Origin of the sequence: Polynucleobacter sp. AP-Kolm-20A-A1 (genome assembly GCF_018688315.1) — a bacterium.
GTDB lineage: Bacteria > Pseudomonadota > Gammaproteobacteria > Burkholderiales > Burkholderiaceae > Polynucleobacter.
On record NZ_CP061315.1, the window covers coordinates 227,369 to 339,545 of the forward strand.

The window sequence follows — 112,177 nt, forward strand, 5'->3', positions numbered from 1 at the left end:
GTATTAATTTCTGCTCCTGGCGAAAAAGATGTGGATGCTACGATTGTTTATGGTGTAAACCAAAACGTGTTGAAGCCAAGCGATGTGGTTGTCTCTAATGCAAGTTGCACAACAAACTGCTTGGCACCATTAGTGAAGCCATTACTCGAAAAGATTGGCATCGAATCTGGTTTGATGACTACCATTCATGCTTTCACAAACGATCAAGTGTTGACCGATGTGTATCACAAGGATATGCGTCGCGCGCGTTCAGCTGTGACTAGCATGATCCCAACTAAGACTGGCGCTGCAAAAGCAGTAGGTTTGGTTTTGCCAGCATTGGCAGGGCGCTTTGATGGATTCGCAATGCGCGTTCCCGTGATCAATGTATCTGTAGTGGACTTAACGTTTGCCGCTAGCCGCGCTACTAGCGTGGACGAAGTGAATGCCATCCTCAAGGCTGCAAGCGAAGGCGAGCTCAAGGGAATCCTGGGATTCAATACCCTGCCTTTGGTCTCCATCGACTTTAACCATGATCCACGCCCAAGTATTTACGATGCATCCCAAACTCGCGTCTCCGCAGACGGTAAATTGGTCAAAGTATTGGCTTGGTATGACAACGAGTGGGGTTATTCAGTGCAAATGTTGAATGCTGCTGAGGCTTTAATGGCGGTAAGGTAAGCAACTTTCTTTAACGGTTGTTAAAAGTTGCTAAAAATCGAATAAATGAAGAATTTATTCAGCCGGCTGATTAGGTAGCATTAAAAAAAGACCTCCATGTGAGGTCTTTTTTGTATCTAAAGCTCCTAAATATGCTTATTTGCTCTTAAAAGTGCTTATTTTTGTTTATTTCTGCAATTTTTCTTCTGACAGTGCCCATACATTGCTAAAGAGTGCTCTTCTAGCTTAAATCCTAGGTTTTTAGCGATATCGCGCTGTCTTTTCTCAATTGCCTCGTCCACAAACTCTTCCACGTGCCCACAATCTAGGCAAACCAGGTGATCGTGGTGATGACCTTCATTGAGTTCATAAATTGCCCGGCCATCGCCTTTGCTGGATTCGAAATGGCTGCGCAATAACAGCCCTGCTTGCTCAAACTGGGTTAGAACTCGATAAACCGTAGCTAGGCCAATTTCTTGATCCTCTTTAAGGGCCATAAAGACGTCTTCAGCGCTAAAGTGGGTGCCACCATTTTGATGAAAAAAATCCAGAATTTTCATCCTTGGGCCAGTCGCTTTTAGGCCGATATCTCTTAAATCTGCAGGAGTAGGGTTTTGGGTCGTATTCATGGCATTGGGAGCTAAAATCAATGTCTTAATGATACGGCCTGCTATGCAAAATTGCCTTGAACTTTTTAATCGCTTTTTGAACCCGCTTTTTAGAGGGGTTACCCCTGCTCGAGCAGGGTTTATGGCTGTTGCCCTTATTGGTTTGTTGGGCATCGGAGGCTGCACCTCCGCGGTAGATGAAACTCAACGGGCTTGGATGAATAAAATTTTTAGGCCTTACGTACCTGATGTCGTTCAAGGTAACTTTATCTCTAGTGAACAATACGCAAAACTTCAAGTTGGCATGAGTCGCGAGCAGGTGCGTCAAATTATGGGCACACCATTATTAGCGAGCTATTTCCATGCGAATCGCTGGGATTACATTTTTGAATTTAAACGCGCTGGACAGGTTGTTGGTAAAGAGCGTCATGTGACTGTATTTTTTGATGGCGACAAAGTTGTCAAATTTGAAGGTGACGCTTTGCCTACAGAGGTGGAGTTAGTTGCTGAGATTGATAACTACGCCAAATCAAAAAGATCATTTTGGGATGTCATGACTGGCTCCAATAAGCCACCAGTTACGCCGCCACTGCAGCAGCCAGAACGTTTGGTGCCAAGCCCTACCGATAACTTGCCAGCAGGTGCTGTTGCTTCCACTGCTCCTGCGGCGAAGAGTGATGCTGTTAATAGCGGTTCATTCTGGGACTTCTTTAGTTTTTCGAATAAGCCAACAGCAGCGCAGCTAGAAACGCTGGGTCCAGGAGCTGCCAATATTCCAGCGGCTCCCGTAGCGAAATAAAGGTAATTCTTTTGTATTGATGCTGACTTAATCAGCTGCCCACAACTTTAATAAGAAGTGATGAAATAAATGATGAAGATTGCAATTGCTGGAGCTACAGGTCGCATGGGTAAGATGCTGATCGAAGCCGTTCTAAATACTTCAGACGCTCAGCTTGTTGGCGCGCTAGAACATTCTGCATGTCCTCAATTGGGCGAAGATGCTGGTGCATTTTTAGGCAAGAAAACTGGCGTATTAATTTCTGCTGATGTTGCACAGGTATTGGCTAATGCCCAGTTCTTGATTGATTTCACAAGGCCTGAAGGCACGATGGCGCATTTAGCTGTAGCTGAAAAGACTGGCACCAAGATGATTATTGGAACAACCGGTTTGAGTGCAGAACAAATTGAGTCTCTTAAAAAAGCATCATCAAAATTGGCTATTGTTTTTGCGCCAAACATGAGCGTGGGTGTGAACGCTACCTTTAAGTTATTAGAGATTGCAGCCAAGATGCTCAATCAAGGTTACGACATTGAAATCATTGAGGCTCATCACAAACATAAGGTGGATGCCCCATCGGGTACCGCGCTCAGAATGGGTGAAGTCATTGCTGATGCTTTAGGCGAGAAGTTAGACGATGTTGCGGTCTATGCGCGTGAAGGTCATACCGGCGAGCGTAAAGAAGGTTCAATTGGTTTTGCAACGATTCGCGGTGGCGATATCGTCGGCGATCACACTGTGCTCTTTGCTGGTGATGGCGAGCGCATTGAAATTAGCCACAAATCCTCTAGTCGTCAATCCTATGCACAGGGATCGTTACGCGCCGCACGTTTTTTGCAGAACCAAAACTCTGGCTTGTATGACATGCAAGACGTTCTTGGTCTGCGCAAATAATTTGTCACTGAATCAATTAAAAAAATAGAAGAAAAGAGTTGTCTTGAATGAGTAAGGATTACGACTACCGCAGTATTGAAGCGGCAGCGCAAGCTGATTGGGAAGGCGCGCAAGTCTATCGAGTGGCCGAGAATGCAGTCGATGCAGCCGGCAAGAAAAAACCAAAATACTATGCTTGCTCTATGTTGCCCTATCCATCAGGCAAATTGCATATGGGGCATGTACGCAACTACACCATCAACGATGTGATGGCGCGCCAGTTGCGCATGCAGGGCTACAACGTATTAATGCCAATGGGCTGGGATGCCTTTGGAATGCCGGCGGAAAATGCGGCTATTCAGAATAAGGTACCTCCAGCAAAATGGACCTACGACAACATTGCTTATATGAAAAAGCAGATGGCTGCAATGGGCCTAGCGATTGATTGGTCGCGTGAAGTGGCTACTTGTAGTCCTGATTACTACCGCTGGAATCAATGGTTATTTTTGAAAATGCTGGAAAAGGGTATTGCCTATCGCAAAACCCAAGTAGTCAATTGGGATCCGATTGACCAAACCGTTCTTGCAAATGAGCAGGTAATTGATGGTCGTGGTTGGCGCTCTGGCGCATTGGTAGAGAAACGCGAGATTCCTGGTTACTACTTCAACATTACCGCCTATGCAGAGCAACTGCTTTCTGGTTTAGATGGTTTGGGATGGCCTGAGCGCGTAAAGACCATGCAGCAAAACTGGATTGGCAAAAGTCGCGGCGTTCGTTTTGCCTTTAAGCATGAGATTGCCGATGCTCATGGCAACTTTATTCAAGACGGTCTTCTGTATGTGTTTACGACACGTGCCGACACCATCATGGGCGTTACTTTCTGCGCGGTAGCTGCTGAGCATCCCTTAGCTACTAAGGCTGCAGAAAATAATCCTGCGCTTGCCGCGTTCATTGAGAAATGTAAAACCGGTAGTGTGATCGAGGCGGACTTGGCCACTCAAGAAAAAGAGGGCATGTTCACTGGTTTGTATGTGACACATCCATTTACAAATGAGCCTGTGCCTGTTTGGGTTGGAAATTACGTACTTATGTCTTATGGCGATGGCGCAGTGATGGGTGTCCCTGCGCATGATGAGCGTGACTTTGCTTTTGCTCTGAAGTATGAGCTCCCAATTAAACAAGTGATTGCGCTTAAGGGCGAATCGCCTATGTTCAATGCAACGCATTGGCAAGATTGGTACGCCCAAAAAGACGGCGTAGTCTGCTTTAACAGCGGCAAGTACGATGGCCTGTCATATGAAGAGGCCGTTGACAGCGTTGCAAAAGATTTAGAAAAGATGGGTGTTGGTGAAATCAAGACAACCTATCGTTTGCGCGACTGGGGTATTTCTCGTCAGCGCTATTGGGGTACACCTATCCCAATTATTCATTGTGGCGACGAAGCAAACCCTGGATGTGGCGCTGTGCCGGTTCCTGAAGCTGATTTACCAGTGGTGCTGCCCGAAGATTGTGTACCAGATGGAAGTGGCAACCCACTGAATAAGCGTGCAGATTTCTTGAATGTGAGCTGCCCTAAGTGTGGCAAGTCTGCGCGTCGTGAAACAGACACAATGGATACCTTTGTGGATTCCTCTTGGTATTTCATGCGCTATACCGGGCCGAATGCGACTTCGATGGTTGATGAGCGTAACGAGTATTGGATGCCAATGGACCAATACATTGGTGGCATTGAGCATGCGATTTTGCATCTCCTCTATGCGCGCTTCTGGACCAAGGTGATGCGTGATCTCAATCTCATCACATTTGACGAGCCATTCCAGAACTTACTGACTCAGGGCATGGTTCTGAATGAGACTTATTACTCCGAAGATGCATCCGGCAAAAAAACTTGGCTCAATCCATTAGATGTTGAGTTAGACCTAGATGAAAAAGGTCGCCCGAAAGGTGCGAAGCTCATCGGAGATGCATCCAATACACCAGTCATTGTTGGTGGTGTCGAGAAGATGTCAAAGAGTAAGAACAATGGCGTGGACCCTCAAGCATTGATTGATGAGTACGGCGCTGATACTGCTCGTTTGTTTGTGATGTTTGCGGCACCTCCAGAGCAGCAGCTTGAATGGTCTGGCGCTGGCGTAGATGGCGCCTCTCGTTTCTTACGTCGCGTATGGATGTATTCCAGCAGTCAGGCTAATGCTTTACGAGACGCTGCTGATATCGTGCCAAATAACTTAAATGACGCCGAGAAAGAATTGCGTCGCGAAGTGCACACCATTTTGAAACAAGCTAATTTTGACTATCAACGTCGTCAGTACAACACTGTGGTTTCGGCCGCGATGAAGATGCTCAATGTACTTGAGCCGATTAAGTTGGATCAGGGTGGCAATATTAGTGCTCCAGTGCTGCGGGAATGCTTAAGCATCTTGTTGCGCGTTCTTTATCCTGTGGTTCCGCATTTAACCCATGTACTCTGGAAAGACATGGGTTATGCCAAGTCATTCGGCCCTTTGCTTGATGCACCGTGGCCAACTGTTGATGAGGCCGCACTAGTTCAGACTGAGATCACCTTAATGCTGCAGATCAATGGCAAGTTGCGCGGTGATATTCGTGTTCCAGCTGATGCTAGTAAAGAGCAGGTTGAGGCATTAGCTTTGCAAAGCGAGCCAGCAACTAAAGTTTTAAATGGTGCTGCACCGAAAAAGGTGATCGTGGTACCAGGTCGCCTAGTGAATATTGTTGCCTAACCTCTAAAGAGTCTATAGACATGAGCGTAAATCATCTTCGACGTGCACTAATTGGCTTAATCGCCACTACGCCTGTCAGTGGCTTAATCGCTTGTGGCTATCGTTTGCGCGGCATGGTGGATTTACCTTTTAAAGGCATTGCCATTACCGGAAATCCATCTCCGCCAATGCGTGCCGATTTGCAAACTGCAATATTGACTGGCACCGATGTCAAGATTGCGATCAATCCCAAAGATGCAGATTTGATCTTGGAGATTACGAATGACATTAGTGGTCGTGAGATCTTGGCTTATAACTCAAACGGTCAGATATCAGCTTACCGCCTCAATATTCGAGTGGGCTTTAGGGCCTTTGATACGAGTGGTGCGGAAATTATTCCGGATAGCGAAATCTATATGACGCGCGATATGGACTTCTCGAACTCTACAGTTTTAGCGACCGATGTTCAGCAGCAGCAATTTTTAACTCTAATGCGTAAAGATTTAGCTATTCAAATTTTGCGCCGCGTTGCTGCCGCTGCAAAGACGCCACAAACCAAAGCGTTTTAAGTAAATAAGATTGCATGGTTAAAGTCGACGCCTTGCAAACGCATCTCAAGTCACTGGGCTCGGGAGCTGCAATTTTGCCCTTATATATTTTTAGTGGTGATGAGCCGCTGTTGATGATGGAGGCAATGGATGCCTTGCGCTTGGCAGCGAAGAAGTTGGGATTTACTGAGCGCGAAGTCATGCTTCAAGAGCGTGGTTTTGATTGGAGCGCTTTAATGAACGCTGGCCAAACCATGTCTTTATTTGGGGATAAGCGTTGGGTAGAGTTACGCATTCCGACTGGTAAGCCTGGGCGCGATGGTGCCGATGCTTTAAAGCAGTTCGCTGCGCAAATTGCTTCTCAATCAAATGGCCCGGATGGTCCTGACACTTTGGTTTGTATCGTTTTGCCTCGCTTAGATGGTAAGACAAAAACTTCTGCATGGTTTAGCGCTCTAGAGGATGCGGGCATGGCTATTCAGATAGATTCTTTGGATCGCAGCCATCTACCGCACTGGATTGCCGGAAGACTGAAAAAGCAAAGCCAAGAGGTTGAGGCGGGTCCAGAAGGTCAGCGTGCTTTGGAGTTTATTGCTGACCAAGTGGAGGGTAATTTGATTGCAGCCCATCAAGAAATCTTAAAACTAGGCTTGCTGTATCCCGCTGGAAAGCTGACTGAAGAGCAAATTCGTTCTTCAATACTAAAAGTAGCTCGCTATAACGTTTTTGAGTTAACTGAAGCCATGTTGGCAGGGGACTTGGCAAGGTTAAATCGCATGCTCGATGGCTTAAAAGGAGAGGGTGAGCCTTTGGTTTTGATTCTTTGGAGCGTAACGGAAGAGCTTCGGATACTATCTAAATTAAAGGCTGCAAGTGATGCGGGCGAGTCTGTCCAGCAATTGATGCGAGCGAATCGAATTTGGGGAAATAAAGAACGTTTATACCCGGCTGCCCTAAGGCGTGTGCAGCCACTCAAATTGCGCAAAGCAATGCAGGTGGCAGCAGGTTTAGACCGTCAATCAAAGGGTCTATACGCGGCAGATTTGCCGGCAGATCCTTGGGATGGTTTGCGTTTGGTTGGAAATTTATTGCGGTAAGCGGATTTACGGCTAAAAAATAAGTGATTTAGAAAGTTAGAAATGAGCTCATCAATTCACAACATGATGCAAGATATTGGGCAGCGAGCGCGAAGCGCTTCACGTGCGATGGCGCGCGCATCAAGCGAACAGAAGAATCAGGCTTTATTGCATATTGCTAAAGTAGTTCGCCAAAAAGCTGGTGAGATTCAGAAGACAAACCAAGTGGATGTTGATCGCGCTCAAGCAAATGGTCAAGATGCCGCTTTTGTGGATCGTTTAACGATGACGCCTAAAACCATTGAGACGATGGCTTTGGGTTTGGAGCAAATTGTTTCTTTGGAAGACCCCATTGGGAAAATTACGCCACTTCAAAAGCAGGCATCTGGTATTGAGCTTGGTCAGATGCGCGTTCCACTCGGAGTGATTGGCATCATTTATGAATCTCGTCCAAACGTGACGATTGATGCAGCCGCATTATGTTTGAAGTCAGGCAATGCAGTGATATTGCGAGGTGGTTCTGAAGCGATTGACTCGAACACCCTATTGGCACAAATTATTCAAGAGGGCTTGGCTGCTGCAGGACTACCTAAAGATGCCGTGCAGGTAGTAACCACAACTGATCGTGCTGCCGTGGGTGAAATGATTACCATGACGCAGTTTATTGACGTTATCGTGCCACGCGGTGGTAAGAGTTTGATTGCGCGCCTCATGGCCCAAGCACGTGTACCGATGATTAAGCATTTGGATGGTATTTGCCATACCTATATTGATGCTGATGCAGATGTTGCAATGGCGGTGAAGGTTTGCGATAACGCGAAGACTCAGCGCTATGCGCCATGTAATGCAATGGAAACCTTGCTGGTGAATCAAAGCATCGCAGAACAAGTTTTACCAATCCTTTGCAAAATCTACCAAGATAAAGGTGTGGAGTTGCGGGTAGATGGTTTGACACGTAAAACTTTGGAAGCTTCAGGTTTCAAGGATTTAGTCGATGCCACTGAAGAGGATTGGCAGACCGAATATCTAGCACCGATTCTATCGATTAAGACTGTGGCAAATATGGATGAAGCCATGGATCATATTGAACGTTTTGGTAGTAAGCATACCGATGCCATCATTACTAACAATAAAGAAAAAGCTGATCGATTTCTACGTGAGGTAGATAGTGCTAGCGTGATGGTGAACGCCAGCACCCGCTTTGCCGATGGTTTTGAATATGGCTTGGGCGCTGAGATTGGGATTTCGAATGATAAGTTGCATGCCCGCGGCCCTGTTGGTTTAGATGGTTTAACTTCACTGAAGTATGTCGTCATGGGTCATGGCGAGATTCGTACTTAAGACATACATTACAGGACGAATGACACATGACTAACGCTTACCTTTGGGTCAAAACATTTCATATTGTGTTTATCACTTCATGGTTTGCTGGACTGTTTTATCTTCCACGGATCTTTGTAAATTTAGCCGATGAAAAAAATGCTGAGGCAAATACAAGGCTCCTGGGAATGGCCGATAGACTCTTTCGGTTTATGACTATCCTGGCGGTTCCAGCAGTTTTGTTGGGCTTAACACTTTGGCTTTACTTTGGAATCGGCGCTGGCGATGTTTGGATGCATGCGAAGTTGTTCTTTGTCATTTTGGTAATTGGATATCACCATGCATGCTGGAGTCTATTGAAAAAGTTCCGCGCAGGTTTAAATACCAAATCGGGTGTTTGGTATCGCTGGTTTAATGAAGTGCCGGTGATCTTGTTGGTGGTGATTGTGGCGTTGGTGCTTTTTAAGCCCTAGGTCGCGACTAGCCCCCTTTATTTTTAATTTGTACCTTTACTTAGACTGTTAGCCCCATGAGATTTTTTGTTGTTTGCCCAGGTGGTTTAGAAATACCGCTTGCACAGGAGCTTGCAGAGATTGCTGGTCGACCAGATTCCAAGGCGCTAGGCGCTTGGGTGATTGACCCAACCCCTACTAGTCCTACCGGTGGAATTGGCTTGGCAGCGCCAATCTCAGCAGCTATGGCACTTAATCTTCATTCTCGTATTGCTAGTCGCGTGCTGTTGCAGATGGCGCAGGCGCCCTATAGACAAGAAGAGGATTTATATAAGCTTGCGAGTGGTTTGGCATGGGAGGACTGGTTTACCTCCAAGCAAACATTGCGTGTTGATGTGACCGCACATCGTTCGCCGCTGAAAAGTTTGAACTTTGCAACCCTCAAAATTAAAGATGCCATTGTGGATCGTTTGCGCGATGTCACAGGCGATCGCCCAAGTATTGATACGGCTTTTCCAGATGTCAGAGTGCAGGCGCATTTAACTGCAACGCAGATCACGATTTATCTAGACACCTCAGGCGAAGCTTTATTTAAGCGTGGCTGGCGTGATGAAAAAGGCGACGCTCCTTTAAAGGAAAATTTAGCTGCAGGTATTTTGTCGATTACTGGATGGCAACCTGGTCAGTCCTTATTTGACCCGATGTGCGGTAGTGGCACTTTTCTGATTGAGGCTGCACAGAAGGCATTAGCCATCCCCCCAGGAGCGATTCGGGCGGGCATGTATGGCAACGATGCCAAGCCAAGTCGCTTGGCTTATCGCCCGCTGATTACCTCTGCCGAGGGTTTTGGTTTTCAGAGGCTTAAGCCTTTTAATGAGTCAGCTGAGCAAAAGCGCTGGGTTGATTTAAAAGAGGCCGCATTAGCGCAGATGATGGACAAGCGAAAACAGTTCCCTACTGTTGAATCACTCAAAATTAGTGGTGGCGATATTAATGAAAAATTAGTTGCCATGTATCAAGGTAATTGGCAAAGAGCGCAGCTGCCTGATCAACCAGTAGTGCGCCAGGTGGATGCATTGTCTGCTAAACCACCAGGAAATACACACGAGGGTGTCATGCTGTTGAACCCTCCCTATGGCGAGCGCTTGGTGATTAAAGGTGGACGCGGTCAAGATCGTGCCACCCAAGATTCGCGTGATGGGGCTTACGATGCTGAGGAGCCAGAGAGCCGTTTTGAGCTTAATTTAGAAACAGGTCGACAGAGTGCAAAGCGTTCAAGCCGTGAGTCCTTGAAGAAGTTACAAGCGCAAGAAGAGCAAGATCCGAAGTTTGTTGAGTTCTTGCGTCAGTTTGGTCAGCATCTGAAGGATGCGTTTGGTGGTTGGAATATCTTTGTATTGACTGCTGATATGGCTCTTCCAGGACAACTGCGCATCAAAGAGTCAAAGCGCACCCCATTATTTAATGGGCCTCTTGAATGTCGATTGTTCAAATTTGAGATGCACCTCAAGCGCCCGGAGCCTAAGTCATCAGATGAGGCTGGGGCATAAGCCTAAAAGAATCTAAGCGTTTTAAAATAAAAAGAATTAATTATTCAGTTGCTAGAAAAAGCGGAGAACTACGGGATGGAATTTAAAACTTATATGTGTTTGATCTGTGGCTGGGTCTACGACGAAGCGGCTGGATTACCGGATGAAGGTATTGCTCCGGGAACTCTCTGGAAAGATGTTCCTATGAATTGGACATGCCCTGAGTGCGGCGCTCGCAAAGAAGATTTTGAAATGATGGCTATTTAATTGGGATGCAACTGTGGCAAAAGTAAATCAAAACGACGTTTTATTTGAGCGTGCACAAAAGACGATTCCTGGGGGTGTGAATTCTCCAGTAAGGGCTTTTCGTCAGGTGGGCGGTACACCCCGTTTTGTTTCTAGAGCTAAGGGCGCCTATTTTTGGGATGCTGAAGATAAGTGCTATATCGACTTAATCATGTCATGGGGTCCAATGATTGTGGGTCATGCTAATCCTGAAGTAGTCGAGGCTGTGCAGAAGGCTGCTGAGACTAGTTTTAGTTATGGCGCTCCTACAGAAGGCGAGATTGAGTTGGCAGAACGTATCTGTGCGCTCATGCCTAGCGTTGAGCAAGTGCGCATGGTTTCTAGCGGCACCGAGGCAACGATGAGCGCATTGCGTTTGGCGCGTGGCTATACCGGTCGCGATCTAATTATTAAGTTTGAAGGTTGCTATCACGGCCATGCTGATAGTCTCTTGGTAAAAGCCGGCTCCGGTTTACTAACTTTTGCTGATTCAACCCAGAATGCACCGTCATCAAGTGGCGTACCTCAAGATGTTGTGAAGCACACTCTAGTGCTGCCTTATAACGATGTCGCTGCTATTGAAGAGGTATTTAAAAAACAAGGCGATCACATTGCTGCGGTGATCCTCGAGCCGATTGCCGGCAATATGAATTTGATTCAGCCTTCTAAAGAGTTCTTGGCAGCCATTCGCAATCTAACTCATCAGTATGGTAGCGTCTTAATTTATGACGAAGTAATGACTGGGTTCAGGGTGGCATTAGGTGGCGCTCAATCCCTGCAGGGCATTACGCCTGACCTGACATGTTTGGGCAAGGTGATGGGCGGTGGTATGCCCATGGCTGCCTTTGGTGGCAAAAAAGAAATAATGTCCAAGCTCGCGCCATTAGGTGGCGTCTATCAAGCGGGTACTTTATCTGGTAATCCAGTTGCAGTGGCCTCGGGATTAAAGACTTTGGAGATTATTGCTCGTGAAGGTTTTTATGAATGCTTAACCGGTCAAACAGAAAAGCTCATGACTGGCTTAAGGCAGGCAGCTGATCAAGCGGGCGTGCCTTTTGCGGTTGATAGTGTCGGCGGCATGTTTGGATTCTATTTTGCCAAAGAAGTGCCACGCACTTTTGAGGCAGTTACCAAAACTGATATTGAAGCTTTTAAGAGGTTCTTTCATCTCATGTTGGACCAAGGTGTGTATTTGGCGCCGTCAGCCTATGAGGCAGGCTTCACTTCGATTGCGCATGACAACGATGTAGTCAATGCCATCATTGCAGCTGCAAAAACTTCTTTTAAGAATCTTTAAGAAATACGCTAATTACATTCTGAGTGGCTGGTCATAACCATCCACCTGAATGATCTCTAGATTTTTCTGATCCCGATTCGAGTCTGAAATTTCCATGGCGGTGAGTTTCCCGCCCCACACGCAACCGGTATCCAAGCCAATCACATTGTCATGTCTTAGTAGGCCTAGCGTGGACCAATGGCCGAAATAAATCAAAGTGTCAGCAGTTTTTCTTTTGGGCGCCTGGAACCATGGCAGATAACCCTTAGGTCCATTTTCTAGACCTTCTGAACTTTCAAATTCCATTTGGCCACTGGGGGTGCAAAAACGCATTCTTGTTAAGGCATTGGTAATCACGCGCAAACGCTCATACCCTTTTAGGGTGCTACTCCACTTATTGGGAGTATTGCCATACATATTGCTCAGAAATTCTTTATAAGACTTGCTGCGCAGCGCCTTTTCTACTTCTTGTGCGCATTCAATTGTTTGCTGGAGATCCCATTGAGGCAGAGCGCCGGCATGAACGGTTAATACGTTGCCATTACTTAAAGCCATCGGCCGATGTCGAATCCATTCGATGAGCTCAGCGCGATCAGGTGCCTTGAGAATACTATCAACGGTATCTAAGCCCTTGGTATTGCGTAGGCCTGCATCAATGGCTAGAAGATGCAAATCATGATTACCAAGAATGCATTCGGCACGGCCCGATTCTTGAAGGGATTTGAGTTGCCTGAGCGCACCTAGCGAATCGGGCCCGCGATTAACTAAATCCCCCAAGAAAATCATTTTCGATTTCTTGGGAAGTTTCTTAACGAGGGCTTTGAGAGAGGGCGCACATCCTTGTACGTCACCTATAGCGTAGATCTTGCTCATGCCTTATCTTAAAGCTTAAAGCTCCGACCTTATTTGTTATTCACTGATTTTTTTGACCACGCTGTAACGAACCAGCGTTTTCTTGCGCGCTTCATCATGGTCTACTACGGGCTGAGGATAGTCGCGTCCCAGCACAACCCCTGCAGCTTCTAGCTCAATATGGCCAGCCTTCCATGGGGCATGAATCGACTTTTTAGAGAGTTTTTCCAGTTGAGGTAGGTAGCGACGGATAAATTTACCCTCTGGATCAAATTTCTCAGATTGGGTGATGGGATTAAAGATGCGGAAGTAGGGTTGCGCATCGCAGCCAGAAGACGATGCCCACTGCCATCCACCATTATTTGAAGAGAACTCAAAGTCATTGAGGTGCTCAGCAAAGTACGCTTCACCCCAGCGCCAATCAATTCCTAGATCTTTTGTGAGAAAGCTGGCTACAACCATACGCAGGCGATTGTGCATATAGCCACTTTGATTGAGTTGATGCATAGCGGCATCCACTAATGGATAGCCAGTTTTTCCTTCACACCAGGCAGTAAATAGTTTCTTGGCATGAGCACCACTTTCCCAGACGATATTGTCATAGTCTGGCTTAAAAGAAACGCCATCAGCTAAACGAGGATGGTTGGCCAAAATCATGAAATAAAAATCACGCCAAATGAGTTCGCTCAGCCAAATCGTTGCGCCCATGCTGCCTGCTAACATACGTCGATGAGCTTCGCGCACTAGGCCTCGAATCGAGAGCATGCCAAAGCGCAAATGCGTTGAGAGATAGCTCACGCCTTTAATTGCCGGAAAGTCTCTGCCAATTTGGTATTGATCAATTCGGGGAAGAAAGTCCTCAAGAAAGTCTTGGCCACCCTCTGAGCCAGGCGGCAAGTAGGTTTGGATGCCGGTTGGGCAAAATCCCATCGATTCCAATGAAGGTATTGGCGTGTCTAGTTTTTTGGGGATGGATGCATATTGGCCCTTAGCAGGGGAGCATACATATGCTGCTAAATCTTTTTCTTGCAGTGTTTTAAGCCAATTGTTTTTGTATGGCGTAAAAATTGAAAAGACTGTATTCGAGTTGGTCAGAATTTCTTTTTTCTCGAAGATAACCTGATCTTTAAAGTCTTTAAATTGAATGTCTGATTTTTCAAGTACGGCTTTGACGATATCGTCTCTAGCAATAGCCGATGGCTCGTAATCGTGATTCACAAATACAGCATTAACCCCCAGCTCTTTAGCAATTTTAGGGATACATTCTGTAGGCTTACCAAATTGAACGATCAGTCCACCACCTTGCTTGCGTAGCGCTTCATCAATTTGCTGTAATCCTTGCCAAATAAAATCTACTCGACGGTCATGCTTTAAGCCCTTGTCGTCTAAATCACCCTTGAGGAGTGGTTTTAGGATTTCGGTATCAAAGATAAAGGTCAGCCAGACTTGCTTGCTCTCCTTGAGTGCGTGGTGGAGGGCGGCATTGTCATAAAGACGAAGATCACGGCGGAGCCAAACAAGAGCTTTTTGCATAGCCCCTATCTTATGGTTTATTGAGAAAAAGTGCTTGTTTGAATTGTTATTTCTGTAAAATAGATTCTATGACCTCTGCTAAAAAAGCACCCTCTGCTTCAGATATAGCGCCTTCGCCAGAGTCATCAATTTCCTTTTCAGCCGATCATTTGGCTAATCAATTATTGGTTGCCATGCCAGGCATGGTAGACCCCAATTTTGCTGGTTCCGTAATCTATCTTTTCGAGCACACCGAGAGGGGTGCCATGGGTCTGGTGGTGAATAGACCGACAGAGGTCGATCTAGCAACACTGTTTGACAAAATCGAGCTCAAATTAGAAATTGCACCCTTATTAGATCAGCCTGTTTATTTTGGCGGCCCTGTGCAAATCGAACGCGGCTTTGTTCTGCACGAATCCAACCCCAATCTTTCTTACAGCTCTTCCTTAGTAATTCCGGGCGGCCTCACGATGACCACATCCAAAGATGTTCTCGAGGCAGTGGCAATTGGCAATGGTCCCAGAAAATTCTTAATGACTTTAGGCTATGCGGGTTGGGGTGCGGGACAGCTTGAGGAAGAGATCACTGCAAACGGCTGGATCAATGTTCCAGTTTCGCGCGAACAAATGAGTGAAGTAATTTTTAATACGCCATTTAGTCAGCGTTATCAAAAAGCCATGAGTCATCTGGGGTTTGATTTATCCGACCTATCTGGTGAGACAGGTCATGCTTAATCGAGCTCTCTGCTGATGAGTGAGCCCATTACAGTCATGGCTTTTGACTACGGCACTCGGCGAGTTGGTGTTGCAGTAGGCAATTCAGTGAGTAGAAGCGGTCAGGCATTAAAAACGATAGCCGCTCCCAATCTTGATGAACTGTTCCGTGAAATTGAGGGTCTTCTGAAGGAGTGGGGGCCAAATCAACTAGTCGTTGGTCTTCCCATGCATCCTGATGGCACTGCGCATGAGATGACCGCGAAAGCGAAGCGCTTTGGGAATCAGCTGCATGGACGCTTTAGCCTGCCCGTAGCTTGGGTGGATGAGCGTTATACATCGGCAGTTTTAGAGGGCAAACCTGAGATGCGGGACAATCTAGATGCACAGTCTGCCGCGCTGATTCTGGAGCAATATTTTGCGGGTTAAGGCTTGAGAAGTTTGATTGGTTATTACATAGTGTTGGAACTGAAGAATGAACGCTGAACCGTTATATAAAAAGTTATTAGAAAATTTACGCAAGAGAGCACAGCATGGTCCTTTTGAGTTGGTCGGCTTAGCAATGGGTGGAGCATGGATCGCAGAGCGCCTTGCAAAAGATCTAGGCTTGCCATACTTTGGTGTTATTAATGTTGCTTTCCATCGCGATGATTACGCTGAGAAGGGTATGACTGCATTGCGTACAGCTAGTACTATGCCAACCCACTTGCCATTCGATGTCAATGGATCTAGTGTCATTTTGATTGACGATGTTTTATTAACTGGTAGAACACTTCGGGCAGCACTCAATGAATTATTTGATTTTGGTCGCCCAGCTCAAGTTGAGCTCATGGTCTTGGCTGATCGCGGTAAGCGCGAGCTTCCTGTCAGTGCAGATTTTGTGGCTGAGCACGTTCAAGTCCCTGAGCAACAAATTTTAGTTTTAGAAAAAGATGCAGCTGGCAATTTCAGCTTTCAGTTAGAGGAGCGAGTTTAATGAACCAATTTAATGCTGCCGGTGAATTAACCCACCTTCTCACATTGGAAGGTCTGCCAAAAGAGCAGATCCTACATATTTTAGATACTGCCCAGCAGTTTGTAAGCGTGACAGATCCTTCTCGTGAAGTAAAAAAAGTTCCTTTATTGCGTGGAAAGAGTGTTTTTAATTTGTTCTTTGAAAACTCCACTCGTACTCGTACGACTTTTGAGATCGCTGCAAAACGTTTATCTGCGGATGTTATTAATTTAGACATCTCCACCTCCTCAACTGCTAAGGGCGAAAGCTTGCTGGATACGATTGATAATCTCGTGGCAATGCAGGCAGATATTTTTGTCGTGCGCCATAGCGTCTCTAAGGCGCCAATTGAAATAGCGAACCATGTACCCTCTCATGTGCACGTGGTGAACGCCGGAGACGGCAGTCATCAGCATCCAACCCAGGGTTTATTAGATATGTATACGATGCGTCACTTTAAGCAGAATTTCAAAGGTTTAAAGGTGGCGATTGTGGGTGACATTGTGCATAGCCGAGTTGCTAAATCCAATATCCATGCGCTAACTACTTTGGGTTGTGAAGATATCCGCGCAATCGGCCCAGAGAGTTTGTTGCCGAGCGATTTGAATATGCTCGGTGTGAAAGTTTTCCATTCGATGGAAGAAGGCTTAAAAGATGTTGATGTTGTAATGACTTTGCGTATTCAAAAAGAACGTATGGAAGCGGGTCAGGTTCCAGAAGGCGATGCCTTCTTCAAACAGTATGGCTTAACGCCTACGCGTTTAGCACTCGCTAAATCTGATGCGATCGTGATGCACCCAGGCCCCATGAATCGTGGTGTTGAAATTGACTCTGCGGTAGCCGATGGACCGCAGTCCGTCATCCTCAATCAAGTGACCTTTGGTATCGCAGTGCGTATGGCTGTGATGTCGATCGTTGCCGGCAATTAATTACTCAGTAGGAATACAGGGTGACTGTCGAACTTCCATTGGTGACTGATAAAAAGCGTTGGCTCATTTTGTCACATGCTTTTAATATGGATGGCCGCGCTGCAAGCCTAACCATTACAGACAAAATCCCCTATTTTCTAGAGGCTGGTGTAGAGCCAATCGTCTTTAGCGCTATCACCGGAATTAAAGATCAACGTTTTCCACATTATCAATTTATTGCCTGGGGGCCTTCAGGCTTTCGTTTTGATTTTCGCCATTGGGTCGCTAATAAATTCGGCCGTGGCTTAATTTATAAGCTGAGCACTGGAACTGTATCCATTTTGTTGGCACCCTTGATTGCAATTGAAAAACTGTGCCTTGGTTATTCGAGTCAATGGTCTTGGGCTCTTCCTGCCTTCTTGCATGGATATAGATTAATTCGTGCTGGTAAGGTAGATGTAGTGCTTTCGGTTGGTAGCGCATGGTCCGCTCACTTGGCTGGCGTCTGGCTGAAGAAGGCCACCGGTATTGAGTTGATCTCAGAGGTTCATGATCCCCTGGTAATTCGTAAAGACCCCAATGATCAAGGCTTTGAGAGGCCCAAGAGCCGTGACGCAGGTTTTCGCCATTATTTAGAAAATCAACTAACGCGATTTTCTGACAAGGTATGGTGGTTTACAGATGGCGCCTTGCATTACGCTAAAGTGCGCAATCCCAATCTCAATACTCCAAGCAATGCCCATGGCTTTGTGGTGACGCCAGGAGCTCAACCCCCTGGAAGCCTCGCTGCAAATCAAACCCATCAATACACCAATCAACTCAATCTATGCCACTTTGGTTCTTTGGCAAATGATCGATCTCTTTCAACTATCTTAAAAGCGTTACTGCCTTTATTTGAAAAATACCCACAAGCACGGGATTTGATTCGTGTACATGCCTATGGCGCACCCTTAGACTCTTTATCGATTGAAGCCATTCAAAAATATGGTTTTGAAGATGTTTTACTAGCGCATGGTCGCCTCGAAATTGATCCTGCAACTGGAAAGTCTGGGCGTCAGCGGGTAGCTGAAAAAATGCAAGAAGCTGATGTGCTAATTTTGTTGCATGGTAATGACGAGTGGTGTGCAGAGTACATTCCGTCAAAGTTTTATGACTACCTCTGGACTGGTCGACCTATCTGGGGCATTACCCATCGCAACCCCCAGTTAGACCAGATGCTGTTGAATAGGGGTGCCTACTTAAGCGCAGAGGGTGATTCAGCTGGAATTTCGATGGCGCTTGAAAGAATTTGGTTAGACTGGCAGTCAAAGCAGTTAATTGAGCCGATTTGGAAGCCAATTGGCGTAGATCAAGCAGTAAAGACTATCTTGACCCAAGTCCAAAGCCGCACAAAATAATTATAGGAAGCTCGTTTGAAAGACTTCGTTCTCTATTGCAAATCTTATTCAAGGGATTTTCTACGCCTCAAGCGCCTCTTGGAATCAGTTCAGCAATTTAATGCCGATCGCCTCGACTTCTATATCTCAACACCGAGAGCCGAAAAGGCATTACTGGAACAAGTGCTTGGAACAAGTGGCTATATTTGGGTAGCAGATGAAGATATCGTTGCTTCAAATCCTGGTGCTGACTTTGCAAAATACCAGGCGATGCCCGGCGGTTTATCGCAGCAAATTATTAAGTCTGAATTTTGGCGCCTTGGGTTTGCAGAAAATTATTTATGTTTAGATTCGGATTGCGTTTTTATTCGCAAGTTTTATAAGGCGGATTTCCTGGCGAATGATGGTGTGCCGTACACAGTGCTACATCAAAACAAAGAACTTTTTCAGATTTCTACTAATCGTGGTCAAGAGAAGGTGGAGCGAGAGCTGCGACTAGAGGCGGAGCGCGTCAAGGCCACATTTGATCGGCAAGGCCCTAATTTTTATTGCGCACCAGCCCCATTTATTTGGTCTGCAAAGGTGTGGCAATCTCTTGACGAGCAATACTTGCAACCCAAGGGCATCAGCTTGTGGGACTTCATTAGCCCGGAGCTACCTGAGACTTTGATTTATGGCGAGGCACTGCTCAAATACCGCGCTATTCCCATTATCGCGATTGAGCCACTGTTTCGCGCTTATCACTACGACTGGCAATATTTCTTAATGAAGCGTTTAGGTGAGACTGAAGAAAAACTTGCGCAAAATTACTTAGGCATCATCTACCAGTCCGCCTGGGAATCTGAGCTCAACTTAGGTCAATCACAGAAGTCTGCGCCCTCTAGGTTGCTAAAGCGCTTAAAGCGTTTTGGCCGATACCTACAAAGTTATCTATAGGTAATCTGATGAGTCAGCAAAGCCCTTTGGTCAGTGTTTTAATGCCTGCCTACAATTCGGATAAATATATTGCGCAGGCAATACAAAGCATTCTGAATCAGACGCATTCAAACTTTGAGTTGTGCATTATTAATGATGGCTCAACAGACAATACTGCGGCAGTGATTGATCAATTTGATGATCCCAGGATTGTTAAGGTCAATCATTCTGAGAATCGCGGGTTAGTAGCCTCTAGAAACGCGTTAATCGAAATGGCGCGCGGTCAATATATAGCCTACTTAGATAATGATGACATCGCTTTTCCGGATAGATTAGAAAAGCAGCTTGCTTTTCTAGAGGCCGGTAAGGCCGATCTTTGTAGTGGCGCATACGAAACCTACAACGAAGAAACTGGCAAGCGTCGCAAGTCTAAAGAACGCTATACAGACGCTGATATCAAGGCATTAATCAGCGTGTATTGCCCCTTATGCAATCCTGCTGTGATGGGTCGGGCTGAAGTGTTTAAAAAGTTCCGCTACAAACCGGGCAATGATCATGCTGAAGATTATTCTATGTGGCAAGAGATTGCCTTGGCGGGTTATCGATTGGCTAACTTAAAAGACAAGTTAATTACGTATAGATTGCACCCTAAGCAAATCAGTCGTGTAGCCAATGCTAGCGCTGCTATCATCTTTGATCGCTGTAGGGCTGACTACATTCGTGGCTTAGGAATTGATCCGGAACTCTGCCCTCAAAAAATGCCTGCAGCAGAGAGAATCATCAAGGCGCCTCAATTCTTGTTTGCTATGAATCGCCGCATTAAAGGCATTTCTTTTTCGGCAAACTATCAGATCTATGCTCGCTTTCAATATCGCGGCAATGGTGTCTGGACTCCATTTACTCGCTTAGAGCGATTGGTTGTGACGCTGCTCGCTACTCTTCTAGGAAAGCTCGGCGAGCCCCAGCGTTAGATCCTTTGCCACTGCCTAGGCAATAAATCATCCCAGCTTTTGTTCTGATCATTGGTCCATTTTTTGGGCGCAATCACATAAGCATTTTTGTTATTGCAGAGCCACGCACCCCACCAGCTGAGTGAGCTGTTGGCAATCAAATGCATTTTGCATTGAGACATCAGATAGAGCTCTTCAACTGGGGCAGCTTTATCTTCTGAGCTTTCGATAAAGGTAATTTTTTCTTGATGAGGTAGATTATTTCTTGCCCACTCTTGGTCGTCAGAGAAAATAAAGAAATGTGTATCTGGATTTTTTGCCAGAAGTAGTTTTATTCCCTCGAGGTAATAATCTAACCCCAGAAATCCATGTACCTTTGCAGCAACTGGGAGATGAACATAATCACCACGACGAATATGCACCATCGCCGAAGGGCTTGCCTGAATTTTTTCTAAATAGGCTTGATAGTGAACTGACAAACCATCGCGAGGTTGGATTTCATCTAATAGTTCAGCGCGAATAGAATCAAAATAATGAAATGACTGCCAGTATCCTATGAGATAAATGTCTTGATTGGAGTAGGGCTTAAATCGATTGATCAGTGAATTAAATCGATAGGGTCTATCTTTGAGAATGAAGGGGCTAATCGGTAGAAGCGACTGCAAAATTCGGCGCCATTTTTTTGGAGGCGTAATCGGTGGCTGAACTTGAATAAATTGGGCTTGAACCCGAAGATCTGGCAATAAAAAGTGCCTTGGCGTGACATCTTCCCAGCCGTGGTTAAACCACTCAATATCCAGGCTTAATTGACCCTGCAATCGCTTGCTGAGAGCCTTTGCAGTGGCATATTGGAAAAGTTGGTTCCCGAGGCCACCTTGGATTTGGGTAGTAATGTTCATATCCCTATAATTAAAGCATTAGATTGGGTATAAATGCCCTAATTGCATTACGGCCTTCAAATTTATAGGTAATTTATGCTCACAGGCAGTATTTATGGATGGGAGAATGGCGAGGACGATATTTTTAATCCTCACAGCCCACGTAATCGCGATAACTGCTTGGAGCCCATGCGTGTCCTGGATGCATTCGCCAAGCAAAGCGGTATTAACCTGCACACTGCAGATGTCAATGAACGCAATGGCATCAAACCTGATTTCTCAATATATGTCGAATCGATTGATTTTGTTCCAGGCTCAGCCAGCAAGAACTACCTCATCCTTTTTGAAACACCATTAACAGTCCCTAAAAACGCCGACTGCAATTATTTAAATCAGTTTGATGTCATTTTCACCTGGGACCATCTCTTGCTGAAAAATGGTTTGCGAGATCAAGCTGGTAACTTCACCTCCCATACTCGTTTTATTCAAATTCAGACTCCCAATCCGATTCCAGAAGAATGTGGAGCGGATTTTCAGAGTGCTTTTTTTGAGCAGCGCCAAAATTTTGTATGCTTGATTGGTAGTAATCGTCACGCCAATTGTGTTGATGAGCGTGAGCTCTATTCGCAGAGAGTTAAGGCGGTTCGTTGGTTTGAGAAGTTTGCTCCCGGCAAGCTCAAACTCTATGGAAATGGCTGGAAGGTTCCGCCAAAGCGATTTGGTAGCCTGGGTAAGGTGCGCTATCGATTGGAAAAAATTATTCCTTGGCTTTCTGGCAAGCCAGTATTTCCAAGCTACCAAGGACCTGCAAAAACAAAATATGCTGTTTTAAGTAACACCAAGTTTTGCATTTGCTTTGAAAACGCACGAGATATTTCTGGATATATCACTGAAAAAATATTTGACTGCCTCTTTGCTGGCTGCGTTCCAATTTACTGGGGTGATGCCAATATTGCGCAATTTATCCCGGCAGAATGCTTTATCGATTTCCGTCAGTTTTCGTCTTATGAGGCCTTGTATAAATTTATGGAGTCGATGACTCCTGAGCAATTTTTGAGTTATCAACAAGCGGCAAGACAATTTTTGACCAGTTCACAATTCATGCCATTTAGCTCTCAACACTTTGCTAAGACGATTATTGGCAAAATTGCTCAAGATTTTGCATAGTTTTGCCGAAATATAACCATAAGCCCCATGTAAAATAAGCCTATGTCTCTAATAAATATAATAAAAAATCCTAGAAAGCCAATTACTCAATCAACAATTTTGTTGGCTGGGCCTGTTCGCAATGTTTCCGCTCAGATTGAGAATGAAGTGGAAAAGTTAATGGCCAGTCTTGATCAATTCAAGAATGTCATGTGTCTGGCTGTAGAGAGTGATTCAAGTGACGATACTCTTGTGAGGCTAGAAATGCTTTCCAAGAAGGTACCCAATTTTTCGTTTATTACTGTTGGAGAGTTAAGTAAAAAACTCCACAAAAGAACAGACCGAATTGCTTATTGCCGCAATGTCATTGTTGATGCAGTGGCAAATGACCCCAAATATCAAGAGGTGGATTTCATTGCCATGGCTGATATGGATGGTATGAATGGCCTTATTACACGTGAAAAGATTGCGCAGTGCTGGGAAGTGGATGAGCCATGGGATGTAGTTACCGCCAATCAATTAGGCGAATACTATGACACTTGGGCTTTAAGCCATCCCTACTGGAACCCAATGGATTGTTGGGAGCAAAAGCATCGACTTGAGGATATTTTGGGGCATCAAAGTGCGCTCGATATCGCAATTGGTTGTAAGCAATCCCCGATCGATCCGCGCGCTGATTTAATTGAAGTAGATTCCGCTTTTGGTGGTCTTGGAATCTACAGTCGAAAAGCATTTATATCTGGTAGATATGCCGGCACCGATGATCAGGCTGGCGGTATTGATGTAGCGGACCATATTCCATTCCACAGAGATTTACGTAACAAAGGCTTCCGTATTTTTATTAACCCCGCTCTAATCAATTGCGACAAGACACCAGGGGGTACTGTTGAAGAGGTTCAATTACCTAAACCGAGGGGCGCCCTAAAGCTGGTTAAGAAACTGGGCATTCTGACATTTGGTAAGAAACGCTTTAATAGATATTTGAAGATGATGCAGTCTTAATGTCATTTTAAGATTGAAAGATTAATTACATGATTTTAATAACTGGTGGTGCTGGATTTATTGGGGCAAATTTTGTTTTAGATTGGCTTGCATCACCCAATGCTGAAGGCGTCGTGAATTTAGATAAGTTGACCTACGCAGGCAATCTCGCAAATCTGCAATCGCTCCAAAAAGATTCTAGGCATGTCTTTATTCATGGGGATATTGGCGATAAAGCCCTTGTATCAAAACTACTTGCAGAACATCGTCCACGCGCTATTGTGAATTTTGCTGCTGAGAGCCACGTAGATCGCTCGATTCACGGGCCTGCTGAATTTATTCAAACTAATATTGTCGGCACTTTTAATTTATTAGAGTGCGCCCGCGAATATTGGGGAGGATTAGAGGGGGAAGCAAAAGCGCAATTTCGCTTTCATCATGTCTCAACCGATGAAGTGTATGGATCACTCTCTGCGACTGATCCAGCCTTTAGCGAAACCAATCCATACGAACCAAATAGCCCGTATTCAGCATCAAAGGCAGCCTCAGATCACCTGGTGCGCGCCTGGTTCCATACCTACGGCTTTCCAGTTGTGACCACCAATTGTTCAAATAACTACGGTCCATATCACTTCCCCGAGAAGTTAATTCCATTGGTAATTCTCAATGCCTTAAATGGCAAGCCGTTGCCAGTTTATGGCGATGGTCAGCAGATTCGCGACTGGCTCTATGTCGGCGATCACTGTTCTGCAATTCGCGAAGTATTGGCTAAAGGCACATTGGGTGAGACTTACAACATTGGCGGCTGGAATGAAAAAGCCAACTTAGAGGTTGTTAACACCATCTGCAAAATCTTAGATGAATTAAGACCGCGTGCTGATGGCAAGCCTTATGCAGAGCAAATTACCTTTGTTAAAGACCGCCCTGGTCATGATCGTCGCTATGCGATTGATGCCAGCAAGGTTGAGAAGGAGCTTGGCTGGCGTCCAGCCGAAACTTTTGATACGGGTATTCGTAAGACGGTGCAGTGGTATTTAGATAATCCAATATGGGTTGATGGTGTGGTCACTGGCTCGTATCGAGAGTGGCTCGATAAGCAGTATCAGAGCCAATAAATAACTCATAATGAATATTCTGGTTTTTGGAAAAGATGGTCAGCTAGGTAAAGCCTTTGCTGAGCAGCTCAAGGCCGGGCGATTTAATCAGGACACAATCCGCTTTGTGGGGCGCGCCGATTGTGATCTAGCTAATACCGAGCATGTCAGCGATCTATTGCAGTCTTTTCAGCCTCAAGTCATTATCAATGCTGCCGCTTATACGGCGGTAGATAAAGCGGAGTCAGAATCTGAGTTGGCATTTGCGATTAACGCAAAAGCGCCAGAGGCAATGGCAATCTATGCGGCTAGTCAAGATGTAACACTGCTGCATTTCTCAACAGACTATGTATTTGATGGCACAAAGCAGGGCTCCTACACGGAGTTGGATCAAACCAATCCATTAGGTGTCTACGGCAAATCCAAAGAAGCGGGCGAGCGCGCTATTGTGCAGGCCTTTGTTAAGGGCGCTGGCCAATATGTCATTTTGCGAACCAGCTGGGTTTATGGGGATGGCGCAAACTTTATTCGCACTATCTTGCGTTTGGCAAAAGAGCGCACCGAGCTGCGAGTGATTGATGATCAATTTGGTATTCCAACTAGCGCGCAGTGGTTGGCAGAGCTTGGCTCTCAATTAGTGTTGAGTCTTGCCACTAAACAATTTGCTTCGGGTGTTTATCACGCTGTACCAATTGGGGAAATCAATTGGTATGGATTGGCTCAATTGGCCGTGCAATCAGCGATTGAGGCTGGTGCAACCTTGAAGGCATCATCTGGTGCCATTAGTCCCATTCCAGCCTCCGAATACCCTTTACCAGCCCCAAGGCCAATGAATTCTCGCTTGGATACTAACAAGCTTCAAAGTGAGTTAGAGCGTTTGGATCTTGTGTCAAAATTGCCTCATTGGAATACGCCGTGGGATAAGCAAGTGACTGCTTATGTGCAGCAGCTATTGGCAGATTCAAAAACATAGAATTCAAATGAAGGTTTTAGGGTGCAAATGGTAAAAAATCGCAAAGGCATTATCTTGGCTGGCGGGTCTGGTACTCGCTTGTACCCAGTTACCCAGGCAGTATCAAAGCAGTTGATGCCGGTCTACGACAAGCCGATGGTGTACTACCCGCTAACCACTTTAATGTTGGCAGGGATTCGAGATATTTTGTTGATTTCGACACCCCACGACACTCCACGCTTTACAGAGCTGCTTGGCGATGGTTCTCAGTGGGGGCTCAATATTGAGTATTGTGTGCAACCCTCACCCGATGGTTTGGCCCAAGCATTTACATTGGGAAAAAGTTTTATCAATAATCATCCCAGCGCATTGGTGTTAGGCGACAATATTTTTTATGGCCATGAGTTGGTATCAAACCTAGAGAGTGCTGATGAGCGCGAACAAGGCGCCACAGTTTTTGCATATCACGTCACTGATCCAGAGCGTTATGGCGTGGTTGAGTTTGATAAACAGTACAAAGCGGTTTCAATTGAAGAAAAGCCGCTAAAGCCAAAAAGTAGTTATGCAGTTACAGGGCTCTACTTTTATGATAATCAGGTCTGCGATATCGCTAGTTCAATAAAGCCTAGCGCACGTGGCGAGCTCGAGATTACAGATGTAAATCGTATCTATCTTGAGAAGGATCAACTCAGTGTCGAGATTATGGGCCGTGGTTTTGCTTGGTTAGACACCGGGACACACGATTCTTTATTGGATGCGGCAGGCTTTATTGCAACACTGCAAAAACGCCAAGGTCTCATGGTGGCATGCCCAGAGGAAATTGCCTATCGCCAAGGTTGGATTGGTGCTGAAGCAGTTCAAAAAGTGGCAGCTCAGTTAAGCAAAAATAGCTATGGCCAATATCTTTTGAAAATTTTGAATGAAATCAATGCTGGCTCTCAGCCGATGGCACTTTCTTCAAAGAAGGTTATTTAATGGTATTGCCCAATCAACATCCGAAGATGTCTGTAACACCAACAGCAATATCAGAAGTATTAATTATTGAGCCAAAGGTATTTGGTGATGACCGTGGCTGGTTTACAGAATCTTTTAATGTTCAAGACTTTTCTGCTGTCACTGGCCTGAATGTCAATTTTGTGCAAGATAACCATTCTTTTTCTCGTAAGGGAACTTTACGTGGACTGCATTACCAGCTAGAAAAAACTCAAGGCAAGCTTGTTCGAGTAGTGTCAGGCAGTGTTTTTGATGTTGCTGTTGATTTGCGTAAAGGGTCTCCAACATTTGGTAAGTGGGATGGGGTAGAACTAAGCGCTCAAAATCATCGGCAATTGTGGATTCCACCTGGATTTGCCCATGGCTTTTTGGTGCTTTCAGAAGCTGCCGAGTTCTTGTACAAGACGACCGATTACTATCACCCACAAAGTGAAGTTTGCTTGGCTTGGGATGACCCTAGTATTGGAATTGAGTGGCCTTTGTTGGCCGGAACTACTCCCATTCTGAATGCTAAAGATTCAGCAGGTCTTCCTTGGGATCAGGTCCCTAAGTTTTAATGACCGCTCTTAATTCATCTCCAAAAATATTATTGGTGAAGTTGTCTTCATTGGGAGATGTGCTGCATAACTTGCCAATCGTTTGGGATTTGCGAGCACGCTTACCGGATGCGCAAATTGATTGGGTGGTGGAAGAAGGTTATGTTCATTTATTGCAGCCATTGCTGACTAAACCAGGCTTTAAAGGAATTGACCGAATTATTCCGTTCGGTCTGCGCCGTTGGAAAAAGCATCTTTTTAAAGCAAGTGCCTGGAAGCAGTTTTTTGCTTTTAAGCGCCAGTTACAAGCAGTGCAATACGATTACATTATTGAAACACAGGGTTTGTTGAAGTCTGGTTTGGTCTGCGCCTTAGCTAATAAGTCTTCAGATGCTGTAGTTGCTGGCTTAGCTAACGCAACAGAATATTCAGGCTACGAGCCCATTGCGAGATCGTTTTATAACCAGTGTGTGCAAGTGCCATTCCAGTGTCATGCGGTGGATCGCTCTCGTTGGGTCATGTGCTCCGCATTGGATTGGCCCTTATTAGAGCGCTCGGATCGGCCACAGTTCTATCCAAGTTCTTTTGCAGAAGCCTTGACGGCTACTGCTGGCGTTGAGCTACAAAAGCCTTATGTACTTTGTTTTCATTCGACTGCTCGTGAGGCAAAGCGTTGGTCTAACAACAATTGGATTGAATTGGGGAAAGAGCTCGCTAGCAAAGGTTATCAAATGGTATTTCCGTGGGGAAATGCTGCTGAGAAGCTCATTAGCCAAGAGCTTTCCAGTCAAATACCAGGCGCTGTAGTGCCGCCGGCGTTTTCAATTGAAGAAGCATTTACTGTCATTGCTGGTGCTGCGCTTACCGTTGGCGTTGATACTGGCTTGACTCACTTGGCTGCCGTATTGAATAAGCCAACTGTTGAAATTTATTGTGATTCACCGCAGTGGAAAACGGATGGCTATTGGTCAGATCATATTCGCAATCTCGGTGATATGCGCTCACCGCCAAGTGCGGCAAATGTTATTGAAGCTTCTTTGGAATTACTGAAGTAACTCTAAATGCTGTTTAGCGCAGCAAAGAATTAATCGCGATTAAATCTTCATCTGTTAAAGCGGCTGCATGCGCTTTTAACTTAATTGCATTCAGGATGGTGTTGTATCTTGCTTGATGCAATAAAGATCTTGTGTTGATGAGTGTATCCAAAGCAATCAATACATCAATATTAATTAAAGTACCTACTTCAAATCCTAGCTTGCTGGACTCAAGCGCTGAAGAGCTTGAACGCTCTGCTGCCTCATAGGCCTTCACACTCGCTAAGCCGCCATAAAAACCAGTAAATGCCGCACGCGTATTTTGAGCGGCAGTGCGACGATAGTTATCGTAGTTCGCTTTTGCTGCATCTAAGAGTGCAGCATTTTGACGAATGACCGAGCTATTAAAACCACCAGAGACCAGCGGAATGGTCATCTGCAATGCCACGGTATTGTTGTACACATTCGTATTGGCAGGCGTATAACTATTCGGCGTGCCATTTGAAGTGTTGTAGCCTGAAGTGCCCACTAAATTTACGGTTGGGTAATTTAGCGCTTGAGCGCCGCGATAAGTACTTTCGGCAAGACTAACGGAGAGTTGTCCTGCCAGAACATTAAAGTTGGCTGACTCTGCTTGATTGATCCAATCATCTAAAGTTTGCCCCGGGGGCAAGCTTGGATTGACGCTGTCGGCAATCGGATTGCCTTTGCTGTCTTTGGGTTTGCTGCGAGGGTCCTTGAGAACACCTTCAATCTTGGCATCTTTCACGAGTGGCTTAATGGCGCCGACTGGGCGGCCAACCAGCTGTTCAAGGGCGCCGCGCTTCACAATCAAGTCTGCTTGCGCTGCAATCTCTTGAGAGTTTGCTAAATCGAGGGCTGCTTGCGCAGTATTGACATCCACAATGGTTGCCAAGCCAGCATCAAACTTTGCCTGCGCTACCTCTAGCTGTTGCTTGATTAACGATTTTTTGTTTTGATAAAGCGCCACATTATCTTGACTAGTCAGCGCATCAAAATATGCTTGTGAAACACGCAAGATGAGATCTTGCTGCGCCAAGTAAAAACGCATATCGGCTAATCTGGTATTGAGATCACCTTGCTTAAATAATTCTGTGGCGGCTATGTTAAATACTGGCTGCGTTAAGGTAACGGTGTAGCTCTTTTGATCAAACACTCGAGAGTTGCCGGAAGTGTTTGAAACAACGGTATTGTTTGCGCCGTGCTGATAGTAGCGAGTACCACCAGGAGTGGCGTTTGCCTGAGGCATCAATAAAGAGAAGCCCTGCCAATAGAGCTCTTTGCTTGCCTGGTAATTAAAGCGCGCCGCATTCAACACGGGATCACTAAACGCCGCCTCTTGATAAAGCTGTATCAGGTCGTTCAACTGACCCTTGATGTCGTTGGCTTTGGCGCCATTGATATTTGAGGGGGTTGATACGGCAGGAAAGGCTGGTTTACTAGGCGGCGGCGCAATCTGAGGGGGCTGCTCTAGGCCTATGAGCGTAGAGGCACTCATAGGGGTTGGCAAGGCTGGTCTAGCTGCTGCGGTAGGGCTTTGGGCAAATGCACCGTTTGACCATGAATAGAGGCCGAGCGCGTGACCTAGGATCAAACCAAAGGCGGTAAGTCTAGAGAGTCTGAAGCGTGCTGGGGTCATCTAATTCGGGTACTTTTTAATGTGCAATGAAGTTTAAGGCTAAATTGCTTTAAATGCCGGTTTTGGCTCAATTTTGCCAAATAAGTCTAGAAGTTTCAGATACCTATAAAATTTGGGTCATGGATCTAATTTTGCTTGGTAAGGCAGTTATTTTGGGGGTAGTGGAGGGCTTAACAGAGTTTTTGCCGATCTCCAGTACTGGCCACCTCATATTGGTAGGTGACCTACTCAATTTCAATGATGAACAGGGTAAGGCTTTCGAAGTCATTATTCAGTTTGGTGCCATTTTGGCGGTCTGCTGGGAGTTCCGTGAAAAGCTATTAAAGGTAGTGATGTCAATCACTTCTAGCGCCTTATCGCGCCGCTTTGTACTTAACCTATTAATTGCCTCTTTCCCAGCCATGAGCCTGGGATTTTTGTTTAGTAAGCACATTAAGGCAGTTTTATTTGCTCCGATTCCAGTGGCCAGCGCTTTCATAGTTGGTGCTTTAGTTATTTTCTGGGCAGAGCGTCGTCAGCAATCTGCGTCTGCTGCTAAATCCTATATTCAAAAAGTGGATGACCTCACTCACCTTGATGCACTTAAAGTTGGGCTGGCGCAATGCGCAGCATTAATTCCTGGCACATCGCGTTCGGGTGCAACCATTATTGGCGGCATGCTTTTTGGTATCCCACGCGCAGTGGCGACGGAGTTTTCTTTCTTCCTGGCTATTCCAGTGATTGGTGGGGCAACGGCTTACGAATTACTCAAGCTTTGGAAGAATCCAGTTCCAATTTCAGGTGAGTATGGCTTTGCCATTCTGGTCGGATTTGTTGCAGCATTCATTTCTGCTTTTATCTGCGTCCGCTGGCTAATCCATTATGTAGCGCACCATAATTTTGTGCCGTTTGCTTGGTATCGTATTGTCTTTGGTGTGCTGGTACTCATCAGCGCTTACAGCGGCTTAGTAGCCTGGTCTCATTAACTTTCAATTTTTTACAGAAAACCGGATTTCCTATGGATGTATCAATTGATGCGATTACCAACAATATTCAGCTAGCTTTAGCACCTGTTTTTTTGCTAACTGCAGTTGCAACGTTGATTAATGCAATCTCAGGCCGTCTTGCTAGATCAGTGGATCGTATGCGCACTATTCAGAGAGCCATTCAGATGGGCGAGGTGAAAGATGCGGCAGTACTGGAGCATATGCATAAAGAGGCTGATGAAGCAAAGGTTAGGGGTCGTCTCTGCACAGCGGCTATCTTCTTTGACGTCCTCAGTGGTGTGTTTATTTCTCTCACCGTATTAGAGCTCTTCTTCTTTCAGGCGGGCGCAGTACGTTCTTTGCAGACAAGTTATGTTATTTGGACCTTCGTATTGGGTCTGATATCCTTTATGACATCCCTATCCATTGTTTTGGCTGAGGTGGTTTATGCCTATAGATCGGCCGGCTGGAACTCCCCAAGACATTATTAATTCAACATTAGTTTTCAATAATCATTCTTCATATAAAAAAGATTAACTATGAATAAAATCCTCATCACCGGTGGCGCTGGATTTTTAGGTTCTCACCTTACTGAGAGGCTACTCAAAGAGGGTAATGACGTCTTGGTGGTGGATAACTACTTCACGGGATCTAAAGAGAACGTAGCACATTTGTTGCCCAATCCCCGCTTAGAGCTCATGCGTCACGATGTGACCTTCCCGCTCTATGTAGAAACCAATCAGATCTATAACTTAGCTTGCCCAGCATCTCCAGTGCACTATCAATATGATCCAGTGCAAACTACGAAGACCAGCGTGCATGGCGCTATTAATATGCTTGGCCTTGCTAAAAGAACAAGGGCTCGCATTTTGCAAGCTTCTACGAGTGAAGTGTATGGCGACCCAGAAGTGCATCCTCAGCCTGAAGCCTATTGGGGCAAAGTCAACCCAATCGGTATTCGTTCTTGCTATGACGAAGGTAAGCGCTGTGCAGAAACCCTCTTTTTTGATTACAACCGCCAGCATAACCTCGATATTAAAGTCGTACGCATTTTTAATACCTACGGCCCACGCATGCATCCTAACGATGGTCGCGTAGTGAGCAACTTTATTGTGCAAGCATTGCAAGGCAAAGACATCACGATTTACGGTGATGGCCAACAAACTAGAAGCTTTTGCTATGTTGATGATTTAATTGATGCCATGGTCAAAATGATGAACTCTGAACAAGGATTTACTGGACCAGTCAATATCGGCAATCCTGGTGAGTTCACAATGCTCCAGTTGGCTGAGACGATTCTCAAACTCTCAGGCAGCAAATCCAAGATCATTCATCAACCATTGCCTTCTGATGATCCTAAGCAGCGTCAACCGAATATCGAGTTAGCCAAGGCAAAGCTTGGATGGCAGCCTAAGGTCAATCTAGAAGATGGCCTGAAAGAGACGATTGCTTACTTCAAGAAGGTAGTTGCTTAAGTTGACGGTAGAGCATTCGAAAAATTTGGATAAGCGATTTGATCGAATTCGATCTTTTGTTTTAAGGGCTGGCAGAACAACCGCTGGGCAACAGCGTGCCATTGATGAGCTAGGCCCTCAGTTTTTAATCCCATTTCAAGAAAATGTTTTGAACTTAGATGCTGTCTTTGGCGGGTCTAAAAATCCCAAGATCCTAGAGATTGGTTTTGGAATGGGCGAGACTACCGCCAAGATTGCAGCCCTAAGAAAAGAAGATGATTTTTTGGCAATCGAAGTGCATCCACCGGGAGTGGGTGCGCTCCTGAAATTAATTGGTGAAGATAATCTCACCAACCTCAGATTGATTCGCCATGATGCGGTTGAGGTTTTGGAGCAAATGCTCGCCCCAGAGTCGCTTGATGGTATTCATATTTATTTTGCAGATCCATGGCACAAGAAGCGCCACCATAAGCGTCGTTTAATTCAGGCGGAGTTCGTAAAGCTCTTAGTGTCCCGTTTGAAGCCGGGTGGCTATTTACATCTGGCAACCGATTGGCATAACTATGCCGAGCAAATGCTCTTAGTTTTGAATGCCGAGCCTGTTTTGGTAAACACCTCAACTGAGTCAGTCAAAGTAGAAACCTTTGCTGTTGAAGATATTGCATTAGCCGATAAAGAGTCGAATGAATTTAAGCCGACTCGCGAGCAGTTAGATGCAATGCACCCAGGTTATGTTGCAAGGCCTGCTTATCGGCCCTTAACCAAATTTGAGAACCGTGGCATCAAACTAGGTCACGGCGTTTGGGATTTGGTTTATAGAAAAAAATAATAAAAAAACAGCAGTACATCAAAAGTACATCATCAAGAATACGTTGCCTTACAGGCCAACACAGACATATTTCATTTCTAAGTATTCATCCATGCCGTAGACGCTGCCTTCGCGTCCAAGCCCTGATTGCTTAATGCCGCCAAACGGTGCAACTTCATTGGAGATAAGACCGGTATTAACACCGACGATGCCATATTCCAATGCTTCAGCCACTTTCCAGATGCGACCAATGTCACGGCTATAGAAGTAAGATGCCAAGCCAAATTGACTGTTATTGGCTAATTTAATAACTTCTTCATCGGATTCAAAAGGAATTACCGGCGCTACGGGACCAAAGGTTTCCTCTGAAGTGATGAGCATTTCTTTCGTGACGTTCGCCAAGATAGTGGGCTCGTAGTAGTTTTTGCCTGGCACGGAAGCTTTGCCGCCCGCAATGAGTTTGGCGCCTTTACTAATGGCGTCTGCAACGTGCTTCTCCACCTTCTCCAGGGCTGCGGTCTCAATAAGTGGTCCTTGAGTCACGCCAGACTCCATACCATTCCCCACCTTAATGGCGGCAATTGCTTTGGCAAATTTTTCTACAAAGACATCTTGTATTTTTTTATGAACATAGAAGCGATTGGCGCATACACACGTCTGCCCAGAATTTCTAAACTTGGAACTCATGGCGCCACTAACGGCCGCATCAATGTCAGCATCTTCAAAAACAATAAAGGGTGCGTGACCGCCTAACTCAAGTGCTAATTTCTTGACTGTGGGTGCGCACTGTTCCATCAGAATTCGGCCCACTTCTGTGGATCCTGTAAAGGAGAGGTGGCGAACAGTAGGTGAGGAACACAGTGTTTTACCAATCACAATCGATTGATTTGCATCTGCAGTCAAAATATTAATCACGCCATGAGGAATGCCGGCACGCTCTGCCAACTCTGCCAGCGCTAAGGCGGACAAAGGGGTAAGCTCTGCAGGCTTGATCACAATCGTGCAGCCAGCTGCAAGTGCTGGTGCAATTTTGCGAGTAATCATCGCAATCGGAAAGTTCCATGGGGTAATCGCAACGCAAACACCAATCGGTTGCTTTAGGACCATGAGACGTTTATCACTCCAGGTGGTACTAGGGATTGCGCCTGATACACGTTTTGCTTCTTCGGCAAACCATTCCACAAATGAGGCGCCGTAAGCAACTTCACCAGCAGCTTCAGCAAGTGGCTTGCCTTGCTCTACAGTCATCAGCGTTGCTAGATCTTGTGTGTTGGCGATGATGAGGTCGAACCATTGACGCATGATCTGCGCGCGTTCTTTGCCAGTCTTAGCGCGCCATGCTGGAAGTGCATGTTCAGCAGCGCTAATTGCCAACTCAGCATCTTTGCTAGTTAGATTGGAAACTTGTGCAATCAATTCATCAGTTGCTGGATTGGTGACCGCAAAAGTTTTGCTATCAGATGCTGTATGCCATTTACCGTTGATATAGGCTTCTTCTTTAAATAGGCTGGAGTCTTTGAGTAGTGTGCGGATATCGATTTTTTGCATGGTGAGCTTGCCAATATTAGGTCTGTGACGAGTAAAAACGGGTCAATAAATAATATTCTTATTCTATTCCTGAACAAAAGAAAAAGCCTCCAAGCTGAGGGCTAGGAGGCTGGGGATTATTGCTAGTAAAGGCTGTTTAGTTCGCTTTAGTTTCAGCGCTGCGTAGCTTTTGGGCCAATAGGTCTAAAACACCGTTAACGTATTTATGACCGTCAGTGCCACCAAAGGTTTTGGCCAGTTCAACGGCTTCGTTGATAGCCACTTTGTAGGGTACTGAGAGGTCTGCAGCTAGCTCATAAGTGCCAATGAGAAGGGCTGCATGCTCTACTGGAGACAGTTCATTTATTGGGCGATCTAAAGCCGGGGTAATGATGGCTTCTAATTCATCGGCACGATTTAAAACGCCTTCGAAAATGCCTTGAAAGAGTTCTAGCTGGCAGCGACGAAAAGCTGGGTCTTCAGCAAGTTGCTTCGCGATTGCAGCGCTATTGGGTAAGCTGCCCGCACGACGCATTACCAAGCTTTGATAAACGCCTTGTAGAGCGTATTCCCGGGCGCGACGACGAGGCGTCAGAGAGCGCTTTGGTGCTGCTGGCTGCGCATCTTTTGCCGCTTGGGTGTTTGAAGGCGTAAGAGGAGGTTTAGGCATGTCAGTCATTACGCTTCACTAGGGGGGTTAATTTCAATATCGATATCTGGTGTGAGAGCTAATGCCAGATTGGCCATCTCAACTACGGCTTTAGCGCAGTCAGCGCCTTTTACATTGACACGAACTTGGGCTTGCTCATCGGTGTCGCAAGTTAACACGCCATTGGCAATTGGTAGACCAGATTCAATCGAGATGCGCGTAATGCCAGCAGCAGACTCATTTGAAACCAACTCAAAGTGATAGGTCTCGCCACGAATGACTGCACCTAAAGCCACCAAACCATCAAACTCACCAGTCTCAGCGAGTTTTTGTAATGCAAAAGGAATTTCTAGTGCACCAGGAACAGTAACCAATTTGATGTCTGATTGTGAAACACCTAAGTTGATGAGCTCATGAATGCAAGCAGTAGTTAAGGCGACGCAATGATCTTCATTGAATCGAGCTTGCACGATAGCAATACGTAAATCTTGGCCATTCAGATCTGCTTCTAGTACGCCAACAAAGTCATTGTTTGAATTAGTCATGATATTTTTTTAAAGAATTAAGGCTGATAAGGGGTATAGCCAGTCACTTCAAGCTTATAACCTGAAAGACTTGGAACGGGGCTAGGGTTAGCAAGCAAGCGCATTTTGCCAACGCCGATGTCCTTGAGAATTTGAGCGCCAATGCCATAGCTTCTGAAGTCTGTCTTACGAGCCAAAGGCTTTTGTACATCACCTTGAGATTGATTGAGTTTTTGAAATTGAGCAAGCCAATCTTCATTATTAGGCGCGGCAATCCCGGCTGCATTGAGTAAGACGGCAACACCTGCAGGCGCTGCGGCAATCTTTTGCAGGGCTTGAGCTAGCGGCCAAGAGTGTGTACTGATTTGAGAATCCAAGAAATCTAACACTGTCACTGGCTCATGAACGCGCACGAGTGTCTCTTGGGCTTCAGAAGGTTTGCCATGAACTAGGGCGATATGCATGCATGAGCTTGGGGTATCGCGATAAACAATACCTTCGAACTTGCCCCAAGGTGTAGTGAATTCACGAGTACCTTCGCGCACCACAATACTTTCGTGTTGGCTGCGATATTGAATGAGATCGGCAATGCTGCCAATCTTGAGTTGATGTTCTTTGGAAAACTCTAACAAGTCTGGCAGACGAGCCATGCTGCCATCGTCTTTCATGATTTCGCAAATCACAGATGTTGGTGAGCAACCCGCCATGGACGCAAGATCGCAACCAGCTTCGGTATGTCCTGAGCGAATTAATACGCCACCAGGTTGTGCCATTAAAGGGAAGATATGGCCAGGCTGAACTAAATCACTTGGCTTGGCATTGGGCGCAACTGCCGTTTTAATTGTCAGAGCGCGATCTGCTGCTGAGATACCGGTAGTAACGCCAGTAGCAGCCTCAATGGAGACTGTGAAATTGGTGCCCATCGAAGTGCCGTTGTCCCGCACCATCAAAGGAAGGTTGAGTTGCTGACAACGCTCGCGAGTGAGGGTCAGGCAAATGAGTCCACGACCATGTTTAGCCATGAAATTAACTGCTTCCGCTGTGACATGGTCAGCAGCCAATACGAGATCGCCTTCATTTTCGCGATCTTCTTCATCAACCAGAATGACCATCTTGCCGGCGCGGAGGTCGGCAATGATTTCTTCTGTGGAGGCTAGGGTATTTGGCATAGCCCTCTATTTTAAGCTGAGGAGCCCCTCTTTGTTGGTGCTTACAGCAATATCCCCGCTTTCTGACGGTAAGAGCCTTGGCCGGCCGTTTTCATCGCCGGCAGGCATTGGGAAAATGAGGGGGTGCTCAGTCCGCTGACAAATCCCCATCATTTTCCAGGCTACCCCAAGAATGGCTTTATTTTGTTCGAGGTTTTAGTGGCCATGAGCTTGATTTTGGGCGCTTGGATGAACTTCATTCAAAGTTACCAGGCCTTGAGTTTGAAATTAACGCAACAAGAGAAGCAAAAAGCACTCGTTAGAAAGGAGCAGGATGTTTTTGAAAGTGGTCTCATGGTCAAGGGCATAAGCAATGAGTTTGCTCGAATGTCTGGTCGGACTAACTATGTGCATGCTGCTACTCAATCCGCTTCTCAAAACCAGCGCTGATTTAGTTGCCAAACAAATTCAGTATGAAAAAACGCAAGCGCTGATCGCAGAGGCTGATCGTGCGCTTGAATTAATTGGTCGGGCAATTCGGATGGCGGGTTACCAAAATATTAAAACTGCTGATAAGAAAAAAAGTCCGAAGAGAGTAAATTTGAAGGGAGTCCAATATTTAGAAGTGCAAAAAAGAACTGGCTATCGCAGCTCTGATGCATTGCTTATTCGCCATGAATTATCGGATGGCATTGATTTTGATTGCATTGGTAATACGCTTACCCAAGAGCGCACCAAAAATCATTTGGCACTGCAAGGTTTTTTAGTAAACCGACAGGCTTCGCTACCCAAGGGTGCAAAAGCTGATGGAGGGTCATTGATCTGCCAATCTTTAGATCGCCAGGGTCGTATACAAAACACTACCCTCATGAATGGCGTTGAAGGCTTATGGATAGAAGAGACGAGCCCTCCTTTAGGCAAGCCATCATCGGATCAGCGCTTATTTAAAGTTTCTTTACTTATGACTGATGGGGTCCAAGTAAATATTCGGCTTGAGCGGGTTTTTGCTACCCGAAATTTCTTGTGATTTTGGCTTGGGTTATTTCTCTATTGCTCTTGGGTTCTGCGTTGGTTGGTCAACTAGAGCGACTAGCAACTTTGCGTATCGTTGAAGTAAACAGCATAAAGGTTGCGCATGCCCATTTTGTTGTTTCAGAAAAAGCTGTCTTGCAATGCGAAGGATCTATTTCAAATTTATCAGCGCTTGTAGAAAATCACTGCTTCATAGAACCTGCAGGAAAAAATCTTTGGCGTATTACTAGCAAAGAAAAACCCTTCGTTCAAATTCATGTACGGGTAGATGAAAAATCAGGTTTAGCTAAACGCCTGAATTGGCGACAAGTATTTGAATAAACATTATCAGCATGTCTCTACTCCAGAATCTGGATTTAGCCTGCTTGAACTCATGGCGGTGGTGTTGATGATTGCCATAATGGCTGTGATCACTATGCCACTGTTGCAAGAGCAAGTAGCCGTTCGAGAAATCGATTCCATAGCGAGGCGCTTTATTGCGCATGCGCATTTTGCGCGTCAACTCGCTTTGTATCGAGGTGAGTTAGTAACGCTATCCCCACTGGCAGATCATGGTTGGGAAGGGGGTTGGGCGATTCAGAGTGGATGCGTTTCCAGAAAGCCTCCACTCCAATGCTCGGCAAAACAATGGTTGTCTCATGGTCATATTCATCCTGTTTATTTCAAGCTTGGCGGCAAGCAATTTATTGATCCCCACTCTGGCAAAAGAGGCATTCTATTTAATGCAGCAGGCGCAGCAAAAACGGCTCAGGGCGGTTTTGTGGCCAATCGCCTCATCTTGGGCCATTCGAGCCATAACAGCCTGGAGAGACACCTGATTTTGGGTAGTGGTGGGCGTTGGCGTATCTGTGACCCGGCGCGGGATGCAAAGCGCTGTCATTGAATGGTTTAATAGACCCATGTACAGCGCAGTTGACCATCAATTTATGAGCGAGGCATTGGCCGAGGCTCAAAAAGCACTTTATCTATCAAACCCTAACCCAAGGGTGGGTTGCGTCATTGTCAAGGACGGCAAGATTATTGGGCGTGGATTTACGCAGCAAGTCGGCGGCCCTCATGCAGAAATTCAGGCTTTAGCTGATGCAAAGTCGCAAGGCATTGATCCCGCAGGCGCAACCATCTACGTCACATTGGAGCCCTGTAGCCACACTGGTAGAACACCGCCTTGTGTAGATGCTTTGGTTGCGGCCAAGCCTGCAAAAGTGATTGCTGCCATGCTCGACCCCAATCCTCTGGTATCAGGTACTGGGTTGGAGAGGCTGCAAGCCGCTGGTATTGAAGTGCAGTGCGGACTAATGGAGTCTGAAGCACAAACGTTGAATCGTGGATTTATTTCTAGAATGACGCGTGGCTTGCCGTGGGTCCGCATGAAAATCGCTGCAAGTCTCGATGGAAAAACGGCATTACCCGACGGACGTAGTCAATGGATTACCGGACCATTGGCTAGGGCTGATGGTCATCACTGGCGTGCTCAGGCTTGCGCTATTGTGACTGGCGTAGGAACCGTTAAAGAAGATGATCCCTCACTCAATGTGAGAGAGGTACTGACTCAGCGCCAACCGTGGCGCGTCATCGTTGACTCTAAATTAGAGACCCCGCTAACTGCCAAAATATTAAACGATGTGACTGCGACATCAGGTGTCATCATTATGTGCGCTAGCTTGAGTAACCCCGCCATTCAAGAAAAAGCCAAAGCATTTCAAGAGCGTGGCGTTGAGGTAGTTGCTATGGCTAATGAATTTGGCAAAGTCGATTTACCAAAGCTCTTCTCTTATCTTGCTAAAGAGCGCGGCATGAATGAGGTACACATTGAGTCAGGCTTTAAATTAAATGGCTCCATGCTCAGAGAAGGCTGTGTCGATGAGCTCTTGCTGTATTACGCCCCATTCTTCATGGGCGAAGGTATTGGCATGGCTAATGTGTCAACTTCATCATTAGATCTGCGTCAGGATTGGCGGATCATGGATCAGCGCTTGTTTGGACCTGATCTGCGCTTGAGATATATTAAGAACTAAAATCTAGCCATGTTTACAGGAATCATTACTGCTGTCGGTCAAATTCAAAGCGCTCAAGCGAAGGGCGATGGTCTGCATTTAATCGTTGAGGTCCCTGCGGGCTACTTAGATGATGTTGCGCTCGGTGACAGTATTGCTATTCAGGGCGCATGTATGACGGCCACCCAATTTAAGGGCAATACATTTGCCTTGGATATTTCTCGTGAGTCACTTAATAAGACTGTTGGTCTAGATAAGGTTGGGCCAGTCAATTTAGAAAAAGCTATGCGTTTAAATGATCGTTTAGGTGGTCATTTGGTAAGCGGTCACGTAGATGGTATTGGCAACGTGGTGCACTTTTCTCAAGTGGCGCAAGATGCATATGGTTCTTGGTTACTTCGCATTGAAGCTCCAAAAGAATTAGCACCATTCCTGGCCTATAAAGGCTCTATCGTTGTGAATGGCGTGTCGTTGACGGTTAATAAAACTGAAGATAATCCAAGTGCCTGCATTGTTGACATCAACCTCATCCCTCATACACTGCAAAGTACTACTTTGGGTAAGTTGCAGCAGGGCGACGCCGTAAATCTCGAGATTGATTTAATTGCGCGTTATGTTGCGCGTATGCTGGAAGCTAAAGCCCTTTAAGCAGATTCATTTTCTGGCACTTGCTTTTCGATAGACTTCTTCTTGATTTCTTTTGCCTATTGCGATGACAAGAATAATCAATTTTCGATCGATAACCTCGTATACCAGGCGATAACCTAGGGCTTTCAGTTTTATTTTGTAGTAATTATCTAAATCACCATGAAGTTTGGCCGATTCAATTCTAGGATTATTAACTCTTTTTTCTAATTGCTTCTTAAATTGCGCTTTTATTGAGTTATCTAATTTATGCCATTCTTTTAAAGCCAGTACGTGAAACTCAAGACTATAGATCTGCAAGTTTTACCTTTACTGTTTTGCCGCCTTTTCTGGATTGAATGGTTTTAATAAGGGCGGCATCATCCACCAACTCAAGTAAAGCCTCATAGGCTTTTGCCGATAGAAGGTACGCTTCAGGTTTATTGTGATTTAAAACTGCAACAGGAAGATCGCCGGCGATCTCCATTATTTTGCTTGGATTGCGCCTTAAATCGGTCATGCTGACCGTAGTTTTAGCGTGAATTGTTTGTGTCAGATTCATAAAATTACCCATTATTTAGTGCATTATTTAGTGCATTTTAAGAAAAGTCAATCAAAAAAAGACCCTAGAGTTCTAGGGTCTAAGTCTTGGGGTTTATGTAGTTTTTATCGATAGCGAGTAGGATCGCTCACATTGGCTTGCTTAAAGCCTGCCTGCCTTAGACGGCAGGACTCACATTCACCGCAAGCTTCGCCTAAATCATTGGCTTGGTAGCAAGAAACTGTTTGGGAGTAATCAACCCCCATAGTGCTGCCTAATTGAATAATTTCAGATTTGCTTAAATTGATGATGGGGGCATGAACCCTAAAGCGATTTTCATCATTGATGGCTTCTACACCTGCTTTCGTTGCAAGGTTAGCCATGTGCTCAAACGAGGCGACATACTCAGGGCGACAGTCTGGATAACCTGAATAGTCAACGGCATTGGCGCCATAAAAAACATCGAGTCCACCAAGTGATTCTGCCCATCCTAAAGCGAGTGAAAGCAAAATCGTATTGCGTGCTGGTACATAAGTAACGGGGATCTCTTGGTCTTTGCCAGGTGTTACTGGAATGGCAATAGAAGAGTCTGTTAAGGCGGATCCGCCAAAGCGAGTGAGGTCCAAATTGACCACCTCGTGACGAATGACACCAATTTGTTTGGCGATGTGTTTTGCTGCTGCCAACTCAGAAGAGTGACGTTGTCCATAGCCCACTGACAGTGCGAACGGCGAGTAGCCCAAGTCTTTGGCTAGAGCTAAGACCGTAGTGGAGTCTAGGCCCCCAGAAAACAAGATAACGGCAGGCGCACCTGGTTTGCGTGGTGCAAGATTCTGAAATGCAGCAGACAGCTTAGACATACTTACTTGATCGCAGAAAGCAGTTGCTGCGCGTCTTTTGCTGCTTCGGTGTCAGGATATTTAGAAATAACTTCGTTAAATGTTTTCTTGGCGGCAGTTTTATTACCGTTCTCAAGCTGAGAGTTTCCTAATGTCACCATGGCACCAGGAATACGGGGGTGATTAGGGTATTTCTTAATCAGGCTTTGAAGTTGGCTAATTGCGCCAGCGTAATCTTTGTTGGCGTATTTGCTATTGCCGCTCCAATACAGCGCTAGAGGCAAGTAAGGGCTCTTAGAGTATTTATTCGCAAATGCAGAAAATCCATCGTCTGCCTTTTTAAGATTGCCCGCTTGAAAAGCTTTTAAGGCATCGTCGTAGGCTTTCTTCTCGCCAGGTTGCACTGTGCCTGAGACACCTTCAATGGTTACCGTGCGAGGCTCAAAATTACCTAGGCGCGTATCCAGATCTTGGTAATACGTTTTCTGACTGCTGGTGATGTCTTCACCTTGTTTTTCAAGCTCTTCGATTTTGCCGCGCAGCTCAGAATTATCTGCTTTGAGCTTGTCAATCTGACCTTGCAATTCCAATTGGGTGGTGGCCAAGGTTTTGCGCAACTCTAGGATGGCCTTGCGGGCTTCGTCATCTGAAAAGAGCGCCCAGGCGCTATTGGATGCGCCTAAGAAAATGACGGTAGCACTTAAACAAAACGCTCGTGAGAGCGTTTGTTTTGCAGAGTGTGAAAACATCTTCATTTAGTTCGTGATGTAAACAATGTCAGCGCGGCGATTTTCTGCCCAAGCTGCTTCAGTATCACCTTCAGCTTTAGGCTTTTCTTTACCAAAGCTTACGGCTTCCATTTGGTCATCAGAAACGCCCATCAAATTTAAAGATTTACGAACCGCATCAGAACGACGTTGGCCTAATGCCAAGTTGTACTCAGCAGTGCCGCGTTCATCAGTGTTACCTTGAATGATGATCTTCTGTTTTGGATTTGCTTTTAAGTAACTTGCATGAGCAGACAACATTTTTTGATATTTAGTTTGAACGGTGTACTCGTCAAAACCAAAGTAAACACTTTTCTCAAACAATGGGCTGCTAGGATCATTCCAAGGCTGCGAGCCAAACTTACCGCTGCCACTGCCATTAGCGCCATCAGTGTCATCTAATTTAACGCTAGAACATGCAGCCATCAAAAATGCTGTGGCGCCGATGAGAGCAAATGTCGCTGCGCGACGTGCGATAGAAATCTTCATGAATTTTCCTTTTTTCCTACAAGCCAAATAACCAATGAATTAGCAAACTCGCTCCAAAGGAGCTGATAGTTAATATTATGCCCTCAAGAATGCCAAAAGTGAGTATTTCACCCCTAAATAGGGGTGTTGTGGAGGGTTTGGGGCTTGGTGTTGCTGGACTTACTTAGTCCATAAATGGACCCCAGGATGGCTGACGGACGTCAGATCCTGGAATGCTCAACACTTGCTTAGAATTGCCGTCTACAGATACGGCCGCTAGCACACGTTTTCCACCAACTTTAGTGGAGTAGAGAACATAACGGCCATTGGCTGCAAAGGAAGGCGACTCATCGCTGCTGCCATCGGTTAAGGCCTGCGCATCACCGGTAGCTAAATTCAGAATGTAGAGGCGATAGGCGCCACCAATATTGGCGATATAAGCCAAGTATTTTCCGTCTGGAGAAATTCTTGGGGAAGTGACAAACCCTTGTTTGAAGGTAATACGTTTTGCGCCTTCAGCTTGTTCGCCTTCGGCACTCATGCGATAGATCTGTGGATTGCCGCCACGATCGCTCGTGAAATAAATATAGCGACCATCAGCTGAGTACTGCGGTTCAGTATCAATCGTGTTGCCGCGCGTTAAGCGATGCAAGCCTGTGCCATCTGCATTGATGCCATAGATCTGAGTGTTGCCATCTTTAGAAAGTGAGATAGCCAGTTTTCTACCATCGGGTGACCAAGCAGGTGCACTGTTATTTCCCTTTTGATTGGAAAGCGAAATGCGACGACCAGTAGCCAACTCGTGAACATAAATGACTGGCTTACGATCTTCAAAAGAAACGTACGCCACTTTCTTGCCATCGGGAGACCATGATGGGGAAATAATTGGCTCACCGCTATTCATCGCATTGCGAATATTTTGACCATCGGCATCTGAGATCACCAGGCGATAGCGCTTACCATCCTTAATGACATAGGACAAGCGAGTGGAGAAGACGCCACGCTCACCTAATAATTTAAAGATGATGTCATCTGCAATTTTGTGCGCTGCTGCACGCAAATTGTCAGCGCTGGAATTGAGGTTTAAGCCACCCAGGCTTTGAGATTTGCGAACATCAAACAACTTGTAATGAATCTCAAACTGAGATCCAGCGGTTTGTACAACCGAGCCCACTACTAAAGCATCAGCTCCGCGTGCTGCCCAGGATTTGTAATTGGGCGTACCTTCATCGTTCTCAACAGCATTGCCATTTTCAGTATTTTTAAAGTAACCGCTACGTGCTAAGTCTTGGCGAATAATTTCAGTAACGCTAGTAGGCAGTTTGTTCTCATCTTTAAAGCGCATAACTGCGATTGGATAAAGGGATTGACCCACGCCAGTAATTTCGATATTCATCTGCGCAAGTGCTGGTGTTGCAATACTGATGGTCAGTGCCAATACCACTGCAGATAAAGCGCAGACTTTGGAATGAAATTTGCCAATCAAATGAATTGCTAATTGCAACATGCTTTAGTCCTTGGGTTTAAAGGTCAGCTTTACTTCACGCTGTGGAATTTTGCCATTGTCATCTTTCGGCAGGCTTTCTGCACGAGATAGGGCTAATAAAACTGCACGATCCCAGCTTGCATTGCCGCTAGAGCTCAGGATGCTGGTGCTCAAGATGGCTCCATCTGGGGCCAGGCTTACTTGGATGACTGCTGCTGGATTGCCGCTCACAGATTCTGGATTAAAGACGATGAGCGGCTTTACTTTTTTAATCACCTTATCAGTCCAGCCTGGAGGCGCATTACCGCCCCCACCAACTCCGCTTCCTACTGTGCCACCGCTGCCACCTTCAGCGCCTGCTGCTGCGCGCAAGCGAGCGAGCTGATCAGCGCGCACTTTTTCTGCTGCAGCATTGGCTTTGGTTTCTGCTGGAGAGGTAGCTTTAGGGGTCTCTACTTTCTTTGGCTTTTCTGTTTCTTTTTCCTTGACCTTCTCTTTTTCTTTCGGAGGAGGTTTAACAGCTTTCGGCGTTTCTTTTAGAACTTCTTTTTTAGGAGACTCTTTTTCAACTGGCTTTTTCTTGACTGCAATATCGGCAGCCTCTCCTTTCATTTCTGTTTTGAGTTGGGGCTCTGGAGGTGTTTCTAATTGCTGAGATGCATCCCAGAGCTCAACCTCAACTCCAGAGGGGGTGCTGTTATTCCAGCTAATACCAATCATTAAAAATGCGAGCAAACCTAAATGCGCTACTAAGGAAAAAGTAAAGGCGCGTTTAGTGCTTTCTTGTTTCGTAGCACGTCCCCGCTTGAACGGAGAGAGTGGCGATTGATAAGTTTGTGCGCTAGACATTGGCAGTTCAAGCAAGCCTTAGGGCCTTACTGGGTCTTGACCGCAAGGCCAACCCGTTTGACGCCATTCTCTTTAAGTTTGGACATAACATCCATCACGGTTTCGTACTTAATGGATTTATCGGCAGCAATCACCATCGGTTGATCGGCTGATTTTTCTGCTTGCGTTCTTGCAAAGGCGCCAAGTTCAAATTTATTGAGTGTTTGTACGGGATCACCATCTTTGCGAACAATGACATTCTCGTTGGCATCGATTGTTAAAAAGATAGGGGGTAATGATTGCACCTTAGCGCCGCCAACGGTAGGCAAGTTCACGACGCCTGGATTGACCATGGGTGCAGTGACCATGAAGATCACGAGCAAAACCAACATGACGTCGATGTAAGGAACAACGTTGATGTCGGCCATTGCCCGACGTTTATTTTTTCGTAATGAAGATCCGGCCATGACGTATTCGCTTAGCGTCCTGAAGTTTGACGTTGCAAGATGTTGGTGAATTCTTCGATGAAGGTTTCAAAACGAATCGAGAGGCGATCGACATCGGTAGCTGCGCGGTTGTAGGCAACTACTGCAGGGATGGCAGCAAACAAACCAATGGCGGTTGCAATCAAGGCCTCAGCAATACCGGGGGCAACCGCAGAAAGGGTCGCGTTCTGAACGTTGGCCAAGCCGCGGAAGGAGTGCATGATGCCCCAGACGGTGCCAAAGAGGCCGATATACGGTGAGACTGAGCCAACGGATGCCAGGAAGGGCAGATTTGCCTCTAGGGCGTCCATTTCACGTTGGTAAGTGGCTTTCATGGCGCGGCGGGCAGCGTCGATTTCACGAACTTTCATGAATTCCTGCATTCCGGCCTCAAAGATATGCTCTAGAACCGCATCGCTGCGGGTATTGCGCTGGGCGGCGGCCATCAGGGTTTTGAGGTCTCCGCCAGACCAAAAGTCACGCTCAAAGCGCTCTGTATCTTGCCTAACCCCCCGTAATACGGCGGTTTTCTTGAAAATAATGGTCCAGGAGGCAACGGACATCCCTAGTAATAACAACATTACCAACTGTACTAATAGGCTGGCATTAAGGACTAGGGAGAGGAATGAGAGGTCTTGTGTAGAGGTCATGGTGGATTTTGTATGATGTAGGTTGATTTTACTAAGTTAATGAACTTAGTAATCCAATTTCATTAGGATTATCACCATGTTTGACCGTCAGAACACTTTAGCCAAAACCGACCCGCAATTGTGGGAAGCCATTCAGAACGAAAATAAGCGTCAGGAAGACCATATTGAGCTGATTGCTTCCGAGAACTACACCTCGCCAGCGGTGATGGCTGCTCAGGGCTCTCAATTGACGAATAAGTACGCTGAAGGATATCCAGGTAAGCGTTATTACGGTGGTTGTGAATTCGTAGACGTTGCTGAGCAATTGGCAATCGATCGTGTAAAGGCTTTATTTGGTGCTGAAGCTGCAAACGTTCAACCCCATTGTGGTGCGTCTGCTAACCAAGCAGTGTTCCTTGCATTCTTAAAACCTGGTGACACTTTCATGGGTATGAGTCTTGCTGAAGGTGGTCACTTGACTCACGGTATGGCACTCAACATGAGTGGTAAGTGGTTCAATCCAATCGCTTATGGCTTAGACAAGAACGAAGAAATTGATTACGAGCAAATGGAGCGTTTGGCTCGTGAGCACAAACCTAAATTAATTATTGCGGGTGCATCTGCTTACTCTAAGAAAATTGATTTTGAGCGCATCGGTAAATTGGCTAAAGAAGTCGGCGCGATATTCATGGTAGATATGGCCCACTATGCTGGCTTAGTTGCCGCCGGCGTATATCCAAACCCAGTGCCGCATGCTGACATCGTTACTTCGACTACACACAAGAGCTTGCGCGGCCCACGTGGCGGCATCATCTTGATGAAAGCGGAGCATGAGAAGGCAATTAACTCTGCAGTGTTCCCAGGCTTACAGGGTGGTCCTTTGATGCACGTCATTGCTGCTAAAGCTGTTGCATTTAAAGAGGCTACAGAGCCAGGCTTTAAGGATTATCAAAAACAAGTAGTCGCTAATGCAAAAGCATTGGCTGAGACTTTAATTGCACGTGGCCTACGCATTGTGTCTGGTGGTACAGATTCACATGTGATGTTGGTGGATTTGCGCGCCAAGAAAATGACTGGTAAAGAAGCTGAGCGTGTATTGGGCGAAGCACACATTACTTGCAACAAAAACGGTATTCCTAATGACCCAGAAAAACCAATGGTCACCAGCGGTATTCGTTTGGGTTCACCAGCAATGACTACGCGTGGATTTAAAGAAGCTGAAGCAAAACAAGTGGGTAACTTTATTGCTGATGTTTTGGATAATCCAAATGATGCAGAGAACATCGCTAAGGTGCGTGCTCAAGTTGCTGAGCTCACTAAACGTTTCCCGGTTTACGGTTAATTCTTAAAGTAAAAGAAGAGCCACATTGCGCTGCCCTTTTTGTCATAACGACGATACCCAGGTTCTCGATACCAGGGTATCGGACGAGGGCGATACGATTCGTCGTCGCCGTCGTTGCGTAAATTGCGATAAGCGGTTTACCACCTATGAGCGTGTGGAGTTGGCCTTGCCAGCTATCGTGAAGAAGAATGGCAGCCGTGTTGATTACAGTCACGACAAGTTGGCCAGCTCGCTTAAGCTAGCCCTCAGAAAGCGTCCGGTCTCATCGGACTCTGTCGATGAGTCGATTGCCCGCATCGAAGAAAAGCTGCTTAGTCTGGGTGAGAAAGAGATTCCTAGTGAGCGCGTTGGTGAGTTGGTGATGCGTGAGCTCAAGCGCCTAGATAAGGTCGCTTATATTCGTTTTGCTTCTGTCTATCGAAGCTTTGCTGACATTGAATCATTCGAAAGCGCTCTCAAAGAGCTGAAGTAGTTACACCCCTCAATACTTTCCGCAGTTATTTCTACAAGACTATTTCATCCATGTGGTTGCTTGATATATACTGTAACCAATTGATTACAATTGCATGATGTATGAAATCAAAAAAACAGATGAATTTGAAAATTGGTTTTCCGGTATTCGCGACCCATTAACGCGAGGTCGACTCCTAGCAAGACTGCGTAAGGCTTCATTAGGGAGTCTTGGGGATATAGCTTCAGTCGGTGATGGGGTGTGGGAGATGAGAGAGCATTTCGGTGCCGGCTACAGAATGTATTACGTTAGCTATCGAAGGACCATCATTCTGATGTTGGGTGGTGGATGCAAATCTACACAAATTGCTGATATTAAAAAGGTTAAGAAGTTGCTTCTAACCCTGGAGGATTAAATGAAGAGTGTTAAAAAGACCAAAGTAAAAGATTCAAAAAAATTCGATGTTGTTGACTACCTGAAGACTGAAAAAGATATTGCCGCTTATCTTTCTGCTGTTTTAGAAGATGGCGATCCTGCATTGTTTGTTGCCGCCATTGGCGATATTGCCAGAGCTAAAGGAATGACAGAGATTGCCAAGAAGAGTGGTGTTACGCGGGAGTCTTTGTATAGAGCTTTAAAAATAGAAGCTAGACCACGATTTGAAACTGTGACACGGGTGGTGCAGGCGCTAGGCATGAAACTGAGCGTTCACGCTTAATCGGAATCAGATTGACTTTGCTTTCTCGGCGCACATCATCTTAATGACGCCATCAATATCTGTTGGCTTATTCCAACCCAAAGTCTTAATCGCTTTTTCAGGATTGCCTACGCTAGATATGATCTCATTAGGGCGGAAGAAGCTCGGCTCAATTTCCACATATTTTTGCCAGTCCAAATCAAAATACTCAAAAGATTTAGCAACAAAATATTTTAAAGATTCTTTTCTGCCTGTAGCAATGACAAAATCATCTGGTTTATCGAGCTGCATCATGAGCCACATTGCTTCAACGTATTCTGGTGCCCAGCCCCAGTCACGAGAAATTTCTAAATTACCGAGTTGTAATTTATCGAGCTGACCCGCTTTAATCTTGGCAGCACCCGCAATAATCTTTTGAGTCACAAAGCGCTCAGGGCGAAGTGGAGACTCATGGTTAAAAAGAATGCCGGTACAGGCATACAGTCCATAAGATTCGCGATAACTATTGATGAGCCATTTGGCGGTAGATTTCGCGACGGCGTAAGGGCTACGTGGAGCAAAAGGAGTTTGCTCGTTTGCTGGCGTATCGCCAGTATCACCAAAACATTCGCTAGAGCCTGCGTTATAGAAGCGCACAGGTTTATTTAACAAGCGAATGACTTCCAAAATATTCAGGGTGCCAATGGCAATACTTTCAATGGCTTCGACCGGCTGATCAAATGAGAGTCCTACTGAGGTTTGACCAGCAAGGTTATAAATTTCATCAGGGGCAGTCGTCTGGATGGCATTGAAGACGCTTCTAAAGTCGTTAATAGAAACGGAAATTAATTTAACTTGAGAGCGAACACCTACGGTATTAAGGTTGTTGAATGACGAGGCCATCACATCACGTGATGAGCCTGTCACTTCATACCCTTTGGATAAGAGATGCTTCGCTAGGTAAGCACCATCTTGACCGGTAATACCGATAATTAATGCTTTTTTGGCCGCCAATTTATCGGACTTACTTTAAGACTGCAAAAATAGAAGCAGTGATGTCTTCAACGTTACCGGTACCGCTCACTTTGCGGTAAGCCGGCGCTTTTACTTTGTCGGCGGCATTCGCTTGTGCGGCCCATGATGAGTAGTACTCAACCAGTGGACGGGTCTGATCGTCATATACCTGTAAGCGTTTGCGTACAGTTTCTTCTTTGTCGTCATCGCGCTGAATCAATGGATCGCCAGTGACATCATCTTTACCTTCAACCTTTGGTGGGTTGTATTTGACATGGTATGTGCGACCAGATGCCGGATGAACACGACGTCCACCCATGCGATCGATGATGGCATCAAATGGCACATCGATTTCTAAAACGTAATCAATCGGCACGCCAGCATCTTTCATGGCTTGTGCTTGGGGAATGGTTCTTGGGAAGCCATCGAATAAGTAACCCTTGCTGCAGTCAGGTTGAGTCAAGCGATCTTTTACCAAGCCAATAATGATGTCGTCAGAAACTAAGCCGCCAGCATCCATAATTTTTTTGGCTGCAATACCGAGCTCTGTTCCAGCCTTTACGGCAGCGCGCAACATATCGCCTGTCGAAATTTGTGGAATCGCAAATTTTTCGCAAATAAACTGAGCTTGTGTGCCTTTTCCAGCACCTGGTGCACCGAGCAGAATCAACCGCATTGTTTTCCCCTTAGAAGAGCTGACATTGTCCCGTATTTTGTTGGGATCCTGATTACTTAATGACTAGGATTATCCCCGAGAATGCATGCTACACAGGGGATTGGGTGTTTTTTCTAGGAATTGGCCAGTAACTGCCTCACCCTTTCGAGGTCCTCGAGGGTGTCAACTCCAGCTGGAGGTGCTTTAGGGGCGATATGGACCGCAATACGGTAGCCATTCCAGAGGGCGCGAAGCTGCTCTAGCGCTTCCGCTTGTTCTGGGGGCGCTGGCTCTAAGCGTGTGAAAGCTTGTAAAAAATCAGCCCTGTAGGCGTAAATGCCTAAATGACGTAGATGCTCTGTTTTTTGTGGGGCATCTGCATCCCGCACAAAAGGAATGGGTGCCCTGGAAAAATACAAAGCTTCACCCGCACGGTTGAGAACTACTTTGACCGCATTTGGATTGTTGATCTCTGATAAATCTGCGATCGGCACAGCAACAGTGGAGATGGCGCATTGCGAGTGATCAGCCAAAGTTTGCGCAACTTGATTAATCAGTTCTGGCGGAATAAGTGGCTCATCACCTTGAACGTTCACGATCAATGCATTGGCAGGCAACTTCAATAGCTGTGCCACTTCAGCAATACGATCGGTTCCAGTGGGATGATCAGAACTTGTTAATAAACACTCAATGCGATGTTCATCGCATGCTGCCTGAATTTCTGGAGAGTCTGTTGCAACTACTACGCTTTGCGCGAGAGATTGTTTGGCGCGCTCTGCGACTCGGATCACCATGGGCTTTCCACCGATATCAGCAAGAGGCTTACGCGGTAATCGTGTAGAGCCCAGTCTTGCGGGTATGACAACTAAAAAGTCGGGGGCTTTGGAGGTGGCGGTCATGCAGTGGAGTGTTAAAGAACTTCGTCAGCGCTAAGGCTGCGCGCTTCGTCAACCAACATGACAGGTACATCATCACGAATAGGGTAGGCCAGGCGATCTGCTTTGCAAATGAGCTCATGTTTTTGAGCATCCAAATGCAGTGGGCTTTTGCACAAAGGGCAAACCAAAATATCGAGTAGACGTTTATCCATGATTTTCTATAGTTATTAATGCAATGACTTTTACGAGTATCTGTAGCTGTTTCTGTAAGGGTAAGTGTAGCGCTATCAGAATAGTCTTACAGGTTGTATCTGTTTGGATCCGGTCTTTGCAGAATAGATTGAACCCATTCCATGAGGCTATTAGGCAGGCTGAGGGATAGCGGCACCACCCAAATTCGATCATCCGTAATATCCGAGCATTTCACGGCATCTTTTTCAGTGATCAGAATGCGCTCGGCATGGATGTTTGTAAAAAACTGGTTTGTGTAGGTGGCGTGATCAGCAAGTGCGATAGTTTCGCCTGCGACACCCTCTTTTAGGAGGGCGGTAAAAAATCGCTGTGGATTGCCTAAGGCAGCTATGGCAGTAATCTTGGTAGGCAAATAGGTGTCGGCAATATGCGAGAGCGTTTGAGTGTTTGCTGGGTTGATCAGTTGATAGGCTGCGCCTAGGACGGGCATCAAATGAAAAGCGCGTCGACCCATGAAGTATTCATCGGTAATTGCGCCGGTCAGAACATTCTTTTTTTCATTACTTGCTTCGGTCAGCAAAGTGGCATCGCGATCGCGCGAGGCGGGTTCGCGCAATGGCCCTGCTGGGATCAGAAAGCGATTTCCTTCGCCACGTCCATCGCGAACTACAAATTCGATATCACGACCACCCTCTCGGGCGGGCCAGCGAGGTAAACCGTTGTGCTGTAAACCATCATCACTAATGATGACGTTTACTTCTGGAGAGTGAGCTAGTAATGCTTGAATACTTTTCTGACGTTTTGGGAAAACCCAAAGCGGAAATTGGTTGTTAGTGCGTTTTGCAATCAGCACGGGTTCATCACCAACCAATGCTGGATCGGAATCTGCTAAAACTTGCACGGGCGTTGTTTGCGCATTCGATCCATAGCCCCGACTAATAATTCCAGGTCTCCATCCGAGTCGTGATAGCTGCTCTGCTAGTGCAATCACAATTGGCGTCTTACCAGTTCCGCCTACCCGAATATTGCCCACAATGATGAGGGGCACTGGAGCAGGGCGATGTTTAATTAATCCTAAGTCTTGAATCAACTTACGTAATCGCAAAACTAGCCCATAGACATAGGAGAGCGGCCAGAGCAAAAGACTAGTAGGGCCGCGCCTTTCCCAAAACTGAGGTGCTTTACGAAAGAAAGATAAAGACATAAAGGCGATCTTTATTTCTTGGTTTGACTGCTAAAGACAATGTTCGCAAGGTCAGCATCGCGGGCAGCTTCAAGAGCGCTCATGACTGCTTGATGCGGCGCTCTGGCGTCTGCATCAATATTGACTTGAAGGTTATTTGCTGCGCCTTTATTACTGCTGCTTTCATTGCTTAACTGCATGAGAGCGCTACTGAGTTGTGAGCGATCGGTAACTTTGCCATTAATAGCAAAGCGTCCATCACGACTAACAGCAATATGAATTTGCTTGTTCTCTGCTTGGCTTTCAGAGCCGTTGGCAGTTGGTAATGTAATGGCAAGTTCTTGATAGCGTGTGAAGGTGGTGGAGATCATCAAAAAGATCAGCACTACTAACAGAACATCAATAAAAGGAATGAGATTGATTTCAGGTTCTGCAGAGACGGATCCCGCCCCCAAAGAAAATCGCTTTCCTGCTTTTGGGTGTGTATCTAACCAACTCATTGCGTTGATTCAGTTGGATAAAGTTTTTTAAATAACTGGCGAGTAAATTCTTCGCACTCGCGTTGACGTTGATTTGCAAGTGCACGTAATCCACGCCAGCTAGCCAATGCAGGAATCGCTATTAATAAACCAAATGCAGTGTTGTAGAGCGCTACAGAAATTCCGTGGGCGAGTTGTTGTGGGCTACCAGCTGCGCCGTTAATCGCACCTTGACTGCCAAAAATTTCAATCATTCCCACGACCGTGCCAAATAAACCGAGTAGAGGTGCAACTGTGGCAATCGTTGCTAATGCGCCTAAGTAACGATCTAATTTAAGCCAGGTGTTTTGTGCGGTGGCCTGCAGTTCTTCCAACGCAGACTGAGGGTTATTGCCTGCAGCTTTTTCACTCAATAGGCAGGCCAATAAGGGAGTTGCTGGCGATAGTTGGGCAAACTCTTTAATTTGCTGCTCAGGTAGCGATTTTTGATTAACTATCTGATTTGCAAGGGTAAAAGCAGTTTCTAGACTATCTTTAGGAAAAATATGGATTTGCCGCAGATACCAGCTGCGCTCCAGAACAATGGCTAGGCCAATAATGGAGATGATTAAAAGGGGCCAAATAGGCCAGCCAGCGGATAGTAAGATGGAGTACATAAGCTCAGTACTTTAGCTGAATTAAAAAGCCTGTTTCGGAAAGATAGCCTGTGGATAACTCTGTGCAAAACTTTTCAGCAGTTTCGCTGTAAGTCCTTGATTGATGGTGGGCATGGGTTGATGGGGTCTAAATCTCCCCTGGGTGGTTCGGTTAAATATCCTTATAAATCAACGGCTTAATATTGGTTTGTTAGATTTATGAGACGTTTCGGGTCAGTAATTACTTACTTTTAGGCGTTAAACCAAGAGCGAATATGCTTCTGTGGATATTTATTGGCCTCTAAGCCAAATGGAATTGTAGAAAACGAGAAAAAATGTCGGAAATATCAAAGGAAATACTCAGTGTTGGCGATCTAAACCGCGCCATTGCAGCTTCTTTAGAAGACCGCTTCGATACCGTTTGGGTTAGCGGGGAGATTTCCAATTTCAAGGCCTATGACAGTGGGCATTGGTATTTCTCGCTCAAGGATGAAGAAGGTCAAATCCGCTGCGTGATGTTTCGAGGCCGCAATGGCCAAGTTGGCTTTATGCCGCAATCGGGTGATTTGGTTGAGGTGAGCGCCAATTTAGGTATGTATGTGCCAAGAGGCGATATTCAGCTCACCATTCAAACTTTGCGACGCGCGGGTATGGGTGGTTTGTATGAGGCGTTTTTAAAGCTCAAAGCAAAACTTGCCAAAGAAGGTCTATTTGACGAAGAGCGCAAGCGAGATATTCCGAGTCACCCTAGATCGATCGGCATCATCACATCACCACAGGCCGCAGCTCTAAAAGATGTGTTGAGCACATTAGCAAGACGTGCGCCGCATATTCCGATTGTAATTTATCCAACCTTGGTGCAGGGGCCGGATGCGCCTGCGGGAATCGTCTCTGCGCTGAAGGCTGCTAATCAAGAAAACGCAGTTGATGTCATTTTGATGGTGCGCGGCGGCGGCAGCATTGAAGATCTTTGGGCGTTTAATGATGAGCAGTTAGCTTATGCAATTGCTCAGTCTGACATTCCAGTGGTGAGTGGCGTTGGTCACGAAACAGATTTCACGATCGCTGATTTTGTTTCTGATCTCCGGGCGCCAACACCCACAGGAGCTGCTGAGCTAGCGGCGCCACGCCGAGACCAAATGTTGCAAGAGTTGGATGCCATCATGCAAGCGTTGTTACAGCGCATCAATCAGCGTGTAGAGCGTGAAGCGCAAACCCTAGATCAACTAGCCTTGCGCTTAAGTCATGCATTACCCAATCCAGATCGTATGCGGGAACAAATTACAAACTGGCAACAACGCTTAAATCAAGCATGGTCAGTGCGAATGGAGAATTGGAAACGCGGTCAATCTCACTTCCAGTCGCAATTAGAAATGCTCAACCCCCAAAGAACTTTAGAGCGCGGATATGCGGTGATTTTGAAAGAAGACAAAGCAGCGTTACAGGCTGTGCGGAACCCAGCAGAGCTCAATACTGAGAATGCTTTCCAGATTCGTCTGGCTGAAGGTCAGGTTGATGTCGAGTTTTCTGGGGTGAGGCAAAAGTAAGTGCCTCACCAGACCCTTTGAGACGCGTGTTATTGCGCACTATTTTTGCTAGAGTTAAATGATGACTGCATATTCCGCAAGTGAAGCTAGGGCAAGTCTTTATCGGCTAATTGATCAGGCTGCTGAGACCCATAAGCCCATCATAATCTCTGGGAAGAGGACTAATGCCGTATTGGTATCGGAGGAGGATTGGAGTGCCATTCAGGAAACACTCTATCGGGTAGCAATACCTGGCATGCGCGAATCCATTAAAGATGCCAGGGCAGAGCCTCTTGCGAAAAGCAAAAGGATATTGAAGTGGTAGTTTGGAATTTGCTTTATTCCAAATACGCTTTGAAGGATATACAAAATTGGTTCAGTAGATCTTAAAAAACTTCGACTCCACTGGAGATTTTATAAAGAGGCCCCTACAGAATATTAGGCTCAATCTCTAAACTCACACCAAAGTCTGTGTGCACTTTATCTTGAATGCATTTAGCAAGACCAATAATGTCTTGCGCTGTACCACCACCATGGTTCACTAATACCAAGGCTTGATTTTCATAAACGCCAACATTACCCATGCGTTGACCTTTAAAGCCCGCTTGATCGATCAGCCATCCAGCAGCTAGCTTGCGTTTACCGGGAGCATCTGGGTAAGAAATTAAGTGTGGAAATCTCTGGAGCAATGTTTCATATTGTTCATTGGGAACAATTGGGTTCTGAAAGAAGCTACCTGCGTTACCAATGACTTTCGGATCAGGTAACTTATGGGTACGAATCTTGCAGACTGCTAAAAAGATTTCTTCAGCAGTGGGGTTTGCATCGGTCTCAAATTGCTTTGCCAAATCCGCGTAATGAATTCTTGCTTGCCATTTTTTAGGAATTCTAAAAACGACCTTTGTCACAATAAATCGCTGAGGGCTTTGCTTAAAGTAGCTATCGCGATACCCAAATCGGCAGGCTTTGTTCTCGAGGGTGACAAAGGCATGTATTTTTGTATCAAAGGCTTCGACAGATTCAACGTAGTCCCCCACCTCAATGCCGTAAGCGCCAATATTCTGAATGGGCGCGGCACCAACCGTGCCCGGAATAAGTGCAAGGTTTTCAAGGCCAGGCAAGTCCTGATCTAAAGTCCAGCTAACAAACTGATGCCAATTCACGCCACCGCCCACGGAGATCAAAGTAGCATTCTCATTGGATGCAATAATTTCCTGATCGGTAATATTCATCAGCAGGGTAGCGCCCTGGAGTAATTGCGGCAGGATGACATTACTGCCACCCCCTAGTACTCGCCACGGCATTTGCTGTTCTGTAATTTGCGCCACGATCGCGGGGATTTGTGCAGCGTTGGTGATCTCATAGGCAAACTCGGCCTTGGTATCAAACCCAAAGGTATTGCGTTCCCGAAGACCCATATTGGGGGTCAATTTAGGGGTTGGGGATGCCTGCGCAGGGGAGTTCATGCCACAATCTTATTCGAATGTGCGCCAAATACGCAGATAATTACCAAATTACCTCAGAAGATTAATAAGGAGTAGAAATGCCCTCATTTGACGTTGTATGCGAACCAGATATGGTTGAGCTTAAGAATGCGATTGAACAGTCCAATAAAGAAATCAGCAACCGCTTTGACTTCAAGGGGTCTGATAGCCGCGTAGAGCAAAAAGATGAAGCACTCATCCTGTTTGGTGATGATGATTTCAAATTGGGTCAGGTGCGCGATGTATTAATTAACAAAATGGCCAAGCGCAATGTGGATGTGCGTTATCTCAAAGATGACAAAACAGAAACCATTGGCGGTGATAAGCGCAAGCAAACCATGAAGATCCAAAAAGGGATTACTTCGGAGTTGTCTAAAAAAGTAGTGCGCATCATCAAAGACAGCAAGATTAAAGTCCAGGCCAGCATTCAGGGTGACGCAGTACGCGTTACGGGTGGTAAGCGTGATGACTTGCAAGAAACGATGGCGTTACTGAAAAAGGAAGTAACTGAAGCTCCATTAGGCTTTAATAATTTCCGTGACTAATGCTGCTGCCAAAGAAGCGCCCGGCATAGCCCCAGCAAGCCAAGAAGCCATTGAGCGCTTTTGTGATGCTTGCTGGCTAGAAGATGGTCTGGCTCAAAACAGTCTAGCTGCTTACAGAAGAGATTTACTGCTTCTTGCACAATGGCTCCATAAAAATCATCAGTCTGATCTGTATGCGGTGACTGAAAAAGATCTCACCGCTTACATAGCGCATCGTCGCGCTGATAAAGCTACGACAGCCAATCGACGTCTAACCGTTTTTAAGCGCTTCTATCGCCATGCCTTGCGCATTAATTTAGTGAAGAGCGATCCGTGTATAGGCCTACGTGCTGCAAAGCAAGCAATGCGCTTTCCAAAAACTTTAAGCGAAGATCAGGTAACTGCATTACTTAATGCGCCTGATATTGAGACTCCCTTGGGGCTTCGCGATCGCACCATGTTGGAGTTGATGTATGCCAGTGGCTTGCGCGTTTCAGAAATTGTTTCCCTAAAGACTGTTGCACTTGGATTAAACGAAGGTGTAGTGCGAGTGGTTAACGGTAAGGGCGGTAAAGAGCGTTTAGTGCCATTTGGGGGCGAAGCCGGTCAGTGGTTAAGAAGATATTTAGCGGATGCTAGAACACCGCTTCTTGAAGGCAAGACTACTGATGCGGTATTTGTGGGGCGTCATACAGGAACTGGTTTAACGAGGCAGGCATTTTGGGCATTGATTAAGCGTTATGCAACGATTGCCAATATTCCGGTGGCCTTGTCTCCTCATACCTTGCGGCATGCGTTTGCAACCCATTTGCTCAACCATGGCGCAGATTTAAGGGTGGTGCAGCTTCTTTTGGGGCACGCAGACATCTCTACAACACAGATTTACACCCATGTGGCTAGAGAGCGCCTGAAATCGATTCATCAACAACATCATCCGCGCGGGTCTTAAGCTATTACCAAGCGCATACGAAACTTGCAGAAGTGATTAAGATAACAACATGACCTTAAGCCTAGATCTATTACTGATTCCCATTGCCTATCTCATTGGCTCTATTTCATTTGCGGTGGTGGTGAGCAAGTGCATGCGTTTGCCAGACCCTCATTCTTATGGATCAGGCAATCCTGGTGCGACAAATGTATTACGTACTGGTAATAAATTAGCAGCAGCCCTCACTTTGATTGGTGACGCTTTGAAGGGTTACTTCGCTGTGATATTGGCTAGAGTGATTTTGGGCGATCAGTCGCTTACCTCTACTTTGGATTCCTGGGTATTGTGTGGTGTAGTCCTGGCGGTTTTCTTGGGGCACTTGTTCCCAATCTTTCATGGCTTTAAGGGCGGCAAAGGCGTTGCTACTGCATGCGGAATTTTGTTCGGCGTCAATTGGATCTTAGGCGCTGCAACATTGGGTACCTGGATCATTGTGGCAACCTTTATGCGCTACTCCTCTTTAGCTGCTTTGGCGGCAGCTGTGTTTGGCCCAATCTATTTTGTCTTCCTCTTTGGCTTTCAGCCAATGGGCATAGCCTTATTGATTGTTTGCCTACTTCTGATCTGGCGTCATCGTAGCAATATTCGTAATTTGATGAATGGCACTGAGAGTCGTATTGGTTCTAAAAAGAATCCCAAGTAAGTTTTATCTTTTAAAAAGAAAATTAATATGACGATCGCCTACGCATGCGTTCTCTTTATGGGTTTATTTCCCTATGTAGCAGCAGGCATTGCTAAGAAGGGTTTTGAGGGTTACGACAACAGCATGCCGCGCCAGTGGCTTGCCAAGCAAACGGGATATAGGGCGCGCGCCAACGCTGCCCAAGCAAACCTCTTTGAATCCTTACCTTTCTTTTTTGCAGCAGTCATCATCGCCCATATAGCAAATGCACCACAGACAAGAATTGATCTTCTTGCTATCGGGTTTGTGGTGGCGCGTATCGCATACCTAGTTTGCTATGTCGCCAATTGGCCAACGACCAGATCGATTGTTTGGCTGGCAGGCATTGCCTGTGTGGTGGCTATGTTTTTTCAGATATAGAAGTAGATAGCAAAGCACAAAAAGCGTCTAAATAACAAAGCAAGAAAACGATAAATAATGATGAAGACTAAATAACCTTATGCCAACCAAAAAAATACCTAGCAAGACAGCCACCAAGAAAACCACAAAGGCAGCAACGAAGACGGCCACAAAGGCAACAACGAAGGCAACAACGAAGGCAGCAAAGAAAGATACTGCCGGCGTACCTTTATCAGTTGTGATTCGTCGTCGCATCGAAGCACAAAAAGCACGCTTTCATGCAAATGACAATATTTCTGCTTTTATTAAGCCAGGTGAGTTAGAGGGTTTAGTGGATGAGGTGGCTCAAAAGATGCAAGAGGTGCTTGAGAGTTTAGTGATTGACACAAAAAATGATCACAACACACAGAACACCAGTCGCCGTGTAGCAAAAATGTATGTACAGGAAGTTTTTAACGGCCGCTATGTTGATCAGCCTACGTTAACGAAGTTCCCTAATGTCAGCCGCTTGAATGAGCTCATGATCATTGGCCCGATTACTGTGAGAAGCGCCTGCTCTCATCACCTCTGCCCAATCATGGGGCGCATTTGGATTGGTGTGTTGCCAAGCAAAGAATCAGCGCTGATTGGTTTGTCCAAGTATTCGCGCCTAACTGAGTGGGTCATGTGTAGACCGCAAATTCAGGAAGAGGCGGTTGTGGAGTTGGCCGACATGCTGGAGAAAAAAATTAAGCCTATCGGAGTGGCAGTAGTAATGGATGCCGATCACTTCTGTATGCAGTGGCGTGGAGTCAAGGACCGAGACTCAAAGATGATTAATAGTGTGATGCGCGGCGCATTCTTAAAAGACTCGAACCTCAGAAGAGAGTTCTTAGCGCTGATTGATCGTAAGTAATCAAGTACCCACAAAAAATATAGGGCTATATTGCTTGCGCGTAGATAGGCGGCAAGGAGCTCGTTGTTAATAGAGATATTGAGAAGCAATAGCCGCATAAGCGTTGTTATGCCACCACAAACAGTGGTCAAGTACTTCTAATTTCTATATTGTTCGCTCAGGTCCCCTAGGGGATGAGAACTTATAAAAAGGGAATTAAAAATGAAAAAATTATTAGCTGCTTCATTGTTGTCAGTTGCTGCAACTGGCGCATTCGCACAAGCAAACGCATTTGAAGGCTTCTCAGCTGGCGTTAAAGTGAGCTCAGTTGGCGGTAGCACTGCGCTCTCATCTCCTGGTTTTTCAGGTAATTGGGGTCAACAGTCTGTTGTTCCAACTATTGAAGCTGGATACACCTATGGCGTTAGCAAAGAAATTGCTTTAGGATTGACCGCAACTTATGACTTGGCTAACACCAAATTGGGTTCAGAAGACAACGCTAATATCAAAGGCAAAAATCATTACAGCCTAAACTTCAAGCCTGGTTATGTATTTAATAACACCACCATGTTGTATGCAATCCTCGGATACAACAGTATGACTGGTTCATTGAATGTAAACGGTGCTTCAGCTTCAACAACATTTAATGGTTTTGGCGCTGGTGTTGGCTTGCAAACATTGCTTAGCAAAAACATCTATGTTCAAGTTGAAGCTCAACAACTTACCTACTCTGGTGTAACCAAGAGTATTGGTGGTGAAAACGTTACCTTTACCCCAAGTGCAACAGTTGGCACACTCGGTTTGGGCTACAAGTTCTAATTATTTAGAAATTGCTTTACTGAAAAGCCGCTCCTTGTGAGCGGCTTTTTCTTTTCTGCATTTCCATGAAGTCGCTACACTAGAATCATTCTTCATTACTTTCCTTGAGAGCGCTATTGATGTTTCGTACTTTTACCTATGTGATATTTTTGTTGGCGCTCATTTCATGTATTGGCGTTCCAGATCAAAATGAGGATCCTGCCAAGAACAATCGCGCGACCTATCGCCAGGACTTGAAGGAATGCAATGAGGTTTATCCGGAAACGGGCTCAGGTGTACACCTCAAACAGAGAGATGGATGCATGAGATTAAAGGGTTGGAAATAGGTAGGTACAAGACGCTGTATTACTGAGAATAATTCTCAACTATATTGCTATATAAATCATGGGTTTATGAGTGCCCTAGTATCCCCAAAGCATCTCCACTATGATCGGGTCTAGTTTTATAGGTGCATATTCTTTGCATTTCATTTCCTGTCTTACTTTTTGGAGAACCCATGAAAAATAGTCGTCGCCAATTTATGATTTTGTCTGCTGCTGGTGCCTGTACTTTGGCATTGAACGGTAAAGTTCAAGCTCAAGCAATGGTTGCTGAAACAGATCCGCAAGCTGCTGCATTGGGTTACAAGGCTGATGCCTCTAAAGTTGATAAAGCAAAGTACGCTAAATATGCTGCTGGCCAAGAGTGTGATAACTGCGCTTTATTCCAGGGTAAAGTTGGCGCTGCTGCTGGTGGTTGCTCATTGTTTGCTGGCAAACAAGTTGCTGGTAAGGGCTGGTGCTCTGCTTACGCTAAGAAGGCTTAATTAAATATTAATTAAGTGCTTTATATAAAAAAGACTGCTTCGGCAGTCTTTTTTATTTTGCGGTCAAGACGGCTGTCTCCCCAGCATCAGTTTATGATGGGCAAATCTGCGAGTTTTGTCGAGATTGTTACATCAAGAAAATATTCATCAATATAAGATCATAAAGATGAGACATACAATTGAATACTGGATTAAGCGCTGCGCTTTTTATTTTGGTGGCGATCAACCTTTTGTGAGTTGGCCCGAACGCTTACGTTCTTGTGCTGGCGCTTTTGTAGGTTTGGTATTGGTATTCACGGTTGCCAAATTGCTAGGTGATCTCAGTGGCATTGATGAGTGGTTGATGGCGTCCCTGGGGGCAAGTGCGCTTTTGGTCTTTGCGTTACCAGGAAGCCCTATGGCGCAGCCTTGGGCGGTTATAGCCGGCAATACCTTATCTGCCTTAATTGGAATTAGTGCCGCAATCTTGGTGAGGGAGCCTTTGCTTGCAATGCCATTGGCAGCGAGTTTCTCTATTTTGGGAATGTTCATCCTGCGGTGCCTGCATCCGCCGGCTGCTGCAGTAGCGCTGATTGCAGTACTCGGACATGTAGTTAATTACCGCTACGCTCTGTTCCCGGTGCTGATTGATTCTGTTTTATTAGTCATAGCCGGTGCTATTTATAGCAATTTGACTGGAAAGCCCTACCCAAATAGGCCTAATTGAGATTTAGTGGGATTAATTTTTTAATTAAAAGCCGTTAATAAATCTGCTTATAGGCCTATTCTTCGTTAAATACTTCTAAAGCAAATTACTTCACCTTAGTGGCTGCAATCGAAACGATGCAGTCTTTAATTCCGTAATTGTGATACTTGCCGGTATTTTCCTTTTTCAAAGACTGAGCGCACTCGATAACGGAATTGCGCACCTTAATTTTTGGGGTGTTGTTTGTCATTTTGTCTCCTATAGTTGGTTTAGTTGTTCAAAAGCTTGAGAGAGCTTTGAATAGCGCTCTTGTAGTATTGAAGCATAAAACGCTTTACCAAATTCGGGGCCTCCTCTTTCAATGTTATGGGTTCCCATAGGCATTCGGCCGATAACTTCGATCCAATACTCCGGATAGGTCTCTATTGAGAATTCGGCTGCAATTTTAGGGGGGCAAGTATGAAAATTTGGATCTCTTGAGCCCCAGTAGCCAAAAAAGACATCTTCCATAAAGCTAGTTTGGGTAATGTCACCTTTTTTCCGATAGAGAAGATCAATAGTGCTAGCAAGTTTGCGCAAGCAGAAGCCGCCATTGCCAACATAAAACCGTTTGCGGTTAATTTTTATTCGATAACGGTTAAATAAGAAGCGATATTGAACTATTCCGTAGCGCCAGGGAGCTCCGTAATAGTCGTAATTCAGGTCGCAAAAGTGGTCAATTCGGTTTTCAAATAAGAAGGCATCAAGCTGGTAGATGAATAACCACTCATACCTGGGATAAAAGGTTTCATAGAAGGCGGGGTCCAGTAAAAAATCGTTATAGGTTTGAACGCTTAAAAAATGATTTTTGGGAAAGCGCTCCATACTCAGCTCTGGCCAAAGTTCAGTATAAAAACTGGTATCTAAGCCCTCTGGGCACATTAAGGTGACGTTTTGAACATCCAGAAGTCGCAACTGCATCAGGGAGTAGGCCTCGGTTTTACTAGGCCTCTCTTTGTAGACTGGGACGACAGTGACGCAGGAATGGGTTTTAGTCATGGTTTTGTGGGTGGCAGAGATGTTTTTTTGGGGGTCAAAATACGAGCCTAGGCTTTACAATGAGAGCTATTTTCTCAAACAACCATATTAGTGAGTGATATTACGCTAAAGCCTTCAATTTCCTCTGATCGTACGGTAATCCCCGTCATTCTTTGCGGTGGATCGGGTACGCGTCTTTGGCCACTTTCTAGGGCGGGTTTTCCGAAGCAGTTCTTGGTTTTATCTGGCGGAGACTCTAAACAGAGTCTTTTCCAGCAAGCAATTGCGCGCATTCATACATTAGCGGATTCTAGGGCGACTCTTGGCCCTACCTTAATTGTGACCAATGAAGAGCATCGATTTTTGGCGCTCGATCAATTGCGTGAGTTGGGTGAGCTCAATACTACATTGTTGCTCGAGCCTTCCGGGCGAAATACAGCGCCAGCATTAACCTTGGCGGCACTTCAAGCACAAGAGTTTGGCGGCGACCCAATTTTGGTAGTCACTCCAGCAGATCAAACTATTCAAAACGGCGCTGCATTTACAGCGGCCTTATCGCAAGCTGTCTCCATTGCTAGTGAGGGTGCCATTGCTATTTTGGGCATCACTCCAAATGCGCCTGAGACTGGTTATGGATATATCAAGGCAAAAGAACAAACATCCCAAGCTGCAGGCAGTTTTGTGGTGGAGCGCTTTGTTGAAAAGCCAAGCGCAGAAATTGCTAGGCAATATTTAGAGGAGGGTAACTACTTTTGGAACGGCGGAATGTTCGTTTTAAAAGCGAGTGTTTGGTTATCTGCTTTGAAGGAATTTCGCCCAGATATCTTGGCGGCAACCCAAAAATCTTGGGATGATAAATCAAGGGATGCGTCTGGAGATGCTGTATTCGTGCGCCCCAATCAAGATGCTTTTAATGCCATTCCAAGCGAGTCGGTGGACTATGCTGTGATCGAAAAATGTCCTGGTTCTGCATTTGCAATCAAGATGGTAGAGCTTAATGCCGGCTGGAATGACCTGGGTGCTTGGGATGCGGTGTGGCAAGTAGGCAAGCAAGATTCAAATGGAAATGTCACTAGCGGTGATACTCTTCTTACGAATTCTAAGAATTCATTGGTGCATGCAAGTGGTCGTTTGGTAAGTGCTGTTGGGATTGAAAATCTCATCATTGTTGAGACTGCTGATGCGGTACTTGTCGCTGATAGAAAAAATAGTCAAGATGTAAAAAATATTGTCACCCAATTAGAGGCCCAAAAGCGCGAAGAGAAAAATCTGCACCGTAAGGTATCTCGTCCCTGGGGTTGGTATGACAGTGTTGATGAGGGTGAGCGATTCAAAGTAAAGCGTATTCAGGTTAAGCCTGGTGCCTCCTTGTCATTGCAAATGCATCATCATCGTGCCGAACATTGGATTGTGGTTAAAGGGGTTGCGGAAATCACCAATGGCGATAAAGTTCTCACATTGATGGAAAATCAAAGTACGTATATTCCGCAAGGGCAGACGCATCGTCTTGCTAACCCAGGTACAGAGCCTTTAGAAATCATTGAGGTGCAATCGGGAAGCTATCTAGGCGAGGATGATATTGTTCGCTTTGAGGATAGCTACGGCAGGAATTAATTTATTTATACAGCAATAAAGAGAGTAGATATGAGCAAGCAAAAAGTTGCCTTAATCACCGGAATTACTGGTCAAGATGGATCTTATTTGGCTGAATTCTTATTAGAAAAAGGTTATATTGTTCACGGCATCAAGCGTCGTGCATCCTCTTTTAATACCGAGCGTATTGATCATATCTACCAAGACCCTCATATTAATCACCCGGATTTGATTTTGCACTATGGTGATTTAACTGATACTAGTAATTTAGTGCGCATCATTAAAGAGTGTCAGCCTGATGAGATTTACAACTTGGGTGCGCAGTCCCATGTAGCAGTCTCTTTTGAATCTCCTGAATACACTGCAGACGTAGATGCCATTGGTCCCTTACGTATCTTAGAAGCAATTCGTATCCTTGGCTTGGAAAAGAAATCTCGTTTTTACCAGGCTTCGACTTCTGAGCTCTATGGTTTAGTGCAAGAGATTCCGCAAAAAGAAACCACTCCGTTTTACCCAAGAAGTCCTTATGCAGTCGCAAAAATGTATGCCTACTGGATTACCGTGAACTATCGTGAAGCTTATGGCATGTATGCCTGTAATGGCATCTTGTTTAACCATGAGTCCAAGCGCCGCGGCGAAACTTTTGTGACTCGCAAAGTAACACGTGGCTTGGCAAATATTGCTCAAGGTCTAGAGAAGTGTTTGTACATGGGCAATATTGATGCCTTGCGCGACTGGGGTCATGCAAAAGACTATGTGCGTATGCAATGGTTGATGCTCCAACAAGAGCAACCCGATGATTTTGTGATTGCGACTGGCGTGCAATTTACAGTGCGTGAATTTATTATCCGTAGCGCCAAGCAACTTGGCATTACGCTCAAGTTTGAAGGCAAGGCAGAAAATGAGAAAGCAATTGTTGCCTCTATTGAGGGCGACAAAGCTCCCGCATTAAAAGTAGGTGATGTGGTTGTGCAAATTGATCCACGCTACTACCGTCCGACTGAAGTAGAAACTCTTTTGGGCGATCCTGCTAAGGCCAAAGCCAAACTCGGTTGGGTCCCAGAAATCACTCTAGATGAAATGATTGTGGAGATGGTTGCTAGCGATCTGGAAAAGGCTAGGCAGCATGCTTTATTGGCTAAACACGGCTATTCCGTTTCGGTTGGTAAAGAAAATTAATCGCGATAATGAATTCTGTGCCACTCGATTTAAATCAAAAGGTATATGTAGCGGGCCATCGCGGTATGGTGGGTTCGGCTATTGTGCGCAATCTTCAGGCGATGGGCTATCCCAATATTGTGACTCGCACGCATGCAGAGTTAGATTTGTGCAATCAAGCTGCAGTGCAAGCATTCTTTGCTCAAGAAAGACCTGATCAAGTCTATTTGGCTGCTGCCAAAGTTGGGGGTATTTTTGCCAACAATACTTTTCCGGCAGAGTTTATTTATGACAATCTAATGGTGCAGAACAATGTGATTCATCAAGCATTTGTTCATGGCGTTAAGAAGTTGCTATTTTTAGGTTCCAGCTGCATTTATCCAAAACTGGCACCTCAGCCTATGGGCGAAGATGCGCTCTTGACTGGCAAGCTTGAGCCTACTAATGAGCCTTATGCTGTTGCCAAGATTGCGGGCATCAAAATGTGTGAGAGCTATAACCGTCAGTATGGCGAGTCTCATGGTGTGGATTATCGCTCAGTAATGCCAACCAATTTATATGGACCTGGCGACAATTACCACCCTGAAAATAGCCATGTGATTCCAGCGCTGATCCGCCGCTTTCATGAGGCTAAGATCAGCAATGCGCCCGAGGTGATGATTTGGGGTACTGGCACCCCTAGGCGCGAGTTCTTGTATGTTGATGATATGGCTGCAGCAAGCATCTTTGTGATGAATTTAGATAAGGCTATTTACGATCAGCACACCAGCCCGATGCAAAGTCACATTAATGTAGGCTTTGGTAGCGATGTCACGATTGATCAGGTAGCGCAAGCTATTTCTAAGGCGGTAGGTTACCAAGGTAAGATTAGTTTTGATCCTACTAAGCCTGATGGTGCTCCGCGCAAGTGGATGAATTCTTCACGCTTGAATCAATTGGGTTGGTCAGCCAAGATGTCATTAGATGAGGGTTTGACCCGGGCTTATGAAGCCTTTATTTCACTCTAACGCGAATCTTATTGATGAAGTTGCCTCCCTCGATTTCTAAATTGGATTGTGGGGTATATGCCCTTTCATTGACCTTATGTTTTTTGCTGTTCAAGCAATCAGACTTGACGCATACCAATAGCTCCTCTTTTGCTTTTCTCCATGGGCATTTTTGGGATTTCTATGAATACAATAAATCACGCATGGGAGATAACAACTATCTTCCAATTTTCTATTGGATTTTTGCGCTCTGGAATTTGCCGCTCAAATTATTGGGGCTCATCCCAGAGGTAACAAGTGTCACCTGGCTTCACCCAACAGTGATTCAGACAATTTGGTCAAAGTTTCTACTAGCCGTTTTTTTCTTTGCCTCAGTTAGTTTGGTAGGAAAAATTGCCGATCAAATATCTGCAGCAACTAAGGCTGCCCAACCTGATTTTCTAGGCCCAAGCTTGCTATTTGCAACCTCACCAATTGCCATTTTTTCGGTATTTATTTTTAGCGGCTACGACATATTTGGACTCTTCTTCGCTCTTTTAGGTCTCCAGTCTTACTTTGCCAAAAGATGGAAATGGTTTGCTTTTTGGTTTTCTGTGGCGATCTCTTTTAAATACTTTGCGGCATTTATATACCTTCCCCTTGTATTAATTATTGAGAAGCGGATCCTGTATCTAATTATTTTTGGAGTTGCCGGGCTTGTGATAAGTGCTTTGCAATTTGCGCTTTATTGGCATAGCGATGTTTTCTTGGGGCAGATTTTTGGTTTAGTTGGGGCAAAAACAGCAGGTGCGACTATAAAAATACGTCCAATTTTGGCTAATGCCGCCTACGTGTTGATGTGCCTCTACCTTTACTTTGCAAAATTCGACTTTAAGTCTGATTTTTTGCAATGGTCGCAACGGGCCATATACGTTTGCATGCTCTCCTATGCGCTACTCTTTAGTTGGGTGCTTTGGCATCCTCAGTGGATCATCCTCATAACTCCTTTTGTTTGTTTATCTTTCTTATTTATTTATTCGCAAAGACTGCTTTTGATAATTGAGATCTTGGGGTATTTAGGTTTTGCTGCTTACACCATGAACAACTGGGCTGGCAATGTAGACAACACGATGCTTTATGGGGGTGCATTTGGAGCCCTTATTCCATATACCAGCACTTTAGTCACTGATGTTATTAGCCGAAAATCAATGGCAATATCTAGAACGTTTTTCTACTTTTCGCTCTATGCACCTTTTTTGATATTTTTGTTCGAGACACTAGTTGTAAGGAGTGCATCCATAAGAAATCGATTCAGTATTGAACTAAATCAATCCAGCGATAATCAGGCGAAGCAAAAAGGATGGCTCTTTAGATTACGTTTTTTGGCAGCTTGTTATTTCGTGATTGCAGTATCTGCAGCCTGCTTTGTTTTCAATTAGCATTAAAAGAAAAAGAAATCTATGAAACCTATCCGCAATGCTTTAAAGCAAATAATGCCACCCATCTTTTGGGGTATTGGTCGCCAGATTAAGCAATTTAGAAAAAGAAACCAAAAACATTATTTCAGCATCAATGGTTTGGATCAGAAGTTGGAAAAACATCTCCCAAAAATGGGCGGATTTTTTGTAGAGCTTGGTGCTAATGATGGCATCAGTCAGTCTAATACGCTTTATTTTGAGCGTTATAAAGGCTGGAGCGGGGTTTTAATTGAGCCTACGCCGCATAACTACTTAAGGTGCTTGGCTAATCGATCTAGCTCCAATCACATCTATTGCAATGCATGCGTCTCATTTGACTATAGCGACCGTTTTGTTGAAATTGTCTTTGCAAATCTCATGTCTAGCCCAGTGGGTTTGGAGTCTGATGTTGAGGATCCCCATACTCATGCGCACTCGGGCAAACAATTTTTGGACTCTACTGACCAAGTGTTTTCATTTGGTGCGGTTGCTAAAACATTAAACTCTGTTTTGCTGGAATCCAAAGCCCCCGCACAAATTGATCTTTTATCTCTTGATGTTGAGGGTGCTGAGATTGAGGTTCTTAAAGGGGTTGATCATAATCAATTTCGCTTTTCTTATATCTGCATAGAATGCCGAGATTTAGCAAAGCTTTCAAGTTATCTTGGTAAATTTGATTACGTAATGATTGAGCAGCTCAGCGGTCACGATTATTTATTTAGAGATCAGCGCTTAAAGTAAATTTAAGGCCGAATGTTCTGGGCCTTAGAAATTTGCGCCTTCCAATAGCGCATCATTAACTTTTCGGTATTGACTGATTTGCTTGCTACGGACGTCAGCGCTTTTTTAAGAAATGCAGCATTGATTTCACCCCAGTCGTTAACAGCAATAACCGGCAAATCCTCAAATAGGTCATTCAGTTTTGCGGCCTTCACAATTGGAATGCAGCCTAATAGCAAGGCCTCCCAAGTGCGATGACAATCAAGCCCGGCTCCATGTGGGGACAAGACAAACTGGTATTGCGCCTGGGATACCCAGGTTTGGTCTACGGGTAAAGGCTCTGGTTGAAAGAAGCATGCTGAATGATCGATTTGTTCGTAACAAACTTTACGATCAGCGCGATCAATCGAAAAATGCCAATTGCAAAAAATCTTCGGAATGCGTTGTGCAATAGGCGGTGCATTTTGTGCAATGGTTTGTATTTGCAACTCTTGAAGGGTGGGCAAAATAAATCCACCGCCCCATTGCAGAGGGTTGCTCCATAGGTTGTGAAGATTAATACCGATAGGTAGTGAATAGAGTTTGGGGTGATCTAAGTCTCGATTTTGCGCGAACCAGGAAAGTAGAAGAGGGTTTTGCAGTAATGCCTCTAGACTGCCATTCAGGCTGACATTGTTGATAGGTAAGTCACTGTCGCCACTAACCAATACAAAGGGAATTTTGATCTTTAGAAGAATGTTTTGCACAAAGTAATCAATACCATCACTTGGCACATAAATACTCGGAGCTCGGTTAATGCTCTGAAATTCAAAATCGTTTAATTTCGCAGCAATTCCATTTAAGTAAGGCGTATTGGCAATACTTGATTCTGGGTTTTTGGGGTGGACATCGCAAGAAAACAGAATGGAGCGACTATTAACCAACTGGGCATTAGCAATGGCATAGTCAAAGTTGTCAGCTAGTAAAATTTTAGTAGCGATCTTCCTTCGGTCATGACGTTGCAAAAAACGACCTAAAAATCGATAAAGTGGTCTGTGGAGCATGGTGAATAGCCTGGGTTTTGTATGTGACGCTAAATTGAACCTATTTTCACTTATAGCGGCTTGAAGATTCAAAGTTTTATGTTTTAAGGGAGATTTAAGGCTTATTTTTTGTTATGTACGATACCGTACATAAAAGGCTACCAGGGCATTTATAATCTCTTATAAATAAAGAAACTAAATTCTTGCTGCGATGCAGCATAATGGGGCTAAATAAGCCCCTTTCTCTTGTAAAATTGGCACTTTACTGTCTAAAAGGGTGTTATGAAGGCTGTAATATTAGCTGGGGGTCTTGGAACCCGTATTGCAGAAGAAACATCTTCTCGTCCTAAGCCAATGGTGGAGGTAGGGGGTAAGCCTATTTTATGGCACATCATGAAGATGTATTCGGCCCACGGTGTTAATGAGTTCGTCATCTGCTGTGGTTATAAGGGCTACATGATCAAGGAGTATTTTGCGAACTACTTCTTGCATATGTCGGACGTTACCTTTGATATGGCAAATAATAATGTCATGCAAATTCACCAGCAGTACGCTGAACCATGGAAAATCACCTTAATTGATACCGGCGAAAACACCTTAACTGGTGGTCGGCTTAAGCGTGTACGCCAATATCTTGGTAGTGAGGATTTTTGCTTTACCTACGGCGATGGTGTAGGTGACGTAGATCTTACTAAGCTTATTGCCTTTCATAAGGCGCATGGTAAACAAGCTACAGTTACCGCAGTTCAGCCTCCAGGTCGATTTGGAGCGCTGGACATGGATGGCACTTCAGTGAAAAGCTTTATAGAAAAACCCCATGGCGATGGCATGTACATTAATGGCGGATTTTTTGTACTATCACCTAAGGTAATTGATTTAATAGAAGATGACAGCACAATCTGGGAGCGTAAGCCCTTGGAATCATTGGCAACCTCTGGTCAGTTGCAAGCCTTTACTCACAATGGCTTTTGGCAGCCTATGGATACATTGCGCGACAAGCAACATCTTGAAGAGTTGTGGTCAGGCGGTAAAGCGCCATGGAAGATGTGGGCGTAAGCGTGCTTAATCCACGCGCATTGAAAGGCGCAGCTGTTGATCCATCTTTTTGGATGGGGAAACGTGTATTTTTAACAGGACATACTGGATTTAAAGGAGGGTGGCTTGCGCTATGGCTTGCCTCCATAGGGGCCAAAGTCACTGGTTACGCGTTGACTCCAAATACTAACCCTAATTTTTACGAGGTTGCTAAAGTTGCGGGCGATCTCGAACAATCTCATATTGCTGATATTCGTGATTTAGATAGGCTAAAACAAACAATGGCTGAAGCTAGGCCAGAGATTGTCATTCATATGGCAGCACAACCTCTGGTTCGCTACTCGTATTTAAATCCAGTGGAAACTTATGCCACCAATGTCATGGGAACGGTTCATATCCTTGAATCTATCCGAAATTTAGATTGTGTGCGCGCTGTAGTAGTGGTAACTACAGACAAGTGTTACGAAAATAAAGAATGGTCATGGGGCTATCGCGAAAATGAGCCAATGGGTGGACATGATCCCTACAGCAACAGCAAAGGCTGCGCTGAGTTAGTTACCAGCGCTTATCGCCAATCATATTTTTCTCCGGAAAAATACGCTCAACATCAGGTGGCCATCGCTTCAGCACGTGCTGGCAATGTTATCGGCGGAGGTGATTGGTCTGAGGATCGTTTAATTCCAGATGCAATTAAAGCTTTTGAGACGCAACAATCCTTGATGATTCGCAACCCTTTAGCTACTCGTCCTTGGCAGCATGTCTTAGAGCCATTATCTGGTTATTTGATATTGGCTCAGGCGCTTTATCAAGAGGGAGCCAAGTTTGATGGGGGCTGGAATTTTGGCCCGCGCGACGAGGATGCTAGGGCGGTCCAAGAAGTTATTGATTTATTGATTAAAAATTGGCCATCAGCAGCCAGTTGGACTCAAGATCAAAGCGAGCAGCCTCATGAGGCACATTCTCTAAAGCTTGATTGTTCAAAAGCGCGCCAATATCTCAATTGGGTGCCGAGATGGAATTTAGAGCAGGCAATCAAAAATATTACACAGTGGCATGAAGCACAGCATCAGAAAAGCAATATGCATGAGATGAGCTTAATGCAAATTGCCGCTTATCAAAACTCTTAATTTTTTAAACAGATAAAAATATGACCGAAACCTCTATCTCAGTTGATCAGTTCGCAAAAGACAAAATTCGCAAGCAAATTTTGGAATTGGTCAAAGAGTATTCCGCTTTAGAATTTGCACCCAAAAAATTTATACCAGGGCAAACGGCCGTACCTCCGTCGGGTAAGTTGATAGATTCTAGAGAGTTGGAAAATATGGTCGAGGCATCTTTGGATGGATGGCTTACCACTGGCCGCTTTAATGACCTATTTGAAAAAAAGCTTGCTGAATTTATTGGGGTAAAACATCTCATCACTGTGAATTCAGGCTCCTCTGCAAATTTAGTGGCCTTCTCGACATTGACATCTTCTAAGTTGGGCGATCGCGCCATTAAAAAGGGCGACGAAGTAATTGGCGTTGCTGCTGGCTTTCCAACTACGGTAAATCCGATTGTGCAGTTTGGTGCAGTGCCTGTTTTTGTGGATGTGGATCCAATCACTCACAATATTGATGCCTCTAAAATTGAAGCGGCAATTAGCCCAAAAACCAAGGCAATTATGTTGGCCCACTCTTTGGGTAATCCGTTTAACTTAGACGTTGTTACAGCAATCTGCAAGAAGCACAGCCTTTGGTTGGTTGAGGATTGCTGTGATGCTCTGGGTACGACATACAAAGGAAAGATGGTTGGTACCTTTGGCGATATTGGTACGCTGAGTTTTTATCCGGCCCACCACATTACTATGGGTGAGGGCGGAGCAGTATTTACAAATAATTACGAGCTTAAGCAAATTGCAGAAAGTTTTAGGGACTGGGGCCGTGATTGTTATTGCCCCCCAGGAAAAGACAATACATGCGGCAAACGTTTTGCCTGGCAGTTGGGCGACTTGCCTTTTGGATACGATCATAAATATACATATAGTCACTTGGGGTACAACCTAAAGATTACTGATATGCAGGCAGCCTGCGCTCTCGCTCAGCTAGAAAAAGCGCCTGCATTTATTCAGGCACGAAAAGATAACTTTAAGTTTTTAAAAGAGCGACTCGCCACTTGTGAAGAGTTTTTACAATTACCTCAGGCAACAGAAGACTCAGACCCCTCTTGGTTTGGTTTTCCAATCACATTAAAAGAAGGTTGTCCTGTATCTCGCGTGGATCTCACAACCTATTTGGATCAAAATAAGATTGGAACAAGATTGCTATTTGCTGGTAACTTAGTTCGCCAGCCATATATGAAGGATGCGCAGTACCGCATTAGTGGCGAACTTAAGAATACCGATAATGTAATGAATAATACTTTTTGGATTGGTGTGCAGCCAGCTTTGACTAAAGAAATGTTGGAATACGCTGCCACTCAAATTGAAGCATTCCTGGGCGTTAATTTTTAATGACTGAGGGTCGTAAGAAATTACTTTTGTTTGGCGGATCTGGTCAGATTGCCCAGGAAGTTGCTGCTAAATTTGGTGATAAGAATTGGGATGTTTGTACGGTGGCGCGGACTCCAAGTATTGCCCATCCTAGCGCAATCATCTGGGATGTTATGGCTGGAAATAATCTTCCAGGCAGTCTAGGGTTGAGAGCCCCGTTTGATGCAGTCTGCTGGGCACAGGGCGCCAATTTAAATGACAGCATTTATGAGTTTAATAAAACCAGTCATCAAATACTTTACGAGGCAAATGTACTTTTTATTCTGGAGTCTTTGAGTCAACTGTTGAGGGCTGAAGTATTGGTGGAGTCGGCGAAACTTTGTATTGTTAGTTCAATTTGGCAAGAAATTTCCAGGCAAAACAAGTTGAGCTATGCAATCTCTAAATCGGCATTAAGAGGCTTAGTTTTATCCTTAGCCAATGATTTGGCTGAGGATGGTTATTTGGTGAATGCAGTTTTGCCGGGCGCCTTAGATACCCCAATGACTCGTAGCAACTTGTCAGAGCAGCAAATACGCTCAATTGAAGGCGCTACAAAGTTTAATAAATTAGCCACACTGGGAGATGTTGCCTCCACTATATTTTTTCTATGTTCAGAAGAAAACAGTGGAGTTACTGGACAGTTTTTAAAAGTAGATTTAGGGTTTTCCGATGTCCGTAATATTTAAAGTCGAGGCAAGCTCTGGTCCTTATCAGGTTCAAATTGGGGCTAATCTGCAAATAACATCTGAAAGAGAGAATTCTTTTTCAATTGCTGATGAGCTCGTTTTTAATTTATGGAAAGACATTATTCCTACAGATGCATTTACAGTTCTGGCGGTCGAGCAAAATAAAACACTAGAAACTAGTTCGAAAATAATTGAGGCAATGAGGTCAAAAGGTGTTCAAAGGGGATCGCATTTAAAGGCCTTTGGCGGTGGAATAATTCAGGATTTAGCTACTGTTACATCTTCGTTATACATGAGGGGCATTGGTTGGACTTATTACCCCACAACCTTACTTGGAATGGTCGACTCATGTATCGGGGGGAAATCCTCAATTAATGTGGGGCGCTATAAAAATATCGCAGGTAATTTTTACCCTCCCCAAGAAATTATTATTGATGTTGAATTTTGTAAAACATTATCCACCCCCGAGCAGGTAGCAGGCTTATGCGAAGCTGTAAAAATTTGCTATGCTGCAAAAAATGATAGTTTTGACCAATATGTTAAAAACTTTTTAGATCTTCCATTGCCATTTTCAAGTGAGCAATTATTGAGGTTAGTCGAATTAAGTTTGCTAACAAAAAAAACCTTTATCGAAGAGGATGAGTTCGATAATGGGGTGCGGCTATTGCTTAATTTCGGACATACTATTGGCCACGCAATTGAAGCTGCAACTCATTTTTCTATAACGCATGGTGTTGCTATAGGCATTGGGATGTTGGCTGAGATTCGTATGGGTATGCTTTTGAGTGGCCTCAATGAATTGCCTGAACGCGCAAAGCTATTGGATTTATATATTCGACGTCTGTTAAAGAATATCCCCTATATGGTGAATACAATTCGCAATCTTGATGTAAGCACGGCATTTGAGGCATTTAAATCAGATAAAAAACATACTGATCAATCTTATGTAATTGTCGTATTGGATAATCGAGGATATTTAAAGCGAGTCTCTATCCCGGTATCAGAGGATATCAACCGGATTACTCTTGAAATTTTTGAATGGGTAAAGAAGGATTTTTTACTATGAAGTACAGCGATTTAATAGCCGATTGGCTTGTAGACTTGGGGTACACCCATTGCTTCACTGTTGGCGGTGGAAACATTATGCATTTGACGGAAAGCTTGAGTCGAAAAATGAAAATGGTTGCCGTAGTTAATGAGGTTGCCGCTGGAATTGCCGCTGAATACTTCAATGAAACATCTAAAAATGGTAAAGCTTTTGCCCTAGTGACTGCTGGACCTGGGTTGACTAATATAGTGACTGCAATGGCAGGGGCATATTTAGAGAGTAGGGAGCTTTTGGTTATTGGGGGTCAGGCTAAAACTTTAGATCTGGCAAGAGGGCTTTTACGTCAGCGTGGAATTCAGGAGATTGATGGCGTTTCTATAGCGAAGCCAATTACAGTTTGCTCGAGGTTAATGGATGATGTATTGAGTGCTGATGAATTTGCAGACCTTGTGATGATTGGACGTAGCGGTAGAAAAGGACCAGTGTTTCTGGAAATTCCACTGGATATTCAGGCAAGGCAAGTGGAGCAAGCTGGTGTCAGCCGTCGATTTATTGAGAGTGACTCCAGTTCGATATCAAAAGTCCCTTATGTGGTAACTGAGCAGCTGGCGGTCAAATTTAATGAAGCTAGTCGCCCTGTAATTCTATTGGGTGGTGGCGTTTCTCGTGAGGTTGCCAGAGAGCTGAGGTCTGATTTAGCAGCTCTGGGTTGTCCTGTGATGACAACGTGGAATGCTGCCGATCGCATGGCTGCGGATGAGTTGAATTATCTTGGTCGTCCTAATACCTGGGGACAACGTTCTTCAAATATGATTTTGCAGCAAGCTGATTTTGCATTGATCATTGGTTCTCGTCTGGGCTTACAGCAAACAGGATTTAATTGGCAGCAATTTGTACCCAAGGGGTTTGTAGTCCAGATAGATCTTGATAGGGCCGAATTAGAAAAAGGGCATCCTAAGGTTGATATGCCAATACTGGGTGACGCAAACCAGTTTTTAGTTGATTTTTTAAATCAAAAACTTTCTCCAAAATTGGATTGGCTTAATTATGCAAAAAAAATTCGCAAAGCCATTCCCCTGTCTGAAGCAATTAACAAGCCTAGGGATGAATATATCTCGCCATTTGATTTGGTTAAAAGCCTATCAAGGCTATGTAATGCCGAAGATGTAATCGTTCCATGCAGTAGCGGTAGCGCTTTTACTTCAATGATGCAGGTGTTTGAGCAAAAATCCGGTCAAACTATTATTACCAACAAAGGACTGGCATCTATGGGGTACGGATTATCCGGGGCCATAGGCGCAGCATTCTCTAGCCCCAACAAGCGCGTGGTTTTGGTAGAGGGGGACGGAGGCTTCTCTCAGAACCTCCAGGAAATTGGGACTGTGGCAATCAATGCGCTGAATATAAAAATGTTTATATTAGACGACTCGGGGTACGCCTCGATTCGCATGACGCAAAAAAACTATTTTGGTGGTCGTTATGTAGGTTGCGATCGCGAAACAGGTCTTGGTTTGCCAATTTGGGATAAATTATTTCAGGCATGGGGAGTGCAGGTGATGAGGCTTGAGCCCGGCTATGAATCAACGCCCGAGTTTCTTGCTGCGCTCTCAAGTGGTGACCCATATGCTTTTATTGTTTCCATTGATCCTGAGCAAACTTATTTTCCAAAAATATCAAGTCGGGTAACTGCAAGTGGAGCAATGGAATCGAATCCATTGCATTTAATGACTCCTGATCTTACGCCAGAAGAAACAACTTTGTACTTGAAGTACCTTGTTTAAATTTCTTGCAAAAAATAATTGGATTTTCTAAATAGGAACTAAAAATGAATAACGAAATATTTAATGATTTATTTGTACTTGAAATGGCGAGCAACCATCAGGGGAGTGTTGATCGTGGGTTGGCAATTATTGATCGCTTCTCTAAAGTAGTTCGATTTAACAATATGCGTGCTGCAATTAAATTGCAGTTCAGAGACATTGATAATTTTATTCACAAAGACTTTATTGATCGCGAAGATATTCGTTATGTCAAAAGACTATCTGATACAAAAATGTCTAAAGAGGATTTTTCACGACTCGTGGATGCCATACGTCAAAGTGGTTGCATTCCAATGTCCACCCCTTTTGATGAAAAATCAGTTGATTGGTGCATTGAGTTTGACATGCCCATTATTAAAGTTGCAAGCGCGGATAACAATGATTGGACATTACTGGAGAAAATTGCACACACCCGTAGGCCGGTAATTATCTCTACTGGTGGTATGACTCAAAAAGATATGGATGATGTGGTCACATTTTTTAAACATCGTGCTATACCGTTGGCATTAAATCATTGCATTGCAGCCTATCCTCATGAAGACAATGAGTGCGAATTAAATCAAATTGATTATCTAAAGCACCGCTATCCAGATGTAGTGATTGGATACTCTTGCCATGAGTATCACGACTGGACTGCATCTATGTATATAGCCTACGGTAAGGGCGTTAGAACATTTGAGCGCCATATAGATATCAACGACGATGGTTTTAAGGTAGCAACCTACTCTTCGTTGCCAGATCAAATTGATACTTGGTTTAAAGCCTGGCATAAGGCCGTTGAGATGTGTGGAACATCCTCAAACCAGAGGCGTAATTTTATTGATCGAGAGATAGCATATTTAGACTCATATGTTCGCGGTGTTTATGCTAAAAGGGATTTAGTTGCTGGGCAAACTCTGACTGAGGATGACTACTATATGGCCATTCCTTTGCAAAAAGGGCAAATTTCCAGTCGTGAGTTGATGCTTGGAAAATTTGGGCACAAGCTTCTGAATTCATGCAGCAAAGATCAACCAATTACTATAGAAATTTTAGATACTCCATATTCGGGAAATGAAGAGTTACTAAAGTCATTCAGGAATAGAGGACTCTGAGTATAGGGCGGTAATTTTATGGCATCATTATTAATTATTGGAGGGTCTGGATTTTTTGGAAAATCCTTTCTTGACGCATATGTGCGGGGGAAGCTAAATCTTTGGAAGATTGATAGCATTGGAGTGCTTTCTAGACATGCTGAGCAACTTAAATTACAGTATCCAGAACTCATTAATGAATCAATAAAACTCATTAACAGTGATATTGCAACATGCCAGGATCTTCCTTTTGCAGATTATGTGATTCATGCTGCCGCCTCTACTGATGCGGCAAATTATCTTATGAGACCCAAAGAGGAAAAATGGAATATACAAGCTGGTACACATAACTACTGTGCCTTGGCAAATAAATTTCATCTAAATAGTCGAATTCTTTATTGTAGTTCTGGTGCTGTTTATGGTCAGCAACCGATGGATGTGGAATATCTATCGGAGGAATTTGATCATGGGTATGTAGATGAAATGTCGATTACCAAGCGAGATTATGCGATGGCAAAGCGTGATTCCGAAAAATCAATTCAGGCTCTAGGTTCTCAAGGGGGTGCGGTGAGCATAGCTCGCTGCTTTGCTTTTGTTGGTAAATACCTGCCAAGAGACCAGCACTTTGCAATTGGTAATTTTATAGAGGATGGATTAAAGGGGCGTTCGATTGAAGTTAGATCGAATCATTTGGTCTATCGGAGTTATATGTATGCAGATGACCTTGTTCATTGGCTTATGACAATTTGTCATTCTGCCAGTACCCATTGCCCCATTTATAACGTAGGCTCAGATCAGGCCATAACCATTAGCGATCTCGCTATGGTGGTTGCACAAAGATTTTCTGTGCACATCAATAAAATGGAAATAAGTCGAAATATCGTAGATCGTTATATACCGTCTATCAGCAAAGCAAGGGATCAACTGGGCCTTAGCTTGTCAACTGATATTGCGGGCGCAATTGATAAAACTATTGCGGCATTACGTTTTGATAACCTAAATGCATAATCGGGAAAAGATTCGTTATCTAATAGTAGGGGCGGCTAATACCTTGACTGGCTACTTTGTTGGCGTTGGTTTTTATGAAGCATTAAGTAGCAGCACTAATATTTTATTGGTTGGGTTAATCTCCAACGTATTTTCAATAACAGTATCATTCTTAACTTATAAGATTTTCGTATTCAAAACCAAAGGTATGTGGCTTTCGGAGTATTTTAAATCATATATTGTCTATGGCGGCGTATCAATAATTAGTATCTTGTTGTTATGGGTGTTTATGGATAAGTTGAAGATATCAATTTGGATATCGCAGGCTCTAATAATAGGAATGACCGTATTCATCTCTTATGTGGGTCACTCTAGATTTACATTTAAACGTAGAAGCACGCAATAACGAAGGATTAAATGGAAAATAAGACGCTAATAAGCATTACCTCCCCTTGTTTTAATGAGGGTGAAAATATTGAAGAGCTCTATAAGCGCGTTGTCAAAGTTATGGAGATATTTCCAGAATACGATTTTGAATATATATTTATTGATAATGCATCTACCGATCAAACGGTAGAAATATTACGAGGACTCGCAAGGAAAGATCCTCGCATAAAAATTATTGTTAACACTAGAAATTTTGGGCACATTCGTTCGCCATATTGGGGAATTATTAGCACAAAGGGATCTGCAACCATATATTTAGCCTCGGATCTTCAGGATCCACCTGAATTAATAGCTGAATTTATTTCACAGTGGCAGTTGGGGTTTAAAATTGTTCTAGCTGTCAAGCCCGTGACATCAGCAAATCCAATAATGCATTATTTTCGAAGAATCTACTACAGGTTGCTTGATAAAATTTCTGAAGTATCGATTACAAAAGATGCAACTGGATTTGGCCTATACGATAAAGTGGTTCTAGATCACATACGCGAAATCAATGATCCATACCCTTTTTTGCGGGGTCTAATATGTGAGCTAGGGTATAAAATTAAGACAGTTCCCTTTAACCAACCTAGACGTCTTAAGGGAATATCAAAAAATAATTTCTATAGCCTATTTGATATTGCTTTGCTTGGAATAGTTAGCCATTCCATGGTTCCAATCAGAGTTGCTTCAATGCTAGGATTTCTAGTTGCATTTATAAGTATTTTATCTGCATTTATTCTTTTTTTAGCAAAGATATTTTTTTGGGAAAGTTTTCCAGTGGGTTATGCTCCAGCAGGCATTGGTATTCTACTGATGTTTGGCATTCTATTATTTTTTATTGGAATGGTGGGGGAGTATGTGGGGGTAATTCATAATCATGTGCAAAGACACCCAATAGTTGTTGAAAAAGAAAGAATAAATTTCTAAATATGAAATATAAAGAATTATTCATATTTAGATTATCAATAGCATGCTCATTAATATTTTTTGGGTACACAGCATTTTTTTATATACAAAATTCTTATTTACCTCCCCCATTCGTATTTCATAAATTTGATAGTTTTATGGATTTCTATAATGTAATGCATTGGGCAAAACAAGATGGAATATATGCTGAATGGGGGTCAGTATACCCACCATTAAATTTTCTAATTATGCAATTATTAGAAAATTTATTTAACCTTGTAAATATTGGTAGTGGAAGTGTAGAGTTAAGACAAATAACTGGTTATAAAATATTATATTTGATACTTATATTTTATATCTCAATTGGAATGGCAGTAAAAATAAGTTGCAAAAAAAATAATGAAAATGATAGATTTATATACTTCTTCATAATAGCAATATTCAGTGCACCCTTTTTATTCGCTATAGAGCGTGGTAATTTAATTATATTATGCTTGCCATTTTTAAGTATTTACGCATATTCGAATTCTCAGTTGCTAAAGGCAATGAGCCTAGCTTTTCTTATAAATTTAAAGCCATATTTTATAATAGTATTTATAATTGATTTTTTTAGTAAAAATAAAAAAAATAACGATATTATATTATTATCATCATTTTCTTTATTGATATTAATTATAAGTGGATTAATTCTGGATCAAGAATATTACTTTCTTCCAATAAATTTACTGGGTTTCGCTTCAGTTGGTTCAACATTAAATCCTGAAGATATCTTAGCTTTACCTATATCTTTGCTAGCTTTTAAATATATTCAAAATGATATATATGGATATAGCATTATTAGGTTTTTGGGGCATATTTCTATGCTTGCCATATATTTTTTAATATTTAAATCAATTATTATTAATAAAAATAATAATCAAAAAGAGAAATATACATTAATATTATCGATAATTATCTTAACAAACTTTTCTGTGAGTACCGGAGGTTACGGCGCGCTTTATTATATTTGCATATTGCCGATATTATATAAGGAAAAGTTATTTTTTATATTTAATGTAATAATATTATTTATATTAAATGGAATTTGGGATTTAATATCAATATATAATTTTAAATATGAATATATGAATGTATATTTATCTAATGAATATTTAAATATTCCCCAAAGTATTACGCTGGGAACAATTATTAGGCCCATCGCTAATTTTATGGTCCTAGTGTTATTTTATCAAAATATAAAAGAAGCCAGCCATGTCAAAAATATTTAATATTAGTATTAAGCAAATTATTATAATATTAATCATTTCTTCTCCCATGGGTTATTATTTATACTCACAGGAAGTTGAAAAAATAATTTACGAGATTAATGTTGAAGGCGGCACTATTATTTCAAAGAATTTATGCGGAGACATTCGTGAAATAAATGGCTTAATTGTTACTCAACCACGAGCTAACGACCATATTTCTAAAGTCATAAGCGGCATATATGCTGAATATCCTAATAAAGAAGCCGCAGGGAAGGTGGGTTATGACTCTGGCAAAAATGAATATAAAATAGTTTTTAAAGCAAAATATAGCGATAGAGAGATTTTAGCAAGCGAGGGAAGAAAAATTATTCGCTACATACTTGATTTGGAGAATAAGATATATGAAAAATACTATAGGAATATAAAGCTAAATTGTGCGCATGGGGCTTACCAAGCATTTTCTTATATCCCTTTGGATACAAATTCTATAAGTTATTTTACGAGTCGTAGACATGACAAATGGCATGCATATGTATTATTAATTTCACCACTCATAATAATTTATTTACTAATTATAGTAATTAGAAGGATAAAGGCGGTAGAAAATAATAAAAATGCATAAAATTAATACTTATTTAACAAATAATTTTAATTTTTCAAAAAGTAAAATAAGATTATTATTCGCATTAAAAATATTAATAATAATATTTGCGATTTATTCTGCCTCTAAGTTACCTATTTATCCCGATGAAGTAGCTTACAAGATTTTCCTTGAAAGATTTTTCATAAATGGTGGATTTAAACAGTCTCTTACCCCGTACTGTACTTCTGGGTTCATGATCCGCCCTGCAGCCTTTTTATGGCCCGCAGCTATTGCATGGTCGTCTTTAGCATTCTTTGGGGAGGGGTGGGCTTCATATAGGTTGTTACCTCTATTGCTACTACTCACGGTTCTAATTTATTTAGCTTTTGTTAACTATAAGGCTTGTGGATCGATACCTTGGGCTTCAATTTTATTGGTGGGAATATCGCCATGGCTTTATGGATTATTGATATTAAGACCTGAAATTTTCCTTTTAGCACTTGGATTACTTATATATATATTATGTTTAAAGATAAATAAAACGTTTAATAAATATTTATTAATATTTTTGCCTATAATAGTTATATTCATTTATAGTCTAATATTATATATTCATCCAAAGGCACTCTATTTCCTGCCATTAATTTTATATGGGATATTATTGGGTGCATTAAATATTAAAGGTAATTTTAAATCATTAATCTATAGCATATTTTTTTGTTTAATTGCAGTGCTATTATCGATATCGGCATTGAATATTCATAAGGAGCAATATTTAACATGCCCTGAAGTTCCTAGTATTCAAATAACCATGAATAGCCAGGCCTTAAATTTGATGAAAATATTTGAAGATAGAGGTGATTTTTTAAAGCAGGTAAATAAATTATTTGGCCCTGAAATTACTGAAAGAACTTTATCACAGTTTAATTTTAAAAAAAATTATGATATTGGATACTTACCTTCAAAGCCATTCATTGAGAATATTGATAAAATAATGAATTTTAGTAATAAAATTGTAATTCTATTAGAATTGCTAATATTAATATTATCAGTTATTTTTAGCTTTAAAGTAATGCCTATAAAAGATTGGATATTAATATTTTTATTTACAATTGGATTATTATCATCAAGTTTTCTTAGCTTTTCTCGTAACTGGTATGATATTTCAATGTTTATGGGTTCAATATTGGTATCCACAGCATTATACTATTCGCATTGTTATAATTTTTTAATAAAATATTTCAATAATACATATAAAACTATTTATATGTATTTAATAATATTTTGTTCAATTGGTACGATGTATCTAATATCAGTAAATTTTAATAATTCTTTTGATGGTGGATATACTGGTCCTGGCATTCCATTGTCTATTGATAAATCAACTCTCAAAACAAGTATTAATGAAATTCTTGATAAATATGATTTAGACATAAGGGATTCAATCATTGTTGATGATCTCACATATGAGTACTTAAAAAAAAGTAAAAAAGTTTTTCCTGCTAGCTACCTAGGTCTATTATTTGATCAGCCCAATCTTATTAACAATGTTCTTTATACTGAAAAGGTGAAATATGGAATTGTTCGCTGCAATACTTTTACATATTTGATCTCCTCAATTCCCAGCTTAAATTGGGGGTTAATTGAAATGACTCTGGATAAATCTTCTTTAGAAAAATTATGTATATTTTCTACCAAATAATTTATGAAGATGGTCTTTTTATTGCGTTTTAGATAGACATCTTAATATTCATTTTTAAGCATTAAAAAATAAATAATTGACCATTTATGAAAACTATAACTATAGTCATTCCCGTTTACTTTAACCAAGACTCACTACGCGATCTATCGAAGAGGCTATCTTTAGTTTGTTCTCAGTTGACGTCTATGGGTGTTAACGCATCTATAGTTTTTGTTGATGATGGATCAAAAGATAATTCATGGGACGAAATTCAGCAAATTCACATTGAGCATTCTAATGTTATCGCCGTTAGACACGCAAAGAACTATGGAACGGTGCAGGCAATTAAAACAGGATATATGCAAGTCGAATCAGATTGTTATACCTGTATCGCAGCAGATTTGCAGGATCCTCCGGAGTTAATTGTGGAAATGGTAAGACTTTGGGTTGATACTGATTATAAAATTATTTTATGTAGTAGAGAGAGTAAAAGTGATGGGTTTATTACAGATTTTTTATCTGCTTGTTATTTTAAGTTTATGAATATTTTTTTGGGAAACTATCCAGCTGGAGGGTTTGATATAACCTTGATTGATTCATCTTTAATTGGTTATTTCAGAAAGCTTCCTAAATATATGTATTTTCAACCATTAGTGATTGGGCTTGGAATTAGGTACTTGCAAATTCCATATGGTAGGTCAAAGAGAGTTCATGGAAAATCTAAGAATAATTTTATTAAAAAAATAAGATACTTTTCGGACAGCATCTTATCCGTTTCAAATTACCCACTAAGATTTGTCACATTATTTTCCTTGTCAATTGCGGCTACCTCACTTTTCTATTCCACATACTTGATAGGTTATAAAATCCTATTCGGAATAGAGACTAAAGGCTTTGCAACTTTAGTGGCGCTTTTTTCTTTTTTGGGTGCATCAATTATTGCAATGTTAGGAATTATTGGTGAATATGTATGGCGTTTATATGATTCCCAGTATGGACTTCCAGGGCCCGTTATAGAGGATGTATTGCGGAAAAATTTCGATGCCTGATTTTATTGTCTCGATTGGCTCAATTGGCTTTCTTGGGGAGGGGGCGCATTTCAACACTCCAGAGTTTTTGGGGCAACTCAATTACGATAAAAAAATATCATTCGAATTCCATTTTGGAAAAAAAAAGCTATTCATTGCTTTTGTTCAGACTGATGAACTTACGTGGACAAGTTTGCCTAGTTCAACATTTGGCGGATTTGAATCGAATGATAAATCTTCACTTGATCTACTGATTCAATTTATTGGGCTCATAGAAAAATATTTTTTGCAAAATAGCCTTGCAAAGATATTAAAAATCCACCTTCCCCCAACCTCCTCAGGCTACCACGCTGCTGAGCTTCAATTTTATTCGCTATATACACAAGGTTATTTAATAGAAAATTGTAATTTAAGTTATTGCTTACCAATTCAGGGCTTTAATTTCAATGATCTTGTAAGCCAAGGCAATCTAAAAAGAATAAAAAAATGCATCAGAGAAGGATGTGTTTTTCATGTGGCAGGAGTTAGGGATTTGAGCGCTGTATATGAGGTTATTTCATTGAACAGGGCGTTTAAGGGTTACCCTATGACTTTGAGCTATTCCCAGTTATTGGAGCAAGTCCAATTATTCCCATCTAAATTTAAGTTTTTTTGCTATAAATTAAACGATGAAATTATTGCAAGTGCAGTAGCAATAAAAATTACTGCCAATACTCTTTACGTGCTTTATTGGGGTGATGTACCCGAGTATCGCTCTTACAGCCCTATCGTTAGTTTATGTAAAAATATTTACGATTACTGCAATGAAAATAAGATTGATTATCTTGATATCGGCACAGCAACTGTTGATAAGGAGCCTAATTTTGGCCTAATTGATTTCAAATCGGATTTAGGATTTAGTCCCAATTTAAAATTTACCATGCAGAAAGTCATAAAAATATAATGAGAAACTTAGATAGCTATACAGATGAGTTCCTGGAATTACCTTTTGAGAGAACGCAGGAATTATTTAGAAGGGAGGCTATTTTAGAATGTATTGATAAAAATGGTTACAAAAATATCTTGGAAGTTGGGTGTGGGATTGAGCCTATTTTTACATCATTGCCAGATAGCATCAACTGTACGGTTGTGGAGCCCACTAAAAGCTTTTTTCAAATTGCATCTCTAAAGGCAGAAAATTATAGAAATTGCCAAGTCGTTAATTCCACGGTTGAAGAGTTTGAAACTCAGTCGGAATACGATTTAATAATAGTTGCCAGTGTTTTGCATGAAGTGGTTGAGAAAGAGGCATTCATCAAGAAGATATGGCATCTTGCTGGCAGCAACACAAATTTGTATATTAATGTGCCAAATGCAAAGTCTATGCATCGGTTATTGGCGGTGTCTATGGGGCTAATAAAAGTAGAAACTGAGATATCTGCCACCCAAGTTAAGATGCAGCAAATTTCTGTTCCCTATACATTAGAATCACTCTCAAATTTTTTAACGAAGTTTAATTTTACTGTAATGAATTATGGTACGGTATTTATTAAGCCGTTTACGCATGATCAAATGCAGTATTTGGTTAGCACTGGATTTTTGACAAATGAGATGCTGCGCGGTTTTAATCGCCTGACAGAATTTTTTCCTGAATTTGGCTCAGAAATATGGATGATGGCAAGGAAAGAAAATGTATAACTCACTTATTCTTGGCGGCGGCTTAAATTCGCTTATTGCAAGCCTAACTTTGAGTGATGTTCAATCAAACCAGGTTAATCTTTTTACAGATGGCAGACCTTTTGGGGCTCATTTTTTGGGCCAAGAGTTAGATGGTTATTCGTTTGATAACGGAATGATCTATGTGGAGCCCGCTATTAATGTCAGAGAGCCGCAAGTAAACGCTACTCCACCCTATAGCCCTGGCGTTAGATATGACTGGGCAAGGTTTGGACATCAATTAAATAATTTTCTCTCTGACATTATTACCTTGAAGCAGGTGGATACCCCCCTTTCTTATATTAATGGCCGGTACTATCCAGACTTGCTTATTTCAGATAGATTAGATTCTATCCGCGATATTATTGGTATCCATGGGCCGAGAGACCCTTGCCCCGAGCATTTACACCCTAGATACAAAAATATTAGCTCACAGTGGGATGAGCTCACATATGTAGAGGCTACTAAAATTTTTCATGGGCAGGATTTAAGTGAATTGATAAATGGATCATTTCTCAAAAAGTTTTGCCCGCCAGAGCAGGTAACTAAAATTTTAGCAAGATATCATCGAATGTTATGGCTTCCGATTTATTATCCAGAAACAATTTTGTCTGCCATCCAAGGGTCTACAGAAATCCCTCTGCCTGAATATAAATTTTTTGTACCGGAAAATGGATTTGTAGGGGAATTGGTGCGTAACTTGGTGGATAAGTTAAAGTCGCGAAAGAATGTGAAGCTGTATACGGCCCCCATAAAGAGTTTGGCTATAAACGAGAATGTATTTAATATACTCACAGATGACTCTGTTGTCTCAATCGATGTTAATGGTTCGGCGTACTCAAGTTTGTCTATGGATAGATTGCTTAAGTTGGGTGGAAGCAGTTTCAAGCATAGCGGGAAATTAGAGTGTACTGGAGTGCATGTGTGCTATGTCATAGTTGATAAGAGATATATAAAAAATAAATTCTCAACCTTGAATATTTTAGACTCATCGGAGCCCCTTCTTAGAATTTCAAATATGGATTCGCTAACCCATGATTTAGAGGGCTATTCGCGAATCACTATCGAGTACCCATTGGATTTTTCTGATCCCGATGGCGGCCCCCCTCCATCGGATGAGTTCGTAAGGCGAGATATTTCTAGGCATATTTTCTGTGGGGGGGTCCATGACAATGATGCAGTTCACATTCTAAAGAAGGTCACATTAAATAAGGCATTAGTATTGCCCACCTTAGATAATTTAGCCCTCTACCGCCAGTCTAGAGAGATTGTAGGGCGAGAATTACCTCAAATTAAATGTTTTGGTAGTGCGTCTCACTATGGGGCTGCCAGTATGAATGATCAGATCATTCAAGGACTTTCCGTTGGGAGGAGATTTTATGAATAATCTTGGTGCGCACCTTGATTTGATTGCTGCAAACTATCACCTCTCTGACAGCATGCAAGATAAGCACATAGAGGAAATATCGCAGGTTTTTGCAGTTTCACGAATTGCCCAAGATATAAAGCCTTCAGATAGCATCTTGGAGCTAGGATACGGTGATGGGATTACTACTCAGATATTATCTGAGCAATTTGAAAATTATTCAGTGATTGAGGGCTCCAAAATACTTTTTGACATTGCATCAAAATTATTTCCACGAGTAAATTTTATACACTCCTTTTTTGAGGTTTATGAGCCATCGCAGCCTTATAATAAAGTGTTGGCTTTACATGTCTTTGAGCATGTAGACAATCCTATCGAGCTATTATTAAAGCTGCGCAGTTGGGTTAGTGACAATGGAGAGTTAATAGTAATTGTCCCCAATTCGCAATCTTTTCATCGTCGCCTAGCATTAGAGGCTGGGTTAATAGGCTCCCTTGATGAGTTGAGCTCTAGGGATAAGATGGTCGGCCATCTTCGTGTGTATAATTTGTCCACCCTCACAGATCATTTGCAAAGTGCCGGCTTTGAAATTATTGAGTCGACTGGATTGTTTTTTAAGCCATTTGCAAATTCACAGCTGTTGCATTTAGATAAAAATATTATTAGTGCAATGAACTCTGTGGCTGTTAATTTTCCTGCTGAGTTTGGAGCTAATCTTCTAATCAGGGCACGAAAATGTTGATAAATTTGCCTTTGTCGGGTTGACATGAGATCCCATTGATGTGCGCAAAAAAAAGTCCGCTAAGAAAAGAGGTAATTAGGTTTTTGATGGCCGGCTCTATCAACACCGTACTAACCTATTTAATTTATTATGTAGCAGTAGTAAGTCTTGGATATGCCCAAGCTTTTAGCCTTGCCTTTGTTTTTGGGGCTATATTTTCTTATATTTTTTATTGTATTTTTGTCTTTAAGGCCCGGATAAAATTATCTAAATTTTACAAATATCCTTTATTATATTTAATGCAATACCTTGCTGGCCTGATAGTTTTAACTATCTTAATTAGGATAGTAGGCATTGATATGAAGATTGCCCCAATTTTTAATGTGGCCATAACTATGCCAGTTACTTTTTTTCTTAATAGATGGTTTTTTCTTAGGGAATAATTAATGCCGAAGTGGAGTGTTGATACCTGCCAACTTCTAGAGCTTCCTAGAGTTAATGACCGTCGTGGGAATTTAACGTTTATTGAAAATTCAAATCAAATTCCTTTTGACATCAAACGAGTTTACTATTTATACGATATCCCCGGTGGGTCTGATCGGGGCGCTCATGCTCATAAAAACCTTCATCAATTTGTAGTGGCAATGTCTGGGAGCTTTGACATTGAATTGGATGATGGTGTTAAGAAGAAAAAATTTCATTTAAATAGGTCTTATTATGGGCTTTATGTTTGTCCAATGATGTGGAGGTCATTGGACAACTTTTCCTCAGGGGCTGTGTGTATGGTTTTGGCTTCCGATATTTATAGTGAGGATGACTATATTCGTAGTTATCGGGAATTCCAAAATATAAAAGGATAGTGCATTGAAAGTTCCCTTTTTAGATCTTCATTCCATAAATAATCGCTTTAGAGATGAGTTTCATTTAGCTCTTGATCGCGTCCTTGATTCTGGTAGTCTCATCTTAGGCTCGGAAGTGGAAAGATTTGAAAAGTCATTTGCCGCTTTTTCTGATGCTAAGTATTGTGTAGGTGTTGCAAATGGCCTCGATGCCTTAACTTTGGTTTTAAGGGCATGGGGCATAGGTCCTGGCGATGAAGTGATTGTTCCCTCAAATACGTTTATTGCAACTTGGTTGGCAGTAAGTAATTTAGGGGCGACTCCGATTGGAGTTGAACCAAATTTAGAAACTCATAATATCGACGTTTCTAAAATCGAGGAAGCCGTCACACCGCGAACTAAGGTAATTATTCCGGTGCATTTATTTGGTCAGCCTGCGGATATGGACTCTGTCAATTCCCTTGCTAAAAAATATAATTTACTAGTCTTAGAGGATGCTGCTCAAGCCCATGGTGCCAGATATAAAAATCGGTCGGTAGGCTGCTTGGGGGATGCTGCAGCATTTAGCTTTTATCCAGGGAAAAATCTAGGTGCGCTGGGGGATGGGGGTGCCATTACAACAAATAATTTTGAGTTAGACCAAAAACTTCGCATGTTAAGAAGCTATGGCTCAATGGTGAAATACGAACATCAAATTCTGGGGTGTAATTCAAGATTGGACGAGCTTCAGGCGGCATTTCTTTCCGCAAAATTGCCATTACTGGACTCGGATAACCAGAGGCGAAAGGACATCGCTAGCATGTATCAGGCTGGACTTAGGGATTCAGGCCTTTTATTGCCTTTTGTGCCCGATTGGGCAAATCCTGTATGGCATCTTTATGTTGTGCGTATAAAAAATTCTAGAGATATTTTCAAGGAGCATCTTAATTCACTTGGTGTGGGCACTCTTATTCACTATCCCAAGCCTCCTCATATGCAGATGGCATACTCGGGCCTAAATCAGATAGATAAACATTCTTTGGCGCAGTCTTTGTCTGATCAGATATTGAGTCTGCCAATGGGCCCACATTTAGGTGATGAGCAGGTTGAATTTGTTATTAATTCCCTTTGTAGGTTATCCGTCGCGGGCTAATCTGATTCCTAATTTAGAGAATTAAAAGTGGCGGTAAAGTGGCAATGCTCCATATCGTCAAGTTTAATCTTAGGGCACCAAGCTCAAGAACAAATACTCAAAAAATATGATGAGGTGCACAACGCCTTGCAGTATGGTTGTTCTGCCGATGGCCAGTGTCAGCGCCCCAATAAAGAATGACAAATACATTAATGTAAGATTAAGCGAGCTGATGCCAAGGCTAAGGGGTAGATTAAAGAAAATTGCGATCGCTGCTACCGTAGGAATCGTTAAGCCAATACTAGCTAATGCAGATCCCAGCGCTAAATTCAGACTGCTTTGTAAGCGTTTTGCTCTTGCTGCCCTAACTGCGGCAAAGCTTTCTGGCATAAGAACTAATAGGGCAATCGCAATACCTACAATAGTTTTTGGGGCTCCGGCGGATTTCACGCCAGATTCAATAGCCGGGCTTAATAGTTCTGCAAGCCCCACAACCACAATCAGTGACAAAATGAGTAATGTAGCGCTAATAGCAGTCTTTAGATTACTTGGTTTTTGTGCGTGAAAATTAACGTCTGTTTTCTTTTCATTTGTCTTGGGTAGGTAATAGTCGCGATGGCTAACTGTCTGGAAGAATAAAAAAGCGGCATAAAGTGCAAAGGAGGCAATGCCGGCAAATGCAAGCTGACTCTTTGTAAAATCAGGGCCAGGCGTGCTAACAGTGACAATGGGCATGACCAAAATAAATGTAGCTAAGGCGGTCAGCACTGCCAGGGCAGAATTAGCACCTTCATTACGAAAAGACATTTCATATTGTTTGAGGCCGCCCACAAAAATACACATACCAATTACGCCGTTAATGACAATCATCACGGTGGCAAAAACAGCATCTCTCGCAATAAACTCAGAGCCTTCATGGCCTGTAAGCATCATGGAAATAATCAAAGACACTTCAATAATGGTCACGCTAATCGATAGTACGAGGGTACCAAATGGCTCACCTGTTTTATGGGCAATGACCTCGGCGTGGTGGACTGCTGAGAGTACGCCTCCAATCAACATTACCGCCATCAGGATGATGAACCAAGTTTGACTGGCTAGGGAATGTAGTAGCTCCATTGGTGGTCCTTATTTATTGATGCAGATACACTTTTATTAAATTACGGTTAAGCTATTAACGTAGATTTATTGATTATGAGAGTTCGTATTGGAGTTTATAGGTATTTATGAAAGCAATCATTCTTTTTGGCCACGGTGCCCGCGATGTGCGTTGGCGTGAGCCCTTTGATCGACTTACCGGTCTATGGCGTGAGCAGCATAGCTCGACCCCGGTAGAGTTGGCGTTCTTGGAGATGATGCAGCCTACGCTCGATGAAGCCTTTGCCTCTCTGGCTTCTCGGGGCGCTACTCAAATTACGGTTATTCCTGTATTTTTTGGCCAAGGTGGCCACTTGCGTAATGACTTTCCAGTGTTGCTTGCTGCATGTCGGGAAAAGTATCCTCAGATTGCCTTAAGCGCTACGCCTGCCGTTGGCGAGGACTTGGCTGTCTTGCAGTCTATTGTGGATTTCGGAGCTAGAGCGCTCTAAGTTTTGAGTAGTAAAGGCTGCGCCCACCATGATGAGTGCTGGGGAGCTGCTATCAAACCAAGTATCTGCTTTGCCCTGGGCTAATTCGCCAAGCGTGCTACTCCATAAACGTTCGCGCGAAGTGCTCACCGCCTCTAGTATATGCACCGGAGTGTTGCCTGTTTGGTTAGGGCTTTGCTTAATTAACTGCTTCGCAATCTTTACAGCATCCTTGCGACCCATGTAGTACACCAAAGTATCTGCGCTTGGATTGGTAATAGGTTGACCAGGAACCGCACTTTGGGTGTTCTCGGTTCCTTGCGCTAATGTTACAAAAGCCACACTTCTAGAGGTGCCGCGTAGTGTCAGTGATTGTTGAATGCTAGCTGCACCTGCTAAAGCTGCGGTGATACCTGGCACTACTTCAACTGGAATACCTACCGCCTTAAGGGATTGTATTTCTTCATCAGCCCTACCAAAGAGCATGGGGTCGCCGCCCTTGAGGCGCACAATGACTTTATGTTTTTGAGCGGCGTCCACTAAGCGCTTATTAATGAAATGTTGAGCAGAAGAGAGTTTTCCACAACGCTTACCCACTGCAATCAGCTCAGCTTGTGTACAGAGGGACAACATCTCTGGATCAACCAAAGCATCATGAAAAACAATATCAGCCTGCGCTAGCAACTTAGCGCCACGCACAGTAATGAGATCGACCGCGCCAGGGCCAGCGCCAACTAAATAGACTTTACCGAGATTTGAGAAATTACTTTTCATGATGATGAATTTTTTTATCTTTAGATGGTAGCTAGCAAGCTTCTCTTGCCACGCCAACTGTTCTGAGTTGTTACTGAGAACAAATCAAACTGTCTAAGTGCAACATCTAAGTCTTGATCAGGACGCAATGCAAAACTATCAAAACCGACACGAGCACCCTGCAATAGTTGATCAATGAGCACATCGCCAATAGCGCGAATCTCGCCAGTCCATTGGAAACGATCTCTCAGTAGCGCTGCAGTGCTGAAGCTTCTACCATCCCTGAAGATTGGGAAGTGTGCGGCCACTAAAGGCCAGATGCTCTTACCTTGCTCAATCACATCTGCATGCTTAAGGATGTCATCATCCGCTGCAAACCACACGCCAATGTGACCAGATTTAGTCTTTGCTTGTACATCTATTTCATAGTGATGTTGAACCCACCAAGCAAATGGCACCAAAACCTTGCTCTTGCCATGCTTTAGGTCGGGTAAGCCGCCTTCATCTTGGCTGCCGCTCCAGATAAGCCATTCATTTGGGCCAAAGCTTGGTTTTTGCCCTTTTGGAAAGCGCAAAATCTGTTCGTGCGCAGCGATAGTATTGCTATTGCTCTGCGCCTGACTCATGATGCATCTCCAGTTGCTTCAACTGCATTACTTTTCTTGGCGTGCTCTTTCTTATTTTTATAAGCCGCTTCTTTGAAAGGGATTACTCCAAGGCGGCGATAGCTAGCAATAAAGGATTCATCCTCAGTGCGCTCTTTAACGTAGGTATTAATGATGTTGGTAATCACATCAGGGATCTCATCGGCATAGAAAGAAGGCCCAATAACTTTGCCAATAGCAGCGTTATTGCCTTGCTCGCCACCTAAGGTGATTTGATACCACTCTTCACCGTCTTTATCGACCCCTAAAACACCGATATTGCCAACGTGGTGGTGACCGCAGGAATTAATGCAACCTGAGATGTTAAGGCTGATGTCGCCAAGATCAAATAAATAATCTAAGTCATCAAAACGTTCTTGAATCGCCTTAGCAATTGGTAGAGACTTAGCATTAGCTAAAGAGCAAAAGTCACCACCTGGGCAGGCAATGATGTCAGTTAGCAAACCCACATTAGGCAATGCCACTTTTTGCTTTTTTGCTTCTTGCCAGAGCTCATAAAGTTTGGCTTGCTCAACATCTGCCAGAACCAAGTTTTGTTCATGGGTAGCGCGCAACTCACCAAAACTATATTGATCGGCTAAGTCGGCAATGGCATTCATTTGCGCAGTAGTAGCATCACCGGGCGCAACAGTGCCGTGTGGCTTGAGTGACAAAATCACGCTGGCATAGCCAGGCACTTGATGTGGTTTGACATTGCGTTCTAACCATCTTGCAAATGCTGATTTTTCTGTATCACTTGCTTGGTTAGTAATTTGTTCGATTGTTAAGGCTGGCAAGCTCTTGTAAGCAGGCTTAGTAAAGTGTTTTGCAACACGATCCCATTCTGCTTGAGTGAAATTATCGTCACCATCTTTGTTGTAAAGCCATTCACCTTCAACTTGGCGAGCAAACTCCTCAGGGCTGAGTGCTTTCACTAAGATCTTGATGCGGGCCTTGTAGAGGTTGTCTCTGCGGCCGAAGCGGTTATACACACGCAATAGGGCTGTTAGATAACCGGGCAATAACTGCCATGGGAGATCTTGCTTAATGAGTGATCCCAATATTGGGGTACGACCCATGCCACCGCCAGCATAGATATCAGCTATGAGTTTACCCTGTGCATTCTTTTTAAGCTCGATGCCAACATCGTGGCAGAGTAATACTGTGCGATCTTCTTTGGCACCGTTGACAGCAAACTTAAATTTACGCGGCAAGTGTGCGAATTCAGGATGTAGCGTTGACCACTGACGCAGAAGTTCGCAAATTGGGCGAGTATCAACATATTCATCACCAGCAACACCAGCAAACGCATCGCTCGTAATATTGCGAATGCAGTTGCCTGAGGTTTGGATGGCATGCATTTCTACTTTAGCTAAGTCAGCCAAAATATCTGGTGTGTCTTCTAGTGTTACCCAGTTGTATTGAATGTTTTGGCGTGTAGTGAAGTGACCATAACCACGGTCATATTTTTCAGAGATATACGCTAAGGCTCTAAGCTGTTTGGAATTAAACAGGCCATATGGAATAGCTACGCGCAGCATATAAGCATGGCGTTGATGGTAGAGGCCATTTTGCAAACGCAGTGGACGGAATTCTTCCTCGGCTAGGGTGCCATTGAGGCGCCGTGCTACTTGATCCTGAAATTGCGCAACTCGTTGATCTACAAGGGTTTGGTCAATGTGGTCATATCTATACATAGGCCACGATTGTGCAGGCTTTTCATTATTCTTCAAAATACTAAAATATCCACCCTATATAACTTATAGATATATAGAGCTAAATTCGGCAAAGGTTGCCTCTGAAAGTAGTAAAGCCCCAATCTATGGGGCTTTACTGAGTATTTTCAAGTTTTTATTGCTTGCTACTTGCAGCCAGTTTTGGTTTGTTGAAGGTTTGCTTAGAGACCAAATTCCCGATAGTGCCTGTAGAGGTTGGCAATAGAGGCGAATCCCAGAATCACAATGAGTACCGCAAATAGGTAATCAACCGTGAGATAGCTAAAGACACCAAAGTGGACGAGCGCTACAGCCGCAACAAAGGCGGCAATAGATCCAAACGCTACCAGTTTGAAGTTAGGAATAAATGCACCCAAAGTAATCGCAATGAACACAATATAGAGATCAGAGACCAGTTGATCTGCGGTTACAAACACAGTGTTCGTAAATTCTGGATTAATGAACTTACCCAGTACTGCAATAATCAGAATCAGCGCCAAGATGGCAAAGTTTAGCTTTGCCTTAAGCAGAATTGTTTTGAGTTGATCATTCATATTGGGCTGACTTACTTAAGCGCCGTTACCGTTAAACACTAGGCTGATACCGAGCCATAGCAATACAAAAGCGACGAGCACGGTAAAGCCAATCTTTTTCAGAAAGTATTCCAGACTATCCATATAGGCTTCATCGTTGCGGCCAAACCATTGGTCAAAACGTTTCCACACAAGGCGGCCCACTACAAGCGGTAGAAGCATGGCGACGATGCCAAGAATCACGGTAAGGGTGGTATCCATTTAGTTTGTTCCTTATTGCTAAATGCGGTTTACTGTTCAAGTGGCGTCAGCATGGGTGCTGTAGGCCGGAAAGTCATACAGAATACAGGGGTTATCGACCAGGATGGATTTTTTAAGTACGGGATCACCCGCCCATTCACCCAAAAGATCGCACAGTTCAGCATCGTGGGGCATTTGCTTCTTGACCATCACGTGCGGCCAATCAGTGCCCCAAACCAGTCTTTGCGGGTTTGCTTCAATCACAGCGTCATTGAGGGGGCGCATATCGATATAAGGAAGATTGCCATCGCAAATGCGGTAGGGGCCTGTCATTTTGACCCAGGCCCGCTGATTTTTGAGTAGTTCTAGTAGCCCCTGAAAGCCTTTGTTATGGATTCCGTTATTAGCATGGCTATAACCAAAATGACCAAATACTAAATCGACTGGAAAGTTTTCAAAGACCTTAGCTAAATCAGGATACTCATTTACGTGCATCAATAATTCTAGATGCCAGCCAAAAGGTTTAATTCTGTCGGCTAAATTTTTGAGTTGTTGGATTGGTAATCCAGCAGACTTATCCGCTACATCCACAATATTGCAGCGAATACCGCGAACACCAGTTTGATGGAGTTGCTCTAATTCTGCATCGTTAATTTCACTAATGCTATTTGGTATGACTGCAACACCACGAAATGAATTTGGATTTGCTTTGAGTGCTGCGAGCATGGCGCGATTATCGGTGCCATACACACTGGGTTGCACTAATACTGCACGATCAATGCCCAACATCTTCAGTAAGGCTTGGTAGCTTTCTACCGTAGCATCCGGCGGTGTATAGATGCGCTCTTGCGCGTATGGGAATGTGCTTGCAGGTCCGCAGACGTGTGCATGGCAATCAACCGCCCCGGCCGGAAATGCAATTTTTGGGGATCTGATTTCTGGATCTGGGGCTTGGCACAACGGTGCCCAAAGAGCTTGATTCAAGATGATTGCTTCAAAATAATTAATGTTGTTTATTGAGGTTCAATATTCGCTTCTTTGGCAATCTTTTGATACTTAGCCATTTCTTCGCGAACGAACTTACTAAATTCAGCAGGGCTCATCGGGGTTGCTTTGATCCCTTTGGTTTCATAAGCAGTTTTTACTTCAGGATCTTGCATTGCCTGATTGATGTCGGTGTTGATCTTCTTCACGATGGCATTCGGTGTGCCTGCAGGTGCCCATACGCCAAACCACAATCCAATTTCAAAATTAGGGTAGCCTTGCTCCGCTACGCTTGCAATATCCGGAATAGCAGCATTACGTGTTTTGCTGGTAACGCCAAGCGCGCGTAACTTGCCGCCTTTAAGTTGACCAATCGCAGTATCGAGCGGTGCCATATAAAACGCGGTACGACCAGACATGGTGTCCTGAATTGCTTCTGGAGATCCTTTATAAGGAACATGAATCAGTTTGATGCCCATCACTTGATTAAAGTACTCAGCTGCTAGATGGGTTGAGCTACCAACCCCAGCAGAAGCAAAGGTAATTTCACCGGGCTTGGATTTGGCGGCAATCACTAAGTCGCGGATTGTCTGATAGGGGCCATCTGCAGCAGTCACCATGACATAAGGTGTTTGCCCCAAAATTGCTACATCAACCAAACTCTTTAATGGGTCGTACGGTAATTTTTTATAGATCGCTGGATTGGCTGCATACGATGCTGACTGTACCAACAAGGTATAACCGTCAGGTTCGGAGCTCACCACCACACCTGTCCCGATAAGTCCGCCAGCACCAGGACGGTTTTCAATAATGACTGACTGCTTCCAGCTTTCTGAAAGACTCTTAGCAACCACGCGGCCAGCAATATCAGCGCCTGAGCCAGTGGTCAAAGGAACAACCATTTTGACAGTACGGTTGGGGTAGTTTTGGGCGTGCGCTAGATTAGCCCCAATGACTCCAATTGCCAGGCTCGCCAAGAGGGTGATTCTCCCAAACTGACCAAGTGTAGATGCTGAAAGGCTGCGTAGGCCCTGGGTATAAGAGGTGAACATTTTGTCTCCTTAGTATTTTTATAGTTTCGTTGGATAATCTAACACGCTCTGGGAAATCAATAAATAAAGAAGCGCTAGTTAAGGGGCCCCATTAAGGGTGTTCACTAAGGGTGCTCAATAGGGAGACTTAAAAATGACTCAAATGCAAGACACGCAAATAGCGCAAGTAAACGGGGTTGAGATTGCCTACCGTTTTGATGGCCCTCAAGATGGGCGCGTCTTATTGGTGGCAAACAGCTTAATGGCCAACGGCAGCATGTGGGATTGGAATGTGCCTGCTTTTGCTGATCGGTATCGTGTATTGCGTTATGACAAGAGAGGTCATGGCAAATCTGGAGTAACTCCTGGGCCTTACAGTATTGCGCAATTGGCTGACGATGCAGTCGGACTATTAGACGCATTAAAAATCGATAAAGCGCATTTCATGGGCTTGTCGATTGGCGGCATGATTGGCCAGCAATTGGGCGCCCGCTATCCTGAGCGTGTGTACTCCCTCTCACTTTGCAATACCGCATCTGAAATGCCGCCACGTAGTTTGTGGGAAGACCGTTTTGAAACTGCTCGCACTAAAGGTATTGCAGGTTTAGTGGATGGAACAATTCAGCGTTGGTTTACCGCTCCTTTTATTGAGCGTGCTCCAGGCGATATTGAAAAAGTACGTCAAATGATTTTGGGTACAAACGTAGACGGCTACATTGGTTGTGGCAGCGCTGTACGTGATATGGCCCAAAGCACGATGTTGCTCAAGATTAAAACACCGACCCTCGTTCTCTCTGGCCGCAAAGACCCGGCTTGCACAGTAGAGCAGGGCACTGTTATTCATCGTTTGGTTGATGGATCCAAGATGGTTATCTTGGAGGATGCCGCCCATTTGTCTAATATTGAGCAACCCGCAGGATTTAACAAAATAGTGCGAGAATTCATTGATTCTGTAGATAGCACTTTATAAAACATCAGAAACACCATTTTCGTATTTCACTGCATTACTTTTAGAAAGCAAGTTCATGACGCAATTAGATGCTGCACAAGTTAAAGAGATTCGCACTGCTGTTTTAGGTGCGGCCGCCAAAGTTCCTGGAGCACTGATTGGACTTGGTATTTTGTTCATCGTATTGGGCATGATTGGAGTGGCGGGTCAGGTATTGTTTTCTTTGGTATCGGTAAATGTTTTGGGAATCTTCCTGTTTGCTGGTGGCTTGCTTCAGGCGATCCATGCATTTAAATCTGCAGGTTGGAAAAGTGTTAGCGTGCAAATGATTTTTGCTGTGATGTATATCGCTGTAGCAATTTATGTTTGGGCTTTCCCAATTCCAGCGCTTGAAGCGATTACTTTGTGGCTTGCCGCCATTTTCTTTATTACCGGCTTCTTACGTTTGGTTGCTGCATTTCAGCATCGCCATTTTGCTGAGTGGTTCTGGTTGGCTTTATCTGCTGCAATCTCGATTTTGATGGGCGTGCTCATCATGAACAACTTCCCGGCTGCCAGCTTATGGTTGCCAGGCCTGTTGATTGCCGTTGAATTGCTTTTGCAAGGTTGGTCATTATTCTTTATGGGCTTAGCAGCACGCTCACTCACGAAGTAAATTAGTAAAACAGGGATCTAAGGCGCATTCTTATGGCAATGAAAAAAACCGATCTGTACAAGAATTTGGCCTTAGCTACTGCTCAGCGCATGAAGAATGCAGCTAAGGCACCCAAGCTTGGAACTGCTGAAGAAAAAGCAAAATCCAAAAAAGAGTTGGCAGAGTCAAATCCTTTGCTCGCATCTTTGATGGGCAAAACCAAGGCGAAGCCTGTTAAGCCTGCCAAGCCAGCTAAGACCGCTAAGCCAGCCAAGACTAAGTAGTATCGATTCGATTTATTTCTTTTTTGAATATATGAGCATGAGATTGAAGCCGAAGGATTGTGTTTTTATTCTCGGCTTTATTTCTCAAGCAGCAGTGTCATGGGCGCAAATTGCGCCACCCCCAGATTACGATCAAAAGTTAGGCGACATGGTTGTTAATGCAACTCGTTCAGGAACGCCTCTGGACGAAATGTCTTTGAACACCACCATCTTGACCAAGGAAGTGCTGGAGTCTTCGCCTGATCAAACCATTGATCAAGTGTTGAAGAACGTGCCGGGCGTCTTCTTAAACGATGTACCTTATTACCAGAAGGATCCAACAGGGCAAAGCATCAATGTGCGCGGCTTGGGCTATGGCAGAACTCTAGTATTGATCGATGGACTCCCAGCCAATGATGCTTTTTATGGAACGGTGCAGTGGAATTTAGTACCCATGTCTTCGATTGAGTCTGTGGAGTTTGTGCGCGGCGGGGTTTCTAGCTTGTACGGCAACTATGGCATGGGCGGTGTAATTAATATCAATACCAAAAACCCTAAAAACAGTTCTCAAGATGTATCGGCAAGTATGGGTTCATTTGGCACAGGCAATGTGGCCGCCTCTAAAGACTTGATTGTTTCCGATGCGGTGCAAATGCGGTTTTCTGCGGATTACTTTTCAAGCGAAGGGTTTCAAAACTACGCAACGATCTCGCCAGGGTCGCCAAGCAATATTAAAAATGGCATGGGTACCGATGCAGCCAAGAATTCCAATGTCCGTTTGCAAAATTACTTTAAGCCAACGCAAGATACCAATGCCTTTCTCAGGATGGGCTACAGCACCATGGCAGATCAGAGTAATAACTATGCCATTGCCCCCAACTTGATACAGACTGCAGATGTAGCAGGCGGCTCCACAACCAATCTGGATGTTAATAAAAAAGTTCAGATGAATATCTATTATCAGAACACGAACTTTTATAAACAAACTGCCAATAACTTATCCACCGTACCTTACAAGCCTTACATCAACGCCAATTACACAGACCCATATTCAACACTTGGTGCATCGGCACAGTACACACATGATTTGAAAGCTGCCGGAATTGACCAGTACATTATTGGGGTGGATGCCAGAAACATTTCTGCATCCAATCAAACGAATAATCTCAGCCCTGTTGGTGCCGTTAGCTCCGTAAGCTATGCGCAAGGTCAACAAAATTTTTATGGCCTGCTGGGTCAAATTAAATCAAAGGCCAGCGCGATTCCACTGGAGGCTACATTAGGTGCGCGTGTTGATGTGTGGAATAGTCAAACACCAACTTCGTATAACGCCGGCGCCAATGGTGTCAACCCGGTTTATCAAGGCATACCAAATCAAAGTAAAACTCAAGCAAGCCCAACATTAGGCTTGCTATATAAGGCAACACAAAATTGGGATTTGCGTAGCGCTGCCTATCAAGCGTTTCATGCACCTAGTATGAACAACACATTACGCAGTTACGGTAACTCTGTTAGCGGCTACTCCCTAGCAAACCCGAACTTAACACCTGAAACTATGACGGGCTATGAGGTCGGAACCGACTACCGATGGAAGGGTGGTTTTGCGCAGCTCACTGCTTTTAATAATTACATTCAGAATGCCATCGCTAGTTACAAAATCACCAGCGCTAATTGGGCGTTTGCAAATGGACTGTGTAGTTCATCGGGACTTTCTGGGTGCTCTCAAAACAGTACGACCCCTGGCTATACCAATGTGAGTTACTACACCAATCAGCAGAATTTACAAAGTCGCGGTCTTGAACTGCAATATCACCATGATTTAAATAGTCATTGGGCTGTAGATGGTGGCTATACCTACACTAGAACAGTGTTGACATGGACCGCTACCACCGACCCAATTAATGCTCAGGTTGGCGGCGTTCCGATGAATATGGCTAATGCGGGCGTCACCTACTTCCCAGTTCCTGAGGCAAGCCTGACGACCACTGTTCGTTATGTCGGCAATTCGTGGATGTCAACAGGCACTCTTCCGGTCCCCGCTTATGCGGTGGTAGGTCTGAAAGCGAATTACCAGGTAACACCTCAAGCCACAGTATTTGCTTCCGTTGTGAACTTACTGAACCGCCAATATGTCACCTTCAATATTGCCTCCCAGGCTACGGCATATCAGGCCGGCATGCCCCAGGCGTTCACTGTTGGTGCGCGCCTTACCTTCTAGGCAATTAAACATATAGCAAACATAGGGCATTACCCTAGGGGGTATGGGTAGCCCCCTTTGCAAAAGAGTGATTAAATAGGCGCTGAAGTCAGAATAAATATTAAAAAATTTGGGAGATTTATAAATGAAAGCAATGAATAAGCCGGCGATGAATAAGTTCATCCCATTGGCAGCTGCTTTATTGGCAACCTCAGTGATTGGTCTACAGGGTTGCTCTACCGGCACCAATACTGCTGCGGGTGCTGCGCAGCCTGCTCCAGCTTGGAAGCAGGGTATGGGCGCAGATATGTCTAGTTCTAAGTTAGCCCCTATGGCTGGCAAGATGACTGCTACACCAGCAAACGAGATTCCACTTAACACCTTAAAGATGCCCCCAGGTTTCAAGATTGAGGTTTATGCAGCGGGCATTCCTGGCGCTCGTGAAATGGCGATGGGTGACAACGGAAAAATTTATGTTGGAACACGTGGCATTGGTCGCGTTTATGAAGTCAGCAATAACGGCAAAGAGCGCACTAGCCGCATAGTGGTTGATAAATTGGTGCAGCCATCTGGTGTTGCTTATAAAAATGGATCGCTCTATGTGATGGCGATTGACAAAGTGTTGCGCTACGACGGCATCAGCAAGAATCCAAATGTTGCTGCAGTTGATTTAACTTCGAAGTTCAACTTGCCACCAGAGCAGCACCATAACTGGAAGTACTTGGCCTTTGGCCCAGACGGCAAGCTATATGTTCCATTTGGAGCGCCTTGCAATATCTGTGAGTTGCCAACTCCCGAGTATGCGCAGATTCGTCGTTATAACCCAGATGGATCCGGTATGGAGGTGCTCGCTACTGGAGTACGTAATACCCAGGGCTTTGATTGGCATCCGATCACCAAACAACTCTGGTTCACAAACCATGGGCGCGATTGGATGGGCGACGATAAACCAAACGACACGCTCAATATCCTCACTAGCAAAGGTGAAAACTTTGGCTTCCCTTATTGCCATCAAGGCGACTTGCCAGATGACAAAATCATCAAGCCAAATGCCTGCGAAGGTGTAACTAAGCCGGTAGCGTTGTTGGGTGCTCATGCTGCGGCAATGGGCATTAAGTTCTACACAGGCAATATGTTCCCGCCAGAATATAAAAACGTGGCTTTCATTGCACGCAAGGGCTCTTGGAATCGTAATGTCAAATCAGGCTACGACGTTGTTACTGTAAAAGCCGATGCTGATGGTAAGAACGCCAAGATCACACCTTTCATTACTGGCTTTATGAATCCAGCAGATCAATCGTTCTGGGGTCGTCCTACATTCTTTATACAGTTGCCTGACGGCTCTTTGTTGCTTAGCGATGAACAGTTAGGTGCAATCTACAGAATTACGTATAAGAAATAAGGCAAGAAATAAGGCAAGAAATAAAACAAAAACAGTATTGGTATAAAAGTACTAGTGTTAATTAAATTGCTAAAAATAGCGGCGTTACTTTCGGGGCTTTATCTCTCCACCGGTACGCCGCTTTCTTATGCTCAAAATGTAAGCGCTAAATTAGCGGTTTGCGCTGCTTGTCATGGCGCTGATGGTAATTCGACTATGTCGGGTGTGCCGTCATTAGCAGGTCAACCAAAAGTCTTTCTTGAAAATAACCTCATCATGATTCGAGAGGGCATTCGAGACATTCCTGCGATGAAGGGTCAGCTAGATGGTTTGACCGATCCTCAGATTATTGCGTTGGCGAAGTTTTATTCTGCTCAAACGCTTAAGCCTGTACCAGGGCAGCGTGACGATGCTCTTTATGAGCGAGGCCAAGTACTTTCTAAGCAGGCACTCTGTGGAACATGTCACTTGCCTGATTATGTGGGTCGGGAGCAAATGCCGAGATTAGCTGGGCAGCGAGAAGATTACTTGTTACACACCATGCGCCAGTTCCGAAATAATCAAGCAACTGGGCGCGATACCATCATGGCGGCCTCTTTGTATGGCATGAATGATGATGATCTTAGGGCTATCGCCCAGTACTTATCCCAATTAAAATAAGATTTTTATCAGCTTATCAAACTACTTTACCCAGAGTCTTAAGGTAAATATTGATGCGTCGCCTATAAGTAGATTATTTCATTGCAAGCAAAAAACCATTTTTTATTCATTGATTTCTTAAAGGTCTTCGCAGCCCTTTTAATCATTCTTCATCATTTGTCGAGCTATGGCCAAATTGCTGAAGATGCTCGCTCTGTATTACCTGGTGTCATGACCTGGCTTTTTGAGTATGGCCGGTATGCGGTTCAGATCTTCTTGGTGATGGCGGGTTATTTAGCTGCACAATCCTTAAGTCGATATGCAGAGAATAAATTTAGTGCGCATCGTCTACTCAAAATCATCCTCAATCGTTATCTGCGACTATTTGCGCCTTATGCTGCGGCACTAGCCTTTACGATACTTTGTGCCTATATTGCACGCTTTTGGGTAAATGATGAATTCGTTGGCGAATCCGAAACACTATCCCAATTTTTAGCGCACCTCTTTTTTATCCAAGGCATCTTGGGTTTAGATTCAATTTCTGCCGGCGCTTGGTATATCGCAATTGATTGGCAGCTGTATTCAGTGCTCGCTATCTTGCTGATTACTTTCTCTTCCTATCAGGCAGTGATCTGGGTGATCAGTATTCTGGCGGTTGCTTCGCTATTAATCTTTAATCGCTCGGCTAGCTATGAAGCCTATTTCGTTTACTTTATCGGCTCTTATGGATTAGGCGTTCTAGCTTATTTAGCTAAAGAGTTTCAGAATCAAGGCGTCAATCGCTTGGCCAAAATTAGTCTTGTGCTAATTGGCATGGTGATTGTGATTTCTTCTTTTCAAGAAGTTTGGCTACGCAATTTCTTAGCCTGGTTTGTAGCCATTGTCTTGTTATTATGGGGTAGTACTTCCTATCCATCTCAATTGCGAGATAAAGCATTATTTCTCAAGGCAATCTCTTGGGGCAGCAAGCGCTCTTACTGCGCCTTCTTAATTCACTTTGCTTTTATCTTGCTTGCGAACACGGTGTATATCGCAAGCGACTTGCACCAACATGAAAGTGGTGCATTGGCTTTATTGATGATGCTGTCAGTGGTGGTATGCAGTACGATTGCTTCCAACTATCTGTACCGATGGATTGAGCTGCCATCGATGAAGCTTAAGGTATAGAAATTACTCTAGATCCTCTAGAGCCCCATATCCTTTAAGACGCGGAAGATTTCTCGATAAGCCTTAGGCGGCTTGTTTTGTTCTTTCTCTTTGCGTGCATTGCGAATGAGGGTGCGCATATTCTGAATATCCATATCCGGATATTGCTCAATCATCTTGGTAAAAGCTTCATCATTGGCAATGAGGCGATCACGATAGCTTTCTAGGAAATGCAATTTAGCTGTTTCAGCTTTGCTCACACCCTGAATAGCATCTAACCTTTTTTGAATGGCATCTAGCTCTTCTTCATCTAAAAAGCGCATAAGTTTGCCAAGGTATTGTTTATGGCGTCTGATGGCCTCAAAACTCTTAATCTTGTTAGTCTCTGCAATAGCCGTCTTAATGGCTTCATCCAAAGGTATGGATTTGAGGGCATCGCTACTCAGGGCTGCCAAGACTTCCGCCAATTTTTGGCGTTCGGTCATTTGGCGCTTTAGCTCTGATTTGCTAGGGCCTTCATCGGCTTCAACCAATTTTGGCGTGCGATTCTTCTCATTAATGTGCATTTGGCTATTTTAGACGGGTATTGGCCTTGCAACTATTCTTTACTAATTTTCTGCTTTAAGAGCTTTAGGTCTGCACTAGAGAATAACTGGCTTCTGCCGACAATTGATGTAGGTTTTAATCTGCCAGATTGAACGTGCCTTCGCAGGGTGGGAAGTGACACCTCTAAAAACTCCGCGGCTTCTTCTGCTGAAAAAGTCGCATTTCTTAGATGCCCAAATACTTCCTCATGGGTATAGTTCGTCTCCTGGAAAGCATTTATCGCAATTAGAGAGAAAAATTTGATGCGCTCTTTTGATGGCATTTTTTGTACGTGAACAAATAAATCCTCTGCGGTCATGTATTGAGTCATATTTAGACTTCACTTTCTGAATTGAAGTGGCTTAACTTTTTCATTTGAATCGAATAGATTTTTTCAATTGCGTATAAAAATTTTCATGTGACCCAATTTGGCAAAATTCAATCCAGGTTATTTCCGTTGCACCCGTAAAGCTGTCAAATTGATAGGCCATCAAATACTCCTGCGTATTAAAGCGAAATTTATAAACAAACATTCCTTGTAAATCACCTTGCTTTTGTTGGCCTATCCCAGGGTCATTGCATACCTCATCTACCCTGATTTCAATTGCCAATTGCAAGGGCTTAGAGGCCTTTTTTACAAACTGTGCAAAGGCTCGTTTATAGGTAACTTTCATGATCTTATATTAGATCAATAATGACTCTATATCAAATCAACAAAAATGACAAGAAATACCTGATTTTTTGTATTGGTAAATAATAGGATCAGACCAGATCCATCTAACGCCAAGACCATGACTCAAGCAAATACCTACGACTACATCATTATTGGGGCGGGCAGCGCCGGCTGTATGTTGGCCAAGCGCTTGACCGAGAACCCCGCCAAAAAGGTTTTGTTAATTGAAGCCGGCAAAAACGATAACTATATTTGGATTCATATTCCAGTTGGCTATCTGTACTGTATTGATAATCCTCGCGCAGATTGGCGTTTTAAGACAGTCGCTGAAAAAGGTCTTAACGGCCGCTCATTGTTATATCCCCGCGGTCGAGTGCTTGGCGGTTGTTCATCGATTAACGGCATGATCTACATGCGTGGTCAAGCTGGTGATTATGAATCTTGGGTGCAAGCTACAGGCGATGATTCTTGGTCATGGAAAAACGCTTTGCGTCGTTACAAATCTTTTGAGGATTACTACGGTGCCGCGAACGAGTGGCACGGCAAAGGTGGCGAGTGGACGGTATCAAAGCAACGTCTGCGTTGGCCCATCATGGATAAGTTCAAAGAGGCTGCAGTCCAGGCAGGCGTTCCTGCATCAGAAGACTTCAATCGTGGCGATAACTTTGGCGTAGGTTACTTTGACGTCAGCCAGCGCGCAGGATGGAGATTAAATACATCTAAGGCTTTCTTAAAAGATGCTGCCAAGCGCAGCAATCTCACGGTAATTACCGAAGCGGTAGTGAGCAAACTCAAAATTGATCCAACGACAAAAAATTGTTACGGCGTTGAGTACATTAAGGATGGTGCAAACCAGGAAGCTTTGTGCGCAATCGATCATGGCGGAGAAGTTTTGTTAAGTGCGGGCGCTATTGGAAGCGTACAAATTTTGGAGCGCTCTGGTGTTGGAGCTGCTGCACATTTAAATGCTTTGGGTATTCCGGTGCTTGCTGATTTACCGGGTGTCGGCGAGAACCTGCAAGACCACTTACAGCTGCGCATGGTCTATAAAGTAAATGGCATCAAGACTTTAAACACCAAAGCGAATTCTTGGTTTGGCAAGATGATGATTGGTTTGGAGTATGTATTGAAGCGCTCGGGTCCAATGTCAATGGCCCCTTCTCAGTTGGGCGCTTTTGCCTATAGCTCACCTGCGCAAAAGAGTGCCAACGTGGAGTATCACGTGCAACCTTTGTCGCTAGAAAAGTTTGGCGAAGATTTACATTCCTTTAATGCATTCACGGCAAGTGTTTGTAACTTGCGTCCAACTTCTCGTGGCAGCGTTCACATCACATCGACTGATCCAGAAGCTCCACCAGCTATTCGCCCAAATTATTTATCGACCGATGAGGATCGCAAAGTGGCAGCAGAGTCTTTGCGTCTCACTCGTAATATTGTTGAGCAATCTGCGCTCGCACCATATACACCAGAAGAATACAAACCCGGTGTGCAATATCAATCAGACGAAGAGTTGGTGAAAGCTGCAGGCGATATTGGTACAACTATCTTTCACCCAGTCGGCACTTGCAAGATGGGTCGTGCAGACGATCCAATGGCAGTTCTAGATTCTGAGTTGCGTGTGAGAGGTATTGGGCATTTGCGCGTAGTAGATGCATCCGCAATGCCAACGATTACTTCCGGTAACACTGCGGCGCCGACCATGATGATTGCGCAGCGCGTAGCGGAATTAATTGCGGGTGAATAAATCTTCTCGGCATCAGCAAATGCCGGCAAGCCATCTGTTATTGGCTCTGGCTATCGTAGCTGTGTGGGGCACCAACTTTGTAGTGATTAAGGTTTCGTTAGAAGCTTTCCCACCATTTTTATTTGCTGCCTTGCGTTATCTATTTGCTTTATTGCCGGTGGTGTTTTTCTTGCCGAAACCTAAAGTTTCATGGGGCAATCTCTGCGTCTATGGTTTGGCAACTGGAGTAGGGCAGTTCGGCATCATGTATTTCGCGATTGACGGTCGCATCTCTCCAGGCTTAGCTTCCTTAGTAATTCAGACTCAAGTTTTTTTCACAATTGGCTTTGCCATGTTTTTTGCCAGAGAGGGTTTGCGACTCTATCAAGCTGTTGCTGTGGGTGTGGCCATGATCGGTCTTTTAATTATTGCGCTGCACACCGATGCAAATACCACCTTCCTTGGTTTGGCCTTAGTTGTCTTTGCGGGATTTTCATGGGGTGTGGCCAATACAGTCAGTCGTCGGGCGGGTGCAATCAATATGCTGGCCTACGTTGTGTGGGCAAGTGCATTCTCAATTCCGCCACTTGTGCTCATGGCCCACCTCTTTGAGGGTGGATGGCAGCAGATGGGCTCCTCAATAGCCTCGGCTTCAGTGGGGGCATGGGCCGGAGTGCTTTGGCAATCCTGGGCCAACACCCTGTTTGGTTACGCTGCTTGGGGTTGGTTGCTCTCCAAGCATCCTGCCGCCGTGGTGGCGCCCGCACCGCTATTAGTCCCTATATTTGGCATGGGGGCATCTGCTTATTTTTTAAGCGAACCACTGCCCCTATGGAAGATCATGGCTGCGGGGTTAGTGATCGCTGGCTTGGTAGTGAATTTATTTTGGCCAAGCATTGAGCTCAAGCTCAAACAGCATTTTTCCTAAAGAATTTGCTCCCCTATGGGGTAATGTAAAACCCTAATAGATGGCCCTTTTTTTGCCCTTGCATTGACTGTAAGATAGCTATTCGTTATCTGTAGTACCTATAAAAAAGTATTTATTTAATTAGCATTTTTTTAGTCATGGAGACTTTATGAATATTCGTCGTCACATTTTTGCAGTAGCTGCTACTGCAATGCTTGCAACCGGTGCTTACGCTGCCGATATCAAACTTGGTGTTTCAGGACCTTTCACTGGCGGCTCTGCCTCAATGGGCGTAAGTATGCGTGATGGTGTGCGTCTTGCTACAAAAGAGATTAATGCTGCTGGTGGTATCAATGGCAACAAAATCGTTTTGGTTGAGCGCGACGATGAAGCAAAAAATGAGCGTGGTGTGCAAATCGCACAAGAGTTGATCAACAACGAAAAAGTAGTTGCAACTTTGGGCTTTATTAATACTGGTGTTTCATTGGCTGCGCAACGTTTCTATCAAGATGCGAAGATTCCAGTAATGAACAACGTGGCAACAGGCACAATTGTTACTAAGCAATTCCCTAACGCACCAGAAAACTATATTTTCCGTAACGCTGCAGCCGATAACATTCAAGCACCAATGATCGCTAAAGAGGCAGTTGAGAAGCGTGGCTTGAAGAAAGTGGCTATCTTGGCTGACTCTACAAACTACGGTCAGTTGGGTCGTGAAGACTTAGAAAAGGCTTTGAAGGGCTATGGCGTAACTCCAGTAGCTACTGAGAAGTTCAACATTGGTGACGTCGATATGACTTCACAATTGCTCAAAGCAAAAAATGCTGGTGCAGATGTGATTTTGACTTACGCAATTGGACCTGAGTTGGCACAAATTGCTAACGGTATGGCGAAGTTGGGTTGGAAGAAGCCAATGATTGGTTCATGGACATTGTCTATGGCTAGCTTCATTGATACAGCTGGTAAGAACGGTAACGGCGCAACAATGCCAGAGACTTTCATTCAGAACCCTGCAACTACACCAAAGCGTAAAGCTTTCGTAGATGCATACCTGAAGGATTTCAAGCCAAAGAACGGCATCATCGCTTCTCCAGTATCAGCAGCTCAAGGTTACGACTCTGTATACCTCTTGGCTGCCGCTATCAAGCAAGCTAACAGCACAGAAGGACCAAAGATTTTGGCTGCTTTGGAGAACTTGAATGCTCCAGTTGACGGCGTTGTGATAACTTACAACAAGCCATTTAGCAAAACTGACCATGAAGCAATCAAGACTAAAGACGTAGTAATGGGCGTTGTAGAAAACGGCCGTGTTGAGTTCTTGAATGCTGAAGACGCAACAGCTAAGAAGAAGTAATTAGTTCCAGGTCTGCAGGCAAGAGGACTACTTATCTTGCACTGCAACATTTGTTAGATCAAAGCGCCGCCCAAAAGGCGGCGTTTTGCTTACAATGTCGGATTCGTTAATAAAACAGTTTTAAGTATTTTCTTTTAGGCCAATAAAAATGGACATGCTTGCACAAATCCTCTCAAGCGGTATCGCTGTGGGGATGATCTATGCGGTGATCGCTTTCGGTTTCCAGCTCACTTTTGCCACATCAGGCACTTTGAACTTCGGTCAAGGTGAAGCGCTGATGTTAGGCGCTCTAGTAGGTTTAACCTGCGTTGACACTTTTGGCATGAACTATTGGGTGATGATTCCTGTAGTTTGCTTATTTGGAATGCTGCAAGGTGGCTTTGTTGAGCTTATCGGTGTACGTCCAGCCATCAAAATTAAATCTGAGTTTGGTTGGATTATGTCCACCATTGCACTCGGCATTATTTTCAAGAACGTAGCTGAAAATATCTGGGGCCGTGATGCATTGCCATTCCCGTCACCATTGCCAATGGAGCCAATGGAGTTCCTTGGTGCGAACATTTTGCCAATGGAGATCCTGGTGGTAGTAGGTGCTTTGGTCATGATGTTATTAGTAGAATTTTTCAACCGTAAAACAATTTATGGCAAAGCGGTTGTTGCTACTGCAAACGACCGTGATGCCGCTGGTTTGATGGGTATTAATACCAGTGTTGTGATTACCTTCTCTTATGCACTCTCTTCATTAACTGCGGCATTTGCTGGTGTATTGATTGCACCTCTGACATTGACTGGCGCAAGCATGGGCGGCGCCTTAGGTCTTAAGGCCTTCGCAGTAGCGATTATTGGTGGTCTCTCAAGCGGTATGGGAATTATTGTTGGTGGCTTGATCCTCGGAATTGTGGAGACAGCTACAGGCTTTTATATCTCTACTGGCTATAAAGATGTGCCAGGTTTGATCTTGC

Annotated in this window: 128 protein-coding genes (2 of these 128 cut by a window edge); 88 read left to right on the plus strand and 40 right to left on the minus strand. The window is 44.0% G+C overall.

Annotation, left to right across the window (positions count from 1 at the left end; all coding sequences use genetic code 11):
- Positions 1 to 660, plus strand: the 3' portion of a protein-coding gene (gene gap / locus C2745_RS01210) for a type I glyceraldehyde-3-phosphate dehydrogenase (protein WP_215384535.1). The gene continues 369 nt to the left of window position 1, outside the view; 660 of the gene's 1,029 nt are visible here — the last part of the coding sequence; its start codon lies beyond the left edge, outside the window; it ends in the stop codon at positions 658 to 660.
- Positions 661 to 815: 155 nt separating this feature from the next.
- Here the strand turns inward: gap and fur are convergent, their stop codons facing one another.
- Positions 816 to 1,268: a ferric iron uptake transcriptional regulator gene (gene fur / locus C2745_RS01215; protein WP_215384536.1), complete on the minus strand. Its 453-nt coding sequence runs from the start codon at positions 1,266 to 1,268 to the stop codon at positions 816 to 818.
- Positions 1,269 to 1,389: 121 nt separating this feature from the next.
- Here fur and C2745_RS01220 point away from each other — a divergent pair, with 121 nt between their 5' ends.
- The 10 genes from C2745_RS01220 (at position 1,390) to hemL (ending at position 12,125) form a co-directional block, all read left to right on the plus strand.
- A complete protein-coding gene (locus C2745_RS01220) occupies positions 1,390 to 2,046 on the plus strand; it encodes an outer membrane protein assembly factor BamE (protein WP_251368345.1) in 657 nt (218 codons plus the stop codon).
- Positions 2,047 to 2,118: 72 nt separating this feature from the next.
- Positions 2,119 to 2,919 (plus strand): 4-hydroxy-tetrahydrodipicolinate reductase, encoded by an 801-nt coding sequence (gene dapB, locus C2745_RS01225; protein ID WP_215385552.1) that lies wholly within the window; start codon positions 2,119 to 2,121, stop codon positions 2,917 to 2,919.
- 47 nt (positions 2,920 to 2,966) lie between these two features.
- Entirely contained in the window at positions 2,967 to 5,639 is a 2,673-nt protein-coding gene (gene leuS / locus C2745_RS01230) for a leucine--tRNA ligase (protein ID WP_215384538.1), read from the plus strand.
- Between the two features lie 20 nt (positions 5,640 to 5,659).
- Positions 5,660 to 6,187, plus strand: coding sequence for an LPS assembly lipoprotein LptE (lptE, locus tag C2745_RS01235; protein WP_215384539.1), 528 nt, complete (start codon positions 5,660 to 5,662; stop codon positions 6,185 to 6,187).
- Between the two features lie 14 nt (positions 6,188 to 6,201).
- Positions 6,202 to 7,263, plus strand: a complete 1,062-nt coding sequence (gene holA, locus C2745_RS01240) for a DNA polymerase III subunit delta (protein ID WP_215384540.1) — start codon at positions 6,202 to 6,204, stop codon at positions 7,261 to 7,263.
- Positions 7,264 to 7,305: 42 nt separating this feature from the next.
- The gene (locus C2745_RS01245; protein WP_215384541.1) at positions 7,306 to 8,583 is read left to right on the plus strand and encodes a glutamate-5-semialdehyde dehydrogenase; all 1,278 of its coding nucleotides are present in this window, start codon (positions 7,306 to 7,308) and stop codon (positions 8,581 to 8,583) included.
- Between the two features lie 26 nt (positions 8,584 to 8,609).
- Positions 8,610 to 9,035, plus strand: a complete 426-nt coding sequence (locus C2745_RS01250) for a CopD family protein (protein ID WP_215384542.1) — start codon at positions 8,610 to 8,612, stop codon at positions 9,033 to 9,035.
- A 56-nt stretch (positions 9,036 to 9,091) separates the two neighbouring features.
- Positions 9,092 to 10,564 (plus strand): class I SAM-dependent RNA methyltransferase, encoded by a 1,473-nt coding sequence (locus tag C2745_RS01255; RefSeq protein ID WP_215384543.1) that lies wholly within the window; start codon positions 9,092 to 9,094, stop codon positions 10,562 to 10,564.
- A 75-nt stretch (positions 10,565 to 10,639) separates the two neighbouring features.
- Entirely contained in the window at positions 10,640 to 10,810 is a 171-nt protein-coding gene (locus C2745_RS01260) for a rubredoxin (protein WP_071464595.1), read from the plus strand.
- Between the two features lie 13 nt (positions 10,811 to 10,823).
- Positions 10,824 to 12,125 (plus strand): glutamate-1-semialdehyde 2,1-aminomutase, encoded by a 1,302-nt coding sequence (gene hemL / locus C2745_RS01265; protein WP_215384544.1) that lies wholly within the window; start codon positions 10,824 to 10,826, stop codon positions 12,123 to 12,125.
- 12 nt (positions 12,126 to 12,137) lie between these two features.
- On the opposite strand, the gene C2745_RS01270 is transcribed toward hemL, so the two are convergent.
- Positions 12,138 to 12,977: a symmetrical bis(5'-nucleosyl)-tetraphosphatase gene (locus tag C2745_RS01270; protein WP_215384545.1), complete on the minus strand. Its 840-nt coding sequence runs from the start codon at positions 12,975 to 12,977 to the stop codon at positions 12,138 to 12,140.
- 36 nt (positions 12,978 to 13,013) lie between these two features.
- Positions 13,014 to 14,489: a deoxyribodipyrimidine photo-lyase gene (locus tag C2745_RS01275; RefSeq protein ID WP_215384546.1), complete on the minus strand. Its 1,476-nt coding sequence runs from the start codon at positions 14,487 to 14,489 to the stop codon at positions 13,014 to 13,016.
- A gap of 173 nt (positions 14,490 to 14,662) precedes the next feature.
- Here C2745_RS01275 and C2745_RS01280 point away from each other — a divergent pair, with 173 nt between their 5' ends.
- Genes C2745_RS01280 through C2745_RS01310 form a run of 7 tightly spaced genes read left to right on the plus strand, consistent with a single transcriptional unit; the run spans position 14,663 to position 20,345 of the window.
- Positions 14,663 to 15,202, plus strand: a complete 540-nt coding sequence (locus C2745_RS01280) for a YqgE/AlgH family protein (protein WP_251368415.1) — start codon at positions 14,663 to 14,665, stop codon at positions 15,200 to 15,202.
- 15 nt (positions 15,203 to 15,217) lie between these two features.
- Positions 15,218 to 15,610, plus strand: a complete 393-nt coding sequence (ruvX, locus tag C2745_RS01285) for a Holliday junction resolvase RuvX (RefSeq protein ID WP_215384548.1) — start codon at positions 15,218 to 15,220, stop codon at positions 15,608 to 15,610.
- Between the two features lie 46 nt (positions 15,611 to 15,656).
- Positions 15,657 to 16,157 carry a bifunctional pyr operon transcriptional regulator/uracil phosphoribosyltransferase PyrR gene (gene pyrR / locus C2745_RS01290; protein ID WP_215384549.1) on the plus strand — a complete coding sequence of 167 codons (501 nt, stop codon included), beginning with the start codon at positions 15,657 to 15,659 and terminating at the stop codon, positions 16,155 to 16,157.
- A complete protein-coding gene (locus C2745_RS01295; protein WP_215384550.1) occupies positions 16,157 to 17,104 on the plus strand; it encodes an aspartate carbamoyltransferase catalytic subunit in 948 nt (315 codons plus the stop codon). The genes pyrR and C2745_RS01295 overlap by 1 nt, the downstream gene beginning before the upstream one ends.
- A 20-nt stretch (positions 17,105 to 17,124) precedes the next feature.
- The gene (locus C2745_RS01300; RefSeq protein WP_251368346.1) at positions 17,125 to 18,480 is read left to right on the plus strand and encodes a hypothetical protein; all 1,356 of its coding nucleotides are present in this window, start codon (positions 17,125 to 17,127) and stop codon (positions 18,478 to 18,480) included.
- 15 nt (positions 18,481 to 18,495) lie between these two features.
- Complete coding sequence (locus C2745_RS01305; RefSeq protein ID WP_215384551.1) at positions 18,496 to 19,395, plus strand: DUF6492 family protein; 900 nt, start codon at positions 18,496 to 18,498, stop codon at positions 19,393 to 19,395.
- Positions 19,396 to 19,403: 8 nt separating this feature from the next.
- Positions 19,404 to 20,345, plus strand: a complete 942-nt coding sequence (locus C2745_RS01310) for a glycosyltransferase family 2 protein (RefSeq protein ID WP_215384552.1) — start codon at positions 19,404 to 19,406, stop codon at positions 20,343 to 20,345.
- On the opposite strand, the gene C2745_RS01315 is transcribed toward C2745_RS01310, so the two are convergent.
- On the minus strand, positions 20,342 to 21,223 hold the full coding sequence (locus tag C2745_RS01315) for an alpha-1,2-fucosyltransferase (protein WP_215384553.1): 882 nt from the start codon (positions 21,221 to 21,223) through the stop codon (positions 20,342 to 20,344). The genes C2745_RS01310 and C2745_RS01315 overlap by 4 nt on opposite strands.
- A 75-nt stretch (positions 21,224 to 21,298) precedes the next feature.
- On the opposite strand from C2745_RS01315, the gene C2745_RS01320 reads away from it, so the two are divergent.
- Genes C2745_RS01320 through waaC form a run of 7 tightly spaced genes read left to right on the plus strand, consistent with a single transcriptional unit; the run spans position 21,299 to position 27,959 of the window.
- Positions 21,299 to 22,369 carry a glycosyltransferase family 10 domain-containing protein gene (locus tag C2745_RS01320; RefSeq protein WP_215384554.1) on the plus strand — a complete coding sequence of 357 codons (1,071 nt, stop codon included), beginning with the start codon at positions 21,299 to 21,301 and terminating at the stop codon, positions 22,367 to 22,369.
- A 42-nt stretch (positions 22,370 to 22,411) separates the two neighbouring features.
- Complete coding sequence (locus tag C2745_RS01325; RefSeq protein ID WP_215384555.1) at positions 22,412 to 23,350, plus strand: hypothetical protein; 939 nt, start codon at positions 22,412 to 22,414, stop codon at positions 23,348 to 23,350.
- 29 nt (positions 23,351 to 23,379) lie between these two features.
- Complete coding sequence (gene rfbB / locus C2745_RS01330) at positions 23,380 to 24,444, plus strand: dTDP-glucose 4,6-dehydratase (RefSeq protein ID WP_215384556.1); 1,065 nt, start codon at positions 23,380 to 23,382, stop codon at positions 24,442 to 24,444.
- A gap of 10 nt (positions 24,445 to 24,454) precedes the next feature.
- Complete coding sequence (gene rfbD / locus C2745_RS01335; RefSeq protein WP_215384557.1) at positions 24,455 to 25,396, plus strand: dTDP-4-dehydrorhamnose reductase; 942 nt, start codon at positions 24,455 to 24,457, stop codon at positions 25,394 to 25,396.
- Between the two features lie 27 nt (positions 25,397 to 25,423).
- Positions 25,424 to 26,350, plus strand: a complete 927-nt coding sequence (gene rfbA, locus C2745_RS01340; RefSeq protein WP_215384558.1) for a glucose-1-phosphate thymidylyltransferase RfbA — start codon at positions 25,424 to 25,426, stop codon at positions 26,348 to 26,350.
- 26 nt (positions 26,351 to 26,376) lie between these two features.
- Positions 26,377 to 26,925 carry a dTDP-4-dehydrorhamnose 3,5-epimerase gene (gene rfbC / locus C2745_RS01345; RefSeq protein WP_215385554.1) on the plus strand — a complete coding sequence of 183 codons (549 nt, stop codon included), beginning with the start codon at positions 26,377 to 26,379 and terminating at the stop codon, positions 26,923 to 26,925.
- Positions 26,925 to 27,959 carry a lipopolysaccharide heptosyltransferase I gene (waaC, locus tag C2745_RS01350; RefSeq protein ID WP_215384559.1) on the plus strand — a complete coding sequence of 345 codons (1,035 nt, stop codon included), beginning with the start codon at positions 26,925 to 26,927 and terminating at the stop codon, positions 27,957 to 27,959. Before rfbC ends, waaC begins: the two co-directional genes overlap by 1 nt.
- A 13-nt stretch (positions 27,960 to 27,972) precedes the next feature.
- On the opposite strand, the gene C2745_RS01355 is transcribed toward waaC, so the two are convergent.
- Positions 27,973 to 29,598, minus strand: coding sequence for a TolC family protein (locus C2745_RS01355; protein WP_215384560.1), 1,626 nt, complete (start codon positions 29,596 to 29,598; stop codon positions 27,973 to 27,975).
- Between the two features lie 119 nt (positions 29,599 to 29,717).
- On the opposite strand from C2745_RS01355, the gene C2745_RS01360 reads away from it, so the two are divergent.
- From C2745_RS01360 to trmB, 4 genes are read left to right on the plus strand one after another with little or no spacing between them, the layout of a single operon-like run.
- A complete protein-coding gene (locus C2745_RS01360; RefSeq protein ID WP_215384561.1) occupies positions 29,718 to 30,563 on the plus strand; it encodes an undecaprenyl-diphosphate phosphatase in 846 nt (281 codons plus the stop codon).
- A gap of 32 nt (positions 30,564 to 30,595) precedes the next feature.
- Positions 30,596 to 31,054 (plus strand): DUF2721 domain-containing protein, encoded by a 459-nt coding sequence (locus C2745_RS01365; protein WP_215384562.1) that lies wholly within the window; start codon positions 30,596 to 30,598, stop codon positions 31,052 to 31,054.
- Positions 31,055 to 31,102: 48 nt separating this feature from the next.
- Positions 31,103 to 32,038 (plus strand): UDP-glucuronic acid decarboxylase family protein, encoded by a 936-nt coding sequence (locus C2745_RS01370; RefSeq protein WP_215384563.1) that lies wholly within the window; start codon positions 31,103 to 31,105, stop codon positions 32,036 to 32,038.
- Positions 32,039 to 32,063: 25 nt separating this feature from the next.
- A complete protein-coding gene (trmB, locus tag C2745_RS01375) occupies positions 32,064 to 32,846 on the plus strand; it encodes a tRNA (guanosine(46)-N7)-methyltransferase TrmB (protein ID WP_371742991.1) in 783 nt (260 codons plus the stop codon).
- 48 nt (positions 32,847 to 32,894) lie between these two features.
- On the opposite strand, the gene C2745_RS01380 is transcribed toward trmB, so the two are convergent.
- The 4 genes from C2745_RS01380 to ribBA all read right to left on the minus strand — a co-directional run bounded on the left by C2745_RS01380 (position 32,895) and on the right by ribBA (position 36,694).
- Positions 32,895 to 34,373, minus strand: coding sequence for an NAD-dependent succinate-semialdehyde dehydrogenase (locus tag C2745_RS01380; RefSeq protein ID WP_215384565.1), 1,479 nt, complete (start codon positions 34,371 to 34,373; stop codon positions 32,895 to 32,897).
- Positions 34,374 to 34,509: 136 nt separating this feature from the next.
- Positions 34,510 to 35,022: a transcription antitermination factor NusB gene (nusB, locus tag C2745_RS01385; protein ID WP_215384566.1), complete on the minus strand. Its 513-nt coding sequence runs from the start codon at positions 35,020 to 35,022 to the stop codon at positions 34,510 to 34,512.
- Between the two features lie 8 nt (positions 35,023 to 35,030).
- Positions 35,031 to 35,546, minus strand: a complete 516-nt coding sequence (gene ribH, locus C2745_RS01390) for a 6,7-dimethyl-8-ribityllumazine synthase (RefSeq protein ID WP_215384567.1) — start codon at positions 35,544 to 35,546, stop codon at positions 35,031 to 35,033.
- A 17-nt stretch (positions 35,547 to 35,563) separates the two neighbouring features.
- Entirely contained in the window at positions 35,564 to 36,694 is a 1,131-nt protein-coding gene (gene ribBA / locus C2745_RS01395; protein WP_215384568.1) for a bifunctional 3,4-dihydroxy-2-butanone-4-phosphate synthase/GTP cyclohydrolase II, read from the minus strand.
- Between the two features lie 123 nt (positions 36,695 to 36,817).
- Here ribBA and C2745_RS01400 point away from each other — a divergent pair, with 123 nt between their 5' ends.
- From C2745_RS01400 to C2745_RS01425, 6 genes are read left to right on the plus strand one after another with little or no spacing between them, the layout of a single operon-like run.
- Complete coding sequence (locus C2745_RS01400) at positions 36,818 to 37,123, plus strand: hypothetical protein (RefSeq protein WP_215384569.1); 306 nt, start codon at positions 36,818 to 36,820, stop codon at positions 37,121 to 37,123.
- The gene (locus C2745_RS01405) at positions 37,080 to 37,700 is read left to right on the plus strand and encodes a hypothetical protein (RefSeq protein WP_215384570.1); all 621 of its coding nucleotides are present in this window, start codon (positions 37,080 to 37,082) and stop codon (positions 37,698 to 37,700) included. Before C2745_RS01400 ends, C2745_RS01405 begins: the two co-directional genes overlap by 44 nt.
- Positions 37,697 to 38,026 (plus strand): hypothetical protein, encoded by a 330-nt coding sequence (locus tag C2745_RS01410; protein ID WP_215384571.1) that lies wholly within the window; start codon positions 37,697 to 37,699, stop codon positions 38,024 to 38,026. The genes C2745_RS01405 and C2745_RS01410 overlap by 4 nt, the downstream gene beginning before the upstream one ends.
- Entirely contained in the window at positions 38,019 to 38,588 is a 570-nt protein-coding gene (locus C2745_RS01415; protein ID WP_251368347.1) for a GspH/FimT family pseudopilin, read from the plus strand. Before C2745_RS01410 ends, C2745_RS01415 begins: the two co-directional genes overlap by 8 nt.
- A 16-nt stretch (positions 38,589 to 38,604) precedes the next feature.
- A complete protein-coding gene (ribD, locus tag C2745_RS01420) occupies positions 38,605 to 39,720 on the plus strand; it encodes a bifunctional diaminohydroxyphosphoribosylaminopyrimidine deaminase/5-amino-6-(5-phosphoribosylamino)uracil reductase RibD (protein ID WP_215384572.1) in 1,116 nt (371 codons plus the stop codon).
- 9 nt (positions 39,721 to 39,729) lie between these two features.
- Positions 39,730 to 40,347 carry a riboflavin synthase gene (locus C2745_RS01425; protein ID WP_215384573.1) on the plus strand — a complete coding sequence of 206 codons (618 nt, stop codon included), beginning with the start codon at positions 39,730 to 39,732 and terminating at the stop codon, positions 40,345 to 40,347.
- A 6-nt stretch (positions 40,348 to 40,353) separates the two neighbouring features.
- Here the strand turns inward: C2745_RS01425 and C2745_RS01430 are convergent, their stop codons facing one another.
- From C2745_RS01430 to tolQ, 9 genes are all read right to left on the minus strand, one after another.
- A complete protein-coding gene (locus tag C2745_RS01430; protein WP_215384574.1) occupies positions 40,354 to 40,644 on the minus strand; it encodes a type II toxin-antitoxin system RelE/ParE family toxin in 291 nt (96 codons plus the stop codon).
- On the minus strand, positions 40,631 to 40,885 hold the full coding sequence (locus C2745_RS01435) for a type II toxin-antitoxin system prevent-host-death family antitoxin (protein WP_215384575.1): 255 nt from the start codon (positions 40,883 to 40,885) through the stop codon (positions 40,631 to 40,633). The genes C2745_RS01430 and C2745_RS01435 overlap by 14 nt, the downstream gene beginning before the upstream one ends.
- Positions 40,886 to 40,989: 104 nt before the next feature.
- On the minus strand, positions 40,990 to 41,724 hold the full coding sequence (gene queC / locus C2745_RS01440) for a 7-cyano-7-deazaguanine synthase QueC (RefSeq protein WP_215384576.1): 735 nt from the start codon (positions 41,722 to 41,724) through the stop codon (positions 40,990 to 40,992).
- A 2-nt stretch (positions 41,725 to 41,726) separates the two neighbouring features.
- Positions 41,727 to 42,458: a tol-pal system protein YbgF gene (ybgF, locus tag C2745_RS01445; RefSeq protein WP_215384577.1), complete on the minus strand. Its 732-nt coding sequence runs from the start codon at positions 42,456 to 42,458 to the stop codon at positions 41,727 to 41,729.
- On the minus strand, positions 42,459 to 42,959 hold the full coding sequence (gene pal, locus C2745_RS01450; RefSeq protein WP_215384578.1) for a peptidoglycan-associated lipoprotein Pal: 501 nt from the start codon (positions 42,957 to 42,959) through the stop codon (positions 42,459 to 42,461).
- Between the two features lie 163 nt (positions 42,960 to 43,122).
- Complete coding sequence (tolB, locus tag C2745_RS01455; RefSeq protein WP_371742992.1) at positions 43,123 to 44,445, minus strand: Tol-Pal system beta propeller repeat protein TolB; 1,323 nt, start codon at positions 44,443 to 44,445, stop codon at positions 43,123 to 43,125.
- Positions 44,446 to 44,448: 3 nt separating this feature from the next.
- Positions 44,449 to 45,273 carry an energy transducer TonB gene (locus C2745_RS01460; RefSeq protein ID WP_215384579.1) on the minus strand — a complete coding sequence of 275 codons (825 nt, stop codon included), beginning with the start codon at positions 45,271 to 45,273 and terminating at the stop codon, positions 44,449 to 44,451.
- 26 nt (positions 45,274 to 45,299) lie between these two features.
- A complete protein-coding gene (tolR, locus tag C2745_RS01465; RefSeq protein WP_215384580.1) occupies positions 45,300 to 45,719 on the minus strand; it encodes a protein TolR in 420 nt (139 codons plus the stop codon).
- A gap of 11 nt (positions 45,720 to 45,730) precedes the next feature.
- A complete protein-coding gene (gene tolQ / locus C2745_RS01470; RefSeq protein ID WP_215384581.1) occupies positions 45,731 to 46,387 on the minus strand; it encodes a protein TolQ in 657 nt (218 codons plus the stop codon).
- Positions 46,388 to 46,463: 76 nt separating this feature from the next.
- Here tolQ and glyA point away from each other — a divergent pair, with 76 nt between their 5' ends.
- From glyA to C2745_RS01490, 4 genes are all read left to right on the plus strand, one after another.
- The gene (gene glyA / locus C2745_RS01475) at positions 46,464 to 47,708 is read left to right on the plus strand and encodes a serine hydroxymethyltransferase (protein ID WP_215384582.1); all 1,245 of its coding nucleotides are present in this window, start codon (positions 46,464 to 46,466) and stop codon (positions 47,706 to 47,708) included.
- Between the two features lie 25 nt (positions 47,709 to 47,733).
- Positions 47,734 to 48,180 (plus strand): transcriptional regulator NrdR, encoded by a 447-nt coding sequence (nrdR, locus tag C2745_RS01480; RefSeq protein ID WP_215384583.1) that lies wholly within the window; start codon positions 47,734 to 47,736, stop codon positions 48,178 to 48,180.
- Between the two features lie 97 nt (positions 48,181 to 48,277).
- Positions 48,278 to 48,574: a type II toxin-antitoxin system RelE/ParE family toxin gene (locus tag C2745_RS01485; RefSeq protein ID WP_215384584.1), complete on the plus strand. Its 297-nt coding sequence runs from the start codon at positions 48,278 to 48,280 to the stop codon at positions 48,572 to 48,574.
- Complete coding sequence (locus C2745_RS01490; protein ID WP_215384585.1) at positions 48,575 to 48,877, plus strand: addiction module antidote protein; 303 nt, start codon at positions 48,575 to 48,577, stop codon at positions 48,875 to 48,877.
- A gap of 6 nt (positions 48,878 to 48,883) precedes the next feature.
- Here C2745_RS01490 and C2745_RS01495 read toward each other — a convergent pair whose 3' ends face one another.
- The 7 genes from C2745_RS01495 to C2745_RS01525 form a co-directional block, all read right to left on the minus strand.
- On the minus strand, positions 48,884 to 49,849 hold the full coding sequence (locus C2745_RS01495; RefSeq protein WP_215384586.1) for a GDP-mannose 4,6-dehydratase: 966 nt from the start codon (positions 49,847 to 49,849) through the stop codon (positions 48,884 to 48,886).
- Positions 49,850 to 49,859: 10 nt separating this feature from the next.
- Positions 49,860 to 50,525: an adenylate kinase gene (adk, locus tag C2745_RS01500; RefSeq protein WP_215384587.1), complete on the minus strand. Its 666-nt coding sequence runs from the start codon at positions 50,523 to 50,525 to the stop codon at positions 49,860 to 49,862.
- Positions 50,526 to 50,638: 113 nt separating this feature from the next.
- Complete coding sequence (gene kdsB, locus C2745_RS01505) at positions 50,639 to 51,403, minus strand: 3-deoxy-manno-octulosonate cytidylyltransferase (RefSeq protein ID WP_215384588.1); 765 nt, start codon at positions 51,401 to 51,403, stop codon at positions 50,639 to 50,641.
- 11 nt (positions 51,404 to 51,414) lie between these two features.
- Positions 51,415 to 51,594, minus strand: coding sequence for a Trm112 family protein (locus tag C2745_RS01510; protein WP_215384589.1), 180 nt, complete (start codon positions 51,592 to 51,594; stop codon positions 51,415 to 51,417).
- A gap of 86 nt (positions 51,595 to 51,680) precedes the next feature.
- Positions 51,681 to 52,778, minus strand: coding sequence for a tetraacyldisaccharide 4'-kinase (lpxK, locus tag C2745_RS01515; protein ID WP_215384590.1), 1,098 nt, complete (start codon positions 52,776 to 52,778; stop codon positions 51,681 to 51,683).
- Between the two features lie 11 nt (positions 52,779 to 52,789).
- A complete protein-coding gene (locus C2745_RS01520) occupies positions 52,790 to 53,257 on the minus strand; it encodes a biopolymer transporter ExbD (protein WP_215384591.1) in 468 nt (155 codons plus the stop codon).
- Entirely contained in the window at positions 53,254 to 53,892 is a 639-nt protein-coding gene (locus C2745_RS01525; RefSeq protein WP_215384592.1) for a MotA/TolQ/ExbB proton channel family protein, read from the minus strand. Before C2745_RS01525 ends, C2745_RS01520 begins: the two co-directional genes overlap by 4 nt.
- A 314-nt stretch (positions 53,893 to 54,206) precedes the next feature.
- On the opposite strand from C2745_RS01525, the gene xseA reads away from it, so the two are divergent.
- A complete protein-coding gene (gene xseA, locus C2745_RS01530) occupies positions 54,207 to 55,418 on the plus strand; it encodes an exodeoxyribonuclease VII large subunit (protein WP_215384593.1) in 1,212 nt (403 codons plus the stop codon).
- A 61-nt stretch (positions 55,419 to 55,479) separates the two neighbouring features.
- The gene (locus C2745_RS01535; RefSeq protein ID WP_215384594.1) at positions 55,480 to 55,722 is read left to right on the plus strand and encodes a type II toxin-antitoxin system Phd/YefM family antitoxin; all 243 of its coding nucleotides are present in this window, start codon (positions 55,480 to 55,482) and stop codon (positions 55,720 to 55,722) included.
- 103 nt (positions 55,723 to 55,825) lie between these two features.
- Here C2745_RS01535 and murB read toward each other — a convergent pair whose 3' ends face one another.
- Positions 55,826 to 56,863, minus strand: a complete 1,038-nt coding sequence (gene murB / locus C2745_RS01540; RefSeq protein WP_215384595.1) for a UDP-N-acetylmuramate dehydrogenase — start codon at positions 56,861 to 56,863, stop codon at positions 55,826 to 55,828.
- A gap of 77 nt (positions 56,864 to 56,940) precedes the next feature.
- On the opposite strand from murB, the gene C2745_RS01545 reads away from it, so the two are divergent.
- The 9 genes from C2745_RS01545 (at position 56,941) to C2745_RS01585 (ending at position 62,618) form a co-directional block, all read left to right on the plus strand.
- The gene (locus tag C2745_RS01545; RefSeq protein ID WP_215384596.1) at positions 56,941 to 57,426 is read left to right on the plus strand and encodes a YajQ family cyclic di-GMP-binding protein; all 486 of its coding nucleotides are present in this window, start codon (positions 56,941 to 56,943) and stop codon (positions 57,424 to 57,426) included.
- Entirely contained in the window at positions 57,419 to 58,354 is a 936-nt protein-coding gene (gene xerD, locus C2745_RS01550) for a site-specific tyrosine recombinase XerD (RefSeq protein ID WP_215384597.1), read from the plus strand. Before C2745_RS01545 ends, xerD begins: the two co-directional genes overlap by 8 nt.
- A gap of 49 nt (positions 58,355 to 58,403) precedes the next feature.
- Positions 58,404 to 59,036 (plus strand): glycerol-3-phosphate 1-O-acyltransferase PlsY, encoded by a 633-nt coding sequence (plsY, locus tag C2745_RS01555; RefSeq protein WP_215384598.1) that lies wholly within the window; start codon positions 58,404 to 58,406, stop codon positions 59,034 to 59,036.
- Positions 59,037 to 59,063: 27 nt separating this feature from the next.
- A complete protein-coding gene (locus tag C2745_RS01560) occupies positions 59,064 to 59,435 on the plus strand; it encodes an MAPEG family protein (RefSeq protein WP_215384599.1) in 372 nt (123 codons plus the stop codon).
- 79 nt (positions 59,436 to 59,514) lie between these two features.
- A complete protein-coding gene (gene folE / locus C2745_RS01565; protein WP_215384600.1) occupies positions 59,515 to 60,309 on the plus strand; it encodes a GTP cyclohydrolase I in 795 nt (264 codons plus the stop codon).
- Positions 60,310 to 60,510: 201 nt separating this feature from the next.
- The gene (locus C2745_RS01570) at positions 60,511 to 61,107 is read left to right on the plus strand and encodes an outer membrane protein (protein WP_215384601.1); all 597 of its coding nucleotides are present in this window, start codon (positions 60,511 to 60,513) and stop codon (positions 61,105 to 61,107) included.
- Between the two features lie 119 nt (positions 61,108 to 61,226).
- On the plus strand, positions 61,227 to 61,433 hold the full coding sequence (locus C2745_RS01575; RefSeq protein ID WP_215384602.1) for a hypothetical protein: 207 nt from the start codon (positions 61,227 to 61,229) through the stop codon (positions 61,431 to 61,433).
- Positions 61,434 to 61,603: 170 nt separating this feature from the next.
- Positions 61,604 to 61,912 (plus strand): high-potential iron-sulfur protein, encoded by a 309-nt coding sequence (locus tag C2745_RS01580; RefSeq protein WP_215384603.1) that lies wholly within the window; start codon positions 61,604 to 61,606, stop codon positions 61,910 to 61,912.
- 166 nt (positions 61,913 to 62,078) lie between these two features.
- A complete protein-coding gene (locus C2745_RS01585; protein WP_215384604.1) occupies positions 62,079 to 62,618 on the plus strand; it encodes an HPP family protein in 540 nt (179 codons plus the stop codon).
- A gap of 85 nt (positions 62,619 to 62,703) precedes the next feature.
- On the opposite strand, the gene C2745_RS01590 is transcribed toward C2745_RS01585, so the two are convergent.
- Both C2745_RS01590 and C2745_RS01595 read right to left on the minus strand, forming a co-directional pair.
- Complete coding sequence (locus C2745_RS01590; RefSeq protein ID WP_215384605.1) at positions 62,704 to 62,847, minus strand: hypothetical protein; 144 nt, start codon at positions 62,845 to 62,847, stop codon at positions 62,704 to 62,706.
- An 8-nt stretch (positions 62,848 to 62,855) separates the two neighbouring features.
- Complete coding sequence (locus tag C2745_RS01595) at positions 62,856 to 63,635, minus strand: DUF5672 family protein (protein WP_215384606.1); 780 nt, start codon at positions 63,633 to 63,635, stop codon at positions 62,856 to 62,858.
- Positions 63,636 to 63,725: 90 nt separating this feature from the next.
- Between C2745_RS01595 and C2745_RS01600 the strand changes: the two genes are divergently transcribed.
- The 5 genes from C2745_RS01600 to C2745_RS01620 are packed head-to-tail and all read left to right on the plus strand — an operon-like array spanning position 63,726 to position 69,528.
- A complete protein-coding gene (locus C2745_RS01600; RefSeq protein WP_305848889.1) occupies positions 63,726 to 65,228 on the plus strand; it encodes a mannose-1-phosphate guanylyltransferase/mannose-6-phosphate isomerase in 1,503 nt (500 codons plus the stop codon).
- 30 nt (positions 65,229 to 65,258) lie between these two features.
- Positions 65,259 to 66,386, plus strand: coding sequence for a GDP-mannose 4,6-dehydratase (gmd, locus tag C2745_RS01605; protein ID WP_215384607.1), 1,128 nt, complete (start codon positions 65,259 to 65,261; stop codon positions 66,384 to 66,386).
- An 8-nt stretch (positions 66,387 to 66,394) separates the two neighbouring features.
- Positions 66,395 to 67,372 (plus strand): GDP-L-fucose synthase, encoded by a 978-nt coding sequence (locus C2745_RS01610; protein ID WP_215384608.1) that lies wholly within the window; start codon positions 66,395 to 66,397, stop codon positions 67,370 to 67,372.
- A gap of 14 nt (positions 67,373 to 67,386) precedes the next feature.
- Entirely contained in the window at positions 67,387 to 68,769 is a 1,383-nt protein-coding gene (locus C2745_RS01615; RefSeq protein WP_215384609.1) for a hypothetical protein, read from the plus strand.
- A gap of 21 nt (positions 68,770 to 68,790) precedes the next feature.
- Positions 68,791 to 69,528 (plus strand): FkbM family methyltransferase, encoded by a 738-nt coding sequence (locus tag C2745_RS01620; protein ID WP_215384610.1) that lies wholly within the window; start codon positions 68,791 to 68,793, stop codon positions 69,526 to 69,528.
- Between the two features lie 2 nt (positions 69,529 to 69,530).
- Here the strand turns inward: C2745_RS01620 and C2745_RS01625 are convergent, their stop codons facing one another.
- Positions 69,531 to 70,550: a hypothetical protein gene (locus tag C2745_RS01625; protein ID WP_215384611.1), complete on the minus strand. Its 1,020-nt coding sequence runs from the start codon at positions 70,548 to 70,550 to the stop codon at positions 69,531 to 69,533.
- A 261-nt stretch (positions 70,551 to 70,811) separates the two neighbouring features.
- Here C2745_RS01625 and rfbF point away from each other — a divergent pair, with 261 nt between their 5' ends.
- From rfbF to C2745_RS01730, 21 genes are all read left to right on the plus strand, one after another.
- Positions 70,812 to 71,585 (plus strand): glucose-1-phosphate cytidylyltransferase, encoded by a 774-nt coding sequence (rfbF, locus tag C2745_RS01630; protein WP_215384612.1) that lies wholly within the window; start codon positions 70,812 to 70,814, stop codon positions 71,583 to 71,585.
- Complete coding sequence (gene rfbG, locus C2745_RS01635; protein ID WP_215384613.1) at positions 71,567 to 72,691, plus strand: CDP-glucose 4,6-dehydratase; 1,125 nt, start codon at positions 71,567 to 71,569, stop codon at positions 72,689 to 72,691. Before rfbF ends, rfbG begins: the two co-directional genes overlap by 19 nt.
- Before the next feature lie 20 nt (positions 72,692 to 72,711).
- Entirely contained in the window at positions 72,712 to 74,055 is a 1,344-nt protein-coding gene (gene rfbH / locus C2745_RS01640; protein ID WP_215384614.1) for a lipopolysaccharide biosynthesis protein RfbH, read from the plus strand.
- Complete coding sequence (locus tag C2745_RS01645) at positions 74,055 to 74,762, plus strand: SDR family oxidoreductase (protein ID WP_215384615.1); 708 nt, start codon at positions 74,055 to 74,057, stop codon at positions 74,760 to 74,762. The genes rfbH and C2745_RS01645 overlap by 1 nt, the downstream gene beginning before the upstream one ends.
- Positions 74,746 to 75,828 (plus strand): 3-dehydroquinate synthase family protein, encoded by a 1,083-nt coding sequence (locus tag C2745_RS01650; RefSeq protein ID WP_215384616.1) that lies wholly within the window; start codon positions 74,746 to 74,748, stop codon positions 75,826 to 75,828. The genes C2745_RS01645 and C2745_RS01650 overlap by 17 nt, the downstream gene beginning before the upstream one ends.
- A complete protein-coding gene (locus C2745_RS01655; RefSeq protein WP_215384617.1) occupies positions 75,825 to 77,591 on the plus strand; it encodes a thiamine pyrophosphate-binding protein in 1,767 nt (588 codons plus the stop codon). Before C2745_RS01650 ends, C2745_RS01655 begins: the two co-directional genes overlap by 4 nt.
- Before the next feature lie 44 nt (positions 77,592 to 77,635).
- On the plus strand, positions 77,636 to 78,724 hold the full coding sequence (locus C2745_RS01660; RefSeq protein ID WP_215384618.1) for an N-acetylneuraminate synthase family protein: 1,089 nt from the start codon (positions 77,636 to 77,638) through the stop codon (positions 78,722 to 78,724).
- Positions 78,725 to 78,742: 18 nt separating this feature from the next.
- Positions 78,743 to 79,711 (plus strand): NAD(P)-dependent oxidoreductase, encoded by a 969-nt coding sequence (locus tag C2745_RS01665; protein WP_215384619.1) that lies wholly within the window; start codon positions 78,743 to 78,745, stop codon positions 79,709 to 79,711.
- Positions 79,704 to 80,096 carry a GtrA family protein gene (locus tag C2745_RS09705; protein ID WP_215384620.1) on the plus strand — a complete coding sequence of 131 codons (393 nt, stop codon included), beginning with the start codon at positions 79,704 to 79,706 and terminating at the stop codon, positions 80,094 to 80,096. The genes C2745_RS01665 and C2745_RS09705 overlap by 8 nt, the downstream gene beginning before the upstream one ends.
- An 11-nt stretch (positions 80,097 to 80,107) precedes the next feature.
- The gene (locus tag C2745_RS01675) at positions 80,108 to 81,046 is read left to right on the plus strand and encodes a glycosyltransferase family 2 protein (protein WP_215384621.1); all 939 of its coding nucleotides are present in this window, start codon (positions 80,108 to 80,110) and stop codon (positions 81,044 to 81,046) included.
- A gap of 2 nt (positions 81,047 to 81,048) precedes the next feature.
- A complete protein-coding gene (locus tag C2745_RS01680) occupies positions 81,049 to 82,293 on the plus strand; it encodes a hypothetical protein (RefSeq protein WP_215384622.1) in 1,245 nt (414 codons plus the stop codon).
- On the plus strand, positions 82,277 to 82,894 hold the full coding sequence (locus C2745_RS01685) for a hypothetical protein (RefSeq protein WP_215384623.1): 618 nt from the start codon (positions 82,277 to 82,279) through the stop codon (positions 82,892 to 82,894). The genes C2745_RS01680 and C2745_RS01685 overlap by 17 nt, the downstream gene beginning before the upstream one ends.
- Positions 82,887 to 84,557 (plus strand): hypothetical protein, encoded by a 1,671-nt coding sequence (locus C2745_RS01690; RefSeq protein WP_215384624.1) that lies wholly within the window; start codon positions 82,887 to 82,889, stop codon positions 84,555 to 84,557. Before C2745_RS01685 ends, C2745_RS01690 begins: the two co-directional genes overlap by 8 nt.
- An 86-nt stretch (positions 84,558 to 84,643) precedes the next feature.
- A complete protein-coding gene (locus tag C2745_RS01695) occupies positions 84,644 to 85,585 on the plus strand; it encodes a glycosyltransferase (protein WP_215384625.1) in 942 nt (313 codons plus the stop codon).
- Positions 85,578 to 86,507 carry a hypothetical protein gene (locus C2745_RS01700; protein ID WP_215384626.1) on the plus strand — a complete coding sequence of 310 codons (930 nt, stop codon included), beginning with the start codon at positions 85,578 to 85,580 and terminating at the stop codon, positions 86,505 to 86,507. The genes C2745_RS01695 and C2745_RS01700 overlap by 8 nt, the downstream gene beginning before the upstream one ends.
- Complete coding sequence (locus C2745_RS01705) at positions 86,507 to 87,241, plus strand: bifunctional 2-polyprenyl-6-hydroxyphenol methylase/3-demethylubiquinol 3-O-methyltransferase UbiG (protein WP_215384627.1); 735 nt, start codon at positions 86,507 to 86,509, stop codon at positions 87,239 to 87,241. Before C2745_RS01700 ends, C2745_RS01705 begins: the two co-directional genes overlap by 1 nt.
- On the plus strand, positions 87,234 to 88,646 hold the full coding sequence (locus tag C2745_RS01710) for a hypothetical protein (protein ID WP_215384628.1): 1,413 nt from the start codon (positions 87,234 to 87,236) through the stop codon (positions 88,644 to 88,646). Before C2745_RS01705 ends, C2745_RS01710 begins: the two co-directional genes overlap by 8 nt.
- A complete protein-coding gene (locus C2745_RS01715; RefSeq protein WP_215384629.1) occupies positions 88,639 to 89,367 on the plus strand; it encodes a class I SAM-dependent methyltransferase in 729 nt (242 codons plus the stop codon). The genes C2745_RS01710 and C2745_RS01715 overlap by 8 nt, the downstream gene beginning before the upstream one ends.
- Before the next feature lie 86 nt (positions 89,368 to 89,453).
- On the plus strand, positions 89,454 to 89,789 hold the full coding sequence (locus C2745_RS09710) for a GtrA family protein (RefSeq protein ID WP_215384630.1): 336 nt from the start codon (positions 89,454 to 89,456) through the stop codon (positions 89,787 to 89,789).
- 3 nt (positions 89,790 to 89,792) lie between these two features.
- The gene (locus C2745_RS01725; RefSeq protein WP_215384631.1) at positions 89,793 to 90,206 is read left to right on the plus strand and encodes an FdtA/QdtA family cupin domain-containing protein; all 414 of its coding nucleotides are present in this window, start codon (positions 89,793 to 89,795) and stop codon (positions 90,204 to 90,206) included.
- Between the two features lie 4 nt (positions 90,207 to 90,210).
- Positions 90,211 to 91,317 (plus strand): DegT/DnrJ/EryC1/StrS aminotransferase family protein, encoded by a 1,107-nt coding sequence (locus tag C2745_RS01730; protein WP_215384632.1) that lies wholly within the window; start codon positions 90,211 to 90,213, stop codon positions 91,315 to 91,317.
- A gap of 69 nt (positions 91,318 to 91,386) precedes the next feature.
- Here C2745_RS01730 and C2745_RS01735 read toward each other — a convergent pair whose 3' ends face one another.
- The gene (locus C2745_RS01735) at positions 91,387 to 92,415 is read right to left on the minus strand and encodes a calcium:proton antiporter (protein ID WP_215384633.1); all 1,029 of its coding nucleotides are present in this window, start codon (positions 92,413 to 92,415) and stop codon (positions 91,387 to 91,389) included.
- Between the two features lie 107 nt (positions 92,416 to 92,522).
- On the opposite strand from C2745_RS01735, the gene C2745_RS01740 reads away from it, so the two are divergent.
- Complete coding sequence (locus C2745_RS01740; RefSeq protein ID WP_215384634.1) at positions 92,523 to 92,885, plus strand: sirohydrochlorin chelatase; 363 nt, start codon at positions 92,523 to 92,525, stop codon at positions 92,883 to 92,885.
- Here C2745_RS01740 and cobA read toward each other — a convergent pair.
- The 7 genes from cobA to C2745_RS01775 all read right to left on the minus strand — a co-directional run bounded on the left by cobA (position 92,808) and on the right by C2745_RS01775 (position 98,785).
- Complete coding sequence (cobA, locus tag C2745_RS01745; RefSeq protein ID WP_215384635.1) at positions 92,808 to 93,638, minus strand: uroporphyrinogen-III C-methyltransferase; 831 nt, start codon at positions 93,636 to 93,638, stop codon at positions 92,808 to 92,810. The genes C2745_RS01740 and cobA overlap by 78 nt on opposite strands.
- Positions 93,639 to 93,658: 20 nt before the next feature.
- Complete coding sequence (locus C2745_RS01750; RefSeq protein ID WP_215384636.1) at positions 93,659 to 94,243, minus strand: DUF934 domain-containing protein; 585 nt, start codon at positions 94,241 to 94,243, stop codon at positions 93,659 to 93,661.
- Entirely contained in the window at positions 94,240 to 95,958 is a 1,719-nt protein-coding gene (locus C2745_RS01755) for a nitrite/sulfite reductase (RefSeq protein WP_215384637.1), read from the minus strand. Before C2745_RS01755 ends, C2745_RS01750 begins: the two co-directional genes overlap by 4 nt.
- Positions 95,959 to 96,158: 200 nt before the next feature.
- On the minus strand, positions 96,159 to 96,530 hold the full coding sequence (locus tag C2745_RS01760; RefSeq protein WP_215384638.1) for a hypothetical protein: 372 nt from the start codon (positions 96,528 to 96,530) through the stop codon (positions 96,159 to 96,161).
- 15 nt (positions 96,531 to 96,545) lie between these two features.
- Positions 96,546 to 96,770 carry a hypothetical protein gene (locus C2745_RS01765; protein WP_128113177.1) on the minus strand — a complete coding sequence of 75 codons (225 nt, stop codon included), beginning with the start codon at positions 96,768 to 96,770 and terminating at the stop codon, positions 96,546 to 96,548.
- Positions 96,771 to 96,806: 36 nt separating this feature from the next.
- A complete protein-coding gene (locus tag C2745_RS01770) occupies positions 96,807 to 97,733 on the minus strand; it encodes an amidohydrolase (protein ID WP_215384639.1) in 927 nt (308 codons plus the stop codon).
- A 29-nt stretch (positions 97,734 to 97,762) separates the two neighbouring features.
- Positions 97,763 to 98,785, minus strand: a complete 1,023-nt coding sequence (locus C2745_RS01775) for a tripartite tricarboxylate transporter substrate binding protein (RefSeq protein WP_215384640.1) — start codon at positions 98,783 to 98,785, stop codon at positions 97,763 to 97,765.
- Between the two features lie 133 nt (positions 98,786 to 98,918).
- Here C2745_RS01775 and pcaD point away from each other — a divergent pair, with 133 nt between their 5' ends.
- The 7 genes from pcaD to C2745_RS01810 all read left to right on the plus strand — a co-directional run bounded on the left by pcaD (position 98,919) and on the right by C2745_RS01810 (position 105,994).
- Positions 98,919 to 99,734 carry a 3-oxoadipate enol-lactonase gene (gene pcaD, locus C2745_RS01780; RefSeq protein ID WP_215384641.1) on the plus strand — a complete coding sequence of 272 codons (816 nt, stop codon included), beginning with the start codon at positions 98,919 to 98,921 and terminating at the stop codon, positions 99,732 to 99,734.
- A gap of 55 nt (positions 99,735 to 99,789) precedes the next feature.
- Positions 99,790 to 100,368: an HdeD family acid-resistance protein gene (locus tag C2745_RS01785; RefSeq protein WP_215384642.1), complete on the plus strand. Its 579-nt coding sequence runs from the start codon at positions 99,790 to 99,792 to the stop codon at positions 100,366 to 100,368.
- A gap of 32 nt (positions 100,369 to 100,400) precedes the next feature.
- Positions 100,401 to 100,631, plus strand: coding sequence for a hypothetical protein (locus tag C2745_RS01790; protein WP_215384643.1), 231 nt, complete (start codon positions 100,401 to 100,403; stop codon positions 100,629 to 100,631).
- A 37-nt stretch (positions 100,632 to 100,668) separates the two neighbouring features.
- On the plus strand, positions 100,669 to 102,828 hold the full coding sequence (locus C2745_RS01795; RefSeq protein ID WP_215384644.1) for a TonB-dependent receptor: 2,160 nt from the start codon (positions 100,669 to 100,671) through the stop codon (positions 102,826 to 102,828).
- Between the two features lie 124 nt (positions 102,829 to 102,952).
- Positions 102,953 to 104,209 carry a sorbosone dehydrogenase family protein gene (locus C2745_RS01800; protein ID WP_251368348.1) on the plus strand — a complete coding sequence of 419 codons (1,257 nt, stop codon included), beginning with the start codon at positions 102,953 to 102,955 and terminating at the stop codon, positions 104,207 to 104,209.
- Positions 104,210 to 104,263: 54 nt separating this feature from the next.
- On the plus strand, positions 104,264 to 104,848 hold the full coding sequence (locus C2745_RS01805) for a cytochrome c (protein WP_251368349.1): 585 nt from the start codon (positions 104,264 to 104,266) through the stop codon (positions 104,846 to 104,848).
- An 81-nt stretch (positions 104,849 to 104,929) separates the two neighbouring features.
- Positions 104,930 to 105,994: an acyltransferase gene (locus C2745_RS01810; protein ID WP_215384645.1), complete on the plus strand. Its 1,065-nt coding sequence runs from the start codon at positions 104,930 to 104,932 to the stop codon at positions 105,992 to 105,994.
- Positions 105,995 to 106,011: 17 nt separating this feature from the next.
- On the opposite strand, the gene yjgA is transcribed toward C2745_RS01810, so the two are convergent.
- Genes yjgA through C2745_RS01825 form a run of 3 tightly spaced genes read right to left on the minus strand, consistent with a single transcriptional unit; the run spans position 106,012 to position 107,232 of the window.
- A complete protein-coding gene (gene yjgA / locus C2745_RS01815; protein WP_215384646.1) occupies positions 106,012 to 106,539 on the minus strand; it encodes a ribosome biogenesis factor YjgA in 528 nt (175 codons plus the stop codon).
- A gap of 32 nt (positions 106,540 to 106,571) precedes the next feature.
- Positions 106,572 to 106,889 (minus strand): helix-turn-helix domain-containing protein, encoded by a 318-nt coding sequence (locus C2745_RS01820; RefSeq protein ID WP_215384647.1) that lies wholly within the window; start codon positions 106,887 to 106,889, stop codon positions 106,572 to 106,574.
- A gap of 40 nt (positions 106,890 to 106,929) precedes the next feature.
- Positions 106,930 to 107,232 carry a type II toxin-antitoxin system RelE/ParE family toxin gene (locus tag C2745_RS01825; protein ID WP_215384648.1) on the minus strand — a complete coding sequence of 101 codons (303 nt, stop codon included), beginning with the start codon at positions 107,230 to 107,232 and terminating at the stop codon, positions 106,930 to 106,932.
- A 117-nt stretch (positions 107,233 to 107,349) separates the two neighbouring features.
- On the opposite strand from C2745_RS01825, the gene C2745_RS01830 reads away from it, so the two are divergent.
- From C2745_RS01830 to C2745_RS01845, 4 genes are all read left to right on the plus strand, one after another.
- Positions 107,350 to 108,975, plus strand: a complete 1,626-nt coding sequence (locus tag C2745_RS01830; protein WP_215384649.1) for a GMC family oxidoreductase — start codon at positions 107,350 to 107,352, stop codon at positions 108,973 to 108,975.
- A gap of 19 nt (positions 108,976 to 108,994) precedes the next feature.
- On the plus strand, positions 108,995 to 109,882 hold the full coding sequence (locus C2745_RS01835) for an EamA family transporter (protein ID WP_215385564.1): 888 nt from the start codon (positions 108,995 to 108,997) through the stop codon (positions 109,880 to 109,882).
- 148 nt (positions 109,883 to 110,030) lie between these two features.
- Positions 110,031 to 111,215: an ABC transporter substrate-binding protein gene (locus tag C2745_RS01840; protein WP_215384650.1), complete on the plus strand. Its 1,185-nt coding sequence runs from the start codon at positions 110,031 to 110,033 to the stop codon at positions 111,213 to 111,215.
- A 148-nt stretch (positions 111,216 to 111,363) separates the two neighbouring features.
- Positions 111,364 to 112,177, plus strand: partial view of a branched-chain amino acid ABC transporter permease gene (locus C2745_RS01845; RefSeq protein ID WP_215384651.1) — the 5' portion only. 65 nt of this gene lie beyond the right edge of the window; only the first 814 of its 879 coding nucleotides appear in the window; the start codon lies at positions 111,364 to 111,366; the stop codon falls past the right edge of the window.

Excerpts from the sequence above, each read along its gene's own strand:
- fur (WP_215384536.1), bottom strand. The coding sequence starts at position 1,268 with ATGAATACGACCCAAAACCCTACTCCTGCAGATTTAAGAGATATCGGC.
- C2745_RS01220 (WP_251368345.1), top strand. The coding sequence starts at position 1,390 with ATGGCTGTTGCCCTTATTGGTTTGTTGGGCATCGGAGGCTGCACCTCC.
- dapB (WP_215385552.1), top strand. The coding sequence starts at position 2,119 with ATGAAGATTGCAATTGCTGGAGCTACAGGTCGCATGGGTAAGATGCTG.
- leuS (WP_215384538.1), top strand. The coding sequence starts at position 2,967 with ATGAGTAAGGATTACGACTACCGCAGTATTGAAGCGGCAGCGCAAGCT.
- lptE (WP_215384539.1), top strand. The coding sequence starts at position 5,660 with ATGAGCGTAAATCATCTTCGACGTGCACTAATTGGCTTAATCGCCACT.
- holA (WP_215384540.1), top strand. The coding sequence starts at position 6,202 with ATGGTTAAAGTCGACGCCTTGCAAACGCATCTCAAGTCACTGGGCTCG.
- C2745_RS01245 (WP_215384541.1), top strand. The coding sequence starts at position 7,306 with ATGAGCTCATCAATTCACAACATGATGCAAGATATTGGGCAGCGAGCG.
- C2745_RS01250 (WP_215384542.1), top strand. The coding sequence starts at position 8,610 with ATGACTAACGCTTACCTTTGGGTCAAAACATTTCATATTGTGTTTATC.
- C2745_RS01255 (WP_215384543.1), top strand. The coding sequence starts at position 9,092 with ATGAGATTTTTTGTTGTTTGCCCAGGTGGTTTAGAAATACCGCTTGCA.
- C2745_RS01260 (WP_071464595.1), top strand. The coding sequence starts at position 10,640 with ATGGAATTTAAAACTTATATGTGTTTGATCTGTGGCTGGGTCTACGAC.
- C2745_RS01270 (WP_215384545.1), bottom strand. The coding sequence starts at position 12,977 with ATGAGCAAGATCTACGCTATAGGTGACGTACAAGGATGTGCGCCCTCT.
- C2745_RS01275 (WP_215384546.1), bottom strand. The coding sequence starts at position 14,489 with ATGCAAAAAGCTCTTGTTTGGCTCCGCCGTGATCTTCGTCTTTATGAC.
- C2745_RS01280 (WP_251368415.1), top strand. The coding sequence starts at position 14,663 with ATGCCAGGCATGGTAGACCCCAATTTTGCTGGTTCCGTAATCTATCTT.
- ruvX (WP_215384548.1), top strand. The coding sequence starts at position 15,218 with ATGAGTGAGCCCATTACAGTCATGGCTTTTGACTACGGCACTCGGCGA.
- pyrR (WP_215384549.1), top strand. The coding sequence starts at position 15,657 with ATGAACGCTGAACCGTTATATAAAAAGTTATTAGAAAATTTACGCAAG.
- C2745_RS01295 (WP_215384550.1), top strand. The coding sequence starts at position 16,157 with ATGAACCAATTTAATGCTGCCGGTGAATTAACCCACCTTCTCACATTG.
- C2745_RS01310 (WP_215384552.1), top strand. The coding sequence starts at position 19,404 with ATGAGTCAGCAAAGCCCTTTGGTCAGTGTTTTAATGCCTGCCTACAAT.
- C2745_RS01315 (WP_215384553.1), bottom strand. The coding sequence starts at position 21,223 with ATGAACATTACTACCCAAATCCAAGGTGGCCTCGGGAACCAACTTTTC.
- C2745_RS01320 (WP_215384554.1), top strand. The coding sequence starts at position 21,299 with ATGCTCACAGGCAGTATTTATGGATGGGAGAATGGCGAGGACGATATT.
- C2745_RS01325 (WP_215384555.1), top strand. The coding sequence starts at position 22,412 with ATGTCTCTAATAAATATAATAAAAAATCCTAGAAAGCCAATTACTCAA.
- rfbB (WP_215384556.1), top strand. The coding sequence starts at position 23,380 with ATGATTTTAATAACTGGTGGTGCTGGATTTATTGGGGCAAATTTTGTT.
- rfbD (WP_215384557.1), top strand. The coding sequence starts at position 24,455 with ATGAATATTCTGGTTTTTGGAAAAGATGGTCAGCTAGGTAAAGCCTTT.
- rfbA (WP_215384558.1), top strand. The coding sequence starts at position 25,424 with ATGGTAAAAAATCGCAAAGGCATTATCTTGGCTGGCGGGTCTGGTACT.
- rfbC (WP_215385554.1), top strand. The coding sequence starts at position 26,377 with ATGTCTGTAACACCAACAGCAATATCAGAAGTATTAATTATTGAGCCA.
- waaC (WP_215384559.1), top strand. The coding sequence starts at position 26,925 with ATGACCGCTCTTAATTCATCTCCAAAAATATTATTGGTGAAGTTGTCT.
- C2745_RS01355 (WP_215384560.1), bottom strand. The coding sequence starts at position 29,598 with ATGACCCCAGCACGCTTCAGACTCTCTAGACTTACCGCCTTTGGTTTG.
- C2745_RS01360 (WP_215384561.1), top strand. The coding sequence starts at position 29,718 with ATGGATCTAATTTTGCTTGGTAAGGCAGTTATTTTGGGGGTAGTGGAG.
- C2745_RS01365 (WP_215384562.1), top strand. The coding sequence starts at position 30,596 with ATGGATGTATCAATTGATGCGATTACCAACAATATTCAGCTAGCTTTA.
- C2745_RS01370 (WP_215384563.1), top strand. The coding sequence starts at position 31,103 with ATGAATAAAATCCTCATCACCGGTGGCGCTGGATTTTTAGGTTCTCAC.
- C2745_RS01380 (WP_215384565.1), bottom strand. The coding sequence starts at position 34,373 with ATGCAAAAAATCGATATCCGCACACTACTCAAAGACTCCAGCCTATTT.
- nusB (WP_215384566.1), bottom strand. The coding sequence starts at position 35,022 with ATGCCTAAACCTCCTCTTACGCCTTCAAACACCCAAGCGGCAAAAGAT.
- ribH (WP_215384567.1), bottom strand. The coding sequence starts at position 35,546 with ATGACTAATTCAAACAATGACTTTGTTGGCGTACTAGAAGCAGATCTG.
- ribBA (WP_215384568.1), bottom strand. The coding sequence starts at position 36,694 with ATGCCAAATACCCTAGCCTCCACAGAAGAAATCATTGCCGACCTCCGC.
- C2745_RS01405 (WP_215384570.1), top strand. The coding sequence starts at position 37,080 with ATGTGCATGCTGCTACTCAATCCGCTTCTCAAAACCAGCGCTGATTTA.
- ribD (WP_215384572.1), top strand. The coding sequence starts at position 38,605 with ATGTACAGCGCAGTTGACCATCAATTTATGAGCGAGGCATTGGCCGAG.
- C2745_RS01425 (WP_215384573.1), top strand. The coding sequence starts at position 39,730 with ATGTTTACAGGAATCATTACTGCTGTCGGTCAAATTCAAAGCGCTCAA.
- C2745_RS01435 (WP_215384575.1), bottom strand. The coding sequence starts at position 40,885 with ATGAATCTGACACAAACAATTCACGCTAAAACTACGGTCAGCATGACC.
- queC (WP_215384576.1), bottom strand. The coding sequence starts at position 41,724 with ATGTCTAAGCTGTCTGCTGCATTTCAGAATCTTGCACCACGCAAACCA.
- ybgF (WP_215384577.1), bottom strand. The coding sequence starts at position 42,458 with ATGAAGATGTTTTCACACTCTGCAAAACAAACGCTCTCACGAGCGTTT.
- pal (WP_215384578.1), bottom strand. The coding sequence starts at position 42,959 with ATGAAGATTTCTATCGCACGTCGCGCAGCGACATTTGCTCTCATCGGC.
- tolB (WP_371742992.1), bottom strand. The coding sequence starts at position 44,445 with ATGTTGCAATTAGCAATTCATTTGATTGGCAAATTTCATTCCAAAGTC.
- C2745_RS01460 (WP_215384579.1), bottom strand. The coding sequence starts at position 45,273 with ATGTCTAGCGCACAAACTTATCAATCGCCACTCTCTCCGTTCAAGCGG.
- tolR (WP_215384580.1), bottom strand. The coding sequence starts at position 45,719 with ATGGCCGGATCTTCATTACGAAAAAATAAACGTCGGGCAATGGCCGAC.
- tolQ (WP_215384581.1), bottom strand. The coding sequence starts at position 46,387 with ATGACCTCTACACAAGACCTCTCATTCCTCTCCCTAGTCCTTAATGCC.
- glyA (WP_215384582.1), top strand. The coding sequence starts at position 46,464 with ATGTTTGACCGTCAGAACACTTTAGCCAAAACCGACCCGCAATTGTGG.
- C2745_RS01485 (WP_215384584.1), top strand. The coding sequence starts at position 48,278 with ATGTATGAAATCAAAAAAACAGATGAATTTGAAAATTGGTTTTCCGGT.
- C2745_RS01490 (WP_215384585.1), top strand. The coding sequence starts at position 48,575 with ATGAAGAGTGTTAAAAAGACCAAAGTAAAAGATTCAAAAAAATTCGAT.
- adk (WP_215384587.1), bottom strand. The coding sequence starts at position 50,525 with ATGCGGTTGATTCTGCTCGGTGCACCAGGTGCTGGAAAAGGCACACAA.
- kdsB (WP_215384588.1), bottom strand. The coding sequence starts at position 51,403 with ATGACCGCCACCTCCAAAGCCCCCGACTTTTTAGTTGTCATACCCGCA.
- C2745_RS01510 (WP_215384589.1), bottom strand. The coding sequence starts at position 51,594 with ATGGATAAACGTCTACTCGATATTTTGGTTTGCCCTTTGTGCAAAAGC.
- lpxK (WP_215384590.1), bottom strand. The coding sequence starts at position 52,778 with ATGTCTTTATCTTTCTTTCGTAAAGCACCTCAGTTTTGGGAAAGGCGC.
- C2745_RS01520 (WP_215384591.1), bottom strand. The coding sequence starts at position 53,257 with ATGAGTTGGTTAGATACACACCCAAAAGCAGGAAAGCGATTTTCTTTG.
- C2745_RS01525 (WP_215384592.1), bottom strand. The coding sequence starts at position 53,892 with ATGTACTCCATCTTACTATCCGCTGGCTGGCCTATTTGGCCCCTTTTA.
- xseA (WP_215384593.1), top strand. The coding sequence starts at position 54,207 with ATGTCGGAAATATCAAAGGAAATACTCAGTGTTGGCGATCTAAACCGC.
- C2745_RS01535 (WP_215384594.1), top strand. The coding sequence starts at position 55,480 with ATGACTGCATATTCCGCAAGTGAAGCTAGGGCAAGTCTTTATCGGCTA.
- murB (WP_215384595.1), bottom strand. The coding sequence starts at position 56,863 with ATGAACTCCCCTGCGCAGGCATCCCCAACCCCTAAATTGACCCCCAAT.
- C2745_RS01545 (WP_215384596.1), top strand. The coding sequence starts at position 56,941 with ATGCCCTCATTTGACGTTGTATGCGAACCAGATATGGTTGAGCTTAAG.
- plsY (WP_215384598.1), top strand. The coding sequence starts at position 58,404 with ATGACCTTAAGCCTAGATCTATTACTGATTCCCATTGCCTATCTCATT.
- C2745_RS01560 (WP_215384599.1), top strand. The coding sequence starts at position 59,064 with ATGACGATCGCCTACGCATGCGTTCTCTTTATGGGTTTATTTCCCTAT.
- folE (WP_215384600.1), top strand. The coding sequence starts at position 59,515 with ATGCCAACCAAAAAAATACCTAGCAAGACAGCCACCAAGAAAACCACA.
- C2745_RS01570 (WP_215384601.1), top strand. The coding sequence starts at position 60,511 with ATGAAAAAATTATTAGCTGCTTCATTGTTGTCAGTTGCTGCAACTGGC.
- C2745_RS01575 (WP_215384602.1), top strand. The coding sequence starts at position 61,227 with ATGTTTCGTACTTTTACCTATGTGATATTTTTGTTGGCGCTCATTTCA.
- C2745_RS01580 (WP_215384603.1), top strand. The coding sequence starts at position 61,604 with ATGAAAAATAGTCGTCGCCAATTTATGATTTTGTCTGCTGCTGGTGCC.
- C2745_RS01585 (WP_215384604.1), top strand. The coding sequence starts at position 62,079 with ATGAGACATACAATTGAATACTGGATTAAGCGCTGCGCTTTTTATTTT.
- C2745_RS01590 (WP_215384605.1), bottom strand. The coding sequence starts at position 62,847 with ATGACAAACAACACCCCAAAAATTAAGGTGCGCAATTCCGTTATCGAG.
- C2745_RS01595 (WP_215384606.1), bottom strand. The coding sequence starts at position 63,635 with ATGACTAAAACCCATTCCTGCGTCACTGTCGTCCCAGTCTACAAAGAG.
- gmd (WP_215384607.1), top strand. The coding sequence starts at position 65,259 with ATGAGCAAGCAAAAAGTTGCCTTAATCACCGGAATTACTGGTCAAGAT.
- C2745_RS01610 (WP_215384608.1), top strand. The coding sequence starts at position 66,395 with ATGAATTCTGTGCCACTCGATTTAAATCAAAAGGTATATGTAGCGGGC.
- C2745_RS01615 (WP_215384609.1), top strand. The coding sequence starts at position 67,387 with ATGAAGTTGCCTCCCTCGATTTCTAAATTGGATTGTGGGGTATATGCC.
- C2745_RS01620 (WP_215384610.1), top strand. The coding sequence starts at position 68,791 with ATGAAACCTATCCGCAATGCTTTAAAGCAAATAATGCCACCCATCTTT.
- C2745_RS01625 (WP_215384611.1), bottom strand. The coding sequence starts at position 70,550 with ATGCTCCACAGACCACTTTATCGATTTTTAGGTCGTTTTTTGCAACGT.
- rfbF (WP_215384612.1), top strand. The coding sequence starts at position 70,812 with ATGAAGGCTGTAATATTAGCTGGGGGTCTTGGAACCCGTATTGCAGAA.
- rfbG (WP_215384613.1), top strand. The coding sequence starts at position 71,567 with ATGGAAGATGTGGGCGTAAGCGTGCTTAATCCACGCGCATTGAAAGGC.
- rfbH (WP_215384614.1), top strand. The coding sequence starts at position 72,712 with ATGACCGAAACCTCTATCTCAGTTGATCAGTTCGCAAAAGACAAAATT.
- C2745_RS01645 (WP_215384615.1), top strand. The coding sequence starts at position 74,055 with ATGACTGAGGGTCGTAAGAAATTACTTTTGTTTGGCGGATCTGGTCAG.
- C2745_RS01650 (WP_215384616.1), top strand. The coding sequence starts at position 74,746 with ATGTCCGTAATATTTAAAGTCGAGGCAAGCTCTGGTCCTTATCAGGTT.
- C2745_RS01655 (WP_215384617.1), top strand. The coding sequence starts at position 75,825 with ATGAAGTACAGCGATTTAATAGCCGATTGGCTTGTAGACTTGGGGTAC.
- C2745_RS01660 (WP_215384618.1), top strand. The coding sequence starts at position 77,636 with ATGAATAACGAAATATTTAATGATTTATTTGTACTTGAAATGGCGAGC.
- C2745_RS01665 (WP_215384619.1), top strand. The coding sequence starts at position 78,743 with ATGGCATCATTATTAATTATTGGAGGGTCTGGATTTTTTGGAAAATCC.
- C2745_RS09705 (WP_215384620.1), top strand. The coding sequence starts at position 79,704 with ATGCATAATCGGGAAAAGATTCGTTATCTAATAGTAGGGGCGGCTAAT.
- C2745_RS01675 (WP_215384621.1), top strand. The coding sequence starts at position 80,108 with ATGGAAAATAAGACGCTAATAAGCATTACCTCCCCTTGTTTTAATGAG.
- C2745_RS01680 (WP_215384622.1), top strand. The coding sequence starts at position 81,049 with ATGAAATATAAAGAATTATTCATATTTAGATTATCAATAGCATGCTCA.
- C2745_RS01685 (WP_215384623.1), top strand. The coding sequence starts at position 82,277 with ATGTCAAAAATATTTAATATTAGTATTAAGCAAATTATTATAATATTA.
- C2745_RS01690 (WP_215384624.1), top strand. The coding sequence starts at position 82,887 with ATGCATAAAATTAATACTTATTTAACAAATAATTTTAATTTTTCAAAA.
- C2745_RS01695 (WP_215384625.1), top strand. The coding sequence starts at position 84,644 with ATGAAAACTATAACTATAGTCATTCCCGTTTACTTTAACCAAGACTCA.
- C2745_RS01700 (WP_215384626.1), top strand. The coding sequence starts at position 85,578 with ATGCCTGATTTTATTGTCTCGATTGGCTCAATTGGCTTTCTTGGGGAG.
- C2745_RS01705 (WP_215384627.1), top strand. The coding sequence starts at position 86,507 with ATGAGAAACTTAGATAGCTATACAGATGAGTTCCTGGAATTACCTTTT.
- C2745_RS01710 (WP_215384628.1), top strand. The coding sequence starts at position 87,234 with ATGTATAACTCACTTATTCTTGGCGGCGGCTTAAATTCGCTTATTGCA.
- C2745_RS01715 (WP_215384629.1), top strand. The coding sequence starts at position 88,639 with ATGAATAATCTTGGTGCGCACCTTGATTTGATTGCTGCAAACTATCAC.
- C2745_RS09710 (WP_215384630.1), top strand. The coding sequence starts at position 89,454 with ATGGCCGGCTCTATCAACACCGTACTAACCTATTTAATTTATTATGTA.
- C2745_RS01725 (WP_215384631.1), top strand. The coding sequence starts at position 89,793 with ATGCCGAAGTGGAGTGTTGATACCTGCCAACTTCTAGAGCTTCCTAGA.
- C2745_RS01735 (WP_215384633.1), bottom strand. The coding sequence starts at position 92,415 with ATGGAGCTACTACATTCCCTAGCCAGTCAAACTTGGTTCATCATCCTG.
- C2745_RS01740 (WP_215384634.1), top strand. The coding sequence starts at position 92,523 with ATGAAAGCAATCATTCTTTTTGGCCACGGTGCCCGCGATGTGCGTTGG.
- cobA (WP_215384635.1), bottom strand. The coding sequence starts at position 93,638 with ATGAAAAGTAATTTCTCAAATCTCGGTAAAGTCTATTTAGTTGGCGCT.
- C2745_RS01750 (WP_215384636.1), bottom strand. The coding sequence starts at position 94,243 with ATGAGTCAGGCGCAGAGCAATAGCAATACTATCGCTGCGCACGAACAG.
- C2745_RS01755 (WP_215384637.1), bottom strand. The coding sequence starts at position 95,958 with ATGTATAGATATGACCACATTGACCAAACCCTTGTAGATCAACGAGTT.
- C2745_RS01760 (WP_215384638.1), bottom strand. The coding sequence starts at position 96,530 with ATGAATGATCAACTCAAAACAATTCTGCTTAAGGCAAAGCTAAACTTT.
- C2745_RS01765 (WP_128113177.1), bottom strand. The coding sequence starts at position 96,770 with ATGGATACCACCCTTACCGTGATTCTTGGCATCGTCGCCATGCTTCTA.
- C2745_RS01775 (WP_215384640.1), bottom strand. The coding sequence starts at position 98,785 with ATGTTCACCTCTTATACCCAGGGCCTACGCAGCCTTTCAGCATCTACA.
- pcaD (WP_215384641.1), top strand. The coding sequence starts at position 98,919 with ATGACTCAAATGCAAGACACGCAAATAGCGCAAGTAAACGGGGTTGAG.
- C2745_RS01785 (WP_215384642.1), top strand. The coding sequence starts at position 99,790 with ATGACGCAATTAGATGCTGCACAAGTTAAAGAGATTCGCACTGCTGTT.
- C2745_RS01790 (WP_215384643.1), top strand. The coding sequence starts at position 100,401 with ATGGCAATGAAAAAAACCGATCTGTACAAGAATTTGGCCTTAGCTACT.
- C2745_RS01795 (WP_215384644.1), top strand. The coding sequence starts at position 100,669 with ATGAGATTGAAGCCGAAGGATTGTGTTTTTATTCTCGGCTTTATTTCT.
- C2745_RS01800 (WP_251368348.1), top strand. The coding sequence starts at position 102,953 with ATGAAAGCAATGAATAAGCCGGCGATGAATAAGTTCATCCCATTGGCA.
- yjgA (WP_215384646.1), bottom strand. The coding sequence starts at position 106,539 with ATGCACATTAATGAGAAGAATCGCACGCCAAAATTGGTTGAAGCCGAT.
- C2745_RS01820 (WP_215384647.1), bottom strand. The coding sequence starts at position 106,889 with ATGACTCAATACATGACCGCAGAGGATTTATTTGTTCACGTACAAAAA.
- C2745_RS01825 (WP_215384648.1), bottom strand. The coding sequence starts at position 107,232 with ATGAAAGTTACCTATAAACGAGCCTTTGCACAGTTTGTAAAAAAGGCC.
- C2745_RS01830 (WP_215384649.1), top strand. The coding sequence starts at position 107,350 with ATGACTCAAGCAAATACCTACGACTACATCATTATTGGGGCGGGCAGC.
- C2745_RS01835 (WP_215385564.1), top strand. The coding sequence starts at position 108,995 with ATGCCGGCAAGCCATCTGTTATTGGCTCTGGCTATCGTAGCTGTGTGG.
- C2745_RS01840 (WP_215384650.1), top strand. The coding sequence starts at position 110,031 with ATGAATATTCGTCGTCACATTTTTGCAGTAGCTGCTACTGCAATGCTT.